General features: G+C 63.0%; 103 protein-coding genes, 2 tRNA genes and 1 rRNA gene. 53 read left to right on the top strand and 53 right to left on the bottom strand.

The window, feature by feature from the left end:
• Positions 1 to 203: 203 nt before the first annotated feature.
• Positions 204 to 320: ribosomal RNA gene (gene rrf, locus J2X62_RS13790) — 5S ribosomal RNA — on the top strand.
• 533 nt (positions 321 to 853) lie between these two features.
• Here the strand turns inward: rrf and J2X62_RS13785 are convergent.
• Positions 854 to 2,443, bottom strand: a complete 1,590-nt coding sequence (locus J2X62_RS13785; protein ID WP_310181241.1) for an adenylate/guanylate cyclase domain-containing protein — start codon at positions 2,441 to 2,443, stop codon at positions 854 to 856.
• A gap of 42 nt (positions 2,444 to 2,485) precedes the next feature.
• On the opposite strand from J2X62_RS13785, the gene nucS reads away from it, so the two are divergent.
• Complete coding sequence (gene nucS, locus J2X62_RS13780) at positions 2,486 to 3,157, top strand: endonuclease NucS (protein ID WP_027497682.1); 672 nt, start codon at positions 2,486 to 2,488, stop codon at positions 3,155 to 3,157.
• A gap of 41 nt (positions 3,158 to 3,198) precedes the next feature.
• Positions 3,199 to 3,516 carry an ATP/GTP-binding protein gene (locus J2X62_RS13775; RefSeq protein WP_072692233.1) on the top strand — a complete coding sequence of 106 codons (318 nt, stop codon included), beginning with the start codon at positions 3,199 to 3,201 and terminating at the stop codon, positions 3,514 to 3,516.
• 28 nt (positions 3,517 to 3,544) lie between these two features.
• Here the strand turns inward: J2X62_RS13775 and J2X62_RS13770 are convergent, their stop codons facing one another.
• Positions 3,545 to 4,507, bottom strand: coding sequence for a hypothetical protein (locus J2X62_RS13770; RefSeq protein ID WP_283549269.1), 963 nt, complete (start codon positions 4,505 to 4,507; stop codon positions 3,545 to 3,547).
• A 59-nt stretch (positions 4,508 to 4,566) separates the two neighbouring features.
• On the bottom strand, positions 4,567 to 5,043 hold the full coding sequence (gene mce / locus J2X62_RS13765; protein WP_027497680.1) for a methylmalonyl-CoA epimerase: 477 nt from the start codon (positions 5,041 to 5,043) through the stop codon (positions 4,567 to 4,569).
• Between the two features lie 112 nt (positions 5,044 to 5,155).
• Here mce and J2X62_RS13760 point away from each other — a divergent pair, with 112 nt between their 5' ends.
• The 3 genes from J2X62_RS13760 (at position 5,156) to J2X62_RS13750 (ending at position 7,778) form a co-directional block, all read left to right on the top strand.
• Positions 5,156 to 6,346, top strand: coding sequence for an acetyl-CoA C-acetyltransferase (locus J2X62_RS13760; protein ID WP_222069035.1), 1,191 nt, complete (start codon positions 5,156 to 5,158; stop codon positions 6,344 to 6,346).
• A gap of 65 nt (positions 6,347 to 6,411) precedes the next feature.
• Positions 6,412 to 6,783, top strand: a complete 372-nt coding sequence (locus J2X62_RS13755) for a DUF3817 domain-containing protein (RefSeq protein WP_283549419.1) — start codon at positions 6,412 to 6,414, stop codon at positions 6,781 to 6,783.
• Between the two features lie 47 nt (positions 6,784 to 6,830).
• Positions 6,831 to 7,778 carry a tetratricopeptide repeat protein gene (locus tag J2X62_RS13750; protein WP_230074654.1) on the top strand — a complete coding sequence of 316 codons (948 nt, stop codon included), beginning with the start codon at positions 6,831 to 6,833 and terminating at the stop codon, positions 7,776 to 7,778.
• Positions 7,779 to 7,783: 5 nt separating this feature from the next.
• Here the strand turns inward: J2X62_RS13750 and J2X62_RS13745 are convergent, their stop codons facing one another.
• The 3 genes from J2X62_RS13745 to J2X62_RS13735 are packed head-to-tail and all read right to left on the bottom strand — an operon-like array spanning position 7,784 to position 13,452.
• Positions 7,784 to 9,232, bottom strand: coding sequence for a metallopeptidase (locus J2X62_RS13745; protein WP_310181235.1), 1,449 nt, complete (start codon positions 9,230 to 9,232; stop codon positions 7,784 to 7,786).
• Positions 9,233 to 11,434 carry a 1,4-alpha-glucan branching protein GlgB gene (gene glgB / locus J2X62_RS13740; RefSeq protein ID WP_032368540.1) on the bottom strand — a complete coding sequence of 734 codons (2,202 nt, stop codon included), beginning with the start codon at positions 11,432 to 11,434 and terminating at the stop codon, positions 9,233 to 9,235. It lies immediately after the preceding gene.
• Between the two features lie 11 nt (positions 11,435 to 11,445).
• Positions 11,446 to 13,452 (bottom strand): maltotransferase domain-containing protein, encoded by a 2,007-nt coding sequence (locus J2X62_RS13735; RefSeq protein WP_027497674.1) that lies wholly within the window; start codon positions 13,450 to 13,452, stop codon positions 11,446 to 11,448.
• A gap of 204 nt (positions 13,453 to 13,656) precedes the next feature.
• Here J2X62_RS13735 and glgP point away from each other — a divergent pair, with 204 nt between their 5' ends.
• Positions 13,657 to 16,194 carry an alpha-glucan family phosphorylase gene (gene glgP / locus J2X62_RS13730; protein ID WP_094652454.1) on the top strand — a complete coding sequence of 846 codons (2,538 nt, stop codon included), beginning with the start codon at positions 13,657 to 13,659 and terminating at the stop codon, positions 16,192 to 16,194.
• A 7-nt stretch (positions 16,195 to 16,201) separates the two neighbouring features.
• Here the strand turns inward: glgP and J2X62_RS13725 are convergent, their stop codons facing one another.
• Together J2X62_RS13725 and J2X62_RS13720 are read right to left on the bottom strand one after the other, a co-directional pair.
• Positions 16,202 to 18,250: an ATP-dependent DNA helicase gene (locus tag J2X62_RS13725; protein WP_032370157.1), complete on the bottom strand. Its 2,049-nt coding sequence runs from the start codon at positions 18,248 to 18,250 to the stop codon at positions 16,202 to 16,204.
• A 50-nt stretch (positions 18,251 to 18,300) separates the two neighbouring features.
• Positions 18,301 to 19,557 carry a nicotinate phosphoribosyltransferase gene (locus J2X62_RS13720; protein WP_310181282.1) on the bottom strand — a complete coding sequence of 419 codons (1,257 nt, stop codon included), beginning with the start codon at positions 19,555 to 19,557 and terminating at the stop codon, positions 18,301 to 18,303.
• Positions 19,558 to 19,707: 150 nt separating this feature from the next.
• On the opposite strand from J2X62_RS13720, the gene clpS reads away from it, so the two are divergent.
• The 8 genes from clpS to J2X62_RS13680 all read left to right on the top strand — a co-directional run bounded on the left by clpS (position 19,708) and on the right by J2X62_RS13680 (position 25,555).
• On the top strand, positions 19,708 to 20,067 hold the full coding sequence (gene clpS / locus J2X62_RS13715) for an ATP-dependent Clp protease adapter ClpS (protein ID WP_310181230.1): 360 nt from the start codon (positions 19,708 to 19,710) through the stop codon (positions 20,065 to 20,067).
• Between the two features lie 44 nt (positions 20,068 to 20,111).
• Complete coding sequence (locus tag J2X62_RS13710; RefSeq protein WP_027497669.1) at positions 20,112 to 20,681, top strand: DUF2017 domain-containing protein; 570 nt, start codon at positions 20,112 to 20,114, stop codon at positions 20,679 to 20,681.
• A gap of 9 nt (positions 20,682 to 20,690) precedes the next feature.
• Positions 20,691 to 21,776, top strand: a complete 1,086-nt coding sequence (locus J2X62_RS13705) for a P1 family peptidase (protein ID WP_310181228.1) — start codon at positions 20,691 to 20,693, stop codon at positions 21,774 to 21,776.
• Between the two features lie 100 nt (positions 21,777 to 21,876).
• Complete coding sequence (locus tag J2X62_RS13700) at positions 21,877 to 22,458, top strand: rhomboid family intramembrane serine protease (RefSeq protein ID WP_371832728.1); 582 nt, start codon at positions 21,877 to 21,879, stop codon at positions 22,456 to 22,458.
• Between the two features lie 112 nt (positions 22,459 to 22,570).
• Positions 22,571 to 23,329: a cyclic nucleotide-degrading phosphodiesterase gene (locus tag J2X62_RS13695; RefSeq protein WP_027497666.1), complete on the top strand. Its 759-nt coding sequence runs from the start codon at positions 22,571 to 22,573 to the stop codon at positions 23,327 to 23,329.
• A 21-nt stretch (positions 23,330 to 23,350) separates the two neighbouring features.
• Positions 23,351 to 24,136: a ribonuclease PH gene (gene rph, locus J2X62_RS13690; RefSeq protein ID WP_027497665.1), complete on the top strand. Its 786-nt coding sequence runs from the start codon at positions 23,351 to 23,353 to the stop codon at positions 24,134 to 24,136.
• Complete coding sequence (gene rdgB, locus J2X62_RS13685) at positions 24,129 to 24,743, top strand: RdgB/HAM1 family non-canonical purine NTP pyrophosphatase (protein WP_032384489.1); 615 nt, start codon at positions 24,129 to 24,131, stop codon at positions 24,741 to 24,743. The genes rph and rdgB overlap by 8 nt, the downstream gene beginning before the upstream one ends.
• 2 nt (positions 24,744 to 24,745) lie before the next feature.
• Entirely contained in the window at positions 24,746 to 25,555 is an 810-nt protein-coding gene (locus tag J2X62_RS13680; protein ID WP_310181222.1) for an alpha/beta fold hydrolase, read from the top strand.
• A gap of 2 nt (positions 25,556 to 25,557) precedes the next feature.
• On the opposite strand, the gene J2X62_RS13675 is transcribed toward J2X62_RS13680, so the two are convergent.
• The 4 genes from J2X62_RS13675 to J2X62_RS13660 all read right to left on the bottom strand — a co-directional run bounded on the left by J2X62_RS13675 (position 25,558) and on the right by J2X62_RS13660 (position 27,211).
• Positions 25,558 to 25,911: a DUF3817 domain-containing protein gene (locus J2X62_RS13675; protein ID WP_027497662.1), complete on the bottom strand. Its 354-nt coding sequence runs from the start codon at positions 25,909 to 25,911 to the stop codon at positions 25,558 to 25,560.
• Positions 25,908 to 26,309 carry a glucitol operon activator gene (locus J2X62_RS13670; protein WP_032374595.1) on the bottom strand — a complete coding sequence of 134 codons (402 nt, stop codon included), beginning with the start codon at positions 26,307 to 26,309 and terminating at the stop codon, positions 25,908 to 25,910. The genes J2X62_RS13675 and J2X62_RS13670 overlap by 4 nt, the downstream gene beginning before the upstream one ends.
• A gap of 89 nt (positions 26,310 to 26,398) precedes the next feature.
• Entirely contained in the window at positions 26,399 to 27,058 is a 660-nt protein-coding gene (locus tag J2X62_RS13665; RefSeq protein ID WP_032374594.1) for a maleylpyruvate isomerase family mycothiol-dependent enzyme, read from the bottom strand.
• 71 nt (positions 27,059 to 27,129) lie between these two features.
• A tRNA-Leu gene (locus J2X62_RS13660) sits at positions 27,130 to 27,211 on the bottom strand.
• 83 nt (positions 27,212 to 27,294) lie between these two features.
• Between J2X62_RS13660 and J2X62_RS13655 the strand changes: the two genes are divergently transcribed.
• Positions 27,295 to 28,053, top strand: a complete 759-nt coding sequence (locus J2X62_RS13655; RefSeq protein WP_032374509.1) for a TetR/AcrR family transcriptional regulator — start codon at positions 27,295 to 27,297, stop codon at positions 28,051 to 28,053.
• 30 nt (positions 28,054 to 28,083) lie between these two features.
• Here the strand turns inward: J2X62_RS13655 and J2X62_RS13650 are convergent, their stop codons facing one another.
• Positions 28,084 to 28,572, bottom strand: coding sequence for a hypothetical protein (locus J2X62_RS13650; RefSeq protein ID WP_143544786.1), 489 nt, complete (start codon positions 28,570 to 28,572; stop codon positions 28,084 to 28,086).
• Between the two features lie 676 nt (positions 28,573 to 29,248).
• Between J2X62_RS13650 and J2X62_RS13645 the strand changes: the two genes are divergently transcribed.
• Both J2X62_RS13645 and J2X62_RS13640 read left to right on the top strand, forming a co-directional pair.
• Complete coding sequence (locus J2X62_RS13645; protein ID WP_310181218.1) at positions 29,249 to 38,548, top strand: polyketide synthase; 9,300 nt, start codon at positions 29,249 to 29,251, stop codon at positions 38,546 to 38,548.
• Complete coding sequence (locus tag J2X62_RS13640; protein ID WP_008715184.1) at positions 38,548 to 38,940, top strand: holo-ACP synthase; 393 nt, start codon at positions 38,548 to 38,550, stop codon at positions 38,938 to 38,940. The genes J2X62_RS13645 and J2X62_RS13640 overlap by 1 nt, the downstream gene beginning before the upstream one ends.
• Before the next feature lie 77 nt (positions 38,941 to 39,017).
• On the opposite strand, the gene J2X62_RS13635 is transcribed toward J2X62_RS13640, so the two are convergent.
• Complete coding sequence (locus J2X62_RS13635; protein ID WP_080736329.1) at positions 39,018 to 39,656, bottom strand: TetR/AcrR family transcriptional regulator; 639 nt, start codon at positions 39,654 to 39,656, stop codon at positions 39,018 to 39,020.
• A gap of 359 nt (positions 39,657 to 40,015) precedes the next feature.
• Here J2X62_RS13635 and J2X62_RS13630 point away from each other — a divergent pair, with 359 nt between their 5' ends.
• Positions 40,016 to 41,284: a hypothetical protein gene (locus J2X62_RS13630; RefSeq protein ID WP_310181210.1), complete on the top strand. Its 1,269-nt coding sequence runs from the start codon at positions 40,016 to 40,018 to the stop codon at positions 41,282 to 41,284.
• A 74-nt stretch (positions 41,285 to 41,358) separates the two neighbouring features.
• Positions 41,359 to 42,723 (top strand): dipeptidase, encoded by a 1,365-nt coding sequence (locus tag J2X62_RS13625; protein ID WP_310181209.1) that lies wholly within the window; start codon positions 41,359 to 41,361, stop codon positions 42,721 to 42,723.
• On the opposite strand, the gene bcp is transcribed toward J2X62_RS13625, so the two are convergent.
• Positions 42,712 to 43,185, bottom strand: a complete 474-nt coding sequence (gene bcp / locus J2X62_RS13620) for a thioredoxin-dependent thiol peroxidase (RefSeq protein WP_032370166.1) — start codon at positions 43,183 to 43,185, stop codon at positions 42,712 to 42,714. The genes J2X62_RS13625 and bcp overlap by 12 nt on opposite strands.
• A gap of 78 nt (positions 43,186 to 43,263) precedes the next feature.
• On the opposite strand from bcp, the gene J2X62_RS13615 reads away from it, so the two are divergent.
• On the top strand, positions 43,264 to 43,485 hold the full coding sequence (locus J2X62_RS13615; protein WP_027497653.1) for a DUF3618 domain-containing protein: 222 nt from the start codon (positions 43,264 to 43,266) through the stop codon (positions 43,483 to 43,485).
• A 92-nt stretch (positions 43,486 to 43,577) separates the two neighbouring features.
• A tRNA-Lys gene (locus tag J2X62_RS13610) sits at positions 43,578 to 43,651 on the top strand.
• 496 nt (positions 43,652 to 44,147) lie between these two features.
• Here the strand turns inward: J2X62_RS13610 and J2X62_RS13605 are convergent.
• The 10 genes from J2X62_RS13605 to J2X62_RS13560 all read right to left on the bottom strand — a co-directional run bounded on the left by J2X62_RS13605 (position 44,148) and on the right by J2X62_RS13560 (position 54,512).
• Entirely contained in the window at positions 44,148 to 45,608 is a 1,461-nt protein-coding gene (locus J2X62_RS13605; RefSeq protein WP_310181206.1) for a carboxylesterase family protein, read from the bottom strand.
• Positions 45,609 to 45,731: 123 nt separating this feature from the next.
• Entirely contained in the window at positions 45,732 to 46,514 is a 783-nt protein-coding gene (locus J2X62_RS13600; protein WP_310181205.1) for a fumarylacetoacetate hydrolase family protein, read from the bottom strand.
• 77 nt (positions 46,515 to 46,591) lie between these two features.
• Entirely contained in the window at positions 46,592 to 47,638 is a 1,047-nt protein-coding gene (gene dmpG / locus J2X62_RS13595) for a 4-hydroxy-2-oxovalerate aldolase (protein WP_310181204.1), read from the bottom strand.
• Positions 47,635 to 48,582, bottom strand: coding sequence for an acetaldehyde dehydrogenase (acetylating) (locus J2X62_RS13590; protein WP_310181203.1), 948 nt, complete (start codon positions 48,580 to 48,582; stop codon positions 47,635 to 47,637). The genes dmpG (J2X62_RS13595) and J2X62_RS13590 overlap by 4 nt, the downstream gene beginning before the upstream one ends.
• Before the next feature lie 40 nt (positions 48,583 to 48,622).
• Positions 48,623 to 49,465 carry a 2-keto-4-pentenoate hydratase gene (locus J2X62_RS13585; RefSeq protein WP_371832721.1) on the bottom strand — a complete coding sequence of 281 codons (843 nt, stop codon included), beginning with the start codon at positions 49,463 to 49,465 and terminating at the stop codon, positions 48,623 to 48,625.
• A complete protein-coding gene (locus J2X62_RS13580; protein ID WP_310181200.1) occupies positions 49,462 to 50,130 on the bottom strand; it encodes a hypothetical protein in 669 nt (222 codons plus the stop codon). Before J2X62_RS13580 ends, J2X62_RS13585 begins: the two co-directional genes overlap by 4 nt.
• Before the next feature lie 61 nt (positions 50,131 to 50,191).
• Positions 50,192 to 52,114: an FAD-dependent monooxygenase gene (locus J2X62_RS13575; protein ID WP_310181198.1), complete on the bottom strand. Its 1,923-nt coding sequence runs from the start codon at positions 52,112 to 52,114 to the stop codon at positions 50,192 to 50,194.
• A 110-nt stretch (positions 52,115 to 52,224) separates the two neighbouring features.
• Positions 52,225 to 53,073 carry a dioxygenase gene (locus tag J2X62_RS13570; RefSeq protein WP_310181280.1) on the bottom strand — a complete coding sequence of 283 codons (849 nt, stop codon included), beginning with the start codon at positions 53,071 to 53,073 and terminating at the stop codon, positions 52,225 to 52,227.
• Positions 53,074 to 53,177: 104 nt separating this feature from the next.
• Positions 53,178 to 53,591, bottom strand: coding sequence for a RidA family protein (locus J2X62_RS13565; RefSeq protein ID WP_310181197.1), 414 nt, complete (start codon positions 53,589 to 53,591; stop codon positions 53,178 to 53,180).
• A 195-nt stretch (positions 53,592 to 53,786) separates the two neighbouring features.
• Positions 53,787 to 54,512 (bottom strand): alpha/beta fold hydrolase, encoded by a 726-nt coding sequence (locus tag J2X62_RS13560; RefSeq protein WP_310181195.1) that lies wholly within the window; start codon positions 54,510 to 54,512, stop codon positions 53,787 to 53,789.
• 167 nt (positions 54,513 to 54,679) lie between these two features.
• Between J2X62_RS13560 and J2X62_RS13555 the strand changes: the two genes are divergently transcribed.
• The gene (locus J2X62_RS13555) at positions 54,680 to 55,627 is read left to right on the top strand and encodes an AraC family transcriptional regulator (RefSeq protein ID WP_310181193.1); all 948 of its coding nucleotides are present in this window, start codon (positions 54,680 to 54,682) and stop codon (positions 55,625 to 55,627) included.
• 263 nt (positions 55,628 to 55,890) lie between these two features.
• Here the strand turns inward: J2X62_RS13555 and J2X62_RS13550 are convergent, their stop codons facing one another.
• The 3 genes from J2X62_RS13550 to J2X62_RS13540 form a co-directional block, all read right to left on the bottom strand.
• On the bottom strand, positions 55,891 to 57,252 hold the full coding sequence (locus J2X62_RS13550) for an MFS transporter (RefSeq protein WP_080730647.1): 1,362 nt from the start codon (positions 57,250 to 57,252) through the stop codon (positions 55,891 to 55,893).
• 232 nt (positions 57,253 to 57,484) lie between these two features.
• Positions 57,485 to 57,910 carry a VOC family protein gene (locus J2X62_RS13545; RefSeq protein ID WP_310181190.1) on the bottom strand — a complete coding sequence of 142 codons (426 nt, stop codon included), beginning with the start codon at positions 57,908 to 57,910 and terminating at the stop codon, positions 57,485 to 57,487.
• Positions 57,911 to 58,225: 315 nt separating this feature from the next.
• Positions 58,226 to 58,771, bottom strand: a complete 546-nt coding sequence (locus tag J2X62_RS13540; RefSeq protein ID WP_032379364.1) for a VOC family protein — start codon at positions 58,769 to 58,771, stop codon at positions 58,226 to 58,228.
• 197 nt (positions 58,772 to 58,968) lie between these two features.
• On the opposite strand from J2X62_RS13540, the gene J2X62_RS13535 reads away from it, so the two are divergent.
• The 3 genes from J2X62_RS13535 to dmpG (J2X62_RS13525) are packed head-to-tail and all read left to right on the top strand — an operon-like array spanning position 58,969 to position 61,789.
• Positions 58,969 to 59,808 carry a 2-keto-4-pentenoate hydratase gene (locus J2X62_RS13535; protein ID WP_052070763.1) on the top strand — a complete coding sequence of 280 codons (840 nt, stop codon included), beginning with the start codon at positions 58,969 to 58,971 and terminating at the stop codon, positions 59,806 to 59,808.
• Positions 59,796 to 60,746, top strand: a complete 951-nt coding sequence (locus J2X62_RS13530; RefSeq protein WP_032379363.1) for an acetaldehyde dehydrogenase (acetylating) — start codon at positions 59,796 to 59,798, stop codon at positions 60,744 to 60,746. The genes J2X62_RS13535 and J2X62_RS13530 overlap by 13 nt, the downstream gene beginning before the upstream one ends.
• Complete coding sequence (dmpG, locus tag J2X62_RS13525; RefSeq protein ID WP_032379362.1) at positions 60,743 to 61,789, top strand: 4-hydroxy-2-oxovalerate aldolase; 1,047 nt, start codon at positions 60,743 to 60,745, stop codon at positions 61,787 to 61,789. The genes J2X62_RS13530 and dmpG (J2X62_RS13525) overlap by 4 nt, the downstream gene beginning before the upstream one ends.
• Before the next feature lie 57 nt (positions 61,790 to 61,846).
• Here the strand turns inward: dmpG (J2X62_RS13525) and J2X62_RS13520 are convergent, their stop codons facing one another.
• Entirely contained in the window at positions 61,847 to 62,251 is a 405-nt protein-coding gene (locus tag J2X62_RS13520) for a hypothetical protein (protein ID WP_310181186.1), read from the bottom strand.
• A gap of 321 nt (positions 62,252 to 62,572) precedes the next feature.
• Here J2X62_RS13520 and J2X62_RS13515 point away from each other — a divergent pair, with 321 nt between their 5' ends.
• The 3 genes from J2X62_RS13515 (at position 62,573) to J2X62_RS13505 (ending at position 65,775) form a co-directional block, all read left to right on the top strand.
• Positions 62,573 to 63,619 (top strand): ferredoxin--NADP reductase, encoded by a 1,047-nt coding sequence (locus tag J2X62_RS13515; RefSeq protein ID WP_310181184.1) that lies wholly within the window; start codon positions 62,573 to 62,575, stop codon positions 63,617 to 63,619.
• 161 nt (positions 63,620 to 63,780) lie between these two features.
• The gene (locus J2X62_RS13510; RefSeq protein ID WP_310181182.1) at positions 63,781 to 64,989 is read left to right on the top strand and encodes an acetyl-CoA C-acetyltransferase; all 1,209 of its coding nucleotides are present in this window, start codon (positions 63,781 to 63,783) and stop codon (positions 64,987 to 64,989) included.
• Positions 64,990 to 65,142: 153 nt separating this feature from the next.
• Entirely contained in the window at positions 65,143 to 65,775 is a 633-nt protein-coding gene (locus tag J2X62_RS13505) for a TetR/AcrR family transcriptional regulator (protein WP_310181181.1), read from the top strand.
• Between the two features lie 25 nt (positions 65,776 to 65,800).
• Here the strand turns inward: J2X62_RS13505 and J2X62_RS13500 are convergent, their stop codons facing one another.
• From J2X62_RS13500 to J2X62_RS13480, 5 genes are read right to left on the bottom strand one after another with little or no spacing between them, the layout of a single operon-like run.
• Complete coding sequence (locus J2X62_RS13500) at positions 65,801 to 66,256, bottom strand: VOC family protein (protein ID WP_310181179.1); 456 nt, start codon at positions 66,254 to 66,256, stop codon at positions 65,801 to 65,803.
• A gap of 21 nt (positions 66,257 to 66,277) precedes the next feature.
• Positions 66,278 to 67,396: an acyl-CoA dehydrogenase family protein gene (locus J2X62_RS13495; RefSeq protein WP_310181178.1), complete on the bottom strand. Its 1,119-nt coding sequence runs from the start codon at positions 67,394 to 67,396 to the stop codon at positions 66,278 to 66,280.
• Positions 67,397 to 67,398: 2 nt separating this feature from the next.
• Entirely contained in the window at positions 67,399 to 68,382 is a 984-nt protein-coding gene (locus J2X62_RS13490) for an acyl-CoA dehydrogenase family protein (RefSeq protein ID WP_032379358.1), read from the bottom strand.
• Positions 68,379 to 69,551, bottom strand: coding sequence for an acyl-CoA dehydrogenase family protein (locus J2X62_RS13485; protein WP_310181177.1), 1,173 nt, complete (start codon positions 69,549 to 69,551; stop codon positions 68,379 to 68,381). Before J2X62_RS13485 ends, J2X62_RS13490 begins: the two co-directional genes overlap by 4 nt.
• On the bottom strand, positions 69,548 to 70,417 hold the full coding sequence (locus J2X62_RS13480) for an enoyl-CoA hydratase (RefSeq protein WP_032379356.1): 870 nt from the start codon (positions 70,415 to 70,417) through the stop codon (positions 69,548 to 69,550). Before J2X62_RS13480 ends, J2X62_RS13485 begins: the two co-directional genes overlap by 4 nt.
• A gap of 133 nt (positions 70,418 to 70,550) precedes the next feature.
• Between J2X62_RS13480 and J2X62_RS13475 the strand changes: the two genes are divergently transcribed.
• From J2X62_RS13475 to J2X62_RS13465, 3 genes are read left to right on the top strand one after another with little or no spacing between them, the layout of a single operon-like run.
• A complete protein-coding gene (locus J2X62_RS13475) occupies positions 70,551 to 71,729 on the top strand; it encodes an acyl-CoA dehydrogenase family protein (protein WP_310181176.1) in 1,179 nt (392 codons plus the stop codon).
• The gene (locus tag J2X62_RS13470; protein ID WP_310181175.1) at positions 71,726 to 72,523 is read left to right on the top strand and encodes an SDR family oxidoreductase; all 798 of its coding nucleotides are present in this window, start codon (positions 71,726 to 71,728) and stop codon (positions 72,521 to 72,523) included. Before J2X62_RS13475 ends, J2X62_RS13470 begins: the two co-directional genes overlap by 4 nt.
• 41 nt (positions 72,524 to 72,564) lie before the next feature.
• Entirely contained in the window at positions 72,565 to 73,719 is a 1,155-nt protein-coding gene (locus J2X62_RS13465; protein ID WP_032379653.1) for an acetyl-CoA C-acetyltransferase, read from the top strand.
• Between the two features lie 32 nt (positions 73,720 to 73,751).
• Here J2X62_RS13465 and J2X62_RS13460 read toward each other — a convergent pair whose 3' ends face one another.
• Positions 73,752 to 74,240 carry a thioesterase family protein gene (locus J2X62_RS13460; protein ID WP_310181174.1) on the bottom strand — a complete coding sequence of 163 codons (489 nt, stop codon included), beginning with the start codon at positions 74,238 to 74,240 and terminating at the stop codon, positions 73,752 to 73,754.
• 113 nt (positions 74,241 to 74,353) lie between these two features.
• Between J2X62_RS13460 and J2X62_RS13455 the strand changes: the two genes are divergently transcribed.
• On the top strand, positions 74,354 to 75,124 hold the full coding sequence (locus J2X62_RS13455) for an SDR family oxidoreductase (protein WP_032379353.1): 771 nt from the start codon (positions 74,354 to 74,356) through the stop codon (positions 75,122 to 75,124).
• A 34-nt stretch (positions 75,125 to 75,158) separates the two neighbouring features.
• On the opposite strand, the gene J2X62_RS13450 is transcribed toward J2X62_RS13455, so the two are convergent.
• The 5 genes from J2X62_RS13450 to J2X62_RS13430 all read right to left on the bottom strand — a co-directional run bounded on the left by J2X62_RS13450 (position 75,159) and on the right by J2X62_RS13430 (position 80,450).
• The gene (locus J2X62_RS13450; protein WP_310181173.1) at positions 75,159 to 76,736 is read right to left on the bottom strand and encodes an AMP-binding protein; all 1,578 of its coding nucleotides are present in this window, start codon (positions 76,734 to 76,736) and stop codon (positions 75,159 to 75,161) included.
• A gap of 82 nt (positions 76,737 to 76,818) precedes the next feature.
• Positions 76,819 to 77,586: a CoA-transferase subunit beta gene (locus tag J2X62_RS13445; protein ID WP_032379351.1), complete on the bottom strand. Its 768-nt coding sequence runs from the start codon at positions 77,584 to 77,586 to the stop codon at positions 76,819 to 76,821.
• Positions 77,583 to 78,461, bottom strand: coding sequence for a CoA-transferase (locus tag J2X62_RS13440; protein ID WP_310181172.1), 879 nt, complete (start codon positions 78,459 to 78,461; stop codon positions 77,583 to 77,585). The genes J2X62_RS13445 and J2X62_RS13440 overlap by 4 nt, the downstream gene beginning before the upstream one ends.
• A 105-nt stretch (positions 78,462 to 78,566) precedes the next feature.
• Positions 78,567 to 79,652 (bottom strand): nitronate monooxygenase, encoded by a 1,086-nt coding sequence (locus tag J2X62_RS13435; protein WP_310181277.1) that lies wholly within the window; start codon positions 79,650 to 79,652, stop codon positions 78,567 to 78,569.
• 39 nt (positions 79,653 to 79,691) lie between these two features.
• Complete coding sequence (locus J2X62_RS13430; RefSeq protein WP_310181171.1) at positions 79,692 to 80,450, bottom strand: enoyl-CoA hydratase family protein; 759 nt, start codon at positions 80,448 to 80,450, stop codon at positions 79,692 to 79,694.
• A gap of 118 nt (positions 80,451 to 80,568) precedes the next feature.
• Here J2X62_RS13430 and J2X62_RS13425 point away from each other — a divergent pair, with 118 nt between their 5' ends.
• The 9 genes from J2X62_RS13425 to J2X62_RS13385 all read left to right on the top strand — a co-directional run bounded on the left by J2X62_RS13425 (position 80,569) and on the right by J2X62_RS13385 (position 90,695).
• Positions 80,569 to 81,480 carry an SDR family oxidoreductase gene (locus J2X62_RS13425; protein ID WP_032379650.1) on the top strand — a complete coding sequence of 304 codons (912 nt, stop codon included), beginning with the start codon at positions 80,569 to 80,571 and terminating at the stop codon, positions 81,478 to 81,480.
• Complete coding sequence (locus J2X62_RS13420) at positions 81,477 to 82,277, top strand: MaoC/PaaZ C-terminal domain-containing protein (RefSeq protein WP_032379348.1); 801 nt, start codon at positions 81,477 to 81,479, stop codon at positions 82,275 to 82,277. The genes J2X62_RS13425 and J2X62_RS13420 overlap by 4 nt, the downstream gene beginning before the upstream one ends.
• 118 nt (positions 82,278 to 82,395) lie before the next feature.
• Positions 82,396 to 83,154: an SDR family NAD(P)-dependent oxidoreductase gene (locus J2X62_RS13415; RefSeq protein WP_310181170.1), complete on the top strand. Its 759-nt coding sequence runs from the start codon at positions 82,396 to 82,398 to the stop codon at positions 83,152 to 83,154.
• Between the two features lie 136 nt (positions 83,155 to 83,290).
• Positions 83,291 to 84,919: an NAD(P)/FAD-dependent oxidoreductase gene (locus J2X62_RS13410; protein WP_310181168.1), complete on the top strand. Its 1,629-nt coding sequence runs from the start codon at positions 83,291 to 83,293 to the stop codon at positions 84,917 to 84,919.
• Positions 84,919 to 85,878, top strand: coding sequence for an alpha/beta hydrolase (locus tag J2X62_RS13405; RefSeq protein ID WP_310181275.1), 960 nt, complete (start codon positions 84,919 to 84,921; stop codon positions 85,876 to 85,878). The genes J2X62_RS13410 and J2X62_RS13405 overlap by 1 nt, the downstream gene beginning before the upstream one ends.
• 153 nt (positions 85,879 to 86,031) lie before the next feature.
• Positions 86,032 to 87,186, top strand: coding sequence for a Rieske 2Fe-2S domain-containing protein (locus J2X62_RS13400; RefSeq protein WP_310181167.1), 1,155 nt, complete (start codon positions 86,032 to 86,034; stop codon positions 87,184 to 87,186).
• Positions 87,187 to 87,218: 32 nt separating this feature from the next.
• Complete coding sequence (locus tag J2X62_RS13395; RefSeq protein ID WP_310181165.1) at positions 87,219 to 88,397, top strand: acyl-CoA dehydrogenase family protein; 1,179 nt, start codon at positions 87,219 to 87,221, stop codon at positions 88,395 to 88,397.
• A gap of 57 nt (positions 88,398 to 88,454) precedes the next feature.
• Positions 88,455 to 89,393, top strand: coding sequence for a VOC family protein (locus tag J2X62_RS13390; RefSeq protein ID WP_032379648.1), 939 nt, complete (start codon positions 88,455 to 88,457; stop codon positions 89,391 to 89,393).
• A 75-nt stretch (positions 89,394 to 89,468) separates the two neighbouring features.
• Positions 89,469 to 90,695 carry an NADH:flavin oxidoreductase gene (locus J2X62_RS13385; protein WP_371832729.1) on the top strand — a complete coding sequence of 409 codons (1,227 nt, stop codon included), beginning with the start codon at positions 89,469 to 89,471 and terminating at the stop codon, positions 90,693 to 90,695.
• 98 nt (positions 90,696 to 90,793) lie between these two features.
• Here the strand turns inward: J2X62_RS13385 and J2X62_RS13380 are convergent, their stop codons facing one another.
• From J2X62_RS13380 to J2X62_RS13360, 5 genes are read right to left on the bottom strand one after another with little or no spacing between them, the layout of a single operon-like run.
• Positions 90,794 to 92,356, bottom strand: a complete 1,563-nt coding sequence (locus J2X62_RS13380; protein WP_310181161.1) for a fatty acyl-CoA synthetase — start codon at positions 92,354 to 92,356, stop codon at positions 90,794 to 90,796.
• 10 nt (positions 92,357 to 92,366) lie between these two features.
• Entirely contained in the window at positions 92,367 to 92,765 is a 399-nt protein-coding gene (locus tag J2X62_RS13375) for a hypothetical protein (RefSeq protein WP_032379342.1), read from the bottom strand.
• Positions 92,762 to 93,559, bottom strand: coding sequence for an enoyl-CoA hydratase/isomerase family protein (locus tag J2X62_RS13370; RefSeq protein WP_032379341.1), 798 nt, complete (start codon positions 93,557 to 93,559; stop codon positions 92,762 to 92,764). The genes J2X62_RS13375 and J2X62_RS13370 overlap by 4 nt, the downstream gene beginning before the upstream one ends.
• Positions 93,556 to 94,785: an acyl-CoA dehydrogenase family protein gene (locus tag J2X62_RS13365; protein WP_032379340.1), complete on the bottom strand. Its 1,230-nt coding sequence runs from the start codon at positions 94,783 to 94,785 to the stop codon at positions 93,556 to 93,558. Before J2X62_RS13365 ends, J2X62_RS13370 begins: the two co-directional genes overlap by 4 nt.
• A gap of 35 nt (positions 94,786 to 94,820) precedes the next feature.
• On the bottom strand, positions 94,821 to 95,915 hold the full coding sequence (locus J2X62_RS13360) for a phosphotransferase family protein (protein ID WP_310181159.1): 1,095 nt from the start codon (positions 95,913 to 95,915) through the stop codon (positions 94,821 to 94,823).
• A 244-nt stretch (positions 95,916 to 96,159) separates the two neighbouring features.
• On the opposite strand from J2X62_RS13360, the gene J2X62_RS13355 reads away from it, so the two are divergent.
• Positions 96,160 to 97,479, top strand: a complete 1,320-nt coding sequence (locus tag J2X62_RS13355; RefSeq protein ID WP_310181158.1) for an MFS transporter — start codon at positions 96,160 to 96,162, stop codon at positions 97,477 to 97,479.
• A gap of 74 nt (positions 97,480 to 97,553) precedes the next feature.
• A complete protein-coding gene (locus tag J2X62_RS13350) occupies positions 97,554 to 98,132 on the top strand; it encodes a TetR/AcrR family transcriptional regulator (protein WP_310181156.1) in 579 nt (192 codons plus the stop codon).
• Here the strand turns inward: J2X62_RS13350 and J2X62_RS13345 are convergent.
• The 3 genes from J2X62_RS13345 to J2X62_RS13335 form a co-directional block, all read right to left on the bottom strand.
• Positions 98,129 to 98,563, bottom strand: a complete 435-nt coding sequence (locus J2X62_RS13345; protein ID WP_230594674.1) for a Dabb family protein — start codon at positions 98,561 to 98,563, stop codon at positions 98,129 to 98,131. The two genes, J2X62_RS13350 and J2X62_RS13345, sit on opposite strands and share 4 nt — an antisense overlap.
• Before the next feature lie 268 nt (positions 98,564 to 98,831).
• Entirely contained in the window at positions 98,832 to 99,179 is a 348-nt protein-coding gene (locus J2X62_RS13340; protein WP_310181154.1) for a hypothetical protein, read from the bottom strand.
• 73 nt (positions 99,180 to 99,252) lie between these two features.
• The gene (locus tag J2X62_RS13335) at positions 99,253 to 100,314 is read right to left on the bottom strand and encodes a hypothetical protein (RefSeq protein WP_032379337.1); all 1,062 of its coding nucleotides are present in this window, start codon (positions 100,312 to 100,314) and stop codon (positions 99,253 to 99,255) included.
• Positions 100,315 to 100,602: 288 nt separating this feature from the next.
• Here J2X62_RS13335 and J2X62_RS13330 point away from each other — a divergent pair, with 288 nt between their 5' ends.
• From J2X62_RS13330 to J2X62_RS13310, 5 genes are all read left to right on the top strand, one after another.
• A complete protein-coding gene (locus tag J2X62_RS13330) occupies positions 100,603 to 101,490 on the top strand; it encodes an SDR family NAD(P)-dependent oxidoreductase (protein WP_032379336.1) in 888 nt (295 codons plus the stop codon).
• 96 nt (positions 101,491 to 101,586) lie between these two features.
• On the top strand, positions 101,587 to 102,624 hold the full coding sequence (locus J2X62_RS13325) for an alpha/beta hydrolase (protein ID WP_310181150.1): 1,038 nt from the start codon (positions 101,587 to 101,589) through the stop codon (positions 102,622 to 102,624).
• Positions 102,614 to 103,519: an SDR family NAD(P)-dependent oxidoreductase gene (locus tag J2X62_RS13320; RefSeq protein WP_032379335.1), complete on the top strand. Its 906-nt coding sequence runs from the start codon at positions 102,614 to 102,616 to the stop codon at positions 103,517 to 103,519. Before J2X62_RS13325 ends, J2X62_RS13320 begins: the two co-directional genes overlap by 11 nt.
• On the top strand, positions 103,516 to 105,522 hold the full coding sequence (locus J2X62_RS13315; RefSeq protein ID WP_310181148.1) for an NAD(P)/FAD-dependent oxidoreductase: 2,007 nt from the start codon (positions 103,516 to 103,518) through the stop codon (positions 105,520 to 105,522). Before J2X62_RS13320 ends, J2X62_RS13315 begins: the two co-directional genes overlap by 4 nt.
• A gap of 28 nt (positions 105,523 to 105,550) precedes the next feature.
• The gene (locus tag J2X62_RS13310; protein ID WP_310181146.1) at positions 105,551 to 107,245 is read left to right on the top strand and encodes a 3-ketosteroid-delta-1-dehydrogenase; all 1,695 of its coding nucleotides are present in this window, start codon (positions 105,551 to 105,553) and stop codon (positions 107,243 to 107,245) included.
• A 65-nt stretch (positions 107,246 to 107,310) separates the two neighbouring features.
• Here the strand turns inward: J2X62_RS13310 and J2X62_RS13305 are convergent, their stop codons facing one another.
• A complete protein-coding gene (locus tag J2X62_RS13305) occupies positions 107,311 to 108,096 on the bottom strand; it encodes an SDR family oxidoreductase (RefSeq protein ID WP_310181145.1) in 786 nt (261 codons plus the stop codon).
• A gap of 199 nt (positions 108,097 to 108,295) precedes the next feature.
• Here J2X62_RS13305 and J2X62_RS13300 point away from each other — a divergent pair, with 199 nt between their 5' ends.
• The 3 genes from J2X62_RS13300 (at position 108,296) to J2X62_RS13290 (ending at position 111,669) form a co-directional block, all read left to right on the top strand.
• Complete coding sequence (locus J2X62_RS13300; protein ID WP_310181143.1) at positions 108,296 to 109,153, top strand: alpha/beta fold hydrolase; 858 nt, start codon at positions 108,296 to 108,298, stop codon at positions 109,151 to 109,153.
• Positions 109,154 to 109,216: 63 nt separating this feature from the next.
• Complete coding sequence (locus J2X62_RS13295) at positions 109,217 to 110,758, top strand: FAD-dependent oxidoreductase (protein ID WP_310181142.1); 1,542 nt, start codon at positions 109,217 to 109,219, stop codon at positions 110,756 to 110,758.
• Between the two features lie 122 nt (positions 110,759 to 110,880).
• The gene (locus J2X62_RS13290) at positions 110,881 to 111,669 is read left to right on the top strand and encodes an IclR family transcriptional regulator (RefSeq protein WP_032379638.1); all 789 of its coding nucleotides are present in this window, start codon (positions 110,881 to 110,883) and stop codon (positions 111,667 to 111,669) included.
• Positions 111,670 to 111,723: 54 nt separating this feature from the next.
• Here J2X62_RS13290 and J2X62_RS13285 read toward each other — a convergent pair whose 3' ends face one another.
• Entirely contained in the window at positions 111,724 to 112,101 is a 378-nt protein-coding gene (locus J2X62_RS13285) for a nuclear transport factor 2 family protein (protein ID WP_032379333.1), read from the bottom strand.
• Between the two features lie 448 nt (positions 112,102 to 112,549).
• Between J2X62_RS13285 and J2X62_RS13280 the strand changes: the two genes are divergently transcribed.
• Positions 112,550 to 113,194: a PadR family transcriptional regulator gene (locus J2X62_RS13280; RefSeq protein ID WP_310181137.1), complete on the top strand. Its 645-nt coding sequence runs from the start codon at positions 112,550 to 112,552 to the stop codon at positions 113,192 to 113,194.
• A 9-nt stretch (positions 113,195 to 113,203) separates the two neighbouring features.
• On the opposite strand, the gene J2X62_RS13275 is transcribed toward J2X62_RS13280, so the two are convergent.
• From J2X62_RS13275 to J2X62_RS13265, 3 genes are all read right to left on the bottom strand, one after another.
• Positions 113,204 to 113,866: an IclR family transcriptional regulator gene (locus J2X62_RS13275; RefSeq protein ID WP_371832722.1), complete on the bottom strand. Its 663-nt coding sequence runs from the start codon at positions 113,864 to 113,866 to the stop codon at positions 113,204 to 113,206.
• Between the two features lie 228 nt (positions 113,867 to 114,094).
• A complete protein-coding gene (locus tag J2X62_RS13270; protein ID WP_310181133.1) occupies positions 114,095 to 114,610 on the bottom strand; it encodes a flavin reductase family protein in 516 nt (171 codons plus the stop codon).
• Positions 114,611 to 114,633: 23 nt separating this feature from the next.
• Positions 114,634 to 115,149, bottom strand: coding sequence for a nuclear transport factor 2 family protein (locus J2X62_RS13265; RefSeq protein ID WP_032379330.1), 516 nt, complete (start codon positions 115,147 to 115,149; stop codon positions 114,634 to 114,636).
• Positions 115,150 to 115,190: the final 41 nt, after the last annotated feature.

Here is a 115,190-nt window from a genome sequence, read left to right as displayed (position 1 = left end):
CAGCAATGTATGCAGGTGACTGGTACTAATAGGCCGAGGACTTACCACAAAGAAGCTACGCGTCCACTGTGCAATATCTGAAACAACACACGAGTTGTTCGATAACACAACCGAATACAGGTCCAAGAACGAAACACTACCCCCGCAGTATGTGGGGGATGTGTTCTCCGACTGAGACCGCTCGTGACACTGTTTCGCAGAGTTACGGCGGCCATAGCGGAGGGGAAACGCCCGGTCCCATTCCGAACCCGGAAGCTAAGCCCTCCAGCGCCGATGGTACTGCACTCGACAGGGTGTGGGAGAGTAGGACACCGCCGAACACAACATCCCAAAATGCCCCTGACCCTCCACGGTCAGGGGCATTTTGCATTCGAAACCATGGACAGCCGCAACAGGATTCAGGCGGTCGAGCTGAATGCGTAGGCGCCGGAATGCGCAGGCATCGACACCTGCACCCCCAGTCCCATCATCGCCATACGGACCCCCTTCCCCTCGCCCCCGGGGCGCGAACGCGCGCGCACTCGCCACACGCGAGCAGAACAGCGACACCAGACCGCGCGCACCCGACAAACGCGCGCGCGTTCGCGGGCCGTCGAACAGAACCCAACCCCAACAAGTCGACTACTGCCATCGAAGCTTGGCGACCAAGCGTCAGTCGGCTCACTCGACACCTGAAATCTGCACATGCGCTCGCATTCGCGAGGCGCGCGCAGAATCGTCAGCGATGTCGTGAGCGTTCGACAAACGCGCGCGCATTCGCGAGGGGGACCGGGCACAGGACGGCCGAGTCGTCAGTGATGAAAACGGCAGGTGCACAGTGCACTACACGTACTGCGCCCAGTGATCGGGTGGATCAGACGTGAACGGATTCGGCCTCGTCTGCGGAAACCTTCACGTCCTTGGGGTTCGCCAGAACTGTCTCTGCGGATCGCCCTCGAAGGGTTACTCGATCACCGAATTCCCAGCGGTCCGCTTCGTTCTTGGCAGCACCGTCTACCGCTGTCTTGGAAGCGAGTATCGCACCGGGAGCACTCTTGGCCATTTCCGATAATCGCGCAGCCTCGTTGACCGGATCGCCGATGACGGTGTACTCGAATCTCGACTTTGCTCCCACATTGCCGGCAACGGCTCGGCCGGCTGCAACGCCGACGGCTGCGCTGCACTCGGGAACTTCGACCAGCAATCGGCGGGCAATGGCACGTGCGGCCGAGAGTGCCGATCCGCAGTGATCCGGAATGTCGTTCGGTGCTCCGAAGATGGCGAGAGCCGCGTCGCCCTCGAATTTGTTGATGAAGCCGCCGTGTTCGTCCACCTCGTCGACGACGACCGCGAAGAAGCGGTTGAGTAGATCCACCACCTCGGTCGGCGGTCGTGACGCGGCCAATTCGGTGGAGCCCACCAGGTCGATGAAGAACACTGCGATATCGCGCTCCTGGCCCCCGAGTTCACTCTCGGACTGCAGGGCCTTTTCGGCTACCTCGTGTCCGACGTGTCGTCCGAACAGGTCGCGGATCTTCTCTCGATCGCGCACACCGTCGGCCATGCGGTTGAAACCGCTCTGCAGTTCGCCGAGCTCGGTGCCGTCGTACACCGCGAGTCGGACGTCCATGTTGCCCTTCTCGACTTCGGCCATGCCCGCCCGCACATTGTTGATGGGGGAGGTGGTCGCGAATCCGCCCAGGACGGTCAGGGCGAAGCCGAAGACGATGGTGATGCCGCCGAGCGCGAGGATGGACACAGCGAGCTGGTTTGCACTGGTCTCGGGTCGAAGGAAGCGGAACACCGCGATCATCATCAGTCCGGAGACCGGAACGCCGGTTCCCAGCAACCACGACAGAATGGAACGCCCCATGACACCGGCGATCCGGATGCGCCGTGGGTCGCCCGCTTGCAGGGCACGAGCCGCGATGGGTCGCAGAGCGAACTCACTGAGCAGGTAGCTGAACGCGCACACGACCGTGCCGCCCGCGGCGATGGTGAACGCCACCTTCGGGATCGCCTGGGGGTCGATGATGCCGTCGATCGTCGTGAGCAGAATCAGTCCACCGGTCCACAGCGCAATCTGCATGCGCGTCAGGCGCCAGGGCATGGCCAGGGTTGCGACCTGCTCGGACCGGGTGGGCTCGCGATCCTCGATGCCCCACCGCAGACTGCTCAGCGCACGTGTGGTGCCCCAGACGACACCGACCAGGAATGCCAGAAAGACGTACACCGGGACGACTATGAAGTTGACCCACCAGTAGCGATCCATGTCCAGAACGTCCGGGCCTGGAACGACCACACTGATCAGAACGCCGACGATCACGGCACCGATCAGGTTGGACAGGACCAGGAACACCGTCAGCAACAGCTGGATTCGGATCCGGCGTCGGCGCGGCGATTCGGTGGTGTCTCCGAGGAGCCGGGAACCCAGCGGAGCGGCAGATCGTCTGAATTGGGGCATGGTGGTCACAGAGTAACGGCCGTGCTGCCTTATGGTGGTCGAGTGCGTTTAGTTATTGCTCGTTGCCAAGTGGACTACATCGGCCGCCTCACCGCACATCTCCCTTCCGCTCGACGCCTGCTGCTCGTCAAGTCCGACGGATCGGTCAGTGTGCACGCGGACGACAGGGCGTACAAGCCCCTCAACTGGATGTCTCCGCCCTGTTGGATGGTCGAGACCACCGAGGACGAAACCATCAAATGGGTCGTCACCAACAAGGCGGGCGAAGAACTCCGCATCACGATCGACGACGTCGAACTCGATTCCAGTCATGAATTGGGGATCGATCCAGGGTTGGTCAAAGACGGTGTCGAGGCTCATCTGCAGGAGTTGCTCGCAGAACACGTCAACACCCTCGGTGAGGGGTACACCCTGGTGCGGCGCGAATACATGACGGCAATCGGACCGGTGGATCTGTTGTGCCGCAACGCAGATGGTGGCACTGTCGCCGTCGAGATCAAGCGTCGCGGTGAAATCGACGGTGTGGAGCAGTTGACTCGGTACCTCGAACTGCTCAATCGTGACCCGTTGCTGGCACCGGTCAGCGGTGTGTTCGCCGCACAGGTCATCAAGCCGCAGGCGAAGACTCTGGCCACCGATCGCGGTATACGTTGTCTGACACTCGACTACGACGTTCTCCGCGGCACCGACAGCACCGAGTTCCGGCTCTTCTGACGTCTGTCTGCCGAAGCGGCGCGATTCTCTACACTGGATGCGTGCCTCGTCGCAATCAGCCCCGCAAAGCGAGTCGGAGTGGTCCGAGCAGTCTCGGCCCGGCTACCGATTCCGTCCTGGGCGGCAATCGCGTCGAGGTGGGTCCTGACGGGGACACGTACACGACTCGGATGATTCCCGGTGCCAAGGCCGTCAAGACCTACCGTTGCCCGGGCTGCGATCACGAGGTGCGGCCAGGGGTCGCCCACATCGTGGCGTGGCCGTCGGACGACTTCGGGGGAGCCGACAACCGCAGACATTGGCACACCGGGTGTTGGAGCGGCAGAAACACGCGAGGCCTCACCCGTAGATGGTCCTAGCGGGGGAGGCCGAGCGTGTGCTGCGAAGTCAGGACGCCGAGTCGGCGGATTCCGTCTCTTCGTCGTTGTCCTTCTCGGCCTTCGCCGCAGCCTTCTCTTCTTCTTTCTTGAGGATGGCCGTCGGGTCGGGGTTGTCCAGCAACTCGCTTTCGCGGTTGACCGAGGCCAGCATGGCCGGTACCGAATCGAGCTGGCCCCGGATACCCAGTAGCTGAGCGAGGACGCGACTTCGCAGCACGCGCAGCTCCTCGGCCAATTCCTTCGAGTGCGCGATGCGGCGCTCGGCTTGCTCGCTGGCGGACTGCAGCCGGCGTGCGGCCTCGGTCGTCGCCTCTTCGATACGGCGAGCAGCATCGGCCTTGCTCGACGCTTCCAGTTCTTCGAGCGCGGTGAGCACCTTGGTGCGGCGCTCGGCCATCGTGATCTCGAAGTCTTCCTGAACCTCGGCGCGCTTGGCCTCGGACTCGGCAGCCAGCTTGTCGCGCTCAGCCTGTGCGGCCTCGACGACGCGCGCAGCCTCGGTGCGTGCCTGCGCCATGGTCTGCTCGTGCTCGGCTTCGAGTGCCGTGCGGCGCTCCTCGAGTTCTGCGACCAACGATTCGTGACGGCTTCGCAGGCGAGTGCTCTCCTGCTGCGCAACCGAGATCATTTCCTCGGACTCCGCATGTGCCTTCGCGCGAACCTCGGAGGCCTCGTCGGACGCCAGTCGCAACATGCGGGAGATGCGATCGCTCATGCCTTCCGCGGTGGTCGGCGGCACCGAGAGACGGTCGATGTCCTTGCGCAGTTCGTCGATCTCGTCGCGAGCGTCGTCGAGTTGCTTGGCCAGATCACGCGCCTGTGCCGCGGCGGCATCACGGTCGGCCGTCGTCAGCCGTAATTCGGCGTCGAATCGCTCGAAGTAGTTGGTGACTTCGTCGCGATCGAACCCCTTCCGAACGATGGAAAAGGGAAGTTGCACCGTGGAAGTGCGTTCATGATCGATGGCCATGGCCGTCAATTTACCGGTGAGTCAAGTGGAGAGCCATACGGCGTAATGACCGAGTTCGGTCAGTGCGCGTTGTGGTTCGGTTCGACCAGTTCGATCAGTACTCCGCCTGCGTCCTTGGGGTGGACGAAGTTGATACGCGAATCGGCCGTACCGCGGCGGGGAGCGTCGTAGAGCAACCGAACGCCGCGGGCGCGCAACTCGGAGGAGATCTCCTCGATGTCGGTGACCCGATACGCCAACTGTTGGAGTCCGGGGCCGTTTCGGTCGATGAACTTCGCGATGGTCGAGGATTCGTCGATGGGCGCGAGCAACTGCAGTGCTGCCGACTTTTCGCCTGCCCCGGGGAACGAGAGCATCGCCTCGCGCACGCCCTGTTCCTCGTTGACTTCCTCGTGCACCGCAACCATCCCCAGGTGGTCGGTGTACCAGGCGATTGCGGCATCGAGATCGGGTACCGCGACACCGACGTGGTCGATAGCCGTCACCAGGTCGGAGCGGAGTGGGGCGCCCGTGTAAGACTGCGTGCTGGAGGTCATGGACAAGACGTTATCGTCAGCTGCGTCACGGTGTTCCGCCAGGCTGGTATCGGTAGGGAGCCTGGCGAGCGTTGATCTCCACAAGGCCGTCTTCACACTTTCGGAGGAAATCGTGACCACAACAGTCATCGTCGCCGGTGCTCGTACGCCCGTCGGGCGCTTCTCGGGTGCGCTCAAGGACTTCTCGGGTTCCGACCTCGGCGGATTTGCCATCAAGGGCGCACTCGAGAAGGCCGGCGTCGCTCCGGATCAGGTCGACTACGTCATCATGGGCCAGGTCCTCACTGCGGGTGCCGGGCAGATCCCGGCGCGTCAGGCCGCCGTCGCTGCAGGTATCCCGATGACCGTTCCGGCCCTGACCATCAACAAGGTCTGTCTCTCCGGCGTCGACGCCATCGCGCTCGCTGACCAGCTCATTCGCGCGGGGGAGTTCGAGATCGTCGTCGCCGGCGGCCAGGAATCGATGACCCAGGCACCGCACATGCTGGAGAAGTCGCGGGCGGGATTCAAGTACGGCGATGTCACCATGCGCGACCACCTCGCATACGACGGTCTGTACGACATCTTCACCGACCAGGCCATGGGCGCGCTCACCGAGCAGCGCAATCAGAGCTCGGAGGCGATCAGCCGTGAGGAGCAGGACACCTTCGCGGCCGCATCGCATCAGAAGGCTGCCGCGGCGTGGAAGAACGGGGTCTTCGACGACGAGGTGGTGCCCGTGTCGATTCCGCAGCGCAAGGGTGAGCCCATCCAGTTCACTGCCGACGAAGGAATCCGGGCCGACACCACGGTCGATTCCCTCGGCAAGCTTCGCCCCGCGTTCGACAAGGCGGGCACGGTCACTGCCGGATCCGCGTCGCAGATTTCCGACGGTGCCGCCGCCGTCGTCGTGATGAGCAAGGACAAGGCCGAGTCGCTCGGTTTGACCTGGCTCGCCGAGATCGGCGCGCACGGTGTGGTGGCCGGCCCCGACTCCACCCTGCAGTCGCAGCCCGCTCGCGCCATCGCCAAGGCCTGCGCGAAGGAAGGCATCGACCCGAAGGACCTCGACGTCGTCGAAATCAACGAGGCGTTCGCAGCGGTCGGAATCGCGTCGACGCGTGAGCTCGGCATCGATCCGGAGATCGTCAACGTCAACGGCGGGGCGATTTCGATCGGTCATCCCCTCGGAATGTCGGGCGCTCGCATCGCACTGCACCTGGCTCTCGAGCTGCAGCGGCGAGGTGGCGGAGTGGGTGCCGCAGCATTGTGCGGCGGCGGCGGACAGGGCGACGCGCTCATCGTTCGAGTCCCGAAAAGCTGAGTCGGTAGTGGCTCTGGTCCGATGAGACCAGAGCCACTACGTTCTGTCGTAGCAAACCGGGCACAATAGCGGGCATGACGAATTTCTTCGACCTGAGCAGCACGGCCAAACGTTTCCGTTTCATTGCCGTGCTCGAAGCGTTCACCTGGCTCGGACTACTGGTCGGCATGGCGTTCAAGTACCTGCCGGCCGACGGCAACGAAATCGGCGTGAAGATCTTCGGGCCCATCCACGGTGCGGTGTTCATCGTGTACCTGGCCGTTGCCGTTCTGACGGCGGTGAAGCTGAAGTGGGACGTCAAGGCCACGCTGCTGGCGCTGGTCGCGGCATTCCCGCCGTTCGGCACCGTGGGCTTCGAGATCTGGGCCGTGCGTACCGGACGTCTTGCCGAGCTGAGCACCGGCCGACCCGCAGCCGACGCGAAGGTTCTGTCCTGACCGCCCGCCAGTGGATGACGCATCGCGTTAGTGACAAACTGTAGGGCGTGACTCGACCCGGTTCCCGTCCTCCTGTCCGCCCGTCGGCCGCCGTCCCCGCATCCATTGCCGGAGCCGTCGACCTGTCCGTTCTCAAGGACCGTCCGGCACCTGCTCCCGCTGCCGAAGCCAGTGGCGATGCGGGAGGGTTGGCTCCGATCGTCGACGTGACCACGGCCAATTTCGAAGCCGAGGTTCTGCAGCGATCGATGCAGGTACCGGTCATCGTCGACCTGGGATCGGCTCGGTCGCCGCAGTCCCAGGCGTTGACGCGTCAGCTCGGGCAACTTGCCGTCGAGGCCGGCGGCACGTGGATACATGCCCGCGTCGATGTCGACTCCAATCCGCAGATCGCGCAGGCATTCGGCGTGCAGGCCATTCCCACGGTGGTTGCCGTCGCGGGTGGGCAGCCGCTCGCCGATTTCCAGGGCACGCAATCCGACGAGCAGTTGCGTCAGTGGCTGCAGGCAGTCGAGCAGGCAACCGCCGGAAAGCTGTCCGGTCCACCCGGGTCGGCTCCCGCCGCCGAGCCGGAACCCGAGGTCGAGGATCCGCGCATCGTCGCTGCGGAAGAGGCGATCGACGAGGGTGACTTCGACAAGGCAGCGGCGGCGTATCAGGCAATCATCGACGCCGAGCCGAAGAACACCGACGCGGTCGCCGCGCTGCGTCAGGTCAAGTTCTTGGCTCGGGTGCAGAACGTTGCACCCGATGCCGTCGAGGTGGCCGACGCCGATCCCGCCAACGTGCAGGCCCGGATCGATGCGGCCGACGCGGAAATGGCCGGGCAGCAGCCGGAACAGGCTTTCGCACGGCTCATCGACGGAATCAAGATCAGTGCGGGCGACGACCGCACGGCCCTGCGTACCCGCCTACTGGAGCTGTTCGAGTTGTTCGACGCCGCCGATCCTCTGGTGGTCTCGGCACGTCGTAAACTCGCGTCCGCTCTGTACTGAATCCCTCAGCTGTAGCGCGAATCGCACAGGGGCTTGCCGCCGAGAACTCCCGAGCGGAACGCGTCGACTCGGGAGAATCCGGACGGCAGCGTCGTTCCGTTGACGTCGCTGGCGGCCAATCCGTCGCTGAGTAAACCGGAGACGGCCTCGTCGAGATCGCCGGGAGAGAGCCGGATTTCGAGAGCGGCCTCGTTGGATTCGGCGCTCAACGCTGCGGTGATGACTCCGGACAGGCATGCGGATCGAAGTGCGGTCTGCGGGTCGTCGAGCGTCTGGCCCGCTTCCTTCTGTACTGCGAGGGTGTAGCGAGACGCGAACAGTACGTACGCGCTGTAGTCACCGGATACGTTGAGTGGCAGGATGTCTCCGCGCTGAGGTGTCTCGGGTTGCCCTATTTCGGCCAGGTCCTCCACATCGACACCGATGGTGTTGGTCGACGGGCAGTACGACACCGGAGAGGTCGCCTCGGCGTCCGTGCACTCGGTGTCCGATCCCGAGTAGTCCACGGTCGGCGGATCGGCGACGGGAAGCGCCGTCTCGAACGATCGCGTGAATGCGCCCAGGGAGTCCTCGGTGACCGGTAGCTCGCCGGAATCGTCGGCGCTGTCGAACTTCTGCGGCAGCGACGCTCGGCGTGAATCGATTTCGGCCTCGTCGATGCGTGTGCAGGCAGCTGCACCGTCGGTGAACCCGATCTGTACGGCAGTCACTCGCTCGAATGCAGAGCCGTGTACCGATTCGGGATCGTTGGGGTCCACGTCGCGCACCGCGACGGTCGCAGCGAGAACACCGTTGAGCCCATCCGAGGTGTTGATGGTGAAGTGCGGCGAGTCGCCCTCTGCGACATGGCGGATGAATGCGCCGGCGAAACAGTCGGCTTGCTGCTCGGCCACGAGGGTCGGGGTGTCGTCGCCGACGAGTCCCGACTGATGCTGGATCGCGTGGCCGTATTCGTGCGCGATCACCATGACCACCGACATCGGCCCGAACGCGTCGACCAACGCCGGAAGCAGAATGGTGCGGTCCCACCCGATCGAGTCGTCGCGGGTGCAGTACGCGGCATTGGGGACTCCACCGGTTCTGTCTCCACAGAACCGGATGCCGGATCCCTCGTCCTCCGACGCATCCCACGAGGTCAACGTCGAGACCGGCGTGAACGAGCCCTTGAACAAGGCCGGATACTGCTCGGCCCAGAACTGTTGGATGTCGTCGATCGCGTTGGTAGCCAGGATGTCCGAGTCGGTGCCTTCGGCATTCTCGACGGCGATGGTCGAATCCGGTACTCCCGGACGCGGTCCGCTCGGTCCGCTGGTGACCGGAAGGCCGGCGACCGTGAACGGATTCTCGTAGATCGACACTGCATTACCGCCGACGGTGGCGGCGCACGATGTCAACAGTAGTAACCCTGCAGTGGCGGCCGCAGCCAGAAGTCGTGGTCTGCGGCCGCCGGTCATCTACTGCTCCAATTTGATCCAGATCGCCCCGTTGGCGGGAAGTGCAACCTGGCCTGATGCCGGTCGACCGTGCCACGAGTGCGATGTTGCCGTCACTTCACCCAGGTTGCCCATTCCGGAGCCGCCGTACTCCGTTGCATCGGTGTTGAGGATCTCGATCCAACGGCCAGGTTCCGGTAGTCCCACACGATAGCTGCCGTGCTCGGAACCGGAGAAGTTGAAAATACACGCGACGACCGAACCGTCGGAGCCGTACCTCAGAAAGCTGAGCACGTTGTTCTCGGTGTCGTTGGCGTCGATCCACGAGTAGCCACTGGGCGAGGTGTCCAGCGTCCACAGTGCCGGGTGCGATCGGTACGTCGAGTTCAAATCTGCGACAAGCGATTTCACACCTCGGTGCAACGGCTCCTCGTCGATCTGGTACCAGTCCAGGCCTCGCTCCTCGGACCATTCGCGGGTCTGACCGAACTCCTGGCCCATGAACAGCAACTGCTTGCCCGGATGTGCCCACATGTAGGCGAGCATTCCGCGCAGCCCTGCGGCCTTGGCGTAGTCGTCCCCGGGCATGCGGGTCCACAGCGTGCCCTTGCCGTGCACCACCTCGTCGTGGCTGATGGGCAGCAGGTAGTTCTCGCTCCACGCGTAGACGAGCGAGAACGTGATCTCGTGGTGGTGGTAGCTGCGGTGGATGGGATCGCGCCCGACGAAGCCGAGGGTGTCGTGCATCCACCCCATGTTCCACTTCATGTTGAACCCGAGCCCGCCGACGTTCGTCGGGCGAGTGACGCCCGGCCAGGCGGTCGACTCCTCGGCGACGGTGACCACTCCGCGGTGCTTCTTGTGCACCGTGGCGTTCATCTCCTGCAGGAAGGACACCGCTTCGAGGTTTTCTCGGCCACCGTAGATGTTGGGCGACCAGCCACCCTCGGGACGCGAGTAGTCCAGGTACAGCATCGAGGCGACGGCGTCGACGCGCAGTCCGTCGATATGGAATTCGTCGATCCAGTAGAGCGCGTTCGCGACCAGGAAGTTGCGGACCTCGCGTCGGCCGAAGTCGAAAACCAATGTGCCCCAGTCGAGTTGCTCGCCTCGCTGCGGGTCTCCGTGCTCGTAGAGCGGCCCACCGTCGAAGCGGGCGAGGGCCCATTCGTCCTTGGGGAAGTGGGCGGGGACCCAGTCGACGATGACGCCGATGCCGGCGCTGTGCAGGTGATCGACGAAGAACCGGAAGTCGTCCGGACTGCCGAACCTGGACGTCGGTGCGTAGTAGGACGTCACCTGATAGCCCCAGGATCCGCCGAAGGGGTGCTCGGCAACCGGGAGCAACTCCACGTGAGTGAAGCCGGTCTCGATGATGTACTCGGCCAGTTGCTCGGCCAGCTCCCGGTAACCCAGGCCCGGTCGCCATGACGCCAGATGGATCTCGTAGACGCTCATCGGAGCCTGCGTGGGTTCGATGCCGGCTCGGGTGTCGAGCCACTTCTCGTCGTTCCAGGTGTACGTCGACGCGGTCACGACCGACGCGGTGGACGGCGGAACCTCGGTGGCGAAGGCCATCGGGTCGGCCTTGTCCTTCACCGAACCGTCGGAGCCGTGGACGCGGAACTTGTACAGGGCACCGGGTTCGATGTTCGGGACGAACAGCTCCCAGACTCCGGTGGAGCCGAGGACGCGCATCGGCCAACTACGGCCGGTCCACCCGTCGAAGTCGCCCACCAGCGTGACGCCCTGGGCGGCAGGGGCCCACACCGCGAACGAGGTGCCGGTGACGGGACCGTCGGGAGTGGCGTACGACTGCTGGTGCGCTCCGAGGATGTCCCACAGACGCTCGTGGCGACCTTCGCCGAACAGGTGCAGGTCGAGTTCACCGAGGGTCGGTAGGAACCGGTACCCGTCGGCAGATTCGGACACGTGCCCACCTGGCCAGGTGACCACGAGCCGGTAATCGATCAGGTCCTCGACCGGCACCAGCGCAGAGAAGAGGCCGTGGGCGACGTGGGTCAGCTCGTGATCGACGCCCCCGACGCGCGCGATCACTTTCTCCGCGTCGGGCTTGAGCGCACGAATCGCTGTTCCGCCCGGCACGGGGTGCGCGCCGAGCACGGAATGCGGGTTGTAGTGCCGACCAGCGGCGAGGAGATCGAGGTCGTTGTCGGACGGGGCTGCGACGGTGTCTTCGGGCGTCGTCGGATTCTTGGTCACGTTGAATCCACTCACTTTCGGTTGCCGCGGTAGGCCAGTTCGATTCGTGCCGGATAGGGAATGTGGGGGAGCGTGAATATGTGCGCCACCGAGGTCCAGGGCTCGAGTCGGACGAAGTTGGTGTGGCCCCAGTCGTAATGGATGCCGCTCACCTCGTCCTTGATCGTCAGGGTGTCCTGCCAGTCGTGACCGAGCGCGGGCATGTCCAGATGGACGGTGCCCTCCTCGGCTCCGAACGGGTTGAGGTTGATGACCACCAACACCGAGTCGCCGGTCTGCGGATCGAACTTGGAATATCCGATCAGCGCTTCGTTGTCGATCGTGTGGAAATGAATGTTGCGCAGTTGCTGCAGGGCCGGATGCGCACGGCGGATGGAATTGAGGGTGGTGATCCACGGCTCCAGCGATTCACCGCGGGCGAGCGCACCCTCGAAGTCGCGCGGTCGCAACTGGTACTTCTCGGAGTCCAGATACTCCTCGCTGCCCTCGCGCACGGCCTGATGTTCGTACAGTTCGTACCCGGAGTACACGCCCCACGTCGGAGCCAGGGTGGCGGCCAGAGCTGCTCGCAAAGCGAACATTCCGGGTCCACCGTGTTGCAGGCTCTCGTGCAGAATGTCGGGGGTGTTGACGAACAGGTTGGGTCGCGCGTCGTCGGCGCGTCGGGCATGCTCCTCGGCGAACTCGGTCAGCTCCCACTTCGCGGTACGCCACGTGAAGTACGTGTACGACTGAGTGAACCCACGTTGCGCGAGACCGTACATACGCACCGGCCGGGTGAACGCCTCGGCCAGGAACAGCACGTCCGGATCGGTCTTCTTGACCTCGGCGATGAGCCACTCCCAGAAGTCCGGTGGCTTGGTGTGTGGATTGTCGACTCGGAAGATCTTGACACCCAACGAGATCCAGTATCGGACCACGCGTAGCACTTCCTCGTAGATGCCACGACGGTCGTTGTCGAAGTTGATCGGGTAGATGTCCTGGTACTTTTTCGGCGGATTCTCGGCGTAGGCGATCGTGCCGTCCGGCAACACGGTGAACCACTCGGAATGTGTTGCGGCCCAGGGATGATCCGGAGCGGCCTGCAGGGCGAGGTCGAGCGCCACTTCGAGCCCGTGCTCTCGCGAGGCGTCGACGAACGCACGGAAATCGTCCTCGGTCCCCAGCTCGGGATGGATCGCGTCGTGCCCGCCGTCCTTGGATCCGATCGCCCACGGCGAACCGACGTCCTCGGGGCCCGGAGTCAACGTGTTGTTCGGGCCCTTGCGGTTGATCGTGCCGATCGGGTGGATCGGTGGCAGGTAGACGATGTCGAAGCCCATGCGCGCTATGCGCGGCAACTGCTCGATGGATGTCGCGAACGTGCCGTGCCGCGGTGATCCGTCCTCGTTCCACCCGCCCGTGGAGCGCGGGAAGAACTCGTACCAGGCACCGTTGAGGGCCAGGTTTCGGTCGACCCACACGTTCACGGCCCGTGATCTGGTCACCAGCTCGCGCAGCGGGTGCTGGAACAGCAGTTCGGTGACCGACGATGCGAACGCCGAGGACACGCGCGCGGGCAGCGGGCGGTCGGTGTCGCGCAGGCCGGCGGCGACGTCGGCGAGCAGCTGCCTGCTCTCCGCAGGAACGCCGGTGGCAGCGCGGAGGAACAGGCGCGCCCCGATCTCGAGGTCGTTGGCGAGTTCGTGGGCGCTCTGGCCCACTCCGAGCTTCGCTTCGACGGCGTGACGCCAGGTGCTGATCGGGTCGCTCCACGCCTCGATACGGCAGATCCAGTAGCCGGGCCGGGATGGGACGAACACCGCGTCGAACGTGTCCGGCTCGTGGCCGGGCGTCATCGGGATGCGTTCGAGCTTGCCTCCCGGTCCACGCACCGACAGCGTCGCGGCCACTGCGTCGTGACCCTCGCGCCAGACGTCGGCGGAAACTGGAAACGTCTCGCCCACCACCGCTTTCGCGGGGTATTTCCCGGTCGTCGTATCTGGAAGGACATTGTCGATACCAAGTCGACCTGTCACTTCACACTCCATTCTTCGTTAGAGGTATGGCTGCGCGGGCGCAACCTCTGATCGAACCGATATTTGGTGTGCTTCTACTCGTCAACCGTAGTGCAGCAGCGCAGATGGCGCGTGCGCCGACGCATACTGACCGCGACGGGCGCACGAGGAAATTTTCGCCGAGCGCCCCATCGACACAGGTATCCGTGGGTAGGGTTCGGCTCTGTGAAAGCCTTGCGTCGATTCACCGTCCGAGCCCACCTTCCCGCCCGTCTGAATGCCCTCGCCGAGCTGTCGACAAACCTCAGGTGGTCGTGGCATTCGGCCACGCAGGATCTTTTCGAGCACATCGATCCGCTGCTGTGGACCGAACTCGAACGCGATCCGGTGGCTGTGCTCGGTGCCGTCGCACCCGGACGGCTCGAAGAACTCGCCGAAGACGCATCGTTCCTGGCCGAACTGGACGCCGCCGAGGCGGATCTACACGACTACCTCGCCCGACCGCTCTGGTACCAGAACGAACTCGCCGAGGGGCGAGCTCTGCCGTCGGGCATCGGTTATTTCTCGATGGAGTTCGGGGTCACCGAGGTGCTGCCGAACTACTCGGGTGGGCTCGGCATTCTGGCCGGCGACCACCTCAAGGCGGCGTCGGATCTCGGTCTACCGCTGATCGGCGTCGGACTGCTCTACCGCTCGGGGTACTTCCGGCAATCGCTGACGGCCGACGGCTGGCAGGCCGAGCGTTACCCGTCCCTGGACCCGCACGGTCTGCCGCTACGACTGCTCACCGACGACAACGACTCACCGGTGTTGATACACGTGTCGATGCCGGGGTCGCGCGTGCTGCGGGCCCGCGTGTGGATCGCTCAGGTGGGACGCGTTCCGCTGCTGCTGCTCGATTCCGACATCGCCGACAACGATCCCGAGCTCAGAGGAGTCACCGACCGCCTGTACGGAGGCGATCAGGACCACCGCATCAAGCAGGAGATCCTCGCCGGTATCGGCGGAGTACGCGCGATCAGGGCCTACACGCGCGCGCACGGTCTGCCCGATCCCGAGGTGTTCCACATGAACGAGGGCCACGCCGGCTTCCTCGGGGTCGAACGCATCCGTGAACTCGTCACCGGTAGCGGGTTGGATTTCGATTCGGCGTTGGCCGCCGTCCGGGCGGGCACGGTGTTCACCACCCACACCCCGGTGCCTGCCGGCATCGACAGGTTCCCCGCCGATCTGGTGCGGCACTACTTCGGCGGTAGCGACGGTGCACCGGACTCGGCGCTGTTGCCGGGATTGCCGATGAGCCGAATTCTGGCGCTGGGCGGCGAGAGTGATCCGTCGGTGTTCAATATGGCGCACATGGGCCTTCGCTTGGGACAGCGCGCCAACGGAGTGTCGAAGCTGCACGGGATCGTCAGCCGCGAGATGTTCAACGGCCTGTGGCAAGGATTCGACGCGTCGGAGGTGCCGATCGGATCGGTGACCAACGGTGTCCACGCGCCGACGTGGGCGGCGCGGGAATGGGCCGAGGGGGAGGCCGAGACAGGTGGGCCGTTGTCCTCGGAGCAGGTGTGGTCCACTCGAAACGCGTTGCGCGCGCAGTTGGTGGACGAGGTGCGCCGAAGGGTGCGGCGTTCCGCTCTCGAGCGGGGGTCGACCGAGGCCGAAATCAGTTGGACTGCAAATGTTTTCGACCCCGACGTGTTGACCGTCGGCTTTGCTCGACGCGTACCGACGTACAAGCGTCTGACGCTCATGCTGCGCGAACCCGAGCGATTGCGGGCGATGTTGCTCGATCCCGTCCGCCCGGTTCAGCTGGTGGTAGCCGGAAAATCGCATCCGGCCGACGACGGTGGGAAGGCGCTCATTCAGCAGATCGTCAAGTTCGCCGACGAGGCCGATGTACGACACCGCATCGTGTTCCTGCCCGACTACGACATGTCCATGGCGCGCTTTCTTTACTGGGGATGCGATGTGTGGCTGAACAATCCGCTGCGACCCCTCGAGGCCTGCGGTACGTCCGGAATGAAGTCGGCGCTCAACGGCGGCCTCAACCTGTCGATTCGCGACGGATGGTGGGACGAGATGTACGACGGCGAAAACGGTTGGGCGATCCCGACGGCCGACGGCATCACCGACGACAATCGTCGCGACGATCTGGAAGCCGCTGCCCTCTACGAGTTGCTCGAGCAGGCGGTGCTGCCGAAATTCTACGATCGCGGGGAGGACCGTGTGCCGGCTCGCTGGATCGAGATGGTCCGACACACACTGGAACAGCTGGGACCGAAAGTGTTGGCATCGCGCATGGTTCAGGACTACACGCTCGGCTACTACGCGCCCGCTGCGCACTCCGCCCGGGCGGTGTCGGCCGACGGCTACCACGGCGCCAAGGATGTCGCGTCGTATCGCGGCCGCGTCGAGCAGGCGTGGCGCAACGTGAAGGTCACCCGAGTCGACAGCGAGGGGTTGCCGGACACCCCCGTCATCGGTGCCGAACTGTCGCTGCGCGCCATCGTCGACCTCGGCGGTATGGAACCGGGTGCCGTCGTGGTGCAGGCCGTGGTGGGACGCGTCGACGAGGGCGAGGACCTTAGCGACATTCGCACCACCGAGATGTCGCACGTGGGCAGTGAGGGCGGCGAGCACGTGTACGCGGGCGAGACACGGCTACCGCACAGTGGAGCGGTGGGCTACACGGTGCGGGTGTTGCCACGGCACCACGGGCTTGCCTCCGATGCCGAGCTCGGTCTGGTGTCGACGCCGTAGGGAGCAGCTACTTTCCGGCCAGGCGGGTGAGGGCCTTGCGGACCACCTCCGGGTCGGAGGTCTCCCAGAACGGCGGTAAGGACGCGCGCAGATAGCCGCCGTACCGGGCGGTCGCCAGTCGTGAATCGAGCACGGCGACAACACCTTTGTCGTCGACGCTACGGAGCAGTCGACCGACTCCCTGCGCCAGTAGCAGGGCAGCGTGGTTGGCGGCCACCGCGAGAAAGCCGTTGCCGCCACGTGATTCGACGGCCTGCTGCCGAGCCACCAATAGCGGATCGTCGGGCCGGGGGAACGGAATTCGATCCAGGATCACCAAGCTCAGCGACGGACCGGGCACGTCGACGCCCTGCCACAGCGACAGCGTCCCGAACAGCGAGGTGGCCTCGTCGTCGGCGAACTTCTGCACCAGTGCGCCGGTGGAATCGTCACCCTGACACAGGATCGGGGTGTCGAGTCGTTCGCGCATCTCCTCTGCCGCGGCCTTGGCGGCGCGCATCGACGAGAACAGCCCGAGCGTCCGACCACCGGCTGCCTCGACGAGCGATTCGATCTCGTCGAGCGAGGACTTGGACAGGCCGTCGCGTCCGGGCGGAGACAGATGTTTGGCGATGTACATGATGCCGGCGCGAGCGTGGTCGAACGGCGAGCCCACGTCCAACGAATTCCAGCGAATGGATCCGTTGTCCGAGGGTGGTTCCACTCCCGACGCCATGGCGGTGTCACTGCGAGACGGCTTCTCTGCCGGCAGGCCCCAATTGACGGCCAGGCCGTCGAAGGATCCGCCGACGGTGAGCGTCGCCGAGGTCAGCACCACGGTGGATTCGGCGAACAACCGTGCCCGCAGCAGCCCGCCCACCGAGAGCGGAGCAATGCGAACGGTGCGTTTGACGTTTCCTCGAAAATCGTCGACGGCGTGCCAGACGACGTCCTTACGCTTGGCCGGGTCGGGCTCGTCGAAGGCAGTGAGCACTCGTACGGCGCTGTCGTGCACCTCGTCGACTGCCACGAGTGCTGCGCTGCGGGCCGCGGCGGCCTCGGGATCGCTGCCCGCCATGCCCTGTTTGTTCGGGCCGATCGCGGTGCGCACGGCCCAGGCGGCGTCGCGGACGGACGCCAGGGCCGGTCCGACGCCGTCGGGAAGGGACTGCCATCGACCGGGCGGTAGTTCGTCCAGAATCGCGGCCCAGTTCTCGGCAGCTCCTTCGAGTTGATCGACGGTCTCTTCCTCGATGAGCTTGGCGCTACGGCGTGCGGCCGCGGTGACGGTGGCGGCCGAAAGCTCCTCTGTGGCAACGCCGGTCACTCGGTCGACCAATTCGTGGGCCTCGTCGACGACCACGACGTCGTGCTCGGGCAGGATCTGAATTCCGGTGATCGCGTCGATGGCGAGCAGCGCGTGGTTGGTCACGACCACGTCGACCTGTGCGGCCTCGGTGCGGGCGCGCTCGGCGAAGCAGTCCTCGCCGACGGGGCACCGTGATTTCCCGAGGCACTCGCGAGCGGTGACGCTGACCTGACGCCAGGCCTGGTCGCTCACGCCGGGCACCACGTCGTCGCGATCACCCGTTTCGGTCTCCGAGGACCACTTCGTCAGCCGCACCACCTCGCGGCCCATCCGCGAGACGGCGAACGGGTCGAACAACTCCGCGTCCGGTGCTTCCTGTGCGGCACCGGTGTGAATCTTGTTCATGCACAAGTAATTGTTGCGGCCCTTGAGGATCGCGAACTTCGGACGCCGACCCACAGCCTCGGTCAGTGCGTCGGACAGACGTGGAAGGTCGCGGTCGACCAACTGTCGCTGCAGCGCGATCGTGGCCGTCGAGACGATGACGGTCTTTCCCGATTCGACCGCATGCCTGATGCTGGGCACGAGGTACGCGAGGGACTTGCCGGTGCCCGTGCCCGCCTGCACCGCGAGATGCTCACCGGTGTCGATCGAATGCGCCACGGCAGAGGCCATCGTCAGCTGATTGCTGCGTTCCTTGCCACCGAGCGAGTGCACCGCAACCTGCAGGAGAGCGGGAACGGTGGGCAACTCGGTCTTCGACGGCACCGAAGCAGACTACTGCCGATCGCCCACCGGGTTCGGCACCGACACCGCCCCTAGCCCAGGGCGAACCGGGTCGGTATCGCCGGTTCGCCCTGGGACAGGGCGAGCCCCTCCCACGGCAGGCTGACCAGGCGTCGCGCGAGGAGGTCCCGGCCCTCGGCGAGAGTCGGTAGATCGGCGACGCGCCGGCCGCCACGCATCAGCGGCGTGGTCAACGTCTCCACCGTCAGACCGTCTTCGACCGTCGGGGCGGCGTCGAACGGGTGCACTATTTCCTCGACAGCCGTACCGGTCCCACGCGCGGTCCGCAGCGCTGCCTTGGTACCCCCGCGCGATTCCTTGTGACTGCTGCGCTTGGCGACGGGTATGCCGTCCACGGTGACCAGCTTGTAGACCATTCCTGCCGTCGGCGCGCCCGAACCGGTGACCAGCGACGTGCCGACGCCGTACGAATCGACGGGTTCGGCGCGCAGCGCGGCGATCGCGTACTCGTCGAGGTCTCCGGAGACGACGATCCGCGTGTTCGGCGCACCGAGAGCGTTCAATTGGGCGCGGACCTGACGGGCGAGGACACCGAGGTCGCCGGAGTCGATTCGGACACCACCGAGCTCCGGACCGGCCACCTCGATCGCGTTGGCCACGCCCTGCTTGATGTCGTAGGTATCGACCAGCAGTGTCGTTCCCACCCCGAGCGCTCGGACCTGAGCGGCAAAAGCGGCCTTCTCGTCGGGGCCGTCGGCGGTGGTGTGCAGCAGCGTGAACGAGTGGGCCGACGTGCCTGCTCCGGGGACGCCGTGGCGTCGGACTGCTTCGAGGTTGGAGGTCGCGGTGAAGCCGGCCAAGTAGGCCGCGCGCGATGCCGCGACCGCCGCCTCCTCGTGGGTGCGCCGCGATCCCATTTCGATGATCGGCCTGGCCTCGGCGGAGGCGACCATGCGCGCTGCCGCAGAGGCGATTGCGCTGTCGTGATTGAGAATCGACAGCACCACGGTTTCCAGGACCACGCACTCGGCGAACGTGCCGCGGACCGTCAGGACGGGGGAGCCGGGAAAGTACAGCTCGCCCTCGCGGTAACCGTCGATGTCACCGGTGAAGCGGTAGTTGCGCAGCCACTCGACGGTGTCGGCGTCGAGAAATTTGGACACGACACGCAGCTCGTCCGGGCCGAATCGGAAGCGATCGGCGGCGTCGAGAATGCGCTCGGTGCCGGCCACGACGCCGTATCGGCGGCCGCCGGGTAGCCTGCGGGCGAAGACCTCGAAACTGCACGGTCTGTCTGCGTAGCCGCTGGCCAGGGCCGCGGACAGCATCGTGTACTCGTACTGGTCGGTCAGCAGTGCAGTGCTGGCTCCGTCGCTGGAAAGCGTGTGATCGGTGGTCGCGTCATTGCTCACCTCGATCACACTACGAGCGCAGGGGCGAACGTGTGGGGTCGGCCCGACACGCCGTACCCTGTTGCCATGCCTTGGTTGACGGTGGATGGATCGCTTCTGCCCGTGGACGGCTTCTCGGCACTCGAAGTCGCGGCGGCGTCGCCGCAGGCGGTGCCGGCCGAAACCGAGGCCGTTGCTGCCGACGAAGGCCACGACACTCCGTGGGTCACCATCGTGTGGGACGACCCGGTCAACTTGATGCACTACGTCACCTACGTGTTCCAGAAGCTCTTCGGCTACAGCAAGGCCAAGGCCACCGAGTTGATGATGCAGGTGCACTCCGAGGGCAAGGCGGTCGTGTCGAGCGGCGAGCGCGATGCGATGGAGAACGACGTCAAAAGGCTGCACGCGGCGGGCCTGTGGGCCACCATGCAGCAGGACAAGTAGTCAGCAGTTCGCCACCTCTACGTCAGAGAAGGACATCACCGACAGTGCGCACGTGGACGAGACGGAATTCGTTGTCCGGGGTCAAGATCAAGTCCGAGATCGACGCTCGTGAGGCGGCGGTGCTCAAGTCCCTGGTCGCATCCGTTCTCGGCCTGCTACGCGATCGTTCCGCCGCGGCACCCACCGACGAGCTCGCTGCGCTGACCGGGCTGCGTACCGGCCACAACAGCCCGCCGGACGATGCAGCGCTGGCTCGGCTGCTGCCGGACTTCCACCGCGCCGATCCCGAACACGACGATCAGGATCCGGCCGATCTGAACGGTGCCCTCCGCGGGTTGCACGAGCCCGAGATCATCGACGAGAAGTTGGCTGCCGGGGCAGTGATCCTCGCGACCCTGCCCGATTCCGGCGGAAAGATCGTGCTCACCCAGGAACAGGCCGACGCGTGGTTGACGGGTCTCAACGACGTGAGGCTGGCGCTCGGGACCACACTGGGCATCAGTGCGGACACTCCTGACGTACTCGACGAGGGCGATCCTCGTGCTCCCCATCTGGACGTGTACCACTGGTTGACCTGGATGCAGGATTCCCTCGTCCAGGTCCTCGTTCCCTAGGGTGCCGACGTGACCGCAACGTTCTCGAAACCCGGCCCCCGGGACTGCTTGACCGATGTGGCAGGTCTGTTGGTCGGCCATCATCACGAACTCGACGACGACGCCGCGATGGGGTTCGGTTCGGCCACCGGCTGCACTGTGGTGCGCGTTCTCGGTGGGGCGACGGCGGCCGTCGACGTGCGAGGCGGCGGACCGGGAACACGCGAGACCGATCTGCTCGATCCGAGCCATTCCGTTCAGCAGGTCGACGCGATCCTGTTGACCGCGGGCAGTGCGTACGGGCTTGCGGCCGCCGACGGCGTCATGCGGTGGCTCGAAGAGCACGAACAAGGCATTCCGATGGGCAGTCCGGCTCACGTCGTGCCGATCGTGCCGGCTGCGGTGATCTTCGACCTTCCGGTCGGCGACTGGGCCGCGCGCCCCACCGCGGAGTTCGGCTACCGTGCTGCGGCCACGGCAGCGACCGAGTTCGCGACGGGATCGGTCGGGGCAGGAGTCGGTGCTCGCGCCGGCGTGCTCAAAGGTGGGGTGGGCACCGCGAGCACGGTGATCGAGGGCGGTCCGGCCGACGGAGTGACGGTCGCAGCTCTGATGGTCGTCAACCCTGTGGGCGCGGTGTTCGATCCGCGCACCGGGTTGTTGTGGGGCACCGGCACACTGGGGCCTGCGGAATTCGGCATGCGCAATCCCGAAGTCGACGACTTGCGGGCCGCGGCGGCGCTCGAACCCAAGGCCACTGCTCTGAACACCACGATCGGCGTGGTTGCGACGGATGCGCCGCTGTCGTCGGCGTCGTGCAAGCGGATAGCCGTCGCGGGTCACGACGGACTCGCGCGGGCCATCCGGCCTGCGCACTCGCCACTCGACGGCGACACCGTCTTCGCCGTGTCCACGGGTACCAGGGCCGTCACCGCCGAGTCCTCTGTGCCCGCAGCATTCTCCCCGGAACTACCGGTACTGGCCGCGGTCACCGAAGCCGCGGCGATCGTCGTCGAGCGAGCCATCGTCCGGGCCCTGCTCGACGCCACGTCGGTGGCCGGCATCCCCACCTATCGCCAGATCTTCCCCTCCGCATTCACGGCGTCGCGTCTCTGACCGGCAGGTAGCCGCTACCGGTACCGTGGAGAGACCGAGGTTGGAGGCGATCATGAGTGAGACCGGCAAGCTTCCCGGTGAGCGAGTGCGGCCCGCGTGGATGCAGGCAGCCGTCTTCGTCGGAGGATTCGTGGCGCTGCTGTGGATCATCGAGATCATCGACGTCGCGAGCGGTTCACGGCTCGAGCAGAACGGTATCGAGCCTCGTTCCGCCGACGGCTTGTGGGGCATCCTGTTCGCGCCCGTGCTGCACGACGACTGGCAGCACCTGATCGCCAACACGGTTCCCCTGATCGTGCTCGGTTTCCTGGTGTTGCTCTCGGGCATCGCGCGTGGTCTGGCTGCCACCGGGATCGTCTGGGTGATCGGCGGCGTCGGTACCTGGCTCACGGCCAGCACCTACAGCAACACGATCGGCGCGTCGATTCTGATCTTCGGCTTCATCACGTACCTGCTCGTTCGTGGATTCTTCACTCGACAACTCGGCCAGCTCGCGATCGGGGTCGTGGTGTTCGTGCTGTACGGCAGCGCGCTGTGGGGCGTGCTGCCGAGCGATCCCAACATCTCCTGGCAGGGCCATCTGTTCGGCGCAGTGGGTGGGGTCGTCGCAGCTCGGCTGCTGTCAGCCGACGCCCGGGCCGACAGAGCGCGCGCCAGAGCACTCGATCGTCCCACTCCGTAGGCGGTAGGTAACCGCGAGCACAGCTGTGTTCGGGCGTGAAATTCGCCGACTCGCGCGGTCAATACTGCCCGAACGTTTCGAGTGACGCGCTCGGCGTGGCAGCATGGCTTACATGCGAATTACCGTCCTGGGATGTTCGGGCAGTGTGTCCGGACCCGATTCACCCGCGTCGGGTTACCTCCTGGAAGAAGAGGAGACCGCGCCGGTCGTTCTCGACTTCGGGCCCGGCGTCCTCGGGGCGTTGCAGCGTTATGTCGATCCGGGTGACGTGAGCGTTCTGCTTTCGCATCTGCACGCCGATCACTGCCTCGACGTTCCAGGTCTGCTCGTGTGGCGTCGCTACCATCCGAACCCGCCGGAAGGGCGCGCGATCGTCTACGGACCCAAGGACACTGCGTTTCGGCTCGGAGTGGCGTCGGCCGAGTGCGGCGGTCAGATCGACGACATGTCCGACACCATCGATCTACGCCGCTGGGTGGACGGCCGGACCATCGAATTCGGACAGCTGTCGATTCTGACCCGGCAGGTGTTCCATCCGCCGGAGTCGTACGGCATGCGGGTCACCACCGGTGGCGGAAAGACATTCGCGTACAGCGGCGACACCGGTATGTGCCAGGCGGTGCAGGATCTGGCTCAGGGTGCCGATGTCTTTCTCTGCGAGGCGTCGTGGACCGACAGCCCGGATCGGCCCGAGGGCGTCCACCTGTCCGGTATCGAGGCCGGTCGCATCGCTCGGGAAGCTGGAGTGGGGGAGCTGCTGCTCACCCATATTCCGCCCTGGACGTCTCGCGAGGATGTCATAGCCGAGGCGAAGGCAGAGTTCAGCGGACCGGTGCATGCCGTCGAGCCAGGGGACGCCTTCACCGTATGACGACGCGCTAGGCTTCGAGTCGTGTCCAGACGAGAAGACGGCAGAGCGGACGACGAGCTCCGCACCATCAAGATCACCCGCGGATTCACCACTCACCCGGCAGGGTCGGTGCTGGTCGAATTCGGCAACACCAGGGTGATGTGCACGGCCAGCGTCGAGGAGGGCGTACCGCGCTGGCGGAAGGGATCCGGCCTCGGCTGGCTCACCGCCGAGTACGCAATGCTTCCCGCTGCCACCCACACGCGTAACGGACGCGAGTCCGTCAAGGGCAAGGTCGGCGGCCGCACTCAGGAGATCTCCCGATTGGTCGGACGCTCACTGCGCGCGTGCATCGATCTGGCAGCGATCGGCGAGAACACGATCGCCCTCGACTGCGACGTGTTGCAGGCCGACGGCGGCACCCGTACTGCTGCCGTGACCGGAGCGTTCGTGGCTCTCAGTGACGCTGTCACCTACCTACGAGCAGCTGGACGCCTGGCCGACCCGCAGCCAATCTCGTGCATGATCGCCGCGGTCAGTGTCGGCGTCGTCGACGGCCGGGTGCGTCTCGACCTTCCGTACGAAGAGGATTCGCGAGCCGAGGTCGACATGAACGTCGTTGCGACCGACACCGGAACTCTGGTGGAGATCCAGGGAACCGGCGAGGGCGCGACCTTCCCGCGCACGACCCTCGACAAGCTCCTCGACTCGGCGTTCGTCGGTATCGACAAGCTGTTCGAGGTGCAGAGGGAGGCGCTGGCGTTGCCGTACCCGGGGGATCTGCCCGAGCCTGCCACCGCAGAAACGAAGAAGAAGTTCGGTGCCTGACACCAAGCTGCTGGTAGCCAGTCGTAACGCGAAGAAGCTGCGCGAGCTGCGCCGGGTGCTCGATGCCGCCGGCCTCATGGGTATCGAGTTGGTCGGTCTCGACGAGGTGCCGCCGTTTCCCGAGGCACCCGAAACCGGAGCGACGTTCGAGGACAACGCGGCGGCCAAAGCGCGCGACGGTGCGGCGGCAACCGGGTTGCCTTGCGTCGCCGATGATTCCGGAATCGAAATCGACGCATTGAACGCAATGCCCGGTGTGCTCTCCGCGCGCTGGTCCGGAACTCACGGGCAGGACGAGGCCAACACGGCGCTCGTGCTGGCGCAGCTGAGCGATACCCCCGACGAACGACGCGGGGCGGCTTTCGTGTCGGCGTGTGCGTTGGTGGTCCCGGGCGGAGCCGAGACCGTCGTTCGCGGCGAGTGGCGCGGCGTTGTAGCGCGAGAGCCGTTGGGGGAGAACGGATTCGGATACGATCCGATCTTCGTGCCGGAGGGGGACGGCCGCAGTGCCGCGCAGTTGGCTCCGGACGAAAAGGACGCGGCCTCTCATCGCGGCCGCGCGCTCCGCAAGCTGGTTCCTGCTCTCGAAGCGTTGACAGGGCGATAGTCGTGGCGGCGCGGGCAGTGTTGACGAGAACCACGGTCGTGCTCGCTGCCGCTGCCCTGTGTTCGGTGGGAACCCCCGCTTCGGCAGCGCCGGTCGCGGGATCGTTCGCCGAGGCCTTGGTCTACTCGGTGGCCCATCCAGGTGCGACGCCGGCGGGCGCGAACGATTACTCGTGCGTTCCCAGCGCTCGACATCCCGAACCGGTCATCCTGGTACACGGGTTCCTGGAGAACTCCTACGCGAACTGGTCGTCGCTGTCACCGGCCCTGGTCGACGCCGGATACTGCGTGTTCGCACTCGACTACGGCAACACCGGGCCGGTGCCCGGGTTGGGAGCGCTGGGAACGATTCCCGAGAGTGCCGCGGAGTTGTCCACGTTCGTCGATTCCGTCCTCGAGTCGACTGGCTCATCGAGGGTGTCGATCGTGGGCCACTCGAAGGGCGGCACGGTGCCGCGCTACTACGCCCGCTTTCTCGGCGGTGATCGCACCGTCTCGCGCATAGTGGCGCTGTCTCCGCCGAACTATCCGACCGCCGGTCCACCTGTGCAGGGCGACGTGCTCGAGCGGTTGAACAAGGGCAGCGACACGGTCGCGGGGATCGATTACACGACGATCGTGACTCGATACGACCAGGTTGTCGTTCCACACACGGCGTCGCTCCTCACCGGTTCGGGAAATACGAACGTGGTGCTGCAGGACGTATGCCCCGGCAATGTCGTCGAACACACAGGAATCTCGTACGATCCGCTGGCGCAGCGGCTGGTGGAGAACGCGCTGGATCCGGAGAACGCACAGCCGATCACCTGCTGACGTCAGACGCCGAAGTCGGCCTTGACCTGCTTGGTGCGCTTGTGTTCGACGTAGAACGACAGGAACGGAACAGTTCCGGCGAGCAGGGTGCCGATGGTCCGACCGGCCGGCCACCGCACCTTGATGGCAAGGTCGATCGTCAGGATCAGGTATACGAGGTAAACCCAACCGTGCACTACCGCAATCCAGTTGGGCACATTCTCGACCTTGAAAATGTACTTCGCGACCATTTCGGTCACGAGGACGAGCAACCAGATACCGGTGACGTAGGCGAGCACGCGATAGCGCAGCAGCGCCGACGCAATCTTCCGAGTCTTGTTGGTGGACGCCTTGGTCTTGTCCGGTGCCGAACTCACGTGGTGCTCCTGTCGGTCCCGCGGGATTCGTTCAGCTCCGCGAGGTAGCTGTTGTACTCGAGAAGTTGCCTGGCCTCGGGGTCGTCCAGATCGCCGACGTCGGGGTCTGCCACGCGGCGCTGGGGGAGCAGATCGAGAGGGACCTCGGTCGGTCCGTCGGGCTGCCCGGCGTCGGGCTCGTCCTGGTCCTCGTCTTCGAGGCGGACGAACTTGCGGTAGGCGTAGACGACGAACGCCGCGAACAAGGGCCACTGGAACGCGTAGCCGAGGTTCTGGCCGTTACCGCCGACCGCCTCGAAGCGTTCCCACTGCCACCAGCCGAGACCGAGACATACCGCCGCGGACACGATCACCAGCGCAATGAGCGCGGGTCGACGCTTCGGGCGGGATGAGGTCACCACTCGACGGTACCGGAGCGACTACTACCGAAGGTAGTCACATCGGGTGGTCGGCCGGTGATTCTCACCATGGACGAGCCGGGTTCGACTCACGACCGACGACGGTTCGCCCGTGCTTCGGCAAGTTGCTCGGCACCCGGGCCGGTGATGTCGGCGAGAGCGCTGCTGCGCCCCGTCAGCACCAACGCCAGGGTGCCCGCCGATCCTTCGACGACGGGGCCCTCGCCCCGACTCCAGTCCAGATCGGTTGCGCGCCACTGCAGTCGAAGATCGGGTCCTTTGAACGGTGCCGCACCGCTTTCCGGCACCAGGAAGTCGAGCATCGTAACCATGCGATGCTCGGGAACGTGGTGCTCGATTCCCAGCGGCCTGCACACATCGAGCCCGTGCACGATGACGTCGGACAACGGGGCCAGCGGACCGTGGCCCGGCGGGGTGAACTTCTTGTCTGCGTGAGCTGTCAGGAGCGCGGGTAATTCGTCGCCGTGCTTGCGCTTGATTCGCTGGGTCATCATCTGATTGGCCCGGTCGAAGTTCCCTCGAGTGCGCACCATGGCGAGTCCGAACTGCCAGAGCGGGACGATCAGGGGCACCACGAGATGGGCGGCGACGTCGCGGACCGTCCAGGCGTCGCACAGCGATGGGGTGTCCCACTGTTCGGGTGTCAGGGTGTCGAAAGTGCTTGCGAGAGAGCGTCGTTCGTCGGAAGTTGCGGCGAAGATCGCGTCGTCGTCGGGATCGCTGGACATACGAGCCACCTTCACACGTTGAAACCGGTAGACCTGGGAGTCTCGAGAAAAGCCGGGTCGAACGACCGTTGTGCGCGAGGGGGGACTTGAACCCCCACGTCCTGAGACACTGGAACCTAAATCCAGCGCGTCTGCCAATTCCGCCACTCGCGCGTGCCGGTGAAGTCTACAACCGATGCTGCTGTGCGTGCGACGCGGTTCTTCGAGCCACGTCGACGTCCGATTAGGCTCGCCGGGTGGTGAAGAAGGAGAACTCGTTCGATCCGGCGCGCATCCTCGAACTGCTGTGGCGGGTCGACGCGAAACCGAGCCGAACCGGCCTGAGCGTCGACGCGATCGTCGACGCGGCCATCGAGATGGCCGATACGAACGGGTTGGAGTCGGTGTCGATGCGCAATGTGGCCGAGCATCTGGGGGTCGGTGCGATGTCGCTGTACACCCACGTGCCGGGGCGTCAAGAGCTGACGGACCTGATGATCGATCGGTCCCTGGCAGATCTGTATGCACACGTCGACGAGCCGGCATCGGTTCCCGGAGGGTGGCGGCCCGCGTTGCGATTCGTTGCCGAGCGCAATTGGGAGCTCTATCAACGACATTCGTGGCTGCTCGACGCCGTCGGTGCGCGTCCGGTGCTCGGTCCGCACACCAACGACAAGTACGAGGCAGAGCTGCGCACCCTCGTCGGTACCGGGCTCGGTGACGTCGAGATCGATTCGGTGTTGACACTGGTTCTCACTCACGTCTCGGGGACCGCGAGAGCCTCGGCCGCCGTCGATCGGGTGAAGAAGCAGTCGGGGATGTCCGACGCTCAGTGGTGGGCGGCTACCGCACCCGTCATCGAGCGGGTGATGACGCGCGAGCGTTTTCCGGTGTCGTCCCGCATCGGGACGGCCGCGGCGACGTCGTACGACGCCGCCAGCGACCCCGTGCATGCCTATCGTTTCGGTGTGGAGTGCATCCTCGATGGCGTCGAGGTGATGATCTCGCAGAGGTGATGATTTCGCAGAGGTGATGATCTCGCAGAGTCAGCTCGCCGATCGGAGCGCAGCCTCGGAGTGACGCTGCGGCGGCCTGCGCAGCTTGTGCTGGTAACGCCAGAGCGCGTGCTCGAGCGAGGCGAGATCGACGTGGAGTGCGTCCGCTACGGCGTCGAGAATCACGGGGGAGCGCTCCTCGGCGATGTCGGCGGCCAGGTCTCGATGGAGTGGTTCGAGAGCGTCGGCAACGAACGCGGTCAGATGTGCGGTCGCCTTGTCGGTGCGTACGCCCAGATGCATGAGCATGCACTCCCAGGTGGTCTCGCCGAGGCCAGGGATCGCGCGGAACGCATCGAAATGTTCCTTCGTGTGCTGCTCGAAATCGGTCGAACGGCTCAACCCCACCGAGATCAACGTCTGTGCCGCCACGGCTGCTGCCGCCGCCTTGGTTCGGCTGTTTCCTGGAACGAGCTGACGGTTGCACAGGATCTGCACGAGCTGATCCGGATCCGAAGTCAGTTCTGCAAGGGTTGTCAAGTCGTCGAGTCGGTTATCGCCTCGGTGTGACCGCCACCGTCCGATGACCGCTCGCACCCCACTGGTCGGTCCTCCATAAGGAGCGCGCGCGGAGAAGATCGCGTCGAGTAGCGCCGCCTCGGATTCGCCGCGCCACCCCGGTGTCCAGTGCGGTGAATTCGATTGCGAGGCACACGATTCGATGTGCAATAGCATTGCTTCGAGCTCGCCCGTCGTGCAAGTGTCCGTAACCGATGAATACATGAATTCCCCCCGGAGTTCGTCGACCGCCCTATCGGATGCGGTTCGTAGGAGAAAGCTAGACGACCCCACCGACAGGTCACCGGACGCTCGTGGAGTGCTCGAGATCACATCACAAAAAGATAACGAAAAATGCGAGGGTTCCCTCATGTTTCGCCGTCGCCGCCGAGTCTCCCGCCAGGGTCGATGCGGGTTACTCGCGAGTTGGGTAAACAAAAAGTAAAGGCGCTTGCGCGGACGTACTCGCTGGTAGCACTCGGACGTCCGAACAAACCTGAGGATTTCCTCATGATTTTGTGTCAACCTGGAGCAGCGCGAAGGAGACCTGTCGACGAAGACAGGCTCACGCTTTGCCCTGTTGCCCACGACGCACCACGGCAGTCATCACAGCGAACGCCTCGACCCCCCGAGACGTCCACGAGAGGAATCTTCAGCCTTGACGATCAACGAGAGCACACCATCACACGGACGCGGCTCGCGAAGCACAGGCAACGCAGGCAAAGCCCCTAGAAGCAGTGGCGGCTCTCGGACTCTGGCAGATCGATTCGCCGCGGGCGAGCCGTACGCCCTGGCGTTCGGTGGTCAGGGTGCGCCCTGGCTGAGTTCGCTCGAAGAGCTCGCGCGCGATTCCGCACTCGAGCCCGAACTGACCGATCTCGTCAACGAGGCCGCAGCAGTGCTCGCGCCCGTGTCCGACGAGCTGCTGGTCGTCCGCTCGGTCGGCTTCGACCCGATCGGTTGGATGCTCGAGCAGGACCTCGCCGACGACGACACCGCCGGCTCCTACGGGCCCTCCGAAGCGGCACTGACCTCGGCTGCGGTGTCTCTGCCGGGCGTCTTCCTCACTCAGGTCGCCGCGTTGCGCGCGCTGAAGCTGCAGGGCCTCGACCCCGCCCAGACCCCGCCGGTCAAGGTGGTCGGACACTCGCAGGGCCTCATCGCCGCCGAGTCCGTCGCCGCGGACGGCGCACAGGACGCCAACTTCCTGGCCATCGCGCAGTTGGTCGGTGCTGCTGCCGGACTCGTCGGACGTCGCCGCGGCATCATCGGTGCCGGTGACCGTGCGCCGATGGTCTCGGTCGGCAACGTCGAGCCCGAACGTCTGCAGGCGATCGTCGACGAGCTCGAGATACCGGGAGCACCCGAACGCTCCGCTGCTCTGGCCATCCGCAACGGTCGTCGCCGCGTCGTGCTGTCCGGGCCGCCGGCTCAGTTGGCTCGCGTGCAGGAGAAGTGCGAGCAGATCGCGGCTCGGGAAGAACGTGAGCGCGATGCCAAGAAGCGCGGCGGCGCGGTGTTCGCACCCGTCTTCGAGCAGCTCCCGGTCGAGATCGGCTTCCATCACCCCGCATTGAACGACGCCGTGGAGCTCGTCGACGCCTGGGCGCAGCGGTGCGGTCTCGACGCCGCCCTGGCCCGCGAACTGGCGCAGAAGATCCTCGTCGATTCCGTGGACTGGGTCGACGCCATCGACGGTGTCGTCGAGGCCGGCGCGGACTGGATCCTCGACCTCGGACCCGGTGACCTCCTCACCCGCATGACCACCCCGGCGCTGCGTGGACAGGGCGTCGGCATCATCGCGGCATCCTCGCGCGGCGGCCACCGAAATCTGCTCACTCCCGGTGCCGCTCCCGAGGTGCAGCCGGCATGGTCGGCATTCGCGCCCAAGCCTGTGACGCTGCCCGACGGCCGTGTCGTCGTGGAGACCTCCTTCACCAAGATGACCGGGCGTTCGCCGATCCTGCTCGCCGGCATGACGCCGACGACGGTCGACGCGAAGATCGTCGCGGCCGCAGCCAACGCAGGCCACTGGGCCGAGCTCGCCGGTGGCGGACAGGTCACCGAGGACATCTTCACCGACCGCGTCGCCGAGCTCTCCACGTTGCTCGAGCCCGGCCGTGCCATCCAGTTCAACTCGCTCTTCCTCGACCCGTACCTGTGGAAGCTGCAGCTCGGCGGTCGCCGCATCGTGCAACGTGCCCGTGCAGCGGGTGCGGCCATCGACGGCGTCGTCGTCACGGCAGGCATCCCCGAACTGGACGAGGCAGTGGCTCTCATCGAGGAGCTCTCCGAGGCCGGCATCAGCTACGTCTCGTTCAAGCCGGGTACCGTCGCGCAGATTCGCGCCGTGATCCGCATCGCCAACGAGGTTCCGTCCTACCAGGTCAACGTCCATATCGAGGGTGGCCGCGCAGGCGGACACCACTCGTGGGAGGACCTCGACGACCTACTGCTGACCACCTATGCCGAGCTCCGCTCGCGCCCCAACCTGGTGATCTGCGTCGGCGGCGGTATCGGAACACCCGAGCGGGCCGCGGACTACCTGACCGGAACCTGGTCTGCCGTGCACGGATACCCGAAGATGCCCCTGGACGGCATCCTCGTCGGTACCGCTGCAATGGCCACTCTCGAAGCCACGACGGCTCCCGAGGTCAAGCAGCTTCTCGTCGACACGCCGGGAACTCCCGACTGGGTCGGGGCCGGAACCGCCAACGGCGGAATGGCCTCCGGCCGCAGCCAGCTCGGTGCCGACATCCACGAGATCGACAACGCGGCATCGCGTTGCGGTCGGCTGCTCGACGAGGTCGCCGGCAACGCCGACGCCGTGGCCGAGCGCCGCGACGAGATCATCGCCGCACTCGACGGCACCGCCAAGCCGTTCTTCGGCGACGTCGCCGAGATGACCTACCAGCAGTGGCTGAGCCGCTACCTGGATCTAGCCATCGGAACGGACTCACGCAGCGAATTCGACTGTGGCGGCGAGTTCACCGATGCGGTGACCGAGGCCCGTGAATCGGTGTGGCTCGACGTCACCTGGCGCACGCGCTTCCTCGAAATGCTGCAGCGCGCCGAGGCACGCTTGCACCCGGTCGATCGTGGCCCCATCCCCACCCTGTTCGCCGACGCCGAGGTACTCGAGCGTCCCCGCGCAGCACTGAAGTCGCTGCTTGCTCAGTTCCCCGACGCCGGTGACGTGATTCTGCACCCGGCCGACATCACCTTCTTCACCTCGCTGTGCCGCATGCCGGGTAAGCCGGTCAACTTCGTTCCCGTCGTCGACGGTGACGTGCGCCGCTGGTGGCGCAGTGACTCGCTGTGGCAGGCACACGATGCCCGTTACTCGGCCGATCAGGTCTGCATCATCCCCGGAACCGTTGCCGTCGCCGGTATCACTCGCGTCGACGAGCCGGTGGGCGAACTGCTGAACCGCTTCGAGAAGGCCACCGCGGACCAGCTTCTCGCCGAGGGCGTAGAGCCGGCGGCCATCGCCAGCCGACGCCACGCCGAGATCGCACCGGGACTGCTGGGCATCGTGCTGGCAGCACCCGACGTCACGTGGGCCTCGCGTATGACGCAGAACCCCGTTGCACGCCTGGGCGATCCGGCCGACTGGACCGTCGACTCCGACACCGTCGCGACGCACCCACAGACCGGCTCCTCCTTGACCGTGCTCGACTCCGAGCACGTCGAACTGCTGGTCCCGCTCGCCCCGGGCAAGGAAGTGCGCATCCGTCTGACGGTGCCTGCCTCCACCATCGACGGCGGCGCTCCCGTCGTCACCGCACAGGATGCTCAGCAGGCCATGTCGGCACTGCTCGGAGTTGCTGCCGGCCAGGAGCTTCCGGCCGTCAAAGGCGGCGTCGCGCGGCTGAACATCGCGTGGGTTCCCGATCTGATCGCCGACCATGCCGGCGTCACCGGATCCGGACTGCCCGACACACTGACCGTCAGCGGAAAAGCTGTTCCCGACGTTCTCGTCGGTGCCTGCTGGCCCGCCGTCTTCGCCGTCCTCGGTGCGACCCGTAACGCCGAGGGCATCGACGTCATCGAGGGCATGCTCGACCTGGTTCACCTCGATCACAGCGTCAACCTCGTCGGTGAATTGCCCACCGACACTTCGATTCTCGTGGTCAAGGCCGCAGCAGGAGAGGTGCTCGATACCGACCTCGGTCGCGTCGTCGAGGTCACCGTCGAGATCGGTGCCATGCTCGGTGAGGGTCTCGACGCCCCGGCCGTCGCAACTCTGGTGGAGCGCTTCGCCATTCGTGGACGCACCGGCAAGGGCGAGTTGGTGGATCCGGCTCGCGCCGGCGGTTCGCTGAGCGCCGATGCCAAGGACACCCCGCGCCGTCGCCGTCGCCAGGCCACCATCGTGGCCCCGCGCAACATGGCCGCATTCGCGCAGGTCTCGGGCGACCACAACCCGATTCACACCTCCGATGCCGCGGCGTTGCTCGCCGGCCTCGGTAGCCCGATCGTGCACGGCATGTGGCTCTCGGCTGCGGCGCAGCAGACCGTCACTGCAGTCGACCACGAGGACACCAAGACTCCTCCGCGTCGTCTCACTGCCTGGACTGCTCGTTTCCTCGGAATGGTCCGTCCCGGAGCGGAGATCGACGTTCGCGTCGACCGCACCGGATTCGATCAGGGTGCCGAACTGGTCGAGGTGTCCTGCCGAGTCGGCGGCGAACTGGTCATGGTCGCCACCGCACGCACCGCCGCGCCGAAGACCGTCTACGCGTTCCCCGGCCAGGGCATCCAGCGCCCGGGTATGGGACTGGACGCACGCGCTCGCTCCAAGGCCGCGCGTGAGATCTGGGAGCGAGCCGACAAGCACACCCGCAGCGCGCTCGGCTTCTCCATTCTCGCTGTCGTGCGCGACAATCCGACGTCGCTCAAGGCCCGCGGGGTCACGCACAAGCATCCCGACGGTGTGCTGCACCTGACGCAGTTCACCCAGGTTGCGATGGCCGTTCTCGGTGTCGCACAGGTTGCCGAACTGCGCGAATCCGGAGCGTTCGTGGAGAATTCGATTCTCGCCGGCCACTCGGTGGGTGAGTACAACGCTCTGGCAGCCGTTGCCGGTGTGCTCCCGCTCGAGGCCGTTCTCGAGGTCGTCTTCCAGCGTGGCTCGGCCATGCACGCACTCGTTCCCCGTGACGAGAACGGCCGCAGTGACTACCGTATGGCTGCCATCCGCCCGTCCCAGATCGGCCTGGCCGACGAGGACGTGCAGGGCTTCGTCGCCGGTGTCGCAGAAGAGTCCGGTGAGTTCCTCGAGATCGTCAACCTCAACCTGCGTGGCTCGCAGTACGCCATCGCAGGCACCGTTGCCGGCCTCGGTGAGCTCGAGAAGAAGATCGCCATTCGCCGGGCAGAGTTCGGCGGCAAGGCCGCCTACATCATGGTTCCGGGCATCGACGTGCCGTTCCACTCGACGGTTCTGCGCGGTGGAGTCGACGATTTCCGTAGCCGCCTCGAGACCCTGCTGCCCGAGCAGCTCGATCCCGCGATCCTGGTCGGTCGCTACATTCCGAACCTGGTGCCCAAGCCGTTCTCGCTCGACCGGGCCTTCGTTCAGGAGATCGCCGACCTCGTACCGTCCGAGCCGCTGAACACCGTTCTCGCAGAGTTCGATTCGTGGGCCGCACGGCCGAGCGATCTGTGCCGCGTGATTCTGACCGAATTGCTCGCATGGCAGTTCGCCAGCCCGGTCCGGTGGATCGAGACTCAGGATCTGCTCTTCGCAGACGAGTCCGACGGCGGTATGGGCGTCGAGCGTTTCGTCGAGATCGGGCTCGGTGCAACACCCACCGTGGCCAACCTCGCGTCGCAGACTCTCAAGCTGCCCGGCCGCTTCGGGCACCCGGTCGAGGTACTGAACCTCGAGCGCGAAGCCGCGATCGTCTACGGCACCGATACCGACCCGGCTCCGGCCGACGAGGACGAGGCGACTCCCGCTCCCGAAACCGCTGCTCCCGCAGCAGCGGCCGCTCCGGCTGCAGCACCCGCTCCGGCCGCGGCACCGTCGGGTGGACCTCGTCCCGACGACATCGCCTTCGTCGCCGCCGACGCGACGAAGATCCTCATCGGACTGTGGACCAAACTGCAGCTCGACCAGATCGGGCCCGCCGACACCATCGAGGCACTGTGCGACGGCGTGTCCTCACGTCGTAACCAGCTGCTCGTCGACCTCGGCTCCGAGCTCTCACTCGGTGCCATCGACGGTGCAGCCGATGCCGACATGGGCGCGCTCTCGGGCACGGTCAACAAGCTGGCTCGTACGTACAAGCCGTTCGGCCCGGTGCTCAGCGATTCGATCAACGATCACCTCCGCAAGGTCTTCGGCCCCTCGGGTCGACGCCCGGCCTCGATCGCCGATCGCGTCAAGAAATCCTGGGAACTAGGCGACGGATGGGCGCATCACGTCACCGCCGAGGTCGCTCTCGGCACCCGTGACGGTGCCTCGGTCCGCGGCGGTGCACTCGGCGGCCTGGCCGACGGCGCTCTCGCCGACGGCAATGCTGTCGACAACGTCATCGATGCGGCAGTAGCTGCGGTGGCCGCACGTCGCGGAATCGCAGTCTCGATGCCGCAAGCAGGCGGTGGGGCCGGCGGAACCGTCGACGCTGCTGCTCTGGGCGAGTTCACCGAGCACATCACCGGTCGCGACGGCGTTCTCGCCTCCGCAGCCCGGTTGGTGCTCGAACAGCTCGGCCTGGCGGACGCACCCAACGCGCTGCTGGCCGAGAACCCCGATGCTGCTCTGGTGGAGCTGGTTTCGGCCGAGCTCGGCTCCGACTGGCCTCGCCTCGTCGCTCCCGCGTTCGACGCCAAGCGCGCTGTGCTGATCGACGACCGGTGGGCAACTGCCCGTGAGGATCTGGCTCGGTTGTGGCTCGGCACCGCAGGTGACGTGGCCGTCGAGTCCTTCGCCGGTGCAGGCAATGCCGTTGCAGCTCAAGCACAGTGGTGGAAGGCCAAGGCCGACTACGAGAACAAGACCGTGCTCGCCGAGACCTTCGGACGCATCGCAGACATCGCGGTCGCATCCGAGGACAAGGGACAGTGGGCCGACGACGTCGCAGTCGTCACCGGTGGCAGCAAGGGATCCATCGCCGCGGCAGTGACCGCTCAGTTGTTGGCCGGGGGAGCGACGGTCTTCGTCACCACCTCGCGGCTCGACGACGAGCGCCTGGGCTTCTACCGCTCGCTCTACCGCGACAATGCACGCAACGGAGCGTCGCTGTGGGTGGTTCCGGCCAACATCGCGTCGTACACCGACGTCGATGCCCTCATCGAGTGGATCGGCAGCGACTACATCGACACTGCCGGTGGCGCAAAGACATTGGTCAAGGCAGCTGCCACTCCGACGATGCTGTTCCCGTTCGCCGCACCTCGGGTCATGGGCGAGATGTCCGACGCCGGAGCTCGCGCCGAGATGGAAATGCGCGTGCTGCTCTGGTCGGTCGAGCGTCTGATCACCGGACTGTCGAAGGTCGGCTACGACAACGACATCGACACTCATCTGCACGTGGTACTACCCGGATCGCCGAACCGCGGAATGTTCGGTGGCGACGGTGCCTACGGTGAGTCGAAGGCCGCACTCGATGCAGTCGTCGCGAAGTGGGGCTCGGAGAAGAACTGGGCCGAACGGGTGTCCATCGCGCACGCTCACATCGGGTGGGTTCGCGGAACCGGCCTGATGGGCGGCAACGATCCCATCGTCGAGGCCGTCGAAGCCGAAGGTGTCCGTACCTGGTCGACCGAGGAGATGGCGACCGAGCTGCTGCGGCTGTGCACCCTCGACGCACGTCGTCAGGCTGCTCAGGAGCCCATCGTCGCCGATCTGACGGGTGGCTTGGCCAACACCAAGCTCAACCTCGTCGAGCTTGCTCGCGACGCGGCCGCTGCTGCGGCCGAGAAGGCCGACGAGGCCGTGGACAGTTCGGTCATCGCCGCGCTGCCTGCACCTCCGCGGCTCGCCCCGACCACTGCTCCGGCGTGGCCCGCCCTCGATGTCGATCCGAAGGACCTGATCGTCATCGTCGGTGCAGGTGAGCTCGGACCTTACGGTTCGGCGCGTACTCGCTTCGAGATGGAGGTCGACGAGCAGCTCTCTGCCGCAGGCGTTCTCGAACTCGCGTGGAACACCGGCCTGATTGCCTGGGAGAACGATCCCAAGCCGGGCTGGTACGACATCGAGTCCGGTGACCTCGTTCCCGAGGAGGACATCGCCGACAAGTACCACGACATCGTGGTCGAGAAGTGCGGTATCCGCACGTACGGCGACGACGGCGCAATGGTCGGTAACACCGCTCCGCTGATGACCTCGATCTTCCTCGACAACGACCTCACGTTCGTCGTCGGAACCGAGATCGACGCACGGTCGTTCGCGGCTGCCGATCCCGAGCACACGCTGATCACACCGGTTCCCGATTCGAGCGACTGGCAGGTCACTCGCAAGGCGGGCACCGAGATTCGCGTTCCGCGCAAGATGAAGCTCACCCGTACCGTGGGTGGTCAGATTCCGACCGGATTCGACCCCACCAAGTGGGGCATCTCGCCCGACATGGCGAGTTCGGTGGATCGTGTTGCCCTGTGGAACATCGTCACCACGGTCGACGCCTTCATCTCCTCGGGCTTCAACCCGTCGGAACTGATGCGCTGGGTGCACCCGACGCTCGTCGCCAACACTCAGGGCACCGGCATGGGCGGCATGGAGTCCATGCGCTCGCTGTACATCGACACCCTGCTCGGCGATGCTCGTGCGAACGACATCCTGCAGGAGGCTCTGCCGAACGTCGTTGCTGCACACGTGGTTCAGTCGTACATCGGTAGCTACGGCGCGATGGTTCACCCCGTCGCCGCCTGCGCAACCGCGGCCGTCTCGGTCGAGGAGGGCGTCGACAAGATCAAGCTGGGCAAGGCGCAGCTCGTGGTCGCCGGCGGATTCGACGACCTGAGCACCGAAGGCATCATCGGCTTCGGTGACATGTCGGCCACCGCGGACTCGGCAGCGATGTCCGCCAAGGGAATCAGCGATCGACGCTTCTCCCGGGCAAACGACCGCAGGCGCGGAGGATTCGTCGAATCGCACGGCGGCGGAACGATTCTGCTCGCTCGCGGCGATCTGGCGCTCGAGATGGGCCTGCCCGTCCTCGGAGTGGTGGCCTACGCACAGTCGTACGGCGACGGAGTGCACACGTCGATCCCGGCTCCGGGACTCGGCGCACTCAGCGCCGGTCGCGGCGGCAGGGATTCAGCACTCGCGCTCTCGCTCAACGCACTCGGCGTCAGCGCAGACGACGTGGCCGTGATCTCCAAGCACGACACCTCGACTGCAGCCAACGACCCCAACGAAGCCGAGTTGCACACCCGCCTCGCCAAGGCCATCGGTCGTTCGGACGGCGCTCCGCTGTTCGTCGTCTCGCAGAAGTCCCTCACCGGGCACTCGAAGGGCGGAGCGGCTGCCTGGCAGCTCATCGGCCTGTGCCAGGTGCTGGCCAACGGTGTCATCCCGCCGAACCGCAGCCTCGACTGCGTCGACGACAAGATGACCGGTTTCGAGCACTTGGTGTGGGCTCGTGAGCCGCTGCGCTTCGGTGACTCGGTTCCGCTGAGGGCGGGTCTGCTCACCTCGCTCGGCTTCGGGCACGTGTCCGGACTCATCGCGCTGGTGCACCCGCAGGCATTCCTCGAGGCCGTTCCGGCCGAGCGGCGTGCGGAGTACATCGCGAAGGCGAACGAACGTCGTATCGCCGGTCAGCGCAGGCTGATCTCCGCGATGGTGGGTGGCGACTCCCTCTACGAACGGCCCGACGATCGACGACTGGGACATGACGGGACGCCGGCCAAGGCGTCACGCGAACTGGAGGCCAACGTGTTGCTCAACGAGTCCGCTCGCCTCGGCGAGGACGACGTCTACTCCTCCGGTCTGCCGGGTGCCATCTGATGGCAATCCTGGGAGTGGGTTTCGACCTGGTGACGGTGTCCGACTTCGCCGAGCAGATGGAGAAGGTCGGCACGACGATGATTCGCGACAGCTTCACCGCGGGTGAACGTCGGCACGCGGCGACCAAGAGCTCCGACCCGACGCGGCACTACGCAGCACGGTGGGCAGCCAAGGAAGCAGTTCTGAAAGCTTGGGCGACATCACGTTTCGCACGGCCGCCGCAGATCGGCGACAATCCGTACCCGTTGATCGAGGTCGTCAACGATGCGTGGGGCCGACCGTCCATCAAGCTGCACGGCATGGCGCAGGAGTTTTTGCCGACGGTCAAGATTCACCTGTCGCTGACGCACGACGGCGATATCGCCGCCGCGGTGGCGATCCTGGAGGAGTAACTCCGCGCTGAACGACGACGAAGGCCCGTCCGATCCACGAGATCGGGCGGGCCTTTCGTGTGGCTGAAGCGGGCGGGTCAGGCTTCGTCGGTGTTGACCGACCCGCCGGAACGCCTGCTCTCCTTCTCTGCGACGAGCAGATACGCCATCATGATTCGCTTGAGTTCGGCCACGGCATCTTCGTGGCTCTGGCCGTCCTGCACCGAGAAGTTCAGCATCGAGTAGACGATGTGTACCAACACCTGGGCCATCAGATTGCGACGATGCCGCGGTGTGCGCGGCGTCAACGGTCCGAGCATGCGTGAGACCTGATCGGCGAACTCGCGCTCGTGAATGACCCCGGTAGCGCGAGTGGACGGTGTCGACTGCATCGCGAGCCACACCTCGCGGCGCGACGGGTCCGTCATCCACATGCCGGCCATGTGGTCGACGAAATTGTTCAGGAACCGCACCCAGTCCAGGGACGGGACCTCGCCGTCGAACTCTGCCAATTCCTGTTGGACGCCCACGAGGTCCTGACGATTGAGTTCGCAGACGATGACGTATTTGTTGGCGAAGAACTGGTACAGCGTGCCGATCGGCAGCTCTGCCCGTGACGCGACTTCTTCACAGGTGAACGACTCGAAGCCCACGTCGCTGAGCAGTTCACGCGACGCCTGGAGCAACGCGTCGAATTTGCGTTGGCTGCGTTCCTGCGTGGGACGGCGCCTCGGCATCAGCTCCTGAGTCTGCGCCGTCGACTCGAGCGCCGCGTCGAGACGGCGCGAGGACTGGGCACGAGCAGAGGATTCCACCCGGTCAGGCTATCCGTCGCGGGTGCACGGTATCCACTTCTGTCGTGCGGGTCGCATCGCCCACTCCGGATTCGGTCGTTCTTGTGGGGGAGCGCTGTGTGCGTCGACAGCTGTCCGGCCGTCTTGCTGTGACAATCCCCAAGTTCAATATGGGCCAGCCAAACAGGCAACCGGTATGGTTATAGGTATCGAATCAATTTCCGTGCAGGGTGGCCGTCGCTCGTGTCCGTGGGACGACGTTCATGGTCGGGAGCCTCACCCCGGAGCACAGGGAGACTGCAGTGGCAACAATCGGTACAGCGATCGAATCCGGCTCGATGCAGACGGTCTTGCTCGAGCCGACCTCGGGGGAGGTGCTCGCGCACTCCACCACCCCACTCGACCCCGACGTGACCGCCGTTCTACTGCGCGCGATCTCGGATATGCGTGCCGAGGCAGCAACGCTGAACGTGTCGGTCGACGCCGTCGCCGTCGTGCATCGGTCCGAGTCCGAGCGCGCCGAACTCGCCGCGGCAGTGACCGAGGATTCGACGGTGTTCGTTTCGGCATCCCAATCGTTCCTGTCCTGGTTGGCCCGTACGAAGGATCTCGCCGACGCGAGCACGGTGCTGCTCTATTACATGGGCGAACACGGCGTATCCATCTCTCTCGCCGACGCAGCCGATGCCACGCTCACGCCCGCAAAAAATGCTGCCCTGGACTCGATGTCCCCCGAACGAATCGGCAGCACGATTCCGCTGGCTTGGGAAGTGGTCGACGAATCCGGCAAGAAACCGCAGGCTGTGGCGCTGTTCGGAGACAGATCGAGCAACCGGGACTTGATCGACATTCTCTCCCTCGGTCTCGGTGTGCCCGTCGTGCGAGTGGGTGCCGCAGATCGAGTCGCCGCCTGCGGAGCGGCCTGGCTCGCATCGGTTTCGACCGAGAATCAGGCCCTCGTGGTTACGGAGGCAGTCGACGAGTCCGAAGAGGCCGCAGGGCCGGAGACGATCCCTTCGGTCATGCTCACGGCTCCGGTGACAGCAACGGGCAGGTCGAGTTCAGTGACCGGCGGCCGCAAACTGATCTTCGCTGCGGTGCTGCTCGCCGGGGTGGCCTCGGCAGGTGTCGCCGTTGCGGCCACGCTGCCGAGTGACGGGGATGGCACCGCCGAACAGAGCGCCGACCGACGCGACAGCGGTGCCGATTTGGCCGGCGCAACGCGATACGTCGATCCGACGACTGTTGCGCCTGCGCTGCCGGTCGACGCCCTGCCCAAGACGCTCCCGCCCACGGCGGAATCGGCCCTCGCGCCGACCACCACACCGCCGACTGGGACGACGCAGCAGTGGACTCCACAGCAAGGGACTCCGCCGTCCTGGGTGCCGCAGGGCGCTGCGCCTGCAGGTACCCCGCAGCCCGCTCCGGTGACTGTGGATCCGCCGCAATTGACTGTGCCCACCGTCGTTCCCGAGCCGGGTAAATCCCAGGAGCAACTCGAGCAGGAAGCCTGGGATCGGCACTGGCAGCACACAGGTGAATGGATCGCGCAGGAATTGGCCGGAGGCTGACGTGTCGCTTCGGTAGGTGCGAGCAAATGACAGACTGGCGAGAGCCCGTCTGTCATTTCTCGTCTGGAGGAACCATGCCGACCGATGCACGCCCCGCCGACATTCGATCCGCGATCGCGGAGTCGATGACTCGCGCGAAATCGGAGCTGGCAGAACTGGTCCGGTTCCGATCTGTGCACGATCCTCGGCAGTTTCCGGTGGAGGAATGCGTCGGTGCAGCGCAATGGGTGCAGCGGGCGTTCGTCGACGCCGGAATTCCCGACGTGCAGTTGATCGAGACCAACGACGGCTCACTGGCTGTCGTCGGTTCTCGGCCGGCACCGGCGGGGGCACCGACCGTTCTGTTGTATTCGCACTACGACGTCCAGCCTCCCGGCGACAGAAGCTACTGGGACAGTGAGCCTTTCGAGCTGACCGAGCGTGACGGTCGGTGGTACGGCCGAGGCGCGGCCGACTGCAAAGGCAACGTCTTGATGCATCTGCTGGCGCTGCGCGCGGTGGGGGAGTCGCTCGACGTCGGCGTGCGCATCGTCTGCGAGGGTTCGGAGGAGATGGGCACGGGCGGGCTCGAAGCACTCGTCGACGAGCGGCCCGAGTTGTTCGCTGCCGATGTCGTGGTGATCGGGGACACCGGCAACACTGCAGTGGGTCTGCCGACGGTCACCACTACCCTGCGTGGGATAGCCAACGTCGTCGTACACGTGGAAACGCTTGCCGGAGAGGTGCATTCGGGAATGTATGGAGGACCGGCACCCGATGCGCTCGGCGCGCTGATCCAGGTGCTGGCCACACTGCGTAACGAGCACGGGGACACTACCGTCGACGGTCTCGATGGCACGCGGACCTGGGATGGGGTGCCGTACGACGCCGAGCAGTTCAGGTCCGATGCCGGAGTCCTCGACGGAGTCGCTCTGGCAGGTTCGGGCACCGTGGCCGACGCGGTATGGGCACGGCCGGCTCTGACCGTTCTCGGAATCGACTGTCCGCCCGTCGTGGGCTCGGCCGCCGCAATCTCCCCTCGAGCCTCGGCACGGCTGAATTTGCGAGTTTCGCCAGGGATGGATCCGCAGCAGGCGCAGGACGCGTTGGTGGCGCATCTGGAGGCACGTACGCCGTGGAATGCGCGTGTCACCGTCGAGCGTGAGGCGATCGGTTCGCCGTTCCGGGCCAGAACGGACGGCCCGGGCTACGCGGCGTTGTCAGGTGCCTTGGAAGAGGCATTCGGACGTCCCATGGGGACGGCGGGGCAGGGCGGGTCCATTCCGTTGTGCAACGCGTTGGCGGAGGCATTGCCGGACGCCGAGATCGTGCTGATGGGCGTCGAAGAGCCCCGATGCCGGATCCACGCCCCGAACGAGAGCGTGGACCCGACGGAAATCGAGAAGATGGCCGTCGCCGAGGCGCTGTTCCTGCAGCGGCTGGCCGGTTCAGACAGCTAGGTCGCGGCGGAGCTTGGCGACGTGGCCGGTGGCGCGGACGTTGTACTGCGCCACCTCGATCTTGCCTTCCTCGTCGACCAGGAACGTCGAACGAATGACGCCCTCGTAGACCTTGCCGTAGTTCTTCTTCTCTCCGAACGCACCCCAGGCCTGCAACGTCGTCTTCTCCTCGTCGGAGAGCAGCGGGAATGTCAGCTCCTCCTTGTCGCGGAACTTGGCGAGCTTGGCCGGCTTGTCGGGGGAGATGCCGATGACCTCGAGGCCTTCGCCGTTCAACTCGGCGAGGCTGTCTCGGAAGTCGCAGGCCTGCTTGGTGCAGCCCGGGGTGCTTGCGGCGGGGTAGAAGTACACGATCACCTTCTTGCCGGCGTAATCGGCGAGAGAGACATCGTTGCCGTCGGCATCGGGCAGGGTGAACGCCGGAGCGGTGTCGCCCGGCTCGAGCTTGCTGTATTCGGTCACCGCACGAGAGTATCGAAATACCGTCGTGCTCTAGGCTCGAGTACGACCAAGACTATTTGCAGACAAGTTGGAGGACACGTGGCCAAGGACACCGACCGAATCGAGCGCGAGATCGAGGCCGCTCGCAATCAGCTGGCCAGCACGCTGGACGAGCTGAGCGTCCGTGCCAGCCCCAAGAACATCGTCGCCAACACCAAGCAGACGGTGGTGGCCAAGCTCAACGAGCCGGCCGTGAAGTTCACTCTGCTCGGAGTCGGCGCAGTGGTAGCAGTTCTCGTGGTTCGCAGGATCTTCAACTGACGCAACAGGTGCCTTGACCAGCCGATTTCACATCTGGCCGCATCTGCTGTTAATGTTTCTCCCGCACCGCAGAGAACACGCGGTGCGGTTCGGCGCCATTAGCTCAGTTGGTTAGAGCAGCTGACTCTTAATCAGCGGGTCCGGGGTTCGAATCCCTGATGGCGCACACCAAAACACCCCATCACCAGCGTAAAGCTGGAGGCGGGGTGTTTTGCTTTGCGGGGTTTTGCACCAACTCATCACTTACTCATCACTTTGAGGGCAAAGTGATGAGTTGCTCGCTCCGTTGCTGCTAGGAGCTCCGCGCGACCCCATGGAGGTCGTCTTCGCGCCTGCGGTCCGTTTACGGTCCCAAAAGTTCAAGGACAGATCAGTTCCAGGTTGTCCCTGTTCGCGTCACCTGGACGTCCAAGAGTGCCCGGACGGACCGAGGACGACAACCGCTGAGCCGGGGCTCTTCGGGAACCGACCGTTCAAGTTGCACGCCCCGGCCACCGTGATGCAGTGGTAAACAGCTTTCAGGAGTCTCCAGTCGGTCGGCTCGGATGGGGCTAACAGTCGCGATGGCAACTCCGCTTGTATGCCAATGTGTGGTGGGTTTCTGCGAGGGAGTGGATGTACAGATCGCACGGTGGTGGCTCGGGATTGAGCGAAAAAGGCAGTTAGAGCAGGAAATGAAAAATAGCTCTTTCGATCGTTGCCAATGTGTCGAATACTGCAATGTTCTGCGATTCGGAATCGTAGGCCGGCCACTCGAAGTGCTCGCTCGACGGATTCCCGGTGCGGACGAAGTTGATCCACGCGGTATGCATCACAGTGGACAAGGCTTCGACGAGCTGTGGATCGGCTCCATCGAGTTGGCTTGGCACCGACCATCTATCGGCGGCGGCAAAGGTGAAGGGTAGCTCCAGGCAGTGGTTCGAGCCGAGAATTCCGTCCAGTGCTTGCGAGTCGAGTCGGAATTCGTAGGCATACACAGGCCGACTGTTCGATTGTTCGACTACGATTTCGGAGCCCGGCTTCCTGAACCACTCGTCCGTAGTGACGGCGCACAGCACCTCGAACGGGGACTTCGCGCGATCGGATTGGACGTAGCGGTCGTACAACGTGTTCGGGTCTTGATGGGACAACCCGAGCATGTCGACGACCTCATCCGATGAGGCACCGGTCAACGTCGGGTTCAAGGCGAACGCGAAGGTGGACTCGTCCTCGGTCCAGCCGATGAGTATCTCGAGATCCGATTCGGCCAGTGCTGCCAGAGGGTGGAGGGGCATCGTGTCGGGGTCGATGACGGGAGTGAAGGCGATCGGCCATTGGCCTGGCTTGGTATTCCCCACCATGACCTGAATCATTCCACCCAGCAGGCGCTCCGGGCCTTCCCCTCGGAGCCCGTCGATCGAGTCGTGTCCAAGTGCTCGCGCTAGAGATTGCGTGCGTTCGAGTGCCTCGTCAGGCCCGGGGAAGGGCACTCCGAAAGGCCCACTTTGGAGGATCGCGCGGTGGAACAGCCCCCGAGCGGTCGGATGCTGAACCAGGCCGCCGATGGAGATTGCCCCGGCTGACTGGCCTGCGAGAGTCACGTTGTCCGGATCTCCGCCGAACGCTGCGATGTTGTCGTGAATCCAGCGCAACGCCAATGCCTGGTCGGAAAGCCACAGGTTGCTGGTGTCGCCCATTCCATGCAGGAATCCGAACGGCCCCAACCTGTAATTCAGAGTCACTACCACCAGTTGCCCGTCTCGAGCGAAGCGATCGCCCGCGTACTCGGCCATATTGCCGGACCCAAGCATGAAGCCACCGCCGTGAATCCACACGAGGACCGGAAGCGGTCCCTGTGCGGCAGCTGGTCGCCACACATTGATCGTCAAACAATCTTCGGAGGTACGAAAGTCCGGTTGCTTGCCGAGAATCGGGTCGTACGCCGAACCCTGAAGTTGAGATGCAAAGGGACCGTAGCTATCTGCATCCAGAACACCCTCCCAGCCACTATGTGGGCGTGCTGCCTGCCAACGCAGTTCACCGACCGGCGGTGCTGCAAACGGGATTCCTCGGAAGGTGTCGACGCCATCGTCGACGGTTCCTCTGATATCACCGGAGAGGGTGTGGACAAGGGGAAGATTCATGGTGCAGATCCTTCGTTGCGATAGGTGGCGGTGGTGGTGGTGTAAGCGGTAGTGCTGTCGACCCGGTTCGGACTGGGCTGGTCGCCGATCGTTCGCTGTGCGACCCGGTCCACGGTCCACGTGTTATCCAGTGCCGACGGTTACTTCGAGCGAGACGGTGCCCAGCGTGTCGACGGTGGCTGTTATCGCCGTCGAAGCCGTCAAGGGTACTGCTGCGGTCGCCGCTCCTGCGAGAATGACCGAGCCACTTGGCAACTCGAAACCGTAACGCCGAGCGAGCGGAACGATCTCGAGAAGTGCTGCCCACGGGTTGCCGAGTATTGCCGACGTCGACCCCGTCTCGACCGTGTTGCCGTCGATGCTGAGAGTGACCGCCAGATCGTCGAGTGCATCGCCCGACGTCACGTCCGACCAATCGCCGATCACAAACCGGCACGCCGACGTGTTGTCTGCGACCACATCCGCCAGGCTGAAGGTGAAGTCGAGGTACCTGGAGTCGATGACTTCCAGTGCAGGAGCGACGGCGTCGACGGCGCGCACGATGTCCTCACTAGGCCCTTCGACGTCTACGGCACGGCCCAGCCGGAATGCAATTTCCGGCTCGATTCTCGGGTGCACAAGAGCATCCAGACTCAGTTGCCCTCCGTTTTCGATCTGCATGTCGTCCACGAGCCAGCCCATGATGATTTCGTCGACGCCCATCTGCGCCATTTTCGCCCGGCTCGTGAAGCCGAGCTTCGGACCGATGTAGCTTGCGCCCTCGGCCCGACGTCGGTCCAGCAACAGACGTTGAACCTCGTAGGCGCGAGGCAATGTCAGCGAGCCGCCGAACTGTTCCACGGCTTCACCGGTTCGCGCCGCTTGGGCGAGAATGTCGGCCATACGAGGCAAGGTGGGGGGTTGCATACGGAGCTCCTGTACTCGGGCGAAGGGTGTGACTGCTGTCGGACCGCGAAGAACGGCTGGGCCGCCGCGTCTGTCCATCAGCGTTTCGATGCCACCAGATCGAGTGCTATGTCGGTGATCAGATCTTCCTGGCCTCCGACAAGTCCTCGTTGGCCGACGGCGAGAAGTATTGCGCGAGTGTCCAGGCCGTACTGCTGAGCTGCCGCGTCTGCGTGACGAAGAAAACTCGAGTACACCCCCGCGTATCCAAGGGTCAGTGTTTCGCGGTCGACCTGGACTGGCCGGTCCTGAAGGGGTCGGACGATGTCGTCGGCGGCGTCTTGCAGTCCGAACAAGTTGCAGTTGTGTTTCCACCCGTACAGGTCAGCAACGGCAACGAAAGGTTCGATCGGGCAGTTTCCTGCGCCGGCACCATGGCCTGCCAATGATGCGTCGACTCGAGTTACGCCCTCCTTCACTGCGACAACCGAATTGGCTACGGACAGCGACAGGTTCTGGTGTGCGTGAATCCCGATCTGCGTGCCGGTATCCAGTATGTCCCGGTAGGCGCGGACGCGATCGCGCACACCGTCCATGGTCAGGCGCCCACCGCTGTCGGTCACGTATACACAATGTGCCCCAAATGATTCCATCAGCTTCGCTTGCTCGGCCAGCTGCGCGGGCTCGAGGCGATGCGACATCATCAGGAAACCGGACACGTCCATACCAAGCTCGCGTGCCTCCGAAATGTGTTGTGCGGAGACGTCGGCCTCGGTGCAGTGGGTCGCTACCCGGACCGACCTGATGCCGAGCGCGAAAGCGTGTCGAAGTTCTGCAACCGTGCCGACACCGGGGAGCAGCAGGGTCGTGAGCTTGGCACGGTGTACCACGTCGGCGGCGGCTTCGATCCATTCCCAGTCGGTATTGCTCCCGGCCCCGTAGGTCAGGCTGTGGCCTGCCAGTCCGTCACCGTGGGCGACTTCGATGGCATCCACGCCCGCGGTATCGAGGGCACCTGCGATGCGGGCGACGTTCTCGGGGCTGATGCGGTGCCGCATGGCGTGCATGCCGTCACGCAGGGTGACGTCCTGAATGTAAAGAGCAACAGGCTCTTCGGTTTTTCTACCCGCGGTATCATCACTCATCGAGCCATCTCCGTCGATGTCTGTTCTGCCATTTTCTCGGCTACCTGTATAGCCGCTGAGGTCATGATGTCCAGGTTTCCCGCGTACGCGGGCAAGTAATGGGCAGCTCCTTCGACCTCGAGGAAGACCGACACCTTCCACAGACCTGGGCCCTTGTCGGTTCCACCGGTCAAGGTGGTGAGGGGTTCGGCATCGTCGAGTCGGGTGAACTGGACCTCTTGCTTCAGGCGGTAGCCCGGAACGTAGGCATACACCTGCGCGACCATTTCCAGAATCGATCGGCGTATGGCGTCCTGGTCCGGATCGGTCACCAGAGCGAGCACGGTGTCTCGCATGATCAGCGGTGGTTCGGCGGGGTTCAGGACGATGATGGCTTTGCCGCGAGCCGCTCCGCCTACTTTTTCGATTGCATTAGCGGTGGTTTCGGTGAATTCGTCGATGTTCGCCCGGGTTCCGGGTCCGGCGGACTTCGATGCGATGGAGGCCACGATCTCCGCATAGTGCACAGATGTGACGCGCGAGATCGCTGCCACGATCGGGATGGTCGCCTGTCCGCCACAGGTCACCATATTCACCGTCGGCGCGTCGAGGTGCTGTTCGAGGTTGACCGCAGGCACCACGTACGGGCCTATGGCGGCTGGAGTGAGGTCGATCAGCCTCTTGCCGAACGGGCGCAGTGCCTCCTCGTTCGCGGTGTGAGCGCTGGCGGAAGTCGAGTCGAAGACGATGTCGACGGCGGCGAAATCGGGATGCTCGATCAGACCCTGCACCCCGGTGTCCACAGTGCTGATTCCCAGGCGACGAGCTCGGGCAAGTCCCTCCGATTTCGGGTCGATACCGACCAGCACTACGACGTCCAGGCTCCTGCTGACACGCTTCAGTTTGATGACGAGATCGGTGCCGATGTTTCCGGAGCCGATCACCGCTACCTTGGTTTTGCTCATGATGTTCTTCGATTCTGTGTCGAGGCCGCTGTCATGTAACTCATGCGATGAATGTTGCTGTGACGTCGCCGATTCCGGATAGAGACGCTGCGTAGGTCGAGCCGGGCGCGACGGTGACCATGGGACCGAGTGCACCGGAGAGGACAACTTCGCCGGCTCGCAACGGTGATCCGAAGGACAGGCTGGTGTTGGCCAGCCATACCAGCGCTTCCCACGGACTGCCGAGACAGTCGGAGCCTCTGCCCGCGGACACCTGCTCTCCGTCGGCAGTCATGATCATCGTTACTCGCGCAAGATCAGGGCTGTCCTTGCAGCTGATCGAATCACCCAGGACGAACAGTCCCGACGAGGCGTTGTCCGCCACAGTGTCGGCGAGACTGATGTCCCACCCGGCGATGCGGCTGTCTACGATCTCGAACGAGGCGAACACCCGGTCGACGAAGGAGGCCGCCTGCTCGACAGAGATCGGTTCCAGAATGTCGGCAGAAAGTGAGAAGGCGATTTCGGCTTCGATCCGCGGTTGCATCAGCCGCGTGACGTCCACGGCACCAGCGGATCTCGATACGTCGAAGTCGTCGAGCAGAACCCCGAAATCGGGCTGGTCGACTCCCAGTTGCTTCTGTACCGCTGCAGATGTCAGGCCGATCTTGCGACCGACCACGGTTCGTCCTGACTTTATCGATGCCTCGATGTTGCGGGACTGGATGCGATAGGCACTCGCGACGTCCTCGCGTCCGATGAGGTCTCGGACCGGAAGGCATGGAGTGCCGGTTCTGGAAGCGTTCGCCAGTCGGGTGGCCGCTTCGGTTATGACGTGGTGTTCTACGGTGATTGTATTTTTCACGCTGTTCCTCGGTGTTCCGTATCGATCGGATCGGTTCATTCGTCCTCGGCCAAATTCTCGAACAATGCGGCGATCTTCGAAACGTCGAACAGATGATCGCCCCCGTGAATACCGGTCGCCACCAGTGCGTGGTCTACGAGCGGCCGATACGACCTGACGTTCTCCGGTGTCACGCCGCTGGCAACCGCCAATTGATGACCCGTCAATCCCTCGTGCAATGCGCGCAGCCGGTCGAGTTCGAGGGGGCGACCGGTGCCGGGACCAGATGTCGTGACCACGTCGACGTGAGCGCGTGCTCTCGATGCGAGCTCGCCCAGCTGTTCCAGCGGGACGAACGGCTGAGATTTGAAGGCAACCGCGCCGAAGTGAATTATTCCGGAAGCCGGACGAGGCCTGTTCGAAGGATCGCCGCCGAACTCGAGAGCCGGTACTCGATCGGACCAGATTGCTGCCACGGGTATCGACTGGCCGAATTCGCCGGTGAGTAACGCGCTGATTTCTTCGTAGGAACGGGACATGAAATTCACACCCAAGAAGAGCTCGGGATGCGTCGACGCTACCGCTCGGGTGCACTCGAGGAGGCGGCGGTCGTTCCTGTCGTGGTCGATCAGGAATACGCCCCCGATGGGGAAGTCCAGGACCTTCGACACTTCGGAAAGCGTTGTCTCGACGCTTTCCACGTGTACCACTGGATAGATTTTCATGCGAACCCTTTATCGTGGTAGCGATCCGACACAAAACGGTGACCCGTATTCGGAGGCCGCATCATTGCGATCGACCGGATCGTGCTGCGCGTTCCGTCGCTGGAATCATGCTGTTTGCCAGAAATTTCGTGAGCTCGGTCGGCTCGGAGGCCAGCGGTATCACCGCCGCTACGTACTGGTCCGGACGAACGACAACGACAACTCCGCCACGGTCGAGCCCACGAACGTCGAAAATATCGATGTGCTCCGCGACGGCGTACACCTTTTCGTAATCGATAACCGCGAACTTCCCTTTTCTCGGAAAGAACATGCGCGGGACATCACTCAGATCGACCTCATGGTGTAACCCCTGATAGATGACCTTGATGTCGAAAAGATCATCGATTTCAGCGCCCAGTTCCGTGAAGGTTTCGACGGGGGATCCGGGAGAATCGAGCAACCATGTCGCCCATGCAGACAACCGCGGTGAGTCCGCTTCGTTCTTTCCGTCGGAAAAGAGATATATCCGCCAACGCCCGTCTGCGCGGGCATGGTGCCCCAGGTGCATCGGGTACGCGTCCGACACGCGAACCACTTCTGCGGAGCGAAACCGCTTTCCCACCTCGAAGCCGGACGCCGAATTCTGGTGAACGGAGTCGCCGACTATGCACGAGCTGTCGTATCGAGTCATGAACCCAGCCGTGAATTCGCTACTTTTAACAAGATGTTCGGCAAGTACGGACGGGGGTACCTCGCCGGGCTTTCTCGCCATCATCGCCGACCATTCTCTGTCGTAGTCGATCAGATTCTGAGCCACGTCACGTCGCTCGGCTGTATACGTGTCGAGGAGGGACTCAGGGCTCAGGCCCGTCAGCACTTGTCCGAGCTTCCATCCGAGGTTGTACGTGTCCTGCATGGAGACATTCATTCCCTGACCGGCCTTGGCGCTGTGTGTGTGGCAGGCGTCCCCGGCTATGAATATGCGAGCGGACTGAGCAACCGACGTTTCTCCCACGGTCGCATCGTCGAATCGATCGGCCAAGCGGTGCCCGACCTCGTACACGCTGAACCACGGAATGTCTTTGGCCTCCAACGTAAAAGGAGCCATTACCTCATTCGCTTTCGCGACTGCTTCGGCCGCCGTGGTCGACCGGATGGCACCGTTGTCGTCGGAATCCACCGCCCCGAGGTCGATGTACATGCGAGACAGGAATCCGCCTTCGCGAGGAATCAGGAGCACACTTCCGTGTTCCGATTGAATTGCACACTTGAATCGGATATCGGGGAAATCCGTTTCGGTCAGTGCATCCAGTACGGCCCACGCGTGCATGGCCTGGTCTCCTTCGAGCCGCAAGCCGATCGATTCACGCACTCGGCTCTTCGAACCGTCCGTTCCCACAACATATTTGGCTTTCACCAACCGTCGCTCGTCGGTTTTGTGTCCGTCCACCATGCGCCGTAACGAGACCTGCAGGGGGTATTCGCCCGGCTCCTGAGTGAGCGTTTCGAAGCTCCATCCGAAGTTGGGCTCGATCCTGCCAGGCCCGAAATATGCCGCTTCTGCGAAATAGTCGAGCACGCGAGCCTGGTTCACGGTGAGGTGCGGAAACTCACTGACCTCGAACGGGTCGTCGGGGGTGCGTCGCGTTCTGACTATCTGTCCTGGTCGAGTGGGATCGGGCCCCCAAAAATTGGTGGCACAGAAGCGATATGCCTCCGACACGATTCGATCGGCGAATCCGAAGGCTTGGAACGTCTCGACGCTACGGGCCTGGATGCCATCGGCCTGACCGACTGTCAATCGGTGAGCCCGACGGTCGACGAGTCGGATACTGAGCGTCGGATATTGGGACATCTGAGCTGCCAAAAGCATTCCCGCAGGACCTGCCCCTACGATCAAGACGTCGACAGAGTCGGGTAGCTCGGCCGGTCGATCGACGCCATGACCACGAGCCGGCTGCATCCGTGGATCGTGTGTTACATAGCCTTCGTGATGAAATTGCACGCGCGGATTCCTTGCTTTCGATTGACGCGGCCCACCGTTTCGTCGTGTGAGGTCGCGGACTCGAGGTGGTTCGAGACTGATGCAGTGGCCCTACCGAGGTGATGACGCCATCATTCGATGGGTGCCATCGGCAGCTCTGTGGGGCCCTCCTCGAGCTCGAAGCAATAGTCGAGCGAATACCACGGCCGACTCGTGCCTGCGTGTTCGGGATGCTCCTCGTCGTGTCTCACGACGTCACCGACGAGGGCGCGCGTAACGGCGAATTGAACATCGGACTCGAGATGAGGATCGTCGGAGGGATACACCTGGGCAGTGAGAACCTTGTACCCTTCCCGGACGATCAACGCGTGCAGATGTGCGGGCCTGAAGGGATGTCTGCCCTGCGCTTCCAGCAGTTGGCCCACGACCGTGTCCGTCGGAATCGGATAACCCGACATTCTCACGGACTCGAACCAGAATCGTCCGTCCGCATCCGTGGTGAACTGACCACGAAGATTGAAATCGGCTTGCCCTGAGTCTTGATTTTCGTACAGCCCGGATGGGGATGAATGCCATACGTCCACCGTGGCTCCGGAAACAGGAGTCCTCGTCTTCTTGTCGACTACCGTTGCATTCACGAACAGGGGCGCGCCCGGCGTGTCGGATCGAATGATCGAGCTGCCGTTGTCGGACTCGGGCGAGTTGAGCCTCCAATAGGGCCCCAGCGAGGAATGCTGTGTTTCGGTCTGCCCGCTGTCTCCGTTGTTCATCAGGTACACGAGCGTCGATATGCCCAAGGAACCGCACATCAGCACCGCTTCGTTGTGTTTGGCGTTCGACGCCTGCCCGATATCGTTCAGGAGCTTTGTGGCAGTGCGATATTCGGACTCGGTCAATCGAACTTCTTTGACGAATTGGTGTAGGTGAGTAATCAACGAAGTGAGGATCTCACGCAGACGTGGGTCCGAAGTTCGGTTCATCACCGCAACGACTTCGGGTGTTACGTCACGGTAGCTCGTAAAGATCATTGCTTCGCTCCTCGCGTCGTTCATTCTTCGATATCGGGCCGAGAAATCCGCCGTCCTCAGGCAGGAAGCTCTGCAACGGCTTGGATTTCTATGAGGAGATGTGGGTGTGGCAACTGGTGTACCGCGACCGTTGTTCTGGCGGGTCCCTCGTGCGTGAAATGTTCGCCATATACTTCGTTGTATCCGGCAAAATCATTCATATTGACGAGGTAGGTCGTTAGCTGAACCACATCGTTCAGAGAGGCACCCACCGACGCGAGAATGTCCGAAATGTTCTCGATCACCGCGCGGGTTTGCTCTCTGATGTCCAGATCGGTGACCCCGAGAGCATCGACTGATACACCGGCCAGGGTGTTGTCGGCACGGCGACTGCTCGTGCCCGACACGTACGCAACCCCGTTGCTTACCTTGATATGGGGGTAAGCCCCGCGAGGAACAGCCTTGTCCTTGAGGACCCTCGAGTTTTGCATGCGATTTGTCCACTTTCTTGGTTGTCGTAAACGATTCGAGCGTGGAGCACGGCTCCCAGCACGCGGTACCGAGCTACCTCACGCTCTGGATCTTGCTCGCGGTCAGGGTGTTTGCCGACCCCTGACTTGTCGTGATCGTCATCGGTGCGGGGGAGGTGCAATTCCGGTCGCCACCGCACCGACGATCGTGCGCGGCTACTCTCGTCCGGCCGCCACGAATGCGTCCGCAAGTCGCGCCGGTGCGGTGAACATGACTTCGTGGCTACCGGGTAGCTGGACCAACCTGTAGCTACCCAGCCGGCTCGACATGCGGGGGTGCCAGCCCCACTCGCCCGGTGTCAAAGCGGTGTCCTCGGTTGCGTTCACGAAGCTCCGAGGGATTGTCGACTCGTAGAAGCGCGTCAGGTCGAGCTTGTCGACGAACGGTTGGAACGGTTCGCTGGACAGCATCTCGTACGTACGTTTCGCAGTCTCGGAATCGCCGTCTTGAATGAACGTTTCTCGCCAGACGTCGAAAGGCAGAGTCACGGTGTTGTCGTCGGACTCGGCCGCGAGTCCGGAGAAGGCATCCTGCGTGTGTGGAGGCACCTCGTCGAGAAGGCTGTTGCCCGGCTGCGGAACGAACGCATTCCAGAACACGAGCCGTCCGATTCGGTCCGGTACCTCCTCCGATACACGCGCGATCACCGTGCCGCCGAAGCTGTGGCCGACCAGGACGACCTCGTGTAGGTCGTGCTCGGTGATGTAATCGGCGATGGACGCGACGCAATCGTCGTGCGAGACGCCTTTGTCCACGCCTTTTCCGTGTCCGGCCACCGTGGGTGTGTGAACCACATGGCCGAGCGACGTCAGGTGGGCTGCGACCGGTGCCCAGGTGGGTCCGTCGTGCCAGGCTCCGTGGACGAGAACGAATGTGAGCATGTAGCCTCCATGGATCGATGTCGGTGTCGTGAACCGCGTTGGTGTCGAACTGGGAAATCGTCGGACTTCGATCTTGATAGCGGCCCGATATTTCGCCTAGCCGAGTGACGCAGTGCGTGGCCGATAAACGAACACATCTGAAGTTCCGGTCTGCGGTTTGGAGGGATATGGAGCAGAGACTGCTGCTGGATACGACGGACCCGGAGGAAGCCTCGCGCTCCATTGCGTCGAGTTACAACGCGCACGATCTATCGATCACCGACGACGTCGGGTTGTTCCGTGCTCGACAGACCGAGGTAGTACTCGACAGGATCGCGATCCATCGGTTGCGCTACGGCGCGGCGGTGACAATTCGATCGATTCCCCTGTCGTCGTGCTATCTGGTGACCGCACCGATACGCGGGGGACTGACAATCCGTTCGCAAGGCCGCGCGATCGACCTCGGACCAGGAGAAGTGGTCGCGATCGATCCGAGTCGCGCGTTCGACCTCGAGTGGCTGCCGGGTACGGAATTGCGCACCGTCCGACTCCCGTCGACGCTGGTCGATGGACTGGCGGGTGCGGGAGCATCCAAGCGCGTACCGTTCGAGCTGTCTGCAGCTCTCCCCGCACAGTCCCGGATGTGGTCTGCCCTCGTCGATCTCGTCGAGATGGACGCGACCTCCGAGGCTCTGCAATCCTCCGGACTGTTGGCACGAGAGTTGGCAACAGCACTTGCCGTCGCGTTGATCGATGGGCATCCCAGTCTGCACGTCCCGATCCAGGCGCGGGACGTCGGTATTCCGCGCAACATTCGGCGCGCCATTTCCGTACTCGAAAGTCATCCGGACCAGGCCCTCGACGTCCAAGAGCTCGCCGAGACCGCTGGCCTGAGCGTCCGCGCCCTGCAGATGGCCTTCAGGACGTATCTCGGAGCTACCCCGTCGGAATTGCTGAGGGACATACGGTTGGATTTGGTTCGATCCGATCTCCTGCGCGCGCAACCTGGTAATGGGCCGACGATTGCGGACATCGCGTATCGATGGGGTTTCGGGAACCTGGGTCGGTTCTCGGTCGCGTATCGCCTGAAGTTCGGTGAACTCCCCTCGCAGACAATGCGATTCGGAGCAGGATAGCGCGTCCGACCTTGTGCTTCGCCATGTTCGGTGCGTAGCAATCCGCTCGACCCCAATGTGGTTGTTCGACCGGTGCGCACTTTGCTCCACTCCAACATTCATTCACAGATCGGTCTGTGGGGGAGTGGAGCAGAGCACTCGGGTCGCGCAGTTGGTCAGCCAAAATCGTTTGTCGCTGAACTTATTGCAACGACAGGCACAGCAGTGGGCCACGCCGGAACACTTCTGGCATTCTCGATCCGGCAGCACCGACCGTGCTCACATCAAACCTCGATCTGCGCAGTCAGGTCGACGCCGCGGGGTTCGCGAAGCGCAGCCAGTGCAGCCAAAGTGATTCCCGCAGCGCCCATCATGATGAGTATCAGAGGAATGCTCGAGCCGTCCGCAGCAAGGACGAAGATTGCGGCAATCATCGGAGTGAAGCCGGCACCGATAAGGCTGGCCAATTGATAGCCGAGCGACACGCCGGTGTATCTCACTTCGGTGCCGAACATTTCCGACAACAACGGAGCCATCGGTGCATACATCATGTTTTGGGTGAGTTGTCCGATCATCATTGCCACGGTCAAATTCACAACCGATCCGCTGCCGATCATCGTGTACATCGGCCACGCCCACACGAGGGCACCGACGGCCCCCACCAGGAGGACCGGTTTGCGGCCGACGAAGTCCGACAGCGCCGAAAATGCCGGTATGGTCAACAACGCCACGACGGTAGTGAACAGCAAGGCCTGCACCACATCAGCTCGACTGAACCCGACCTGTGTGCCGTAGGCGACCATGTGAGTGCCGATCAACGCAGTCACGGCGAAGGGGCCGATACCAACCGCGCACGCGAGAAACAGCGCCTTCTTCTGGGTAGCGAAGATCTGCATGACCGGAATGCGTGGTTTGGCTGCGGCGTCGGACGTCGATGCGGCCGCCTTGAAAATCGGGCTCTCGGTAACGCTGATCCGCACGTAAAGACCAAGCACCAACAGAATTGCGCTGGCGAGGAACGGAATTCGCCATCCCCAGGACTCGAAATCGGCTTCTGGCAACCTGGTAACGATTGCGATCGCACCGATTGCGATCAGTCCGCCCAGCGGGGAGCCGAGCTGCATGATGCCCACCCAGCTTCCGCGGCGTCCTTTGCTTGCGTGCTCGATCACCATCAACGCGGCACCGCCGTATTCGCCGCCGACCGCAATACCTTGCACTGTGCGCAGCACGATCAGCAGGATCGGCGCAGCGATACCGATCGAACTGTATCCCGGTAGTACGCCAATGAGAGTGCTGGCCACACCCATCAGCATCATCGAGGCAACCAGGGTTCGTTTTCGTCCTAGTCGATCACCGAAATGGCCGAAGATCAGGCCACCGAGTGGGCGTGCGACATAGCCGGCCGCGAGTGTGCCGAAGGCCGCGATGGTGGCGACGCCGCCGTCCGATTCCGGAAAGAAGACTGTTCCGAAGACCAGCGCTGCCATCGTGCCGTACAGCAAGAAGTCGTAATACTCGATCGTTGTACCCAGCAAACTCGACAGCGCGACTCGTACTATGCCGCGTTGGCTCGTCTCACCGGGCGCGTCGGCTTCGGGTGTGGTCTCGGTACCGGCGGCCGCTTGGGCCTCGAAACTCGTCACTGTGTGTCTCCATTCGCTGGCCGATCGTTGAGGCCAAGCAATGGCTTGGCTGCTCCTGTTGGTTGTGTCGCGCAGCGCCGACCCGGCGGATAGGGAACGCTGTCGACTGTTGTCGAAGATTGTGTGTCGTTGGTGCACGCGCGATAATTGTTTTGTTGCGGATGCAACGGGCAGCCGACACTGTGTTTCACCCGAAAGCCCTGTTTCGCAACGAAGTTCGTTGAGATATTCGTCAGTCGGTTGCGTCGATAGTCTCGATTATTTCGATCAGGTTGCCGTGCGGATCCTGCACGAAGACCACTTTGACCCCATGCCTGTGCATCTCCTCGAGTGGGAGATCGATCGTGCCGCCGGCCGCCAGGGCACGCTCTATGGTGACGGCGACATCGGGAACCTTCATGCCCAGGATGACGCCACCCGAGGGATTGGGGCGGTGAAGGAACCGGAGCAGTACCAGCGTGCACCCGCGGTCGTCACCCGAATGCAGAATGATCTCCTCGAGCCCGAAGTCGTTGTCCGGGTAAGGCTCCGTGACACGGCTGACCACGTAGAAGTCGAACACGGCCTCGTAGAACGGCAAGAGCTCCTCGGGGTCATGGGTGAGAAGTTTGACGAACGGCATGAAGGCTGTGGCGGAAGTGGCCGTGCTGGTGGTCATTGCTTCTGATCCTCGTCCTCGTCTAAGTGGGGAAGGGTTCACTCGGGATTGAGGTAATCGTGTCGGTCGCAACGTGCGCACGATCGCCCGCCGTTTCGACGGGGGCGACTCTTGGTCCGGTCATCGAATCTGGTCTATGAAGTAGATCACTAACCGGTGTACCAAGCAAGCGATTGGCCATTTTGAATCTTGGCGACAGACCGCTGGGTGCCGTCGCCTCGAGGCTCTCGTGCGACAACTCCCGGACCGACACGCTCGGTGCCGACGACCCAGCGGACACGCGAAATAACAAGTCGCCGTGCGCAAAGCTCCCGACTAGCGTAGTTGTGCGGCGGTCATTCGCTCGATGAGACGCGTCATCGACTGCCTGTCGGCGCGGGGACCGCCCGGCGTGCGTGCGCCGTACCGCTCGATCTCGGCGTCGAGGTCGAGCGGACGTGTGGGAGGAACGCCGGGTACCAGTTCACCGTCGAGCAGAGCATCGGGTACGAGCCAGGTGAGCTCGAACTCGATACCGTCCGGATCCCGGCCGTAGAGGGCCTTTGTCGACGCGTGATTGGACGCACCCGACAGAGCGCCGTGCTCGCGGAGTCTGGTCCTGGCCTGAGCGAGGTCCTGCAATGTTTCGAGCTCCCACGCCAGATGGAACAACCCCACCGCCCCGCTGCGCTCTGTGCCTGCAGCGGAGGCGCGAAACAAGCCGAGATCGTGATCGTTACCGGACTTGGTGCCCCGCAGGAATACGGCTCCCGACGAGTCCGGGGAGATCTGCTCGAAACCGAGTACTGAGCAATAGAATTCGGAGCTGACCTCGACATCGGTCACGAACAGCACTGCATGGTTCAGGCTTCGGACGGCCATCGGAGAAACTCCTTCGTCATCTACGAGTCGCTCATCGTAAAAGAATGGCACCGACAGTGAGTAGCGCCTCCCATTCACCGAACATACGAGAGCGTCCAGACCGAGTCGGACCGATTGCGCCGACCCGGCTCACAATTCCTCCCGCACCTCGGGACAACGTCTGTCGATCAGCCACGGGGGGCCTTAGCGTCACGCCCATGACAGTCGAACCCGAATTGATCGAAAAAGCCGCCGAAAGGCTCATGGGTGCGGCGCTCAGTGGCACGCCGTGCGCGCCTGTACGTGATCTCATCGGACCAGCCGACATCGATGCGGCCTACCTCGTGCAGTCGCAGAACATCGGAGAGCATGAACGCAAGGGGCACAGGCGGGTCGGCCGGAAGATAGGTCTCACTTCGCCGTCCGTGCAGGCTCAGATCGGGGTGGACCAGCCGGATTTCGGGGTGCTGCTCGACTTCATGGACTGCACCGGCGACGGAGCGATCGATATCGCACGACTGATGCAGCCACGAATCGAAGCCGAGGTCGCATTCGTGCTGTCGACAGATATCGACCGCGAGATCTCGGCAGCGGACGCGCCGTCCTTCGTAAGAGAGATCGCGGCGGCCTTCGAGATCGTCGACAGCCGCGTCGAGAACTGGAACATCAGTCTCGCCGACACGGTAGCGGACAACGCGTCCTCCGGTCTCTTCGTGCTGGGAGACTCGATCGCGGTTGCAGACGCTCCCGAACTCTCCGAGGTCACGATGACCAGCGTTTCCGGTGGAGTTGTCGTGTCGAGTGGTCGAGGGTCGGATTGTCTGGGTAGTCCCTGGAACTCGCTGGCCTGGCTGGCGAACACGAGTCTTCGCTACGGTGCGCCGCTCCGCGCGGGCGAGATAATCCTGTCAGGAGCGCTCGGTCCTTTGGCCGAGGTGGCTCCAGGATCTGATTTCTCCGGCCACATCGCCGGAATCGGGTCGGTCGAAGCAATTTTCACTCATTCACGACAGTCCGATCTCGAACACCAGAAAGTGGGAAACACATGGCTCGGCTGAAGGTTGCAGTCATCGGATCAGGAAACATCGGCACCGACCTGATGATCAAACTGCTGAGGGTTTCGAAGAATCTCGAAATCGCTGTGCTGGTCGGAATCGACCCGGCTTCCGACGGTCTGGCACGGGCGCGTCGAATGGGCGTCAGTACTGTGGACAATGGGGTTCGAGGCTTGATCGATCACCCTGAATTCGCCCATATAGACATAGTCTTCGACTCGACTTCGGCGCAAGCTCACGTCACCAACGAGGAAGCACTGCGGCCCTTCGGAAAACGCTTGATCGACCTCACGCCGGCCGCGATCGGACCGTATGTGGTCCCCGCGGTGAACCTGGACGATCACCTCGATGCCCCGGACGTCAACATGGTGACGTGCGGCGGGCAGGCCACCATTCCGATCGTCGCGGCGATATCGGCGGTGACGCCTGTGCATTATGCGGAAATTGTCGCTTCGATTGCATCCAAGTCGGCGGGGCCCGGCACCCGCGCAAACATCGACGAATTCACCGAGACGACATCCGAGGCCATCGAGAAGGTCGGTGGGGCGCTGCACGGTAAGGCGATCATCGTGCTGAATCCTGCGGAGCCGCCACTGATCATGCGTGACACAGTGTTGGCTGTCGTCTCGGATCCAGACCCCGATGCGATCACGCAATCCGTGCTGGACATGGTGAACAGAGTGTCCACCTATGTTCCGGGCTACCGACTCAAGCAGGATGTCCAATTCACTCGTCTGGACGATTCCGAGTCCATCGCGACGTTGACGGGTGGAGTCGACAAAGGCCCGGGCTTGTGGAAGGTGTCGGTATTTCTCGAGGTGGAAGGTGCTGCACATTACCTGCCGGCCTATGCCGGGAACCTCGACATCATGACCTCGGCCGCCCTGCAGGTCGCCGAAAAGATTGCAGAAAACTCGACAGCGGAGATGACACGGATATGAGCGAGTACACAGGCCGCGATGCCGCGGCAGACGGAGTAGCCCTCTACATTCAGGACGTCACTCTCCGCGATGGAATGCATGCCATGCGACACCGCATCAGTCCGGCCGACGTCGCCCGGATCGCTGGTGCGCTGGATCGGGCAGGCGTCGACGCCATCGAGGTAACTCATGGAGACGGACTGGCCGGACACAGTCTTACGTACGGTCCCGGCAGCAATACCGACTGGGAGTGGATAGAAGCCGCGGCATCGGTGGTCCACAACGCCAAACTGACCACGTTGCTGCTCCCTGGTGTGGGTACGGTCAAAGAGCTCGAAAGGGCATTCTCGATGGGCGTGACCTCGGTGCGCGTGGCCACCCACTGCACCGAGGCAGACGTATCGGCGCAGCACATCGCCAAGGCGCGCGAGCTGGGAATGGATGTTTCCGGCTTTTTGATGATGTCGCACCTGGCTGAGCCCGAGCAGCTGGCTGAACAGGCGAAATTGATGGAAACGTATGGTGCACAGTGTGTGTACGTAACCGATTCCGGTGGTCGGCTCACGATGAATGGCGTGCGAGACCGGGTGCGGGCGTATCGCGATATCCTCGATTCTGCTACTCAGATCGGAATCCACGCGCACCAGAACCTTTCGCTGTCGGTGGCCAATTCCGTTGTAGCGGTGGAGGAAGGCGTCATCCGCGTCGATGCATCGCTGGCCGGGCACGGGGCGGGGGCAGGCAACTGCCCGATCGAACCGTTCGTCGCGGTGGCAGATCTGAACGGTTGGAAGCACAGCTGCGATCTTTTCGCATTGCAGGATGCAGCCGATGACATCGTTCGGCCTTTGCAGGACAGGCCGGTGCAAGTCGACCGGGAAACGCTCACGCTGGGTTACGCCGGTGTCTACTCCAGTTTTCTGCGGCATGCGGAGTCTGCGGCGAAGCAGTACGGACTCGATACTCGATCGATTCTGCTTGCCGTGGGAGAACGAGGTCTTGTCGGCGGGCAAGAGGACTTGATCACCGACATTGCGCTCGACTTGGCTGCCTCCAAGTCCTGAGTCCGAAGGCTCGCCGGGGAGCAGGCTTTCTGCGCCCCGGCGAGCCGGACCGAGCGGCTATGCCTGCAGGCTGTCGACGGGCGGGCTCAGCGGCAGCAGAGTGACGCCATCGGCGACGTCGGCCGCCATGATGTCGTCTATGAGTCCGTACAACCCTGCGGATGTGCCGACGTAGCTCACCGACCCGATATCATGGGTGTTCTCGAGTTGTGCAGCCTCACGTCGCGCGGTACGGACGTCGTCGGCGACGTGATAGCTCACATCCAGAAAGACCAGTGCCGTGCGTCCTTCCGAGTGCGCCTGCGCGCGAATTCGCGTCGTCTTGCTACGCGCTTCACGTAGATCGGATGCGGCAATCCGAATGAGTTGATGCTCTGCGCTATCGGAAGTGTGCGGTGAGACTTCCAACTCCGTCCACTGCCCGCCCCTGATCCCGGCCACTCGCCTGATCGCGGGCGTCATCGCACGGCCGACCCAGTAGTGGCCAGGTCCTCGGCTCCGGTGCGCATCGCAAGCGCACGCATCACAATGAACGTGAGTTCGCCCGACAGATTCATCTGGTCCCCGCTTCCTTACCGATTGGCAGCTACCGCATCACGTCACACCGAAACACGGTTGGCGTGGAGCGTACGAAGGCTCTCCCGATCAATGGGATCGAGACCGATGTCGACGGTTCCACACATTTACAGTGCGATGGACATCACATGTATCCACACGTTCAGGGGTCAATTCAATGCACACTCATCCTGGCCTTCCCCTTCATGTTGTATCGGGCGTGTTGCTGTGACCTCGTCCGTGGAGCACCTTCCGCTGAAGGTCCGAGTGATCGGCGTTGTGGAGGAAACGCCGGACTCCCGGTCGATTCTCATCGAGCGTCCAAGTGGGGGTGGGCACGAGTTCGACTACGTAGCAGGACAGTTCATTACGGTTCGGGTTCCCGACCATGGGCGTGGGGCAGCTCGTTGCTATTCGTTGTCGAGTTCACCGCTGGTCGATTCGACGATGAAGTTCACGGTCAAACGAGTGCACGACGGTCACGGATCGAACTGGCTCTGTGCCGACGTGACGGTCGGAGACGAACTCGAAATCTTGCCGCCGGCAGGCAGTTTCACCGTTCAGTCCGTCGATCAGTCGGCGGTTCTGGTTGCGGGTGGAAGTGGGATCACGCCGATTCTGTCGATCGTCAAAGCGATACTGTTCGGAGGGACCGGAAAGGCATTCGTCGTGTACGCAAATCGCGACGAGAACTCGGTGATCTTCGCGGCGGAACTTCGATCGTTGAGCGAGAAGTTCGGCGATCGCCTCACCGTGGTGCATATGCTCGAATCTGTCCAGGGCTATCCGACCTTCGACGTTCTGAGCGATCTCGTCGCGCCGCTTGTCGACCGCACCATGTACGTCTGCGGACCGGTTCCACTCATGGAGTTGTCGCGCTCGGTTTTCTCGAGCCTCGGCGTCGACCACTCTCGGGTGCACATCGAGCGATTCGTCTCGTTGAGCACCGATCCGTTCTTGCCGAAGCCACTGTCCGTCGGCACATCACAGAACGATTCCGTCGCAGCTGTATCGGTTCGGGTCAATTTGGACGGAGACGAGAGGACGGTCTCGTGGCACAGGTCGAAGCGTTTGCTGGATGCGCTGCTCGACGCCGGAATCGACGCCCCGTACTCCTGCCGCGAGGGTGCATGTAGTGCGTGCGTCTGCACTTTGACCTCGGGAGAGGTCACCTTGGCGCGTAACGAGGTACTCGAGCGGCAGGACCTCGACGATGGATACATCCTGGCCTGCCAGGCCGAGGCAGTCAGCGACGAGATCGTCATCGAATACTGATCTACGCGCTCCGCATGTTCCGGTCCGATGAGCCGAAGTGGTCATGATCGCTGACTTGGATCGGTAAAGTCGTCGGCCGACCATGCAAACCAAGCAATCGCTTGCTATGTTAAACGGGCAGCCCGGTCGAAGAGGCCGGCTCTGATGTCAGGAGACACGTCATGCCGGAAGCAGTCATCGTCGCAGCGGCTCGATCACCGATAGGGCGCGCCAAAAAGGGGTCACTGCGGGATCTGCGAGGCGACGACCTCGGTGCCACTATCGTGCGGGCGGCCCTGGATCAGGTGCCTGCGCTCGATCCTGCCGAGCTGACGGACATGATGGTCGGCTGCGCGCAGCCCGCAGGTGAACAGGGGTACGGACTCGCTAGGGCAATGGCTGTGCTGTTGGGGCTGGATGCGCTTCCGGGCACTACCGTGCAGCGTTACTGCGCGTCGAGTTTGCAGACCACTCGAATGGCCTTCCATGCCATCAAGGCAGGGGAGGGGCACGCTTTCGTCTCTGCAGGTGTCGAAATGGTGTCTCGCTTCACCCAGGGCAAGGCCGATTATGTTCCGGGATCCAAGAACCCAGTATTCGATGCGGCAGATGCCCGCGCAACCGAGGTGGCAGGACCGTCGTGGTCCGACCCTCGAGGCGAGGGCTTGGTGCCGAGTCTCTACATGTCGATGGGATTGACGGCGGAGAACGTGGCTTCAGTGTGGAACGTCGGTCGCCGCGACCAGGACGAGTTCGCAGCGCTGAGCCAGAACAGGGCGGAGGCCGCTCGGAACGCGGGGTTCTTCGAGCGTGAGATCACCCCGGTGCACACACCGGACGGGGTCGTCGCGGCCGACGACAGTCCACGATCTGCAGTGACTGCGCAGGGGCTGGGAGAGTTGAAGCCGGTGTTCCTTCCGGACGGAACGGTGACCGCAGGCAACTGCTGCCCCATGAACGACGGTGCCGCTGCGTTGGTCATCATGTCCGATGTACGTGCCCGAGAACTCGGGTTGACCCCGCTGGCGCGCATCGTTTCGACCGCGGTGTCGGCACTGTCGCCCGAGGTCATGGGTATGAGCCCGGTGGAGGCGACTCGGCGAGCCGTGGCTGCGGCTGGAATGACCATCGGTGACATCGATCTCGTCGAACTGAACGAGGCGTTCGCAGCGCAGGTCGTACCGACTGTCCGCGAACTCGGACTCGATTACGACAGGGTGAACGTGCACGGCGGCGCTATCGCGCTCGGCCACCCGTACGGAATGACGGGCGCTCGGATGACGGCCACACTGATCAACGCGTTGAGGTGGAACGACAAGGAATTTGGAGTCGAGACCATGTGTGCCGCAGGCGGCCAGGGTATGGCGATGGTCGTTCAACGTCTCGTGTGATCCTGGTCGTCACCGGGGACACGTAGCAGTCGGCTCGCGACGCGCAGCGGTATGCGAATCCTTCTCGTCTATCGTGACAACCGAGCGAACACTTGGTCGCCGGAGCGGATGCAGTAGCGGGTGCGTCGGCCGGCACGACAGGAAGGGCAGATCATGGTTTCGACCCGTGTCGGAGGTGCCCAGAACCGGCGGAAGGTTTCCGCCACGTCCACCCGGCGGACCGAGTTGCTCGCGATTGCAGCTCGGATGTTTGCGCAGCGAGGATATTCGCAGACGACGGTTCGAGACATCGCAGACGAAGCAGGGATACTGTCCGGCAGCCTCTATCATCACTTCGATTCCAAAGAGGCAATGCTGACCGAGATTCTGCGGCAATTCATGGACGATCTGCGTTCGCAGTTCGCGCTGACAGTGCAGGAGAGCGCGTCGGCACCTGAGGCCCTCGAAGGCCTCATTCGCAACACCTTCGCACGAATACACGAGTCGCCCTACGCAGTTGCGTTGTATCAGAACGAATCCGGTCTCTTCATGACCGCGTCGGAGTTCGAATTCGTGGCCGATGCGAGCGTCGAAATTGCAAAGTTGTGGCGTGGTGTTCTCGATTCCGGCCGTGAGTCCGGCGATTTCAGACCCGATCTCGACACCGAGCTCGTGTACCGATTCATACGCGATGCCGTGTGGTCGACGGTGCGGTGGTACCAGCCCGGTGGTCGTCTCGGACATGACGAAATTGCGGACCAGTACATCTCGATGCTGCGAGGCGGCTTGATGGTCGACCGGACTTGAGTGGCTTACGGTTCGCAGGGCACGGCTAGCGTGGAAGTTCGACGAGCTCCACCCGCACGCGATCGGGATCCAGCACGTATACGACGCGGCATCCTGTCAGCGGCGGACTCGTCTCGATCGAATTCGACAGTACTGGAACATCTTTGGATCGCAGGCGATCGAGACAAGCGTCGATGTTCTCGACAGTGACGGCGACGTGGACCGCGCCGATAGTGTTGTTGTCCGGATCGATCACCCGCTGTGATCCAGTCGAATAGTGCAGAAGTTCGACCATGGTTCGGCCGCCGGACGCGGTGACGAACACCTGTCCGATCACCGCCCCTTTCTGTCCGGTGACGGCGTCCGTTCTAGGGCCACTGCGTTGGTACGGGCCGAACGTGCGGCCGTGGAGCAGGTCAGCGTAGAACTCGGCCGACAACGTCAGATCGCTGACGGTAATCCCCACATGGTGAACAACTGTTCCGGCCGGTGCGGTGGGCATGGGAAGCAGATCCACGTTCGGTTACCCCTCAGCTCGAGGGGAAGCACCGGTCGCCAGATATTTGCGGTGCTCGCGCGGTGATCCCAACAACTGTGCTGTGGCGTGGGCGCGCTTGAAGAACAGATGCGCATCGTGCTCCCACGTGATGGCGATTCCACCGTGAAGCTGAACCATTTCTGCTGCGACGTGGGAAAAGGCCTCGCTGCACCACGACGATGCGATGGCCGCATGCCATCGGAGGTCAGGTGTCCGTTCCGCAGCCGCCCACGCCGCAGCCCAGGAGATCGACCGAGCTGTCTCCACCGCGACCAGCATGTCGGCACACCGATGCTTGAGCGACTGGAACGACGCCAGCGGACGCTCGAATTGAGTGCGGTCTTTCAGATAAGCAACGGTGCGGTCGAGCGCCGCCTGCGCTCCACCCACCTGCAGAGCAGTGACGGCGGTAGCTGCTGCGGCGTACAGATCGGGCAGTGATCCGTCGAACGTACCCAGTAGATCTCCACAGGCTTCCTCGAAATCGACGGTAGCGAATCGCAGGGTGGGATCGACACCGTGATTCGGACGACGAACGACACCGAGGCCGTCGGGACTCACGGCGAACAGTGCCGGGCCTTCTTCGGTGTTGGCTACGGCCAACAGGAGATCGGCCTCGATCCCGCCGATCACCAGAGTGGCAATTCCGTTCAGTCGCCACTGACCGTCGGCGAACCGCGCATCCACCCCGCTTCGGTCGATCTGCCATCGACCGTGGTCGTCGGCCCAGCACAACGCGCCTTGGGTGGAACCGTCGGACAGGGAAGGGAGGAGTCGCGCTCGGGCGGTCTCGTTCGCTGCGTACAACAGGGCTGTGATGCACAGGACGGCGGAACCGAGCAAGGGTGTGGGGGTCAAGCTGCGACCGAGCTCTTCCAATACGATGTGCGTCTCGAACGACGAGTACCCAACTCCGCCTTCGGCTTCGGGCACTGCCAGCCCGCAAACACCGACCTGATCGCACAGAATTGCCCACAGTGTCTCGTCGTACCCGGCGTTGGAGGAGTAGGCGTCGCGGAGGTCGGTCGACGATGATCGACGGGCTACCACGGTGCGCACGGTGTCGACCAGTGCGAGTTGTTCCTCTGTGAGTCCGAAGTGCATCGTCAGATCCTCTCGGTCAGTGCTGTCGTGATCCGGTCTCGGTGAACTGCGGTCGTGCCCCACGCCGTCACGAGTGCCTGGACGCGGAGAATCCACATGCTCACGTCCAACTCGGCCGTGTAGCCGACGGCCCCGTGCAACTGAAGTGCCGCGCGCGCGGCACGGTACGCGGCTCGGTTCGCGGCGATTTTTGCTGCGGACACATCGCGTGAGGACTGCGTCGATGAATCCGAAAGCTCGTGCGCAGCACCGATGATCAAGGGTCGAGCAAAGTCGAGTGCCACCCGAACATCGGCGAGGCAGTGTTTGACGGCCTGGTACCCACCGACTACCCGCCCGAATTGCTTGCGAGACGAAACGTACGCGACGGTCTCGTCCAAGAGGCGCTCACCCGCTCCGACGAGCATGCTCGCGCAGGCAAGTGTTCCCGAGTCGTAGGCCCTGGCTGCAACGGTGGACGGTAGCTCGAGGAGTGGTTCGGATGCGGCCTCGACGGTGAACAGGGTGCGTACCGGATCGATCGAACGCAGTCGTGCGGACGGGGTTCCCTCGTACAACCGAGTTCCGGCGGCGACGAAGGTGCGCGCGGCGACGTGCGCATCGAGTGCTCGGGTTGCACCTGGTTCGGTGATGCTCGCGCACAGGAGACCTTCGCCGATCGCCGTCGACAGGTCGGTCTCGATCGTGTCGGCAATGAGCATCGGTACGACGACGGCCGACTCGATCCACGGCCCTGGTGCTCCGTGGTACCCGAGTCGCTCGAATGCGGTGACCACGTCCAGATGTGTCCCGCCCACGCCACCCAGGTCCTCGTCGACGAGTAGTCCGGTGACGCCGGTATCCGCGAGCTTTTTCCACAGTTTCCAGCCGGGTCCCGTGTCCGATCGGCCCCACGCGCGCGCCGCTGCCACAGTATCGGAATCGCGGAGGAGTGCGTCCAGCGTGCGAGCGAAGTCGTCTTGCTCTACGGATCGAGAGAACTTCATGACTTCTTCCTCACGTCGATTTCTCGGGGAAGCCCGAGTATTCGTTCGGCGACAATATTTCTCTGAATTTCGTTGGTGCCGGCATAGATCGGACCAGCGAGCGAAAACAGGTAGTCGTCCGCCCACGCGCCACCGGCAGGGGCCGAGTCGCCCCTGAGCTCGGCGTCGGCACCCAGAAGTTCGAGAGCGCTCTCGTGCAGATCGATGTCCAGCTGCGACCAGAAGAGCTTGTTGATGCTGCCGTGTGCCCCGAGTTCCCTACCAGCGGAGAGGTTTTCGACGGTACCCCAGGTGTAGAGACGATAGGCTTGTGCTGCGACCCACGCATCGACCACTCCTGCAGAGGTCGAGGGGTCCGCGCCCTGCTCGTTCCACAGCCCTACCAATCGGTCGGCAGCGGCGCAGAACCGCCCCGGCGAGCGCAGCGACAGGCCTCGCTCGTTGCCCGCCGTACTCATGGCCACTCGCCACCCGTCGCCTACGCCGCCGAGTACGTCACGGTCCGGGACGAATACGTCGTCGAGAAAGATCTCGCCGAACCCGGCGTCTCCGTCGAGCTGATCGATGGGACGCACGGTCACACCGGTGGCATCGAGAGGGAACAGAAAGTACGTCAGACCATGATGGCGGTGCGCCTGCGGATCGGTGCGGAACAGCCCGAAGCCGCGGTCGGCCCACGGTGCTCTCGAACTCCACGTCTTCTGACCGTTCAGAACCCAGCCACCGCGTTCGTCGTCGCGGGCCGCTCGGCTGCGTATGGATGCGAGGTCACTGCCAGCTTCAGGTTCCGACCAGGCTTGCGCCCAGACTTCGGTTCCGTCCGTCATAGGCTTCAGGTATCGCTCCTGCTGGTCCGCAGTGCCGTGACCGAAGAGCACTGGCGCGAGAAGTGATATGCCGTTCTGCGAGATTCGAGTCGGAGCGCCGCTTCGGTAGTACTCCTCCTCGAAGATGACCCACTCGGTCAGGCTCGCGTCTCGGCCCCCGAGGTGCTTCGGCCAGGCAACCACGGACCACCGTGATCGGGCAAGAGCGCTCTCCCATTCGCGATGCGCGACTGCGCCCTCTGCGGTATCCATGGAGGGCAATCGACCGGGCGAGTTCTCGCTGAGCCAGTCACGTGCCTCCGCACGAAAAGCCAACTCGTCATCGGTGAATTCCTGGCTCATGCTCGACCGACGTTCGACTTGTTCGCCGCGGCCATCGTCCGCGCATCGAGACCGCCTAGAGAATCGACGTCGACCTCACCGTTGTGAGCGTGCGCGACGTGATGAAGTCCGAAGGCGGAGTCCATTCCGTTTCGCATCCCCATCTGGTCCTCGCATTGATTGACGGCCTTTTTGGTCAGGGCAAGTCCGAATCTCGGCATCGACGAAATGCGTTCTGCCATCGAGAAAGTGAAGTCTGCGAGCTCATCGCGAGGTACGACATGGTTGACCATGCCCAACCGCAAGGCGCGCTCGGCGTCGAATCTGTCGCCGGTGTACAGGAACTCCTTCGCCGCTCGCGGATTCATGACCCACGGATGTGCGAAGAACTCGACGCCTGGAATTCCCATGCGTACCACAGGATCAGAGAAGAACGCGTCGTGCGACGCAACGATGAAGTCGCACGACCACGCAAGCATGAGGCCACCGGCGATGCAGGCTCCCTGAACCATTGCGATCATCGGCTTCGGTATCTCCCTCCACCGCCGACACATTCCCAGATACACCTCGGACTCCCGCGCGATGCGCGAGTCTGCACCGAACTTGTCGGTGTGATCCCACATGATCACCGATGTGCGGTCGAACGACCGATCGATATCGCGGCCCGGCGTCCCGATGTCGTGACCGCCGCTGAAGTGTTTGCCGTTACCCGCCAGGACGATGACTTTGACGGTGTCGTCGTCGACGGCCCGAACGAATGCGGCATCGAGTGCGTACGTAACGGCGGAATTCTGGGCGTTGCTGTACTCGGGACGATTCAGAGTTACTACGGCGGTGCTTCCACGCACCTCGTAAAGAACCACGTCCTGCTCGTTCTGCTGTGTCATTGCCCCTCCGGATGCACGACGACGTCGACTGAAAAGCGTCTTCCGCGATAGTACCAAACAAGTGCTTGGTGGGGTAGGGTCGAACTGATCGGCCAACGTTCGTCGGTGGATTCGGTTCGAGGAGGAGCAATCAATGGACCTCAGGTTCTCTGCGGAGGACGAGGACTTTCGGGCAGAGACTCGACAGTGGCTCGCAGACAATCTTGTGGGGGAGTTCGCCGGTCTGAGAGGGCTCGGTGGGCCGGGCCGCGAGCACGAAGCGTTCTCCGAACGCCTCGAATGGAACCGCCATCTCGGTGCTGCGGGCTACTCCTGTCTCGGATGGCCGGTGCAGTTCGGCGGAGCAGGAGCGAGTCTCTCTCGCCAGATGATCTTCCACGAGGAGTACGCTCGCGCCGACGCGCCTGCGCGAGTGAATCACCTCGGTGAGGAACTGCTCGGGCCGACATTGATCGCCTGGGGCACGGACGAGCAGCGTGCGCGGTTTCTTCAGCCGATCATCAAGGTCGAAGAGCTGTGGTGTCAGGGATATTCGGAACCAGGAGCAGGTTCGGACCTCGCTGCGATTCGCACTCGCGCGCGTCTGGACGGCGACAAGTGGATCATCGACGGCCAGAAAGTGTGGACGTCGCTTGCCCACCATTCGGACTGGTGTTTCGTGGTTGCGCGCACCGACGCGGGATCGACTCGACACGCGGGGTTGTCCTACTTGTTAGTGCCTATGGATCAACCAGGAGTACAAGTACGGCCGATCAATCAACTCACGGGCACATCCGAATTCAACGAAGTCTTCTTCGACAGTGCAGTCACGGACGCGTCGATGGTCGTCGGAGACCCCGGTGCCGGCTGGGGCGTCGCGATGGGGACGCTCGGCTTCGAGCGCGGAGTGTCCACGGTCGGCCTTCAGGTCGGATTCGCGCGCGAACTCGAGGTCGTCACCGAGCGTGCTCGGGCGAACGGCACTATCGACGATCCTGACATTGCCGGCCGATTGACGCAGGCGCGGATAGGCCTGGAAGTCCTTCGAGTTCACGCACTACGCACCCTCAGTGCCTACGAGTCCGGATCCGTCGGGCCGGAGGCATCGGTCGCCAAACTGGTGTGGGCACGATGGCATCGTGAACTGGGTGAGATCGCGATGGACGTCATCGGCGGGCCTGCGCTGACAGTGGGCCCCGACTACGGGCTCGACGAATTGCAGACACTCTTTCTGTTCAGCCGTGCCGACACCATCTACGGCGGTTCGGACGAGGTTCAGCGAAACATCATTTCGGAGCGAGTGCTGGGAATGCCCAAGGAGCAACGACGGTGAAAAAGATCGAACAGTCAGCACCCGAATACGTTTCGGCGCATGGACTTCTGACCGACCGGACGGTGGTGGTGACTGCCGGTGCAGGAGCCGGAATCGGAGCTGCTGTCGTCCGCAGAGCCCTCGAAGAGGGGGCACGCGCGGTCGTCGTAGGAGATACGCACGAACGCCGGCTCGCCGAGGCGCATGCGGAATGGTCTGCCGAATTCGGGGCAGACAGGGTGTCGACCCGCGTCTGCGACGTGACGAAGGAAGCCGATGTCATCGCTCTGGTGGATGCGGCCGAGGAACACGGCGGAGTCGACGTCATGGTCAACAACGCCGGCCTGGGCGGATCGGTCTCGCTGCTCGAGATGACCGACGAGCAGTGGTCACTCGTCTTGGACGTGACGTTGACCGGCACTTTCCGTTGTGTGCGTGCGGCGAGCCGTCGAATGATCGCCAACGGCACGCGGGGCGTCATCGTCAACAACGCATCTGTCATCGGATGGCGCGCACAAGAGGAACAGGCCCACTACTCGGCAGCGAAGGCGGGCGTGATGGCGCTCACGCGGTCGGCCGCCATCGACGTTGCCGCGCACGGTATTCGAGTAAATGCTGTGTCGCCGAGTCTGGCGATGCATCCGTTTCTCGAAAAGGTCACCAGCCCGGATTTCCTCGAGGAACTCAAAGGGCGCGAGGCGTTCGGACGGGCAGCCCAACCGTGGGAGGTCGCAAACGTCATGGTCTTTCTCGCCAGTGATTATTCGTCGTACATGACCGGCGAAGTCGTATCCGTCAGTTCACAACATGCGTGACCGCACATTCCGCGTCGCGCAACACTATTCCAGGAGGACACGTGCCTGAGGCATACATCGTCGACGCCGTCCGCACACCGGTTGGGCGTAGGGGTGGCGGACTCGCGTCGGTACATTCGGCTGACCTCGGTGCCCACGTTCTCGGCGCACTCGTCGAGCGCAGTGGCGTCGACCCCGGTGCCGTGGACGACGTGATCATGGGATGTACCGACACTCTCGGCTCCCAGTCGGGCGACGTCGCCCGTACCGCATGGCTCGCGGCCGGTCTTCCCGAACATGTTCCAGGCGTGACCATCGACCGTCAATGCGGATCCAGCCAGCAGGCAGTGCATTTCGCTGCGCAGGGGGTGCTGTCCGGCACGGCTGATCTCATCGTGGCCGGCGGGGTTCAGAACATGTCGGCCATCCCGATCTCGTCGGCCATGATCGTCGGCAAGGAGTTCGGATTCAGCACGCCGTTCGCCGAGTCCGAAGGATGGGTCAAGCGGTACGGCGATCAGGAAGTATCGCAGTTTCGTGCTGCCGAGATGATTGCCGAGAAATGGGGAATTTCTCGGCAACGGATGGAAGAGTACGCCTTCGAGAGTCATCGACGCGCTGTTGCGGCCATGGACGGCGGCTACTTCGATCGCGAAATCGCCCCTATGGCCGGTATTGCCGTCGACGAGGGCCCGCGACGCGACACGACCCTCGACAAGATGGCCGGCCTACGTACTCTGACCGAGGGTGGCATCTTGACCGCGGCCATGGCGTCTCAGATCTCGGATGCCGCCAGCGCGTTGCTCATTGCATCCGAATCGGCAGTTGCAGAGCATGGTCTGACTCCACGGGCTCGCATCCATCACATGACCGTGTACGCCGACGACCCCGTATGGATGTTGACGGGGCCCATTCCGGCGACCGCCCGAGCGCTGGAGCGATCCGGCATGTCCATCGACGACATGGATCTGATCGAGATGAACGAGGCGTTCGCGTCGGTGGTACTGGCATGGGCGCAGGAGACGGGTGCCGATCTGGCCAAGGTCAACGTCAACGGTGGCGGCATTGCGCTCGGCCATCCCATCGGCGCCACGGGGACGCGCCTCATGACCACCCTGCTTCACGAGCTCGAACGTACTGGAGGGCGCTATGGACTCCAGACAATGTGTGAAGGCGGAGGGCAGGCAAACGTCACGATAATCGAACGCCTCGGATGACCGGTTCGGCGACCGCGACGATCGACGAGTGCTCAGGTCGTCAGCGGAAGCCCTCTGGACCATGATTCGAGATGGTCTGCTAGCACGGACGGGATCTCGACCGAGGACCCCTTCGGGGACACGGTGACGAGTGTGATTCGAGCTCGAGCGATTGCGGCACCGTCCGTGGCTCTTCGGAAGTCGAACTCCATGGTGAACGAACGACGTCCTACACGGCCGAGTCGAAGTGAGCAGTTCAGCCGGTCGAACAGCTGTGCTTGCGCGAGGTAGTCGCATTCGGTACGGCAGTTGACGGTCCAGAATCCATGATCGTCGGCGAGGCGGTCCTGGCGCAGGCCCTGCGCGAGAAACCACTCACTCTGTAGTCGTTCCATCCACGGGAACAGCGCCGCGAAGTACAGAATGCCTGCCGGGTCCGTGTCTGCGTAGGTGAGAACGAAGGACGAGCGGGCCAGAACGAACTGGTCACCGCTTTTTTGTTCGGTGCGGCCTGTGGACGGCCGAGCTCGGTGAGACTCCATTCGAATCCGATCTTGTGCGTTGTCTGCGGCGGCTCTCGGAGCGCTGATGTCTAATAAAGCTAGCACTTGCTTGGTAATATCGAGGTTGTCGAATGCTGAAAGGTGGACACCTAATGTCGATCGAAATCGACCTGTCCGGTCGGGTCGTAGTCGTGACGGGTGGTGGTCGTGGAGTCGGTGCGGGCATCGTGGACGTGTTCGTCGCAGCCGGTGCCTATGTCGAGATGTGTGGTCGATCCCAGCCGACCTCGGACGTTGCGATCGACAGCGACCGGACGAACATGACCCGCGTCGACGTCCGTGACCCGGACGCCGTGACGGCGTGGATCGACGAGATCGGACATCGACACGGACGTATCGACGTGGTGGTCAACAATGCAGGGGGTGCACCGTTCGCGAACTTCTCCGACGCCTCCACGCGCTACCTCGACAAGGTTCTCGCGCTGAACTTCACGTCTGCTGCGTACGTATGCCATTCCGCGGCAAAGATACTCGCTGCGACGCCGGGATCGTCGGTCGTCAACGTCACGTCCATATCCGCCCGTCGACCCAGCCCGGGTACGGCGGTGTACGGCGCAGCCAAGGCTGCGCTGGAATCCCTGACGCACAGCTTGGCTGTCGAGTGGGCACCGGATGTTCGTGTCAACGCCGTCAGCTGCGGGCTCGTCGCCACCGCTGGATCGGTCGAGCACTACGGCAGTCCAGATCAATACGCGCGAGTTGCCGCGACCATTCCCCGTGGGCAGTTGGCCTCGCCTGCGGAGATCGGGCAGGCCTGCGTTCTGTTGGCCTCACCGCTCGCCTCCCACGTCACCGGCGCAGTGCTGAACGTCGACGGTGGGGGCGAGTGGCCGGCCTTCCTGCAACACACCCCCAACGCCTGAACCGTGCCCGCCGCCGCTGGGCCCGACTCGACTCTCAGACCTTCTGCCGCAGTGTGCGTTTGAGGACCTTGCCGCTCGCGTTCCGAGGCAGGGACTCGACGACGACGAAATGCCGAGGGACCTTGAAATTGGCCAGGCGGACGCGGCACCATTGCTCGAGATCATTCTCGAAGACCGTGGTTCCGTGACGTGGCACGACGTAGGCGTAGGCAACGGTGCCGAGTCGCTCGTCGGCGATGCCTATCACCGCAGCTTCCGACACGTCAGGGTGCGCGGAGATCGCGTTCTCGACCTCCGCCGGGTAAACATTGAAGCCTCCGACTATGAACATGTCCTTCATGCGATCGGTGATCTTGAGGCATCCGTGTTCGTCGAGTCGTCCGATATCACCGGTATGCAACCAGCCGTCGGAATCGATTGCCGCAGCGGTAGCTTCGGGATCCTCGAAGTAGCCGACCATAACGGTCTCTCCGCGCAACCACACCTCCCCGTCCACCCCCGTGTCGACGTCGTTCGACGTGGAGTCGACGACCCGAATTTCGATCCCTTCGACGGGGCGACCGGTGGTCTCGGCTATGTGACGTGGATCGTCGTCCGGATGCGACTGGGTGGCGACCATGCACTCGGTGAGCCCGTATGCCTGTGCGGCGGTGTCGAATCCAAGCACGTCGCGCATCTTCTCGAAGAGGTCTCCTGGCACCGACGTGGCACCGGCCGTCGCGTAACGGAGTGACGACAGGTCGAACTCGGTGCGTTTGGGATGGTCGATCAACGTGAGAAAAATAGTCGGAGCACCTGGCATGACGGTGATCTTCTCGGTTTCGATCAATGCCATCACCGCGACCGGATCGAAGGTGAGGACGGGATAGATTGTACTGCCGCTCGTCAGGGCGGCCATGATTCCGGCCTTGTAGCCGAAACCGTGAAAAAACGGACTGACGATCGCGTATCGATCTCGAGGCGACAGACCGGCGCCGCGGGCCCAGGTTCGTCCTATCCGAAGCGTCTGAGCCTGAGTTGTCACTACTCCCTTGGGAGATCCGGTCGTTCCGGAGGTGAAGAGGATGTCGCTGACCGTGGACCCGTCGACTGCGGCGGCCAGATTATCGGCCTCGGTCAGGTAGGCATCGGCGGCGTTGGTGAATTCGCTCCACGGGACGGTATCCGGGTGACCGGAACCCATCATGTCGACGATGGCACGCAAATGTGGCAAACCGGGAACGATCGTTCCTGCGCCCTCGCCTGCGTCCTGCAGCATCGTCACGTAGTCGGTGTCGAGGAATCCATTGGCGACGACCAGCGCTGTTGCCCGTGAGCGCGCGAGAATCGAGTGCGCTTCGTAGCCTCGGTATCGGCTGTTGAGGGGGACGACCGACGCCCCGATTCGCTGAGCACCCAACAGGGCGACGATGAAATCGACCTTGTTCGGTGCCCATATCGCTACTCGGTCTCCCGCCTCGACGCCGATTCCGATGAAGCCTGCACCGGCCAGCCGCGTGGTCTCGTCGAGCTCCGAATAGTCGAGCCGGCGGTCTCCGTCGACGACGGCCAGGTTGTCACCGAAGAGCCGGGCACTCTCGGTCAGAAGGTAGGGAATGGTGTTCGTGTGCACTTGTCGGATCCTGTCGTCTTCGCTCGATCGAAAAGACCGCCTCGGTCTGCAGTGGTGCGGAGGTCCGCACCGACACGCGAATTCAGCTTGCTTTCACTTCACGGTCGCGAAGGTTCGTCGGGTCGATTACTTCTCGAATCAGCCGCAGTTCCTCCGGTTCGGGCAGTCGAGTGGGTTCGGCGTGTGAAATGTCGATGTCGAAACCGGTGTTGGCGCGAATCTCCTCCGCTGTCACCCCAGGATGAATCGACCGTACCTTCAGCGCGCCGTCGTCTCCATAGTCGAGTACCGCCAAGTTCGTCACCACCACACCGAGATCGTGAAAGCGAAGCGCAGTCCCCTCGAAGTCACGGGCTCTGTCGTTACCCACCCCCGATACGATATCGACCTGCTCCACGAACACCCGCGCGGTGTGTCGCGAAACCCAATAGTCCACTCGGTGATTGACAGTGTTGCCCGGTGCTCCGCGGACCCCGATGAGCTGACGCGTCGGCTTGCGCCAGTCTCCGATGGCGGAGATGTTCTGGTTGCCGAATCGGTCTATCTGGCTTGCGCCCATCATGCTCTGTCGACGGCCGGTGTTCAGAATTGCGAAGATCTTTCGAAACGGCACCCAGCTTTCGATCGTTCCTCCGCCGTGGCTTGCCGTCTTGCCCAACGGTGGCGGATCGCTCATGAAGAAGCACTCGCCGTCACTGAGCACCAGGTCGGGCTCGAACGTCAGTCGCGCCAGTCTGGCCGAGATGCTGGGTATGGTGCCCACGGCATGCGCGAGGATTTCGCCTGATCCGCGCCACTCGTCCGCACACGCCGTTACACAGATTTCGGCCCGCGTGATGTCGGTCGTCATGCCTTCTCCTTGTTCTCTGCTGCCTGTGCGAAATCCTCGACTGCTCGGTGATAACTGGCGTCGTCGCCATTCAAGAACCGCTCCTCGAACGCCTCCCACAGTTGGGGGCTGGATGCTGCAGCGGCATAGTGCTTCTGGAATTTCTCGTCCCGGCCGTAGTCGGGTTCGCAGGAGGTGAAATGAGCTCCTCGGGGTGCTTCGACGACGCCGGACACGAACATTCGGTCGATCAACAACGACTGCGGTGGTGCAGACGCCGTCAATTCTGGAGTGTCGACAATCTGTTCGACACTCATGATGCACTTGTCCGATGCCATGGCGATCAAGTCGTCGAAATAGGGGTCCGGGCCGAGGTATTGGCCGTTGCCCCGGTTGTCTCCGCGGTTGAGATGAATCAGTCCGAGGTCCATTCGGACACCGGGGACAGCGACGTAGTGCTCCGCGTCGTCATAGGGGGACACGACGGTGCGGAGGTGGGGGTTCATCGTCATGACGTCGCTGGCCAACCCTGCGCGTGTCGGGAGGAACGACATTCGGCTTGCCCCCGCTCGAATTGCGGTGACGAACATGCCCTCGTCGTATTCGGTGATCTCTATGGAACCCGACTCACGTGCTGCGCTGAAATGCGGATCCATGGCAATGCTGTCCAGCGACACGAATCCGTACACCACCCGAGCGACCTTTCCGGCGGCACACAGCAGTCCGACGTCCGGTCCACCGAAGGTCACGACGGTCAGATCCGTTGCGTCCGAACGTAGTATTTCGCGTACCAGCGCCATGGGCTTTCTGCGCGATCCCCAGCCTCCGATTCCGATGGTCATGCCCGACCGAACGTGTCCGGAGACATCACTGAGCTGCATCGACTTGTCTGACATTCGACTCCTTACCGAAAGCTTGTTTGATACTGCTTCTTGCGCGAGTTCACCATCTGCTTCGATCGACTCGACCCCTCCTGCCACGGACGCCGACCGACGCTCCGATCAGGTGCGATCAGGTGCGACCAGTGACGACGCTCGATTCAACCGACGGTTGGCTTCGTCGACAATGGAGGTCACGACCTCGTCACAACTGGGCAGGCTGTCGATGAGACCGACCACCTGGCCGGACGCGAGCATGCCGGCTGATGTGTCTCCGTCCACGAGACCCGCCTTGAGTAGCATCGGAGTATTCGCCGCCTGGGTCATCTGTGACCAGGTGCGGTCGCTCGCGTTCTTCATCCTGCGCCCGTCGAGTAACAGGCTGCTCCATGACGTGTTGCTCATCTTCTTGAATTCGATGGTGCGCTTGGCGGTTCCGACGACGCGATGCACCAATCGTTCGGATTCGAGATCGTTCACGTAATGCGTTCGCAGCAGTCGATGCGGCATGCCGTCGGCCTTGCGGGTTACGACGGTGCCATCCAGGCCGAACGTCAGGTACTGCTCCTTGATGGACTGAGGAACAGCGCTGTCGCTCGTCAGGAGGAACCGTGTGCCCATTCCGACGCCGGCCGCACCGTACGCCAGTGCCGCGGCGAGGCCGCGGCCGTCGTAGAAGCCGCCTCCGGCAACAACGGGAATGTCGACTGCGTCGAGCACGGAGGGCAGTAGCAGCGTGGTGGGGACTGCCCCGGTGTGGCCTCCTCCTTCGCCGCCTTGAATCATGACCAGATCGGCACCCCAGGCGGCAACCTTCTCCGCATGACGCGCGGCACCGATCGACGGCATCACCACGATGCCGTGGTCTTTCAGTCGCGAGATGAGATCCTTCTTGGGAGCCAATGCAAAGGACGCGAGTCGAACACCGTGGTCGATCAGAAGCCGAGCGCGTTCCCCAGCATCGCTCGCGTCGGCACGAAGGTTCACCCCGAACGGGTTCCGAGTTCGCGACTTCACCTCGATGATCGCCCTCTCCAATTCTTCCAGGCTCATCGTGGCCGATGCGAGAATGCCGAGAGCGCCTGCTTCTGCGGTGGCGGAGACCAGACGCGGTCCGGCTACCCAGCCCATCCCGGTCTGGACAATCGGATGCTCGATACCGACGAGATCGGTGAGGGGGGTGCGAATGCGCGCGGTCGTGGCCACAATTCTCCTTGAGGGTTGCGCTGGAACGAGATTCGAGAGGACTCAGGTCGTGAGATTCGATCCGCTGTTCACGAACTCGTCACGGTGTTCGTCGGCCACTCCCGCCAGGCTCAACTCGAAAGTGAATCCCTGCTCGAAGCGGTAGCTTCTGTTGACGTCGATGGGATCGATCCCGTTCAGTGCGGCCTTCGCCGCTCGTAGAACTCGGGGGTCTTTGGCAGCGACCTCCGAAGCGAGAGCCATTGCGGCGTCGGTCAATTGCGCAGGCGGGACAACCTCGAGAACCGAACCGTGACCGACCAGGTCGGCCGCCGGAATCGTTCTGCTCGTGAAATACAACGTACGCATCAGATGTTGCGGAACCAACCGAGACAGATGAGTTGCGGCACCGAGTGCACCCCGATCCACCTCGGGCACACCGAAGTACGCATCGTCGGCCGCGATGATCGTGTCGCAGTTGCCCACCAGGCCGACTCCGCCGCCGAGGCAGAAGCCGTTCACGGCCGCAATGACCGGCACCTCGCATTCGTAGATCGCCTTGAATGCCTCGTAGCAACCGCGGTTGGCACCCACCAGTGCGTCGAATCCGGTAGACCGTTGCATCTCTTTGATGTCGACGCCCGCGTTGAAGCCGCGTCCTTCGGCTCGCAAGAGTACGACTCGTATCTGGGGGTCTGTGCCCGCGTTCTTCATCGCGTCTGCGACTGCAAACCATCCCGCGACGGGAAGGGCGTTGACGGGCGGGTAATTCATGGTGACGACGGCAATCTTGCCGTCTACGACAACAGTCGACACACTCATATCGGTTCCTAACCTAGCGATTGCTTGGTATCGTAACAGCAGCAGGTCATCGGTGGTCAACCGAATACGAATGCACCGTGCATTCGATGCAAGCACAGTCGACGAAAAGGAACATGGGATGTCGAATCTTCTCGACGGACGCGTGGCGATCGTGACGGGGGCCGGCCGCGGTCTCGGACGTGAGCACGCACTCGAACTCGCCCGACTCGGAGCGTCGTTGGTGGTCAACGACTTCGGAGTGACGTTGTCCGGCGACGGTTCTGGGGATACGCCGGCAGAAGAGGTCGTCTCGGCAATCACCGCCTCCGGGGGAAAGGCAGTTGTCAATACGGCCGACGTCGCAGATTTCGATGCGGCCGAGGGGCTTGTTCGTCAGGCGATCGACACGTTCGGACATCTGGACGTCCTGGTCAACAATGCCGGGTTCGTGCGTGACCGGATGTTGGTCAACACCAGTGAAGAAGAATGGGACTCGGTGATCAGAGTTCACTTGAAGGGGCATTTCGCCCCGCTGCGCCACGCAGCCGCCTACTGGCGTGCCGAGTCCAAGGCGGGCCGCACGCGGGCGGCGCGCGTGATCAACACCTCGTCGGGGGCGGGACTGCAGGGTTCGGTCGGGCAGGCCACGTATTCGGCCGCCAAGGCAGGTATCGCCGCCCTCACGATCGTTGCCGCAGAGGAGCTTCGGCCGTACGGCGTGACGGTGAACGCCATCGCACCGTCAGCCCGTACCCGGATGACGGAGGGACCGTTCGCGGAGACGATGGCCGCGCCCACCGATGGATTCGACGTGATGGACCCCGCGAACGTATCTCCTGTCGTTGCGTGGTTGGCCAGTGCGGACAGTGCGGATGTGACCGGTCGCGTCGTGGAGATCGAAGGTGGTTGCCTCACTGTGGAAGAGGGGTGGGTGCACGGTCCCTCGGTCGACCTGGCGAGGCGCTGGGATGCGAGAGAAGTCGGCGAGGCGATGCGTGGATTGTTGGGTGAAGCGCGCTGCCCCGAGGCCGTATACGGTGCCCGGTCATGACGGATGTCGACGCATCCGAGTGGGTCGGGCGTGAACTCGGCAGTCGAGACGTCACGTGGGATGAGCGCGACGCAATTCTCTTCGCGCTGTCTGTCGGTGCCCGTTCCGATCAACTCGACCTCGTGTTCGAGAAGAACCTGAGGGTGTTGCCGACGTTCGGGCTCACCCTGGCACAGTGGGCTCCCGACGTCCTCGGCGCTGCAGGGGCTTTCGACGTCCGGACAGCGTTGCATGGATCTCAACGGATGAGTGTGCACTCACCCCTGCCGTCGTCAGGTGGCGCGAGGTTGAATGCACGCGTCTCGGCGGTGTGGGACAAGGGACGCGCCGCGGTTTTCGATGTCTCGGTCGAGTGTGAGTACTTCACTGCTACGTGGTCCATTTTCGCGCCTGGGCAGGGCGGGTTCGGAGGGGCGCGCGGAGACTCGTCGCCGGTGCTCGACCGGGGAGTGCCCGATGCCGTGCGACCGATGCCGCTTGCCGCGAACAGTGCACTGCTGTACAGACTTTCGGGCGATCTGCACCACATCCACGTCGATCCGGAGGCGGCGCGGGGAATCGGCCAGCCACGGCCGATTCTGCACGGACTCGCGACGTTGTCGACGGCGACACTCGTTCTGGCCGACATCGCGGGCGTGCATCCGTGTGACCTGGCCGAACTGGACGGACGCTTCACGTCGGCGGTGTACCCCGGCGAAACGGTCGACGTGCTCCGGTGGTCGGACGGTGCTTACGTGGTGCAGACCGAGCGAGGGGTGGCGATTCAGGGCGGGCGGGCCCTCTTCAGGGCACTGTGATCGATTGATCCCGTTCAGCGGCCTCCGCTGTTTCGGTGTGGTTGCACCGGCTCGATGATGAAGGCGTCGAGCGCGGTACCCAGGCTCCGTATGCAATTAGGTCGAGGAGATTCGAGAAATGTTCGATTCCAAGGGGCGGGTTGCTCTGGTAACCGGGGCCGGCCAGAGTGTCGGTGCGGGTATTGCAACGGTGCTCGCTCGTCAGGGTGCCGCCGTCATCGTGAACGACTTGCACCGAGATCGCGCGGAGAAGGTGGTCGCAGCGATCGCCGACGAGGGCGGACGGGCCATCGCGTCCGCATTCGACGTCACGGACCTCGACGACGTCATTCGTCACGTGAACGCAGCCGTTGCGGAGCTCGGCCATCATGTGGACATTTTGGTCAATAACGCCGGCATCGCCGAAGCTCGCGTGAATTCACCGTTCCGGCACCTGACCTCGGATCAGTGGCGGGCACCGATCGATCTCAACATATACGGCGCACTGAACTGTACGAAGGCAGTTCTCGACCGCATGTGCGATGCCGGTTGGGGACGCATAGTCCAGATCTCTTCAGGGTCCGCCCGTACCGGTCAAAACATCGGTGTATCCATGTACGCCACGGGCAAGAGCGGTGTGGACGGTTTCATCAGACATCTCGCTGCGGAAACCGGGCAGTTCGGTGTCACTGCGAACATCCTCGCTCTCGGCCACCAGAAGAATCTCGAACAGAAGATGAGTCGAGAGATGATTCGGGACATCCTGGCGACGATTCCCATCGGCCGGTTGGGTGACCCGATCGAAGTGGGGGCCGCGTGTGCCTATCTGGCTTCGGAGGAATCTGGCGGGATGACCGGCCAAACAATTGAATTCAACGGTGGGTCCCAGATGAGATGAGCAATCCGAACCCTGGTGCAGGCATACGCTCAGTCCGCTCACCGGGATCGCACATTCCCAGTCGCGGCTGGGGTTTCTATCGTGGCGAATCTGACTACTGGCTCGTGTGCCGTGTCGTGATCGAGAGGTTTCAAAGATGAGTGTTGACGTCGATGTGGTCGTCGTGGGTGGCGGTATAGCGGGTATTTACGCAATCCATGCACTTCGTAAGGCCGAGTTCACAGTTCAGGGAATCGAAGCGGCTGGAGGGGTGGGTGGTACCTGGTACCACAATCGCTACCCCGGAGCGCGGTGCGACATCGAAAGCTTGGACTACTCGTACTCGTTTTCGACAGAGCTGCAAAGCGATTGGGAATGGAGCGAGAGGTACGCGACCCAGCCCGAAATACTGCGTTATCTGGAACATGTCGTCGAGCGGTTCGACATCGCCAGACATATTCGGTTCTCGACTCGAGTCGTGTCTGCGGAGTTCGACGATGCAACGAATACGTGGTCTGTAACGACAGACGGCGGCGACGTGATCGTCTCGCGCTTCTGCCTCTTTGCCACCGGGTGTCTGTCGGCTACGAACATGCCGTCGATCGAGGGTCGCGACGATTTCGCGGGGGAGTCCTACCACACCGGAGAGTGGCCGCACGGCGGGGTCGATTTCACGGGCAAGAGAGTCGGAGTGATCGGTACCGGATCTTCTGGAATTCAATCGATCCCGCTGATCGCCGAAGACGCCGAAACAGTGTATGTCTTTCAGCGCAGCGCGAACTACTCGATTCCCGCAGGTAATCGTCCGTTGGGCGAGCGCGACCGGAGACCGTCGCAGGGGGACTACGCCGAACGGCGCCGGCTGTCCTGGGAGAGCGGCGGCGGATCACCGTTCGTGCCCAACCCGCACAGGGCCATGGAGGTCGACGCCGCGGAGCGGACACGGATCTACGAGGAATGGTGGACTCGTGGCGGCGTTCTGTTCAGCAAAGCCTTCCCGGATCAGATGGTCGACCCCGACGCCAACGCGACCGCACGCGACTTCGCCGAGGCCAAGATCAGGACGCTCGTCGACGATCCTGCAATCGCCGAACAGCTGATTCCCACCGACCATCCGATCGGCACGAAGCGCATTGTCACAGACGACGGCTACTACGAGACGTTCAACCGAACCAACGTGAACCTCGTGAACCTTCGGAACGAACCGATCGAGACGATCCAGAAGTCCGGCGTACGGACCACTTCCAGACTGTACGAACTCGACATCCTGGTCTATGCGACAGGCTTCGACGCGATGACAGGTGCGCTGAGCAAGATCGATATCCGCGGCCGCGGCGGGCGCAGCCTCAGGGAGGAGTGGGCAGCAGGACCACTGACGTATCTCGGCCTCGGTGTTCATGGTTTCCCGAATATGTTCGTCATCACCGGCCCGGGCAGCCCGAGTGTGTTGTCCAATATGGTGCTGGCCTCCGAACAACACCTCAACTGGGTAGTGGACTGCCTGACGCACATGAGAATCAGCGGCATCGTGGCGATCGAAGCCGACGCCTCCGCGGTGGAGACCTGGGTCGAGGAATGTAACCGTCTGGCCAACGGCACTCTGTTCCCGCAGGCCAACTCGTGGTACATGGGAGCGAACATTCCAGGCAAGCCGCGCGTGTTCATGCCGTACATCGGCGGTTTCGCAGCGTACGGTCGCAGACTTGCCGAAGTTGCGGCCGGCGGCTACGACGGCTTCACGTTCGCACGATCCGAGACCCGCGCGACCACGGATTCGGTGGCGTGATGGAACAGGACGGCCAGAACGATTCACTCGAACGCGGGATATCCATCGCGCCGGACGTCGCGGCGGTGCTCGATGCGCTCGACAAGGGGTTTCCCGACGTCACCAGCATCCCAGTTGCCGAACTGCGGGAATTGATTCGCAGCCGTCGGGCACCGTTGACCCGGTTGCCGGACATGCGGTCGGTGAACGACATCGAGATCGCCGGCCTCGGTGGCCCCCTTGCGCTCCGGGTCTACCGGCCTCGATCGGACGCCGACGCTCTGCCCGTGGTCGTCTTCGCACACGGAGGCGGGTTCGTCTTCTGCGATCTGGACAGCCACGACGAGTTCTGTCGGTCCATGGCGCAGGGCGTCGGTGCCGTGGTCGTGTCCGTCGACTATCGGTTGGCACCCGAGAATCCGGCTCCCGCTGCGCATGACGACCTGTACACCGCTCTGGCATGGGCGTCCGTCGAGATCGGCGAATACGGTGGAGACGCAACGCGTATCGCTCTTGCGGGTGACAGCGCAGGCGGTAATCTGACGGCAACCGTGGCCATCGCAGCACGGGACCGCAGCGGCCCACGTCCAGTCGCTCAGGTCATGATGTATCCGGTGATCGACGACGATTTCGATACCGATTCCTACCGGCAGTTCGGCAGCGGCTTCTACAACACGACGTCCGCTATGAAGTGGTACTGGCAGCAGTATGCCCCGTCTGGAACCGACGACCCACGTGTGATTCCGACCCGCTCAGCGTCTCTGCGGGATTTGCCACCTGCGGTCGTGATCACTGCGCAATTGGACCCCCCGTGCTCCTCGGGCGACGACTATGCGCAGCAACTGCGTGCGGCGGGTAACGAAGTTCGGCACCGCAGGTTCGACGGACTGTTCCATGGGTTTCTCACGGTGCCCTCGCTGGCGCGAACTTTGACTGCACGGCAAGAGATTTGGGCCATGATGCGCGAGTTCTTGGGCTGAGTGGCGGCTGCGTTTCCCGGCCCGCGGGCAGGGTGGAGAACGTGTCCCGCTCTGCGGGAATGTGTCGTCTCACCCGTCGGCGGCAGTGAGATGCTGATCACACCAGCGGCCAGCTCGACACAATGTCGGCCGACACGATGAGGAGAACCATCAATGGCTTCGACGGCAATGGCTTCCGAGGATTACCGCGTCATCGAGAAGGGCGCCCCACCCGAGCGCTTCGCCCGCGGATGGCATTGCCTCGGTCTACTGCGCGACTTCCGCGACGGCAAGCCGCATCAGATTTCCGCCTTCGGCACCGAGCTCGTAGTGTTCCAGGGCGAGAGCGGAACGATCAGTGTCCTCAATGCATTCTGCCCGCATATGGGAGGCAATCTCGCCCGCGGGACAGTGAAGGGCGACAGCATTGCCTGCCCATTTCACGATTGGCGGTGGAATGGGAAAGGCAAGTGCACCGATATCCCGTACGCGCGCCGGGTACCGCCGCTCGCGCGCACCAAATCGTGGCCGACGCTCGAGCGTAACGGGCAGCTGTACGTGTGGCACGATCCGCAGGGTTCCCAGCCCACAGAAGAAATCAGCATCCCGTTGATCGAAGAATACGGAAACCCCGAGTGGACCGATTGGACCTGGAAGACCGTTCTTGTCGAAGGCGCGAACTGCCGCGAGCTGGTCGACAACGTCGTCGACATGGCCCACTTTTTCTATGTGCATTACGGGATGCCCCAGTATTTTCACAATGTCTTCGAGGGACACGTGGCAACTCAGGTCATGCGAAGCAGGCCTCGCGCCGATGCTGTGGACGCGTCGATCGGAAGCAGCTACGACAATGAAAGCCAGTCGGACGCATCTTATTTCGGACCCGCATACATGATCGACAAGTTGTGGACCGGAGACTTGTCGGGTGACCACAATATCGTGTTGATCAACTGCCATTACCCGATTTCGTCGACGTCGTTTCTCCTGCAGTACGGGGTCATTGCGAAGAAGCCTGACAATGTTCCACCGGAGGTCGGCGACCAGATCGCCGACGCCGTCGCTGCCGGTGTAGCCATTGGTTTCGAGCAAGACGTCGAAATTTGGAAGAACAAGTCGCGTATCGACAATCCGTTATTGTCCGAAGAAGACGGCCCTGTCTATCAACTTCGTAGGTGGTACAACCAGTTCTACGTCGATATCGAGAATGTCGAACCTGACATGGTGAATCGCTTCGAATACGAAATCGACACCGAGCGAGCGAACAAGAGTTGGCAGGCCGAAGTCGACGCAAACGTCGCCGCCGGTCGAAGTGCCATTGCGGTCTCGTAGCAGCCACTCAGCCACAGCCCAAGGAGTATCAGATGAGCCACGAAGTTCTCGACAACATCATTGCCATGGCGGACGATCTGCGTTCACGCGCAGACGAGGCCGAGTCGCTCGGCCGGCTCCCCGACGACATGGCCAAAGGAATCCGGCACGCCGGAACCATGCGTCTGCTGGCTCGAAAGGAGTACGGCGGTTACGAGGCGCATCCGAGTGTCTTCGCCGAGGTCGTGATGAAGACCGGCAGCATCTACGGGTCCGCCGGATGGGTGTCGGGAATCGTCGGAGTACACCCATGGCAGCTTGCTTTCGCCGACCCCAAGGTGCAGGAAGAGGTACTCGGTAGCGATTCCGACACCTGGCAGGCGTCACCGTACATGCCGGGAGGTCTCGCAATGCCGGTCGAGGGTGGCTACATGCTCTCGGGTAGATGGCAATTCTCGTCGGGAACAGATCACTGCGACTGGATATTTCTGGGTGCCATGGTCGGGGACAAGAACGGAATGGTCATGCCGCCGCAGTCTTTGCACGTTATTCTGCCGCGCGCCGACTACTCCATCGTGGAGGACAGCTGGGACGTCGTCGGGCTGCGGGGTACCGGCAGCAAGGACATCGTGGTCACCGACCAGTTCATTCCGGACTATCGGGTGATGGACGGTGCCAAAGTCATCGAGGGAACGGCGGCCCAGGAGTACGGCGTAACCGAGACGCTCTACAAGATGCCGTGGTCGACAATGTTTCCGCTGGGAATCACCGCGGCGACCATCGGCATCGCAGAGGGAGTTCTCGCGGCAGGTGTCGCGTATCAGCGCGAGCGCGTGGGCGCGACCGGTACCGCGATCAAGGACGACCCCTACACATTGCACGCTCTCGGTGAAGCCGCAGCGGAGATCGATGCGTCCCGGCAGCAGTTGCTGATGAACGTCGAACGGATGTGGGACGCAGTCGACGCCGGCCGGACGATCACTTTCGAGCAGCGAGCCGAGGCTCGTCGAAATCAGACACGCGCAGCGTGGCGCGCGGTGCGCGCCGCCGACGAGATTTTCGACCGATCGGGAGGCAACGCGCTTCGGATGGACAACCCACTGCAGCGTTTCTGGCGTGATGCCCATGCGGGCTTGCACCATGCGATACACGTTTCGAGCATCCCGTACCACTCGTCGGCGCTGAGCTCGTTGGGAGCCGATCCGCAGGGTGCCCTCAGGATCATGATCTGAAGACAATCCGAATATGCACGTCGATTTTCCAGAACCATACAAATTATGCGAGGTGTCATGAGCGAGATCAAAGGCCTGGGCTACGTTCGGGTGGACGCAACCGATCTGGAGCGTTGGCGTGAGCTGGCGTTCGAGGTGTTGGGATTCGGTGAGGGAACCGGGCCGGAGGAAGGTGCTTTGCATCTTCGGGTCGACGAGCGCGCTTCACGACTGGTAGTCGTGCCAGCGGCAGTGGATCGAGTCACGGCGGTGGGGTGGGAGGTGCGCGACCAGCGCGCGTTGGCCGCCCTCCGCGAAAAGCTCGAGCGTGCAGGGCATGTCGTCAAACCGATGTCCGTCGAGGAGGCAGACGCTCGACGCGTCGAGGAGGCGTTCGTCATGGACGATCCGGGTGGCACGCCGCTCGAGTTCTTCCACGGCCCCCTTCTCGACCACACGCCTGTCGCGAACAAGTACGCGGACAAGTTCGTCACCGGCGATCAGGGCCTCGGGCACGTGGTAGTTCCGTCGGCCAATTTCGACGAAACCTACAAGTTCTATACCGAGACCCTCGGCTTCCTGCCCCGCGGTGCGATGCGTATGCCGGGACCGCCGGATGCGGGCCCGCAGCGTATTCGCTTCCTCGGTGTCAACCAACGCCATCACAGCTTGGCGCTGATGCCCGTTCCCGAGGGCCGAGATCCGGGTCTTGTCCACATCATGGTCGAGGTCGAGAAGCTCGACACCGTGGGCCGGGCTCTGGACGAAGTGGTGAAACGTGACTTCCCGGTTTCGTCCACCCTGGGCCGGCACACGAACGACAAGATGATCTCGTTCTACGTGCAGGTTCCGGGAGGTTGGGACATCGAGTTCGGCACCGAGGGCCAATTGGTGGACGAGTCGTTCTACACCTCCGAAGAGATCACGGCAGACAGCTACTGGGGTCACGAGTGGGCCTGGGCGAAGCAGATGAAGGCAGAAATGGAAGCACAGGCCGCAGCCGAAGCATCGGCGTAGGCGGCTACTGAACTCGATGAACCCCGTTCGGACCGTCACCGGTTCGAGCGGGGTTTCTCTCGTCTGCCCTACAACATTGGAGTCATCATCGACAACGCAGGTGTTCCAGATGTGTTTTCCCGATCCGCACTCGGTCCGGTAGAACTGAAGAACAGAACGATCAAGGCGGCGACCTACGAGAACATGGCCAGAAACGGCCTGGTTACCCAGTCGCTCATCGACTTTCACGTAGCCCACGCAAGGGGTGGGGTTGCCATGACCACCGTGGCCTACTGTGCCGTGGCACCGGACGGTCGAACCGACGGCAACCAAATCGTGTGGCGCGACGAGGCCAGGGCCGGCTTGCGACGATTGACCGACGCCGTCCATGATGCCGGTGCGGCCGTCTCCGCACAGATCGGCCACTCGGGTCCCGTCAACAACTCATCGGAGACCGGAACCCGGGCCATCGCGCCGAGCCGCCACTTCAACAAGCAGTTCATGCGCGTCGTCGGCCCGGCCGGACGGAACGACATCGACCGTGTCGTGGCAGCACATGCAGATGCCGCGAGAATGGCGGTGGATACCGGATTCGATGCTGTAGAAGTACATCTCGGGCACAACTACCTGGCGAGCTCATTTCTGAGCCCGAAACTCAACCGTCGTACCGACAACTACGGTGGTTCCCTCCGAAACCGTGCACGGCTTGCTCTGAGGATCCTCGATGCCGTCCGCGAAGCGGCAGGAGACCGCCTCGCGGTCATCACCAAGCTCAACATGGACGACGGTGTGCCCGGAGGGTTCTGGATCGACGAGGCGTGTCAGGTCGCGCAATGGATCGAGGAGGCTGGAACAGTGGACGCGTTGGAGATGACCGCAGGGAGCTCGCTTCTCAACCCTATGTACATGTTCAAAGGTGACTCGCCGATCGCCGAGTTCGCCGCGATGATGAAGGAGCCTCTTCGCACCGGTATCAAACTGGTCGGAAAGCACGTACTTCGCGAATATCCCTACTACGACGGCTATCTGCTCGAAGATGCACTGCAAATTCGCTCTGCGGTGAACTTACCGATGATTCTGTTGGGCGGTGTGACCGACAGAAGAACCATGGACCGAGCGATGGCCGAGGGTTTTCAGTACGTAGCTATGGGTCGTGCGTTGTTGCGTGAGCCTGATCTGATCAACCGAATCGAAGCCGATGCCTCGACCCGCTCGCTGTGTAACCACAACAACAAATGCATGACGACAATCTTCACCGGGACAAGATGTGTTCTGGTGCCGCAGAGTGCTGACCCCGTCGATGGATCCGACGCCTCGGCGTAGTAATACCCAATAGGATCGGCGCGCTATTTGTCGAAACAAAGCCCCCAGGGGCCGATCCGCAGCCCTTTCACTCTCGGGTTGTCCACCGAGAGATGGGGTTACGGCTTCGAGACGGTGCCGAATTCGTCGCGAAGTGTGCGCTTGAGGATTTTACCGCTCGGATTCTTGGGTAAGTCGTCGACGATATGTACGATTTTGGGGATCTTGTAACCCGCCAGGCGAGTTCGGCAGAACTCGATCACCATGGAGTCGGTGAGATGGCGTCCTGCGCGAGGAACCACCGCGGCAGCGACGGCTTCGATCCAGCGAGGGTGAGCGATCCCGAACACGGCAGCCTCGGCGATGGCGTCCATCTGATAAAGAACTTCTTCGACCTCGCGGGTCGCTACGTTCTCTCCTCCCGACTTGATCATGTCTTTCTTGCGGTCGACGACGTACAGGTAACCGTCCGAATCCAGGTATCCGAGGTCTCCGGAGTGAAACCAGCCTCCGCTGAAGGCTTCGGCGGTCTTCTCCGGTGCACGAAAGTAGCCGGAGGTGGCCTGCGGGCTACGGTGCACGATCTCGCCTACCTCACCGGAGGGGAGTGGGCGATCGCGTTCGTCGACGACGGCTGTTTCCACATTGAGGGCGGGACGGCCTGCTGAACCGGCGTGAGATACCTGGTCGGCTGGGCCGAGGACCGTTGCAACAGAGGCCATCTCCGTTTGCCCGTACAAGTTCCACAGTGAAACGTCGGGCAGCCGCCTGGTCATTTCGGCCAGGATCTCGACCGGCATCGGTGACGCACCGTAATACCCCTTGCGGAGCGAGGACAGGTCGGTGCGATCGAACAACGGTGAACGAAGGAGGTCGATCCACACGGTGGGAGGACCGAACAAATTGGTGACGCGTTCGGATTCGATGGTGCGCAGCAGCACTTCGGTGTCGGGCCCGTCGAGAATGATGCTCGTGGCACCCAGATAGATGTCGGTGCTCAGGAAGTTGTCCAGCTGAGCGCAGTGGTACAGCGGCAGGGCGTGAACTTCGACGTCCTCCGCGTTCATTTCTCCACTGACGATGCAGCTCATGTACTGCCACATCAGCGAGCGGGACGACAGCACCGCACCTTTGGGGCGTGACTCGGTACCGCTTGTGTACATCAACCGAATCGGATCGTCGTCGTCGACAGTCACGTCGGGTACAGTGCCGAGAGCGTTCATCCAGTCTTCGACCGCCGACCAACCCGGGTTCGAGTCACTGCCTGCGATCGTCGCGCACAGTCGCACGCGGCCCTCGGACAACCCCAGAGCGCGGGCGGCCACATCGGTGAGTCCCTGTCCGGCAACGAAAGCAGTCGCCTCGCTGTGATCGAGAATGTAAGCGATCTCGTTGTCGTTGAGCTTGAAATTGATCGGAACGCACACCATTCCGATCCGTGCGGTCGCGAACGTCAGAACAGGGAACTGCCAACAATTGCGACTCAGCAGTGCGAGCGTATCGCCCTTACCGAACCCCTCGTGTGTGAGTGCAGCTGCAACGCGATCTATCAGCTCGTCGAACTCCGCGAAGGTCAGCCTGGTGTCACCGTCGACGATCGCCGTCTTGTGTGGAAGCCGCCGTGCGGTTCTGCGGGGGATGTCTCCGACCGACTGCTGTCGGGCTCGACGTACCGTCGACATCGTGTCCTCCTCAGGCCGGCGCATGGGAACCCGTCAGCGACGACGTGCGTCGGTGGGCGAATGTTCGGGCGGCATCGGCGGTGATCCGATCGATGGCCTCTGCACAGGATGCCACCTCGTCGATCGAAGTGTGCGATCGACGAGCCCACAGCATTTCGTCTCCCTTGTCGCCGCCGAAGAGAACAGGGGCGCGACGACGAGTTTCGGACGGACGGTGTGCGACATCTTCGACACTGGCACCGTCGCGAGCAGTGCTGAACCTCCGCGCTCCTGCGTTGGCGACCGCAACAATCAGGTCTGTCGAACCCACTCCGGTCACCTCGCCACAGACGCTGGGGTGGTCGATGCCGGAGAAGCGGGTGAACTCCGTGGTGATCGTGATGCCGGCACTCCTGTCTCGGGTGGTCATCGCCCGGTGAACACCGGTGCGCGCTTGTTGCGGAACGCATTCAGTGCCTCGGTCATGTCGCTCGTACGGGTGGCGAGCACTTGATTGCGATTCTCGACCGACAGAGCTGATTCCAACGACGGCGCTGTGGCATTGACCCGAAGAACCTCCTTGGTCAGTCTCATCCCGATCGGACTGTTCGCACAGATGTCGAGTGCGATGTCCAGGGCTCGGCCGAGCAATTCCTCGGGTTCGACCAGGCTTGTCACCAACCCGATGCGATGCGCGTGGTGTGCGTCGACGAAGCTTCCGGTCAGCAGAATCTCGGTGGCGGGTCCGGTGCCGATGATGCGAGGCAAGAGGTACGAGCTGCCCACATCTCCGCCGGACAGGCCGACTTTGACGAACGCTGCATTGAAGCGAGCAGCTGACGAAGCGATGCGGATGTCGGCAGCAAGGGCCAACCCCATCCCGGCCCCGGCGGCCGCACCGTTGACTGCTGCGATGACCGGTGTAGCCATGGTGTGGAATCCGGTTACCGATGCAGCCCAATGAGTTTGGCCGACAAGCATCTCTTCGGCCGACATCGTCGACAGTTCGGCCACGTGGTCGAGATCGAGGCCGGCGCAGAACGCGCGCCCGGCTCCAGTCAAGATCAGCACTCGCGCGTCGGTATTCTCGTCGACGTCCTTCTGGAGGCGTACGAACTCGTCGAACATCTCGAAGGTGATCGCGTTGGATCGGTGTGGCCGATTCAGTGTCGCCAGCACAACGCCCGGGGCGGGCTCGCTGAGGGTCAGCGTGTTGTACGTCATCGGACAACGCTCAGCACCGGCTCGGCAGCAAGCTCTGTCCGAGCGAGCGAGCGAGCGTGCACCTCATCCGGCCCGTCTGCGATCTGCAGGAAGCGGGCTTGCGAGTACATCATGGCAAGCGTGGAGTCCTGCGACACTCCAGCACCGCCGAAAAGCTGTATTGCGTTGTCGACTACGCCCTTCACCACCCGTGGTGTCATGATCTTGGCTGCAGCAATGTCGTGTCGGGCCGCTTTGGCACCGTTGGCATCCATGTTCCACGCAGCTCGTAGGACCATCAATCTCGCGGCGTCGACGTCGACTCGTGCCTGTGCGATCCATTGCTGAACTACGCCTTTGTCCGCAAGGGGTGTTCCGAAGGCCACGCGCTCTCGTGCTCGCCCAGTCATCAGTGCGATCGCACGTTCGGCCATGCCGACCAACCGCATACAGTGGTGGATCCGCCCAGGCCCGAGTCTGGTCTGGGCGACCGAAAAGCCCTCGCCTCGTGGGCCCAGTAGATTTTCTTTGGGCACCCGGACGCCGTCGAAGACCAGCTCTCCGTGCCCGCCTTCCTGGCGATCGTCGTACCCCAGCACCGACGTCGATCTGAGTACTGTCAGACCAGGCGAATCCATGGGAACCAGAACAATGCTGTGCCTGCGCCCCTGTCGGGCATCCGGGTCGGTCACTCCCATTACCAGATCGACTGTGCACTCGGGCCGCAGCGCGCCGGTGGTCCACCATTTCCGCCCCGTGATGACCCAGTCGTGGCCGGCGTCCTCGATGCGTGTGGAGACGTTGTTCGCATCAGAGCTCGCCACCGCCGGCTCGGTCATCGAGAAGCACGATCGGATGTCTCCCGCCAGTAGGGGCTCGAGCCATGACGACTTCTGTTCGGCAGTGCCGAAGCGGTTCAACAACTCCATGTTTCCCGTATCGGGTGCCGAGCAGTTCAGCGCCTCGGGAGCGATCAACGGGCTCCAGCCGGTGAGCTCGGCAAGAGGTGCGTACTCCAGGTTGGTCAGGCCTGGCGTGTTCTCGTCTCCTGCACGGAAGAGGTTCCACAGCCCCAGTTCGCGAGCTTGGGCCTTGAGCTCGGCCATGATAGGGGAGGGCCCCCAGTGGTCCGGATTCGACCGGAGATATTCGGCGGCAGCGACTTCCGCGGGTAGAACCGAATGCTGCATGAAGTGGATCAGTTTCTTGCGGAGTGATTCGACTTTTGCGGTATGTGCAAAGTCCATGATTCGTACCCTTCAGGATCGCGGTGAGTGCGGGCTCAGTAGCGCAATGCCGCAATGGTTGAGGTTCTGGCGGCATCCCGAGCACGATCGACCAACGGGCGGACCATCGCGCCTACGTCGTCGAATCCATCGCCCACGGTTTGTCCGTTTTCGTACCTGGCGTGGATACCCGCGAGGATGATCGCGATTTTCAGATCTGCGAACACGAGATACCACTCCAGCGCGACGGTATCGACGTCGTGCTGCGCTCCGTAAATGTTGAGAATGTCTGTGCGGCTGGGGAATCCGGGAAGTGCAGTCAACCCACCGGTGATCGGATGCGGTTCCTCACCTGGTTGGTCCCAGAAGCTGAGCATGATGGCGAGGTCGGCTGCGCAATCGCCGAGGGTCGACATCTCCCAGTCGAGAACACCGACCACCGAGCCGGGGTCGTCGCGAGAGACCATGAGGTTGTCGATCTTGAAGTCGCCGTGAACGAGCCCGACGGAGCGGGTCTGCGGCAGCGAGCGAGTGAGGGCACCGAACAGGTCGTCCACGGCAGAGGCCAGGTCTTCCACCAAAGGTGTACGTGATGACTCCCATTGCCCCGACCACCGTCGAAGTTGACGCTCGGTGTAGCCGTTCGGCCGGCCGAAATCTCGCAGTCCGACGGCGTCCGTATCCACGCGGTGTAGATCCGAAAGAAGTTGTGCAGCAGAGTTTCCCAATGCTGCGCGCTGCTCGAAGCTCAACGACGCGGCATCGTCGGGGGAGCGGAGGGTGATCCCGTCGAGACGATCCATCACGTAGAAGGGTGCGCCCAGGACGTCGCTGTCTCGGCACATGCAGACGGTCGTGGGAACGGGGACGCCGGTATCCGCCAGAGCAGACATCACGCGGTACTCGCGGGACATGTCGTGAGCGCTGTCGAGAACGGAACCGAACGGTGGACGGCGCAAGATCCAGGAGTGCTTGGCATCGTCCACCCGATACGTGGGATTCGATCGTCCGCCGCTCAGGAGCTCGGCGGTCAGATATCCGTCGACGCCGTTGGGGAGCGTCTTGTCCAAGTAGGAGGTGAGGGCGAGAACGTCGAGGCTGTCCGTTCGATTCGATACAGATGCCCGCGCGCCGGACTGTGGGTAGTTCATGTGTTGCCTCTCGAGCAAGAACCGATCGTACGTTCGTCTGATACGAGCATGGGCGAAAGTGGACGGGTAGTCAAGCAATCCGGAACCGACCTCGAAAACAGCTGTGTACCTGCAGTGTGGCAAGTGTCGATGCAAAATCCAGAATGGTAGCCAATTCACTTGCCGAGCGTACGTTCGTCTGGCACAGTGCTTTCACTGTGACCTGCATCTCCCACGAAGCCCTCTCCGATGCTCAGGAGCAACCATGACCGATCGCACGACCGCGACGACATCCTCGAACGCGTCCTGGACGAAAGCCGACCACCTGAAGGCGAGGAAAGCGGCCGTAGCCGGAGGAGTCGGCACACTCATCGAGTACTACGACTTCAGCCTGTACGGCTACCTCGCGGTGGTAGTGGCACCGCTGTTCTTCCCCAGCAGCGACCCCACTACGTCGCTACTGGCCTCACTTGCGGTGTTCGCAACCGCGTACCTCATGCGTCCGCTGGGCGGTGTGGCGTTCGGCCATGTAGGCGATAGGTTCGGACGCAAGACCGCCTTGCTCGCCACACTCGTCTGTATGGGCATGGCCAGCATGGCCATGGGATTGTTACCGACGCATGGGCAGGTCGGAATCTGGGCGAGTGTGCTGCTGCTGTCGGTGCGGCTCCTGCAAGGGTTCTCGGCCGGCGGCGAAGTCGGCGGCTCGGCAACGTTCATCTCCGAGTCTGCTCCCGCCCACCTCAAGGCGACGTACGGAGCATTCACGCCACTCGGGTCCACCGGCGGATTTGCGCTCGCGGCCGGAGTTGCGGGTCTGACCAGTGCCTTGACCACAGACGAACAACTGCAGTCGTGGGGATGGCGCATCCCCTTCCTGTTGGCACTGCCGTTGACGCTCTTCTGCCTGTGGGCACGAACACGGGTCGAAGAAACTCACGTCCGAGCCGAAACCGGGGGCCGGGAAGATCATGCGCCGATCGTGAAGTTGTTTCGACGCCAGCCAGTCGCGTTGGTGCAGGCGACCGGCATCAGCGCTGCATGCAACGGGACCGCTTATATCGGTCTGACGTACATGTCCATTCACCTCACGACTCAACTGGGTTATTCGCGGACAACGGCCTACTGGACCGCCTTCGGAGTCATCGCACTGGTCGCGCTCGCTATGCCGCTCGGCGGGCGAATTGCCGACCGAATCGGACGCGTGCGATTCATGGCGTGGAGCCTGGTGGGGTTCCTGGTGCTCACATTGCCGGCAATGTCGGTGATGCATCACGGAATTCTCATTGCAGCCGTGGCTTACCTTCTCGTCATGGTGAACACCGTGGGCACCCAGGTCGGTGCGTACACGTTGTTACCCTTGCTCTTCGAGCGAGATCTTCGGTTCACCGGCGTGGCGATGGGATGGAATCTCGGCGTGGTGATTGCCGGGGGTACAGCACCTCTGGCCGCAGTGTGGTTGATCGACCGCACGGGGTTGGTGCTCGCTCCTGCGTTCTTCGTGATGGTATGTGCGCTGGTCGGTCTTGCAGCTCTTGCCGGCGTGCGACTGCGGTCGCGTGTCGCGGATCAGCACACAGGGTGATCCATCGGTCCGATAAGGTTCGTGTTCGGTCGGTGCTCCATCACCGACCGAACGCGAACCTCGGGAGAGATGTGATGGCCGTGAACGGACGAGACGCGATCCTCGCATCGGCGATGGGCCTGTTCACCGAACGCGGGTACTTCGGAACCACCATGAGGGATATCGCGAAGGGCGCTGATATGACGGTGGCGTCGATTTATCACCACTTCACCTCGAAGCAGGCAATTCTTCAAGACATGATGGTTTCCATCCTGAAGGAGACCATCTCCCTGACTCGAAATGCCGTGTTGCAGGCGGACACTGGATCGACCGACCGCCTGTGCGCATTGGTCACCGCGTGGGTCGTCTTTCATGCCACTCGGCGACCGGAGGGCATTATCGGTGCCAGCGAACTCCGTAGTCTGGACCGTGAAGGGCATCGACTGGTCGTCGCGCTGAGGGACGAACAGGAAATGCTCTTCCGAGATATCGTCGCCCGTGGTGTCGACACCGGCGAGTTCGACACCCCTCATCCCCAGGATGCTGCCCGCGCACTCATCACCATGGGTTTCACGATTTCTATGTGGTACAGGAATTCAGGGCCGGCATCACCCGACGAAATGGCCGCACGGTATTGCGACCTGGCGCTGGACCTGGTGCGAGCAAAACGTTAGTGCGACTCGACGGCAACAGGCAAGTGTGCCCCGGTCTCGTCCTCGGAATGCGGCGACAGGATCGACGAATCGATCTCGCAGAACGTGTGGCACACACGGTCTCGGACAATGATGTCGGGGCATTCGGGGTCGAACCATCGATCTACGATTCCCCAGTGCACCGGGTGGTCCATGTACTCGCCGAGCAAGCCGCCGACGTCGGTGAATTCCTGCTCCCACACATGTGTCCACGCGGTCGGCCCGAAGGCGTCCGTCACGCGGGAGAGCCGCCACCGAACAATGGATGGAATGTACTTCGGCATCGACAACAGGTCGGCCTCGAACCTGTGTGTCGTATGGGCGTTCGTCCCCGGTGTGACGCGAAGTAGCAGCGCTCGGTAGATGCTCGCACGACGATTGCCGTTGCACGTTCCTTCGAATGTCGGGTCCATCGTCCGATAATCGGCACCGTGCACTGAGTGAACTGCGTCCGATGATTCTGCTACGGCATGAATCTCGTGTGCGGTTCGCTGTGCCGCGCACGAATCGTGGAAGCGTAGCCTGACGATGAGGTCGCCGCCGTTGATCGTTCCGGGTGATGTCGGTTCAACCGAAAAACTCGTGGCCTCACTGAGTTTCGCGACCGATGACAGCGCATCGACGGTGGCGGCCCAGGTACCAGTATCCGCGCTCGGCGCAGCGCGTACGACTCGAATGACCTCAAACACCGACGAGACCGCCGATGTCAGAGGCTTCCACTGCCATCGACCTGTGGCGCTCGATGATCATCGATTCGGCTTCCGCCCACCACTGCCGCACAGAATTGTCGCCGCGCCCGGCGCGAGTCATGTTCCACCAGCCGGGCGCTCCGAGCACCGTCCAGGTAATCGTGAGTTCGTTCGATTCGTCGTCCAACCACAGCGGCGGGCTGACAAGAACGCTCTCCATCACCATGCCGCGACGACGTGCGCCGGGTGCGTAATCAGCCATGTACTTCTCGAGAAGTTGCTGCGCACAACCGTGCCGAGCGATGATTCGGTCCACAACATACACCTTCGTACCGCTCATAAATCGAGCCTGGCCTTCCCTCTTTTGGTACCCGACAACGTTGTAACGCAACTGAACTCGCCGATCGGCTCTGTCAGCGCGCAGGCCGTGGGATGTCGAGGGGCGCGACGTCGGGGTATTCGTTCGGAGCCATTGCGTAGACGGATGTCAGCGTGGCCATGAACCCTGCATCGTCGAGTGGGTCGGACGGTTCCTCTATCGCGACGCCGCGGGCGCGCACGTCGGCGACAAGCATGCCGATTGCCTGATCGACCGTGAGATCGTCGGTGTGGTCGAGATATGCCTTCACTGCCGCTCGGTCGTCGAACACGTAGGCGCTGTAGTGGAACAACATTCGCATGTCAGCATTGTCGAATCGGGCGATGTCCTCGTCCCCGTTCCGCACTACCCAGCCGTTGTCGCCGTCACCGGTGATGACGGAATCCAGTTGCAGTTTCGGGATTGTGCGCTTGTCGCGGGGACCGTTGGCCTCACCGCGGTGAAACATCTTTTCGTTGTTGGTGAGGAGGCCACTGTTCCAGAACGGAGCCGGAAATCGCTGAGGGGGAAGCTCTGGACCATCGGGCCAGTAGGTGAAGCCGCCGTCGACGTCGCTGTCGTAGAAGTAGGCAATGACCTGACCTGTCTTGACTTCCCAGCGCTCGAAGAGCCCGGACTTTGCCATAACACTGACAAGCCAGAGGGGTGCATTGTTCATGCTGACCCCTCGCCAGGTCGCCCCGTCGAAATGACCGCCGTCGAAGCTATGAGCGGGTGTGCGGATGTTGAAGAGGTAGCTGCCGGGTATTGCGTACTCGGCACCGTGAATTCCCTTGATCATGTCCATGAACTTGCGGTTGTAATACAGATCGTGAGCAGCCGGTTCGTACACGATTCCGCCATCTCCGAAGTAGCTACGGAATGTGGGCGTGAGCAGATCGGACAGTTGCAGTGGTATCTGAGGATCTCGGTTCTTGGCACCCGACACGGCCATGTACTCTTCGGCGTTCTTGAAGTGATGCGCAGCGACGAGTCGCCATGGCCCGTTGTTGCGCACGATGTCGACGAGTAGTGCAATCTCGTCCGGCGTGTAGATGTTCTCGATGAACTGCGGTGGCACCGCGGGGGTCATAGGGTGCCGGGTAACAGTCGTCATGGTGAGTCCTTTCGCGCTGCATTCTGGGAATCGGCAGCCGTTGCATCGCCCCGCCTGGACGAGCTCCGAACCGGGCCGATTGTGATTCGCGTTACCGCAATTAGTTCGCCGGCCGGCCCGCCGATCAACTCCTCGTCCCACTGCACGGGAGACTCGCGTCGAAAAGTCTTGCTCGCGGCCTGGAATATCGGCGTCTGTCTCACTGAACGGGCGCAGTGCGTGGCCGGACGGCCGCCAGAGACGAAGGTTGGACCTACTTGAAGAACCTGTCCTAGAAGGAGGAGATTCGTGCAGCAGACGCTTGCCGGCAAAACAGCGCTCGTCACTGGTAGTAGTCGCGGCATTGGGCGTGCGATCGCGCAACGCCTCGCGGCTGAGGGGGCGACCGTGGTGGTCAGCGCGAGATCGGCAGAGCCGAAAACGTCTGTCAGAGGCGGTGAGCCGGTCTTGGTAGAGGGATCGTTGTCGGAAACGGTCGCTCTCATCGAGAAAGCAGGTGGCATTGCTGCCGCAATTCCTGCAGATCTCGAGCACGCAGACGAGCGATCTACTCTGATCGGTGAGGTGGTGCAACGGTTCGGCTGCCTCGACATCCTGGTCAACAATGCAGGCTTCGCGGACTATTCATCGATAGAGCAGATGTCGATGGCTACCTTCGACAGAACGCTCGAGCACTACCTGCGAGCCCCGTTCCACCTGTCTCAGCTGGTTGTCCCAATCATGCGGGAGCAGCGGGCAGGGTGGATCGTCAACATCGGATCCTCCACGGGTCTGAGCCCGGTACGGCCGTTCCGCGAATACAACAAGACATCCGGTGACGTTGTGTACGCGGCGACGAAAGCTGCGTTGCATCGGTTTTCACAGGGGTTGGCGGCGGAGCTGCTCGATGACAACATCGCGGTCAACGTAGTGGGCCCCTCGACCGCCATCAGAACGCCAGGGGCACATGCGCTGCTTCCGGACGGATACGAGGCCGAACCTGCGGAATACCTGGCGGAAACAGTGCTGGCGATGTGCACGGTTCCGGCTGCAGAGAGGACCGGCCTCGTCGCCTTCAGCCTGCACTATCCATGGCACACCGAAACGGACGTGAGAACCCTCGACGGGACTGGTGTTCTGCCGCGGCGACAGCCTCCGGAGTGGGCCAATCCCAATATCCGGCCTGTGGGCCTGTGAAAAGGATGCCGCTGAATGGAACAGCGTCGCCGGTGGTGACCGTCCTCACACTACGTTTTGCGGGTAATCGCACCGATGGAGAACGGGGCTTGGAAGGTGAATGAGTCGAACGTGCGGGTGACGGAAGTGTCCGAGTCCGAACATGTCGAGAAGACGACTGTGGAGTGTGCTGTCCCGTCGTTGTCCAGCGAAGCCGCCCTTGTGGTCGAACGCATGGCGCTGCGGTTCGGTGATTCCATGACTGCGCGCTCGGTGGGGGAGTTGCGACGTCTGGTGGACGAGAACACCCGACCGGTAGTGTCGCCCATCCTTTCGCAGACCGATGTCCGTGTCGTGACGTCGAGCGGCGAGGTGCCGATCAGGATCTACCGACCCCGCGACGGCGACGGCTTGGGAATTGTGCAGTGGATGCACGGTGGTGGTTTCACAGTGGGTTCTTTGAATCAGAACGACGAGTACCTGCGCAAACTGAGCGTGTCGACCGACACCGTTGTGGTTTCGGTCGATTACCGGCTTGCGCCCGAACACCCACACCCGGCTGCTGTGGACGATTGCTCGGCAGTATGGGCATGGATAGCCGGGAAACCCGAGGCGCTAGACGGTGTGGATGTCGATCGCTGCATTCTCGCCGGCGAAAGTGCCGGCGGAACCTTGGCTTTGGTGCTCGCTCAGATTGCCCGTGATCGTGAACTGGCAAGGCCGGTCGCCGTTGTCAACTTTTACGGCCCACCTGACATGGTCGTGTCGAATCCCGAGTGCGCGACCGGTGCACTCACTGTCGACGACTGCCGATTCTTCTGGGACCAATACACCGATGAGACTCAGCGCCGGGATCCGTATGTGAACCCCGCGCACGGTACCGGCTTCGAGCAGCTTCCACCTCACTATTTCGCTGTTCCCGAGGTGGACGTCATGCGGATGACAATCACCGGATACGCCGACAAGCTGTCCGAGGCCGGAGTCGATGTACGACTGAGGATCCACCGAGGAATGATGCACGGGTTTGCCACTATGACAGCGGAACTGGAGCCCGCCCGCATCCTGTTCGCCGATGTCAGCGCCTACATATCTGCGCAGCTGGATGTCGGCGTGCCCTCGGCGCTATCAGGAGGTGCGAACCCCCATGTCCGGTAACAGATTCAGTACCGGCATCGCCGTAGTGACCGGTGCGGCCGCGGGAATCGGCGAAGGCTTCGTTCGCCACCTGGCGTCGAGAGGAATGGCGGTGGTCGTGGCGGACATCGATGCGGAAGGAGCCGAGCGAGTCGCCGCCGACATACGGCAGTCCGGTCGGTCGGCCATCGCGTACTCGGTCGATGTGACCGACTTCGCCGCCGTCGATGCCATGGCGCAATCCCTCTTCGACCAGCACGGGGCAGTCGATTTGCTGATCAACAACGCGGGCATCGAAACCGCCGGACTGACGTGGGAGGTGGACGTAGAGCGCTGGAAACGCGTCATGGAGATCAATGTCGACGGCGTGTTCCATGCAGTCAAAGCATTCGTGCCCAGGATGATCGCCGCGAAGAAGCCCGCATGCGTTGCGAACGTCTCCTCGGTGGGCGGAATCAACAGCGTTGCGGTGCAGGGACCCTACATCGTCAGCAAGTTCGCCGTCCTTGCTCTCACCGAGAGTCTGCACCAAGACATGTGCCTGGTCGACGCGGATATCCAAGTGTCGGCGATCGTTCCGCATTCCGTGCGCAGCAACATTTTCCACGCGGCGCGTCGAGATGCGCCGACCGACAATCCGGTTGCCAACGCGGTCTTCGATGCCATGCAGAGGGATAACGTGCTCGCTGGCCTCGACCCGGTACGCGCCGCGACGCACATGACCGAAATGTTGGCCAAGGGTGAGTTCTGGGTGTTTTCACACGACGATCTGTGTGCCGAGTCGCTGGACCGCAGAGCGTCGCAGCTGACCGACCGACGGCCACCGTCGGATCCTCGAGCGATGTTGGAGCGCATGGGAATCCGACATCGTCCCGAACACAATTCTGCAGTGCACAGTATGGGAGCCAGCACGTGACACAGACTTCGGACCGCCCGACTTCGAGATTCTCGGAGGACGAGATCTCACTCCACGACGTGATCGATTCGTGCAATCCCGGGGCTCTACTCTTGTCGATGGTGCACGTCACGGGTGATCTCGGGCTGATGGAGGAATTCGAGAACATGCTCGAGTCTTCCGGTGAATCCCGATCGAGTACGCACTACGGCGGAGTCGGCGGTGGCACGCTGCCCTATGGGACATACCCCGACGAGGTTGCTCGCGCCGTCAGGGAACGGGCCCGCGAGGTCCTCCTCGACTACGATGTCGATTCCCAACCGACAGAGTTCGACGAGAGTCTGTTCAGGAGACTTGCGTCGCTGTGCACCAATACCGAAGTGACAGACGAGTTCGTCCCGATCCTTCTGGAACAGGCCGGCTTTCGACCCGCGCAGCGGGTCGTCCCGATCACCAAGAGTCCATCCGCCTGCACCGACGTGATCGTTGTCGGAGCTGGAATGATCGGTATCAACGCAGCTGTGAAACTTCAGGATGCGGGCTTCGAGTTCCGGGTGTTCGAGGCCAGGGATGATATCGGTGGAACATGGTCACGAAACACGTATCCCGGTGCAGCAGTGGACACACCGAGTCACTATTACTCTTTTTCGTTCGAGCTCAATCCCGAGTGGAGCCGGTACTATCCTCCAGGCCCCGAGTACCTGAGATATTTGAAGGCCGTGGTGGACAAGTACGATCTCGCACGACGCATTCACTTGTCGACCGCCGTCGACGGGGCCACGTGGATAGAAGACGACCAGCAGTGGGAGGTCGTCACTCGCGCGGCAGATGGCTCGACGACCGTGCACCGCAGTCGCGCCTTGGTCACTGCGCTCGGTGTTCTCAATGCGCCCAACATGCCGAACGTTCCCGGTTTGGACACCTTTGCGGGCGACGTCGTCCACACAGCGGAGTGGCGTGAAGTCGATCTTCGGGGAAAGCGTGTCGTGGTTCTGGGAACGGGCTGTACCGCGGTGCAGTTGGTCACCAGCATCGTCGACGAGGTAGGTGCCCTCGACGTGGTGGTGCGCACGCCGCACTGGATCGTGCCGGAGAAGGCTGTCGAGAACGACGTCCCGGACGGGGAACGTTGGGCGATGCGACATCTGCCGTTCTATCAGAACTGGTTCCGGCTGCGGGCGTTCTGGCTCGCGTCGGACAACCTGTACGCCATCCCGAGAATCGACCCGGAGTGGGCCGAGAATCACCTGTCGGTGTCGAAAGTCAACGACAGCGTCATGCAAACCTCGCTGCGGTACCTGCGGGATTCACTGTCGGACCGACCGGATCTGATCGAGAAGTTGACGCCCGATTTCAGGCCCTACGGCAAGCGCATCGTCAAGGACCCAGGTTTCTTCGCTGCGCTCAAGCGTGACAACGTCACACTTCATCGGGCGTCGTTCGAGAGCGTGCGTCCGGACGGTGTCGTGACCACGGATGGGACGTTCGTTCCCGCGGACGTCATCCTGCTCGCGACTGGGTTCACGGTCGAATTCGCAACCTCGTTGAACATCATCGGGCGAGACGGTGCCAGGCTTGCCGATGTCTGGAAGAACGGCGACGACCCACGTGCGTACCTGGGTATCCATGTCCCGAAGTTCCCCAACCTCTTCGTGACTGCGGGGCCGAACGCAGCGCCCAATCACGGTGCAGGACACAATATTACGAGCGAGGAGCACGTGCATTACATCGTCGAGTGTCTGCAGTATCTCGTCGAGCACGAGTACAGCTCGATGGATGTCCGTGTCGAGGCGATGAACCGCTACAACGATGCGGTCGACGCGGCATTGGACAAGACGGTGTGGGCTCATCCGGGTAAGCAGGTCACCGGGTATTACCGCAACACGGCAGGCCGACCGATCGTTCCGTGCCCCTGGCGGATCGTCGACTACTGGACCATGCTGCGAGCGCCCGATCCGGACAAGTACTCGTTCACCGCACTTGCACCGGACTCCCGCGTGGATCGCGCACATTCACACCCCTGACATCGAACACAAATCTCGAGGAGCCGAAATGGGAAAGAAAATGCCATCGCTGGAACAATATTCAGCGGTAGACACCGAGGTCGACCTGGTGGTCATCGGGTCCGGTACGGGAATGGCAGCAGCACTTGCCGCCCACGAACTGGGACTGTCCGTTCTGATCGTGGAGAAGACGCAGTACGTCGGGGGTTCGACCGCGCGATCCGGCGGGGCGTTCTGGCTACCGGCCAACAAGTTGCTGACCGGGAAAGCCGGTGATTCGCGCAAGAGTGCCGGCGACTACGTGCGCGCCGTGGTGGGTGACTCTGCCCCTCGAGAACGCGGCGAGGCTTTTCTCGACAATTCCGCAGCGACGATGGACATGTTGTCGCGCACGACCCCGATGAAGTTCTTCTGGGCCGAGGGTTACTCCGATTATCACCCGGAGCTCGACGGTGGGACAGCTACCGGACGCACGTGCGAATGCAAGCCGTTCGACATGTCGGTACTGGGATCGGAGATCGGTCGTCTGCGGCCCGGCCTCATGGAGGCGGGCCTGCCGATGCCGGTCACAGGTGCCGACTACAAGTGGATGAATCTTCTTGTGCGAAAGCCAGGTACGGCTCTACCGAAGATCTTGAAGAGGTTGGCCACCGGAGTCGGCGGACTGATCATCGGTCGTCGGTACGTCGCCGGCGGTCAAGCGCTCGCGGCCGGGATGTTCGCCGGTGTTCTGAAAGCCGGTATCCCGGTGTGGACCGAGACCACCCTCGTGCGGCTCGTCGAATCCGCCGAACGCGTGACGGGCGCAGTGGTATCGCAGGGCGGGAGAGAGGTCACAGTGACGGCGCGCAAGGGTGTAATTCTTGCCACCGGTGGTTTCGATCACGACATAGCCATGCGTCGAAAGTTTCAGTCCGACTTCTTGACCGAGGACTCGAGTCTCGGTGCCGACGGAAACACCGGCGACGGGATCCGGATCGGACAAGACCTCGGAGCAGACATCGACCTGATGGATCAGTCCTGGTGGTTTCCCGCCGTGGCTCCGTTGCCCGGCAAGGCTCCTGGTGTGCTTTTAGCCGAACGGTCGCTCCCCGGTTCGTTCATCGTCGACCAGAACGGCAAGCGGTTCATCAACGAGGCGCAGGACTACATGTCGTTCGGCCAGCGCATTCTGGAACTCGAACGCCTCGGCAGTCGCGTGGAATCGATGTGGTTGATCTTCGATCAGCGTTATCGAAACAGCTACCTCATGGCCGCTGAGCTATTTCCGCGGATGCCGATTCCTCAGGCATGGTACGACGAAGAGATCGCATACAAATCGTCCGATCTCGCCGGACTGGCGCGTTCGGTCGGGCTTCCGGTCGAGACGTTCGAGGCAACTGTCGAGTCCTTCAACCTGTCCGCGAGCAACGGAAAAGACCTGGAGTTTCATCGCGGGGACAGTGCGTACGACCGCTATTACGGAGATCCGACGATCGGGCCGAACCCGAATCTCCGACCGCTGACAGACGGACCGTTCTACGCGGTCAAGGTGATTCTGAGTGACTTGGGCACCTGTGGTGGCCTTCGAGCCGACCAACGAGCGCAGGTTCTTCGTGAAGACCGTAGCGTCGTGAACGGGTTGTACGCGATAGGCAACACTGCAGCCAACGCGTTCGGTCATTCCTACCCGGGAGCCGGGGCCACAATCGGTCAGGGGTTGGTGTTCGGTTACCTTGCGGCGCTCGAGGCGTCGAAGAACTGAATGCTACAACCGGGGCAGCACGGTCCCGCCGCGACGAATCGGCGACGCGGCGGGACTGCGACCGGTCAGGCGTGGGTGCCGCCGTCCACTCGGACTTCGGTCCCGGTGATGAATGCGCCGTCGGCGCTGGCGAGCATCGCGACGACGCCGGCGACCGACTCGGGACCGGCGAAGCCGGCACCGAGGATGGGCTGCAGTTTCGCGAACAAGCTCCAATCGGTGTCCTCGGGAAGGCCTGGACCTACGCTCTGGCCGCTCACCCCGGTGCCATCGGTCATTCCGGACGAAATCGATCCGGGCTGAACCGAATTGAACCTGATGCCCCGCTTGGAGTACTCAGCCGCCAAAGCGTGTGTCATGGACTGGATTCCACCTTTCGTGGCCGCGTAGGCCGCCATGTACGGGTGCGCGAATCCCGCAGAAGTCGAGCTGAAGTTGACCACCGCGGATCCGTTTCCGGCCAGCAGTGCGGGAACGGCCTCTCGAATCATCAGGAACGTACCGATCAGGTTGACGCGGACCACCGATTCGAATAGGTCCAACGTGGTCTCCTCGGTATGGGAGGATCTCAGGATCCCCGCCGCGTTGACGAGCACATCGAGTCCGCCGAGGGTGGACACCGCTGTCGACACCGCCTGGCGAACGGAGTCCTCGGACGAGATGTCGACCACCACGGTGCTCAATCTGTCCCCGATGTCGCCGGCCTTCGTGACGGTATCGCCCAGCCCGGCCTCGCTGATATCGGCCGCAACGACCGTTCCTCCTTCGGCCAGCAGGCGGAGAACTGTGGCCTGGCCGATGCCCGAACCGGCTCCGGTGATCAATGCGCGTCTGTCTGTGTAACGGTCCATCGGCTGACTCTCCTGTGGCTCTCTCTCGGCGTGTGGGTCCACGACCGTCGGGAGCGTAGTCGGGCCCGCCCCGTTCGGGCCGCTGACTTCCCGGTGATCGGGACGGCAAGTAGCGCAACGCAGTACGTGGGCAGCCGCTTTCTCTCGCTCATCGGGAACCGAACTGGTGACCGGTCCGGCACGATGGCACGGTGAGCCCATGACGAGTGAACTGGATCACGATTCGACGTTGCGGGATGTCGACACCGAGCTGGGTGTTCTGCGCTATCACGAAGCGGGTGACGGCCCCCCATTGCTTCTGTTGCACGGCTCGGGACCCGGCGTGACCGGATGGCGCAATTATCGCGGTGTTCTCGACGATCTCGCATCGCGCTTCCGTTGCTACATTCTGGAATTTCCTGGTTTCGGCGTGTCCGACGCAGGCCCGAGCCACCCGATGGTGATGGCGCAGCAGTCGGTGGGTCTGTTCCTCGACGCGCTCGGCGTCGGTCCCGTAGACGTCGTAGGTAATTCGATGGGCGGAATCGTGGGAATCAACGTCGCGATCAACGAACCGCATCGCGTCCGTCGGCTCGTGACCATCGGCGGGGTCGGGCGCCCGGTTCTTTCCAGCGGACCGAGTGAGGGCATCAAGCTCCTTATGGAATTCACCGACGAACCGAGTCGCGAGAATTTGGTCCGTTGGCTGCGGTCGATGGTATTCGACCAGTCGTTGGTGACCGACGAGTTGATCGAGGAGCGGCTGGCGCTGGCAACCGAGCCCGCGACGCTGGAGATCGCGCGTCGGATGTACAGCAGCGCCGCGTTCGGTGCAGCGATGAAGGCGGCCGCTTCGTCACCAGAGCCGCCGTACTGGTCGCAGCTCGGCCGTATCGAGGCTCCGACCTTGCTCACCTGGGGCCGCGACGATCGTGTCAGTCCTGTCGACATGGCGCTCGTGCCGATGCGGGACATCCCCAATGGCGAGTTGCATGTGTTCCCCAACTGTGGGCACTGGGCGATGATCGAGGCGCGGGCCGCATGGCTCGGAGCCGTGATCGAGTTCTTGGAACGGTAGACGACCCGAGTTCCCACATTCTTCGTTTTTCCCTTTTCATTCGTCCCAGCAAAGGTGATGGACATGTCCGATTGGACCTCCGAGTACGACGTCGTTGTAGTGGGTTCCGGAGGCGGTGCACTGACCGGTGCGTACGCCGCCGCAGCTCGTGGAGCAAGAACTGCTGTTCTGGAGAAGACGAGCCGTTTGGGCGGCACGTCTGCGTATTCCGGTGGCGCACTGTGGTTGCCGGGGACGAGTGTGCAAGAGCGTGCTGCTGCCGGGGACTCGACGGACGCAGCCCGCACCTACTTGCGCGCCGTCATAGGCGATTCCGAACTCGAGCGTCAGGAGGCCTTCGTGTCCACTGCGCAATCGGTGGTGGACCTCCTGGAGGGTGATCCGAACATCGAGCTGGAGTGGCGGCCATTTCCCGACTACTACGCCCGCCCCGGACGGCAGGATGTGGGCCGTGCGATCCACGCCGTCGACCTCGACAGTGACCGAATCGGCGCACGACGAATCGATGTTCGACCGGAGTTGCACGTCGATCGTGCCGGATACGAGCATCCGGACGAGACACTCACCGGCGGTAGAGCATTGATCGGCCGGTTGACGATGGCGTTGGACGGGACCGGACATGCCGATATTCGTCTCGGTACGGCAGTGACGGCATTGATCATGGAGGACGGGCGGGTGGTAGGCGTCGAGGCCCATCACGACGGTGTGACTCACCGGATCAAGGCCACTCGCGGCGTACTTCTGGCGGCCGGTGGAATCGAAGGAAACGCATCGCTGCGGGGTGAGGCCGGTACGCCTGGGCGTGCCGCATGGAGCATGGGGCCGCGGGGTGCGAACACCGGCGATCTCCTGTGTGCGGCTCGCGAAGTCGGAGCAGCAACAGCACTGTTGAACGAGGCCTGGTGGTGCCCGGGCGTGGCGTTGCCCGATGGATCCGCGGCATTCATGGTGGGCGTACGCGCCGGAATGCTCGTGGATGCGACGGGGGAGCGGTACCTGAACGAATCACTGCCCTACGACCAGTTCGGCCGCGCGATGCTCGAACGCGATTCTGTCGTCTCCGCGGTGCCTTCCTATCTGATTTTCGATTCCCGTGACGGTGCGCCGATCCTTCCGGCGATATCGATTCCGGATGTGCCCGCGTCCGACCATCTGGACGCTGGGACGTGGGTGCAGAGCAATACCCTCGAAGCCCTGGCCGGCGAAATCGGTGTTTCAGCAGACACTTTGGTGTCGAGTGTCGCGCGGTTCAACGACGGTGCGAAGAGAGGCGTCGACGAAGATTTCGCGCGGGGAGAGGACCCGTACGATCGCTTCTTCTGCCCTCCAGGTGGTCCCGATCAACCGAACCCCGCACTGCGGCAGATCGATACAGCGCCGTTCTATGCAGCCCGGATCGTGACGAGCGATCTGGGAACCAAGGGTGGGGTGACGACGGATGCGGATGCCCGCGTACAGAGCGTTGCCGGACATGCGATCTCGGGGCTGTACGCAGCAGGCAACACGGCCGCGTCACTGAGCGGTTCGTACTACCCAGGCCCCGGTGTACCGCTGGGAACCGCCATGGTGTTCGCCTATCGTGCCGTGTGCCACATGCTGGGATGAGCTCGTGTGCGCGTCGCCCGTACGGTCGCTGTTCACGCGAAGACTGCCGGTCCCACAGCCCGCATTAGCGCTCTACCGCCGTGATGACTAGAGTGATGGCAGTCACAGGGATGGAGGCCGTGGTGAGAACCACCCGAAGCAACACCGATCCGGCTTCGGTCGTCGACAGGATGACTGCAATAGTCGAAGCTTTTCAGGATTCCGGGCCACTGACGCTGTCGGACGTCACCCGTCGTACCGGAATGCCCCGATCGACGGCACACCGCCTTTTGGAACAGCTCACGACAACCCGGTGGCTCGTTCGAGACCGTAATACCTACGAGCTGGGCGTGCGAGCCTACGAAATAGGCCAGTGGGCGCTGAGTCAGAATCGGCTGAGAATTGCCGCGCTACCGGTGCTGCACAAACTGGCCCGAACAACCGGAATGACGATTCACCTCGGCAATCTCGAGGGGAATACGGTTTTCTACGTCGATCGGATTCCGGGGTCGACCCCGCTGCGACTCCCGACGCGGGTCGGCGCGCGACTACCGGCTCACGTGACAGGTATCGGCAAGATCATGCTTGCCAACGCCGGTCGTGACGCCACTGCCGACCCAGACGCCGATTCGGACGAGCTCGATCAGCCGTTGCGTCCACTGACTCAATACAGTCTGTCGACTCGAGAGCAGCTCGATGCCGAGCTCGAGCGGACCCGTGACCGGGGCGTGGCGATCGACAGGCAGGAGACCGTAGTAGGCATCGGCTGTGTTGCCGCGTCGATCGGCCCTGCCGACCACTTCTACGGCAATCGCTCAGCCATCTCGCTGTGCGGTCCGGTGCAGGAGATGAACTTTGCACAGCTGGGTGGAGTGGCTCGTATGGCCGCCCGCGAGATTTGGGACGCGTGCGTAGCGAACGACTTGCGGTAGCGAGGCCGGCGTCTCCGAGCCACCGAGATGACTCGGAGACGCTGGGCCCATCGGCTACGAGAATTGATAGTCGGTTTCGGAAAAGACGGCTTTCATCGACGTGATTTTGCCGGACTCGTCGAATGTCATGATGTCGATCGGAGATACATCGACTGTCGAGTCGGGGAGCGTGGTCGACACTCTGAACAAGAACGCCGCAGTGTTTCCGCCCTCGCGGTACGTCAACAAAGTCGTAGTGCAATTCAGGGCGGCAGCTCCCTCGTAGAAGGTTGCGATGGCCGCATGGCCGTGGATCGGGATGGAGCCCGCCGGATCCTCCACGGTTGCGTCGTCGGAGTAAAGAGCTGCAATCTCGTCAGCAGTACCGGACTCGACAAGTCCCAGGTAGCGCTCGACGGTGGCGCGAAAAGTGGATTCGACATTGGTGGTCATCGAAAAATCGTACGGCTCGGGGGCAACCGCTTTCGGTGGTTGTCTCACCCACCGGGAGTTGCTTTCGGTGATCTAACGAGATCGGAATGACGCCTCGTTCGGTAACTCCAGCGAACTCTCGAGTATGACTTTGTTGCGGAATGCCTCTTCGATCGTCAGTCGAAGCGCATCGCAGGTTCGATTCGAGTCGCCCAGCCTGCGCCGCGCAGAAGCAATTCGAGGGCAGTGCCGAGTGTCGTCCATCCACTGCACCGATGTATGTGCAGGACTGAATTTCTCGACCATGACGCTTCGACCACAATGGCCACAGTCCAGGTTCTGCATTGTCATGGCGCGAGCCTTCCGTCGAATGTGCCGAAGAAAGGTCCAGTCTCCGTCCGCACACGGTCTTCGGCAATACCTGTTCCCGCTGAATCGAATTGCGGCCACCGATTGCTATCCTTTGTCGATGGACTCGATGGGACAGAGCGGCTATCCCATGTTGCCCGCCACCAGCTGGGCAGTATTGGGGATGCTGACGTTCGGTGAAGAATTGACCGGCAGTGATCTGAAGACGTGGGCGGACTGGAGTATCGGGTTCTTCTACTGGAGTCCTTCGGTGAGTCAGGTCTACTCCGAACTGAAGAAACTCGAAGCTCAGGGATTCGTGTCGTATCGAGATGTTGTGGAAGAGGGCGTGCGCGGCCGCCGGCTGTATGCCATCACCGAGTCGGGCTTGCAGGCTGTGACCGCGTGGTCCCGAACGTCGCCGGTCGACGAGCCTGTTCTGAAGCACGGCGTTCTCCTGCGTGTATGGATGGGGCACCTGAACGATCCTGACAGCCTCAAAACCGTTCTGGAACAGCATATCGACAACATGGAGGCAAAAAAGGAACGCGCAGCGTCTCATGCCGAACACTCGAAAGATGAACCGGGATGGTCCTATTCGCGTTTGAGCCTGCTGTGGGCTCACCGTTACTGCCAGGCGGAAATCGACCTGGCGCGAGATCTCGTCGGCGTCGTCGACGAGGTAGCCGAGCAGCAGGCTCGCTCGGCCGTCGACTCGAATGGAATGCCACGACCCATAAAGCCGGGGCGGTGGCGGAATCGTTGACTCGGCGGATCAGGCGGGGTGCAGGGTTCGCACGTAGCCGCGGGAGCGCCGGGTTCTGTCCTGCAAGATGGGTGCCACGTGCGACCCGCAGTCGCGCCACACGGCCGACGCCGTGAGTCGAACCAGGTTCGCACTTTCGCGGTCGAACGACATGTGAGAGAGCGGTCCGCACAGGGAGATCGCAGCCGCCGTCGATCCGAGCGGTCCGATGGGTGCCGCGATGCATCCGACACCCGGTACGGCCTCCGAACGTTCGGACGCCAGTCCCACGTCCCTGATCCTGTCGTTCTCGGTACCCGATTCGCCCGCGAAGGCCAGGAGCACCTTTCCCAAGGCTGTGTTGTGAGGCGCGCGTCGAGTGCCCATTCGAGTTGGAACCGTCGATCCGAACCGTCCGCTCATCTTCTCTCGGTAGAGCAACGAGTTGTCGTCGAGGACAGCGAGGTGGACGACCAGGCCGGTGCGGTGATGTAGCGAACGCAGATGCGGAAGAGCTGCTGCGTGAAGGGGATCTTGTTCGCGCGCAATGTGGCCCAGTTCCATGAGCCGCGTACCGAGCGAGTACAGGCGCTCGGTACGCGTGACCCACCTCAGCTGCGTCAGGTGTTCGAGTATTCGGTGGGCCGAAGACCTGGGCAGGCCGGTGATGTCCACGACCTGTGTGAGCGACAATTCACTGCGTCCATCGAAAGCGTCGAGCACCAGCGACGCTCGATCCAGTAGTGCGACCGGTGCGCCAGTGTCGCTACACGTTGTATGTCTCAACGGAGACCTTCCCATTGCGTCGAAGGCTTGTGCAGGGTGTTTCGATTAGGAATAGTCTCACAACGCCCAAGAAATGTGAAGCAGGTCACTGTCCGGCTTTCTGCAATGGAGCGTCGGAACCGAGTCCTACGGCTGTTACTGCGTCCAGAGGCGTCCGTACCTGCCGCGGTGGAACAGCAGCGGATCGTGATCGTTCGAGTGCATGTGGTGCACTCGTGAGACGACGATCATGTGATCGCCGGCGTGATGCTGCTCATCGATCTCGACCTCGAGCCACGCCGCTACTCCGTCGAAAACGGGAGCTCCACTCGGGGATGGCGTCCACTGCAGGTTCTTGAACTTGTCTGTTCCGCGCGTGGCCAACTGGCGGCCGATGAACTCCTGACCCTCGGAGAGGATGTTGATCGCCTGGCGTCGGGCCTTGATCACGCTCGGCCACGACTGGCTCGTGTGGGCCACGCAGAATGCGACCAGCGGTGGATACAAGGACACCGACGTGAACGAGTTTGCAGCCAAGCCTACTGGCTCGCTCGAATCAGGTTGCAGCGCAGTGATTGCCACTACTCCTGTTGCGAAGTGGCCGAGTACCGATCGTAAGGAGTCGGAATCGACGGCTGCAGAGGTGTCGGTGGTGTTCGGTGCGTCGGTCACTGTCTGATTCCCATCGGTCGGTGTCACAGTGCCGCTACAGCATCGTGGAAGTGGGGAGTGTGGTCCACGCGCAGCCGGCTCAGACTTCGATAGCTGATGAGCCACGTGCCGTCGACTTGGCGATACTCCTCGTGGTAGTGCCCGTAGCCGTGCAGGTGCTCTTCGGTTCCGTCCACGTTGGACCACCACAGCTTGTCCTCCATCGCCCAGATGCCGGTTGCGGTCGTATCCGAGGTGAGCTCGATTTCCGGCGTGTGAGCGTGATGAACCGAGGTGATTACTTTGTCTCCGTCCATGAACCCTTCGATGGTCTCCGCCAATCTCCGATTTCCCTGAACACGATTGGCAACGCCACCGGTTCTGGGCTGCCGTTCGACGGGCATTCCGCCCCAAGTTTCGGAGATCACGTCCGTGGTGTGCAGTGTCGGGTAGACGTGCCATTGCTTCGAGTCCATGCATCGCAATCGAGCAGAGAATGTCCGCTTGATCTGTTCGATTGCCATCAATTGTTCTGCAGCCGTGAGTGTAATGGATGTCATCGAGCCACCATGCTGTCTTCCTGACAACGTCCGAAAGAGCG

It is taken from the genome of Rhodococcus sp. 3258 (assembly GCF_031456475.1).
GTDB classification, from domain to species: domain Bacteria; phylum Actinomycetota; class Actinomycetes; order Mycobacteriales; family Mycobacteriaceae; genus Rhodococcoides; species Rhodococcoides fascians.
Note: the sequence above shows the minus strand (reverse complement) of the source record. Positions and strands in the feature narration are given on the sequence as shown.

Excerpts from the sequence above, each read along its gene's own strand:
- J2X62_RS13785 (WP_310181241.1), bottom strand. The coding sequence starts at position 2,443 with ATGCCCCAATTCAGACGATCTGCCGCTCCGCTGGGTTCCCGGCTCCTC.
- J2X62_RS13770 (WP_283549269.1), bottom strand. The coding sequence starts at position 4,507 with ATGGCCATCGATCATGAACGCACTTCCACGGTGCAACTTCCCTTTTCC.
- mce (WP_027497680.1), bottom strand. The coding sequence starts at position 5,043 with ATGACCTCCAGCACGCAGTCTTACACGGGCGCCCCACTCCGCTCCGAC.
- J2X62_RS13745 (WP_310181235.1), bottom strand. The coding sequence starts at position 9,232 with ATGACCGGCGGCCGCAGACCACGACTTCTGGCTGCGGCCGCCACTGCA.
- J2X62_RS13720 (WP_310181282.1), bottom strand. The coding sequence starts at position 19,557 with ATGCTGTCCGCGGCCCTGGCCAGCGGCTACGCAGACAGACCGTGCAGT.
- clpS (WP_310181230.1), top strand. The coding sequence starts at position 19,708 with ATGCCTTGGTTGACGGTGGATGGATCGCTTCTGCCCGTGGACGGCTTC.
- J2X62_RS13700 (WP_371832728.1), top strand. The coding sequence starts at position 21,877 with ATGCAGGCAGCCGTCTTCGTCGGAGGATTCGTGGCGCTGCTGTGGATC.
- J2X62_RS13695 (WP_027497666.1), top strand. The coding sequence starts at position 22,571 with ATGCGAATTACCGTCCTGGGATGTTCGGGCAGTGTGTCCGGACCCGAT.
- J2X62_RS13665 (WP_032374594.1), bottom strand. The coding sequence starts at position 27,058 with ATGTCCAGCGATCCCGACGACGACGCGATCTTCGCCGCAACTTCCGAC.
- J2X62_RS13640 (WP_008715184.1), top strand. The coding sequence starts at position 38,548 with ATGGCAATCCTGGGAGTGGGTTTCGACCTGGTGACGGTGTCCGACTTC.
- J2X62_RS13635 (WP_080736329.1), bottom strand. The coding sequence starts at position 39,656 with ATGCCGAGGCGCCGTCCCACGCAGGAACGCAGCCAACGCAAATTCGAC.
- J2X62_RS13625 (WP_310181209.1), top strand. The coding sequence starts at position 41,359 with ATGCCGACCGATGCACGCCCCGCCGACATTCGATCCGCGATCGCGGAG.
- J2X62_RS13605 (WP_310181206.1), bottom strand. The coding sequence starts at position 45,608 with ATGAATCTTCCCCTTGTCCACACCCTCTCCGGTGATATCAGAGGAACC.
- J2X62_RS13600 (WP_310181205.1), bottom strand. The coding sequence starts at position 46,514 with ATGCAACCCCCCACCTTGCCTCGTATGGCCGACATTCTCGCCCAAGCG.
- dmpG (WP_310181204.1), bottom strand. The coding sequence starts at position 47,638 with ATGAGTGATGATACCGCGGGTAGAAAAACCGAAGAGCCTGTTGCTCTT.
- J2X62_RS13590 (WP_310181203.1), bottom strand. The coding sequence starts at position 48,582 with ATGAGCAAAACCAAGGTAGCGGTGATCGGCTCCGGAAACATCGGCACC.
- J2X62_RS13585 (WP_371832721.1), bottom strand. The coding sequence starts at position 49,465 with ATGAACCGATCCGATCGATACGGAACACCGAGGAACAGCGTGAAAAAT.
- J2X62_RS13580 (WP_310181200.1), bottom strand. The coding sequence starts at position 50,130 with ATGAAAATCTATCCAGTGGTACACGTGGAAAGCGTCGAGACAACGCTT.
- J2X62_RS13570 (WP_310181280.1), bottom strand. The coding sequence starts at position 53,073 with ATGAACCGAACTTCGGACCCACGTCTGCGTGAGATCCTCACTTCGTTG.
- J2X62_RS13565 (WP_310181197.1), bottom strand. The coding sequence starts at position 53,591 with ATGCAAAACTCGAGGGTCCTCAAGGACAAGGCTGTTCCTCGCGGGGCT.
- J2X62_RS13560 (WP_310181195.1), bottom strand. The coding sequence starts at position 54,512 with ATGCTCACATTCGTTCTCGTCCACGGAGCCTGGCACGACGGACCCACC.
- J2X62_RS13555 (WP_310181193.1), top strand. The coding sequence starts at position 54,680 with ATGGAGCAGAGACTGCTGCTGGATACGACGGACCCGGAGGAAGCCTCG.
- J2X62_RS13545 (WP_310181190.1), bottom strand. The coding sequence starts at position 57,910 with ATGACCACCAGCACGGCCACTTCCGCCACAGCCTTCATGCCGTTCGTC.
- J2X62_RS13540 (WP_032379364.1), bottom strand. The coding sequence starts at position 58,771 with ATGGCCGTCCGAAGCCTGAACCATGCAGTGCTGTTCGTGACCGATGTC.
- J2X62_RS13535 (WP_052070763.1), top strand. The coding sequence starts at position 58,969 with ATGACAGTCGAACCCGAATTGATCGAAAAAGCCGCCGAAAGGCTCATG.
- J2X62_RS13530 (WP_032379363.1), top strand. The coding sequence starts at position 59,796 with ATGGCTCGGCTGAAGGTTGCAGTCATCGGATCAGGAAACATCGGCACC.
- dmpG (WP_032379362.1), top strand. The coding sequence starts at position 60,743 with ATGAGCGAGTACACAGGCCGCGATGCCGCGGCAGACGGAGTAGCCCTC.
- J2X62_RS13520 (WP_310181186.1), bottom strand. The coding sequence starts at position 62,251 with ATGACGCCCGCGATCAGGCGAGTGGCCGGGATCAGGGGCGGGCAGTGG.
- J2X62_RS13510 (WP_310181182.1), top strand. The coding sequence starts at position 63,781 with ATGCCGGAAGCAGTCATCGTCGCAGCGGCTCGATCACCGATAGGGCGC.
- J2X62_RS13505 (WP_310181181.1), top strand. The coding sequence starts at position 65,143 with ATGGTTTCGACCCGTGTCGGAGGTGCCCAGAACCGGCGGAAGGTTTCC.
- J2X62_RS13500 (WP_310181179.1), bottom strand. The coding sequence starts at position 66,256 with ATGCCCACCGCACCGGCCGGAACAGTTGTTCACCATGTGGGGATTACC.
- J2X62_RS13495 (WP_310181178.1), bottom strand. The coding sequence starts at position 67,396 with ATGCACTTCGGACTCACAGAGGAACAACTCGCACTGGTCGACACCGTG.
- J2X62_RS13490 (WP_032379358.1), bottom strand. The coding sequence starts at position 68,382 with ATGAAGTTCTCTCGATCCGTAGAGCAAGACGACTTCGCTCGCACGCTG.
- J2X62_RS13485 (WP_310181177.1), bottom strand. The coding sequence starts at position 69,551 with ATGAGCCAGGAATTCACCGATGACGAGTTGGCTTTTCGTGCGGAGGCA.
- J2X62_RS13480 (WP_032379356.1), bottom strand. The coding sequence starts at position 70,417 with ATGACACAGCAGAACGAGCAGGACGTGGTTCTTTACGAGGTGCGTGGA.
- J2X62_RS13475 (WP_310181176.1), top strand. The coding sequence starts at position 70,551 with ATGGACCTCAGGTTCTCTGCGGAGGACGAGGACTTTCGGGCAGAGACT.
- J2X62_RS13460 (WP_310181174.1), bottom strand. The coding sequence starts at position 74,240 with ATGGAGTCTCACCGAGCTCGGCCGTCCACAGGCCGCACCGAACAAAAA.
- J2X62_RS13455 (WP_032379353.1), top strand. The coding sequence starts at position 74,354 with ATGTCGATCGAAATCGACCTGTCCGGTCGGGTCGTAGTCGTGACGGGT.
- J2X62_RS13445 (WP_032379351.1), bottom strand. The coding sequence starts at position 77,586 with ATGACGACCGACATCACGCGGGCCGAAATCTGTGTAACGGCGTGTGCG.
- J2X62_RS13440 (WP_310181172.1), bottom strand. The coding sequence starts at position 78,461 with ATGTCAGACAAGTCGATGCAGCTCAGTGATGTCTCCGGACACGTTCGG.
- J2X62_RS13430 (WP_310181171.1), bottom strand. The coding sequence starts at position 80,450 with ATGAGTGTGTCGACTGTTGTCGTAGACGGCAAGATTGCCGTCGTCACC.
- J2X62_RS13425 (WP_032379650.1), top strand. The coding sequence starts at position 80,569 with ATGTCGAATCTTCTCGACGGACGCGTGGCGATCGTGACGGGGGCCGGC.
- J2X62_RS13420 (WP_032379348.1), top strand. The coding sequence starts at position 81,477 with ATGACGGATGTCGACGCATCCGAGTGGGTCGGGCGTGAACTCGGCAGT.
- J2X62_RS13415 (WP_310181170.1), top strand. The coding sequence starts at position 82,396 with ATGTTCGATTCCAAGGGGCGGGTTGCTCTGGTAACCGGGGCCGGCCAG.
- J2X62_RS13410 (WP_310181168.1), top strand. The coding sequence starts at position 83,291 with ATGAGTGTTGACGTCGATGTGGTCGTCGTGGGTGGCGGTATAGCGGGT.
- J2X62_RS13405 (WP_310181275.1), top strand. The coding sequence starts at position 84,919 with ATGGAACAGGACGGCCAGAACGATTCACTCGAACGCGGGATATCCATC.
- J2X62_RS13400 (WP_310181167.1), top strand. The coding sequence starts at position 86,032 with ATGGCTTCGACGGCAATGGCTTCCGAGGATTACCGCGTCATCGAGAAG.
- J2X62_RS13395 (WP_310181165.1), top strand. The coding sequence starts at position 87,219 with ATGAGCCACGAAGTTCTCGACAACATCATTGCCATGGCGGACGATCTG.
- J2X62_RS13390 (WP_032379648.1), top strand. The coding sequence starts at position 88,455 with ATGAGCGAGATCAAAGGCCTGGGCTACGTTCGGGTGGACGCAACCGAT.
- J2X62_RS13380 (WP_310181161.1), bottom strand. The coding sequence starts at position 92,356 with ATGTCGACGGTACGTCGAGCCCGACAGCAGTCGGTCGGAGACATCCCC.
- J2X62_RS13375 (WP_032379342.1), bottom strand. The coding sequence starts at position 92,765 with ATGACCACCCGAGACAGGAGTGCCGGCATCACGATCACCACGGAGTTC.
- J2X62_RS13370 (WP_032379341.1), bottom strand. The coding sequence starts at position 93,559 with ATGACGTACAACACGCTGACCCTCAGCGAGCCCGCCCCGGGCGTTGTG.
- J2X62_RS13365 (WP_032379340.1), bottom strand. The coding sequence starts at position 94,785 with ATGGACTTTGCACATACCGCAAAAGTCGAATCACTCCGCAAGAAACTG.
- J2X62_RS13360 (WP_310181159.1), bottom strand. The coding sequence starts at position 95,915 with ATGAACTACCCACAGTCCGGCGCGCGGGCATCTGTATCGAATCGAACG.
- J2X62_RS13355 (WP_310181158.1), top strand. The coding sequence starts at position 96,160 with ATGACCGATCGCACGACCGCGACGACATCCTCGAACGCGTCCTGGACG.
- J2X62_RS13350 (WP_310181156.1), top strand. The coding sequence starts at position 97,554 with ATGGCCGTGAACGGACGAGACGCGATCCTCGCATCGGCGATGGGCCTG.
- J2X62_RS13345 (WP_230594674.1), bottom strand. The coding sequence starts at position 98,563 with ATGGACCCGACATTCGAAGGAACGTGCAACGGCAATCGTCGTGCGAGC.
- J2X62_RS13340 (WP_310181154.1), bottom strand. The coding sequence starts at position 99,179 with ATGAGCGGTACGAAGGTGTATGTTGTGGACCGAATCATCGCTCGGCAC.
- J2X62_RS13335 (WP_032379337.1), bottom strand. The coding sequence starts at position 100,314 with ATGACGACTGTTACCCGGCACCCTATGACCCCCGCGGTGCCACCGCAG.
- J2X62_RS13320 (WP_032379335.1), top strand. The coding sequence starts at position 102,614 with ATGTCCGGTAACAGATTCAGTACCGGCATCGCCGTAGTGACCGGTGCG.
- J2X62_RS13310 (WP_310181146.1), top strand. The coding sequence starts at position 105,551 with ATGGGAAAGAAAATGCCATCGCTGGAACAATATTCAGCGGTAGACACC.
- J2X62_RS13305 (WP_310181145.1), bottom strand. The coding sequence starts at position 108,096 with ATGGACCGTTACACAGACAGACGCGCATTGATCACCGGAGCCGGTTCG.
- J2X62_RS13300 (WP_310181143.1), top strand. The coding sequence starts at position 108,296 with ATGACGAGTGAACTGGATCACGATTCGACGTTGCGGGATGTCGACACC.
- J2X62_RS13295 (WP_310181142.1), top strand. The coding sequence starts at position 109,217 with ATGTCCGATTGGACCTCCGAGTACGACGTCGTTGTAGTGGGTTCCGGA.
- J2X62_RS13285 (WP_032379333.1), bottom strand. The coding sequence starts at position 112,101 with ATGACCACCAATGTCGAATCCACTTTTCGCGCCACCGTCGAGCGCTAC.
- J2X62_RS13280 (WP_310181137.1), top strand. The coding sequence starts at position 112,550 with ATGGACTCGATGGGACAGAGCGGCTATCCCATGTTGCCCGCCACCAGC.
- J2X62_RS13265 (WP_032379330.1), bottom strand. The coding sequence starts at position 115,149 with ATGACATCCATTACACTCACGGCTGCAGAACAATTGATGGCAATCGAA.